Origin of the sequence: Microbacterium sp. CFBP 13617 (assembly GCF_014839445.1) — a bacterium.
Taxonomy (GTDB): domain Bacteria; phylum Actinomycetota; class Actinomycetes; order Actinomycetales; family Microbacteriaceae; genus Microbacterium.
Map to the genome: position 1 here is coordinate 560513 of NZ_JACYNW010000002.1, position 113510 is coordinate 674022.

The following is a 113510-nucleotide window of genomic DNA, read 5'->3' on the forward strand; positions in this document are numbered from 1 at the left end:
CTCGGCCGACGACATCAAGATCCTGTTCGCCATCCAGCCCGTGCTCGTGTCGTCGCCGGAAGAAGCCGACCGCCTGGTCGCGGCATCCGCCCACCCCGACGACGAGGCGCTGATCGCGATCGCCCGCAAGCAGTCGAGCGACCTCGAGACCGATCTGACGGCCCTCGATCTGGACCGCCCGCTGGACCGGTCGATCTTCGGCGAGCATGTGTCGGAGGGCAGCATCCGGCGACTCGTCGGGAAGCACGACGACGACGCGCCGCTGCGCACCCTGCTGGGCGCCCACGCACGCCTCGGCCGTTTGAACGATGGCAGCGGCTTCGTGGGAACGGCCGACGAGTTCGCCGACCGCATCGAAGAGCTCGGCACCTGGGGCAACGACGGCGTGCTGCTGTGGGGCGACCTGCACCCGGTCACCGTGCACCGCGTGCTCGACGACCTGGTTCCGATCCTGCGTCGGCGCGGCATCCTGCGCGAGGAGTACGTCAACGGCGGCCTGCACGCGAACCTCCGCGCGTTCTGAGCGCCCCGGCGCGACACCGTGTCCCACTTCGTGCAGGAAACCAGTCATCCGCCCGCACCAAATGGGACACACCCCACAGCGCCGCCCCAGCCTCGCGCATGATGTCCCACTTCGTGCAGAATGACCGGCATTTACGTGCACGAAGTGGGACACGCCGGCCTCGGGGCTGACGCGTGCGCCGAGAGCGGGCGTGCGAGGCGGACCGTCAGTCGCGCTCGGGATGCTCCACCGTCGTCGGGGTGCCCTTTTCGTCGGCGACGTCGGCCGCGGCATCCTGAGCCCCGACGGCGGCGGGCTCGCGACGCGCGGCGATCAGGCTGGCGACGGTGGCCACCGCCATCGACAGCACGATGACCGCGAGCGACACCCACGTCGAGATCTCGGGCGCCCACTCGATCGGCTCGCCGTTGTTGAGGAAGGGCAGCTCGTTGACGTGCATCGCGTGGAAGACGAGCTTCACGCCGATGAACGCCAGGATGAACGCGATCCCGTAGTGCAGGTACTTGAGGCGATCGAGCAGGTCGCCGAGCAGGAAGTAGAGCTGGCGCAGCCCCATCAGCGCGAAGAGGTTCGCGGTGAAGACGATGAACGGGCTCTGCGTGATGCCGAAGATCGCCGGGATCGAGTCGATCGCGAACAGCAGATCGGTCACACCGATCGCGACGAAGACGATGATCATCGGGGTGAACAGCTTCTTGCCGTCGATGCGCGTGACGATCTTCTTGCCGTCGTACGAGTCGCTCATCGGCAGGGCGCGGCGCAGCGTCCGCACGATGAGGTTCTCTTTCTGCGAGTCGTCGTCGTGATCGGAGCCGGGGAACGCCTGCCGGATCGCGGTGTAGACCAGGAAGGCGCCGAAGAGGTAGAAGATCGGGCTGAAGTTCTCGATGATCGTGGCGCCCACGAGGATGAACGCCCCGCGCAGGATGAGCGCGATGATGATGCCCACCATCAGCACCTCCTGCTGATAGCGCCGGGGCACGGCGAACTGCCCCATGATCAGCACGAACACGAAGAGGTTGTCGATCGACAGGCTGTACTCGGTCAGCCACCCCGCGACGAACTGCCCGGCGACCTCTCCCCCGGCGACGATCCACAGCACACCCGCGAAGATCAGGGCGAGCGTGACGTAGAACACGACCCACAGCGTCGATTCCTTCGCCGCAGGGATGTGCGGGCGCTTGAGGATGATGAGCAGGTCGGCGACCAGGATCAGCACCAGGACCACCAGAGTGACCGTCTGGAAGACGGGGTCGAGCTGCAGCTCCATGGCGGGGCCTTTCGTCGGGGAAACGCTCGATTCTATCCGGTGCTCGACCGCGGCCCCGCCTCTCGTCCCCACCGGATACGAGACGATCACGCGCGGGTGGACACCTCTCAGTGAGAGAGTGCTCACGGGAATCGACCGGGAGCGGGACGGATGCCATGACCCACGACGTCATCGACGACAGGGCCCTCGTGGCGCGCGCCGCCGGCGGGTCGGAGGTCGCGTACCGCGAGCTGTACCGCGCCTACGCGCGTCCGGTGTACTGGATCGCCTTCGGCCTGGTGGGCGAGGCGAGCGACGCGGAAGACGTCGTGCAAGAGACGTTCGTCGTCGCGTGGCGGAAGATCCCGTCGTTGCGGCTCGAGGGGGCATCGCTCCTCCCCTGGCTCGCGACGGTGTGCCGGCTGCAGGCGCAGAACCGCCTGCGGGCGCGTCGGCGACACGGATCGCACGCGGCGCTCGACGACGAGATCCCCTCGGCCGTCGACGTCGAGGCGCAGGTCGTGCAGGCCCAGACGGTGGCGGCCATCCTCGCGGCCGTCGACCGCCTGGGCGAGCTGGACCGCGAGATCTTCCGCCTGTGCGCCGCGGAGGGGTACGGCTACGAAGCCGCCGCCGTGGAACTCGGCGTATCCCACGGCACCGTGCGCAACCGCCTCTCCCGTATCCGCTCCCGGGTACGCGCCACCGCGATGGAGACCGAGACCCCATGACCAGCCCCACCCTCCCCTCGCTTCCCGCCGACCGCGTGGATGCCATCGAGAACGCCGTCTTCGCGCGCATCGGCGACGAGCGCACCCGCGTGCGCCGACGCCGTCGCGGTATCTGGACGGGGGTCGGCGCGGCCGCCGCCGTCGTGGTGATCGCGGCCGTGGTCGGCCCCGCCCTGACCACCTCCCAGAGCTCCGGCGGGTCTGCGGCGGGCGGCTCCGGCGCGGCCGAGGGCGCCCCGTGGGCCGGCGAACGGTTCGACGCCGGAAGCGCCGACAGTGCGCCCGCAGCCCCGGGGCAGGAGGCGGCCGCGGGGTCGGGCGCAGCGGGAGACTCCTCGGTCGCACTCGACGCGGGCACTCGAGACGCGGGCACCCGGGACATCGTCGCGACCGGGTCGAGCACCGTGGAGGTCGACGATCTCACCGCGGCGATCGACACGATCTCGGCCACGGCGACGAGCGTCGGCGGATACGTCGACTCGTCCCAGCTGGGCGGTGGCGCGATGGGCCTGCCGATCGACGGCTCCGCCGCCGTGTCGCCGACGTCGTCGGGCTGGATCACCGTGCGCGTACCCGCCGACACCCTCGCCTCGGTGATGGACGGCCTCCGCCAGGTCGGCGAGGTCACGGCGACGAGCGTCACCCGCTCCGACGTGACCGAGCAAGCCGTCGACCTGCGTGCCCGGGTGTCGGCCGGAGAGGCCTCGGTGGCGCGCCTCACCGAACTCCTCGCCCAAGCGGCGTCGGTGTCCGACCTCATCACCGCGGAGTCCGCGCTCGCGGAGCGTCAGGCGCAACTCGACAGCGACCGGCAGGTGCTGCAGTCGGTCGAGTCGCAGGTGGCGATGTCGACGCTGAGCGTGCAGCTGACCGAGCCCGCGGCATCCGTCACCGCCGACCCCGCCGGCTTCGGCGACGGGCTCATCGCCGGCTGGAACGGCCTCGTCGCGACGCTGAACGGCGTCGTCATCGGCCTGGGGTTCCTGCTGCCGTGGATCGCCGTCGCGGGAGTCGTCTTCGCCGTGGTCTGGGGGACGCGTCGCCTGGTGCGTCGGCGCCGCGCCGCGAGCGAGGACTGAGACGGGTTCAGGCCCGGAGCCGCGCGGGCGCGCCACCGAGGCGCAAGAAACCGAGACACGAAAAAGGCCCCGACCACATGGTCGGAGCCTTTTTCTCTGTGGTGACCCCAGCGGGATTCGAACCCGCGTTACCGCCGTGAGAGGGCAGCGTACTAGGCCGCTATACGATGGGGCCGCTTCGCAACCGTTCAAGTATGCACCACGAATTGCGCGCACGCAAAATCGGGGCCGGAACCACCGAATTCCCGGGCGTGTCCGGCCACGGTATCGCGAGAACGCGGCGGGCGGAAGAGCCGATAGCCCGACTTCGCCTCCCCCGCCAGCGGTTGCCGCCCGCGCGGTCGCGGAGTTCACTGGGAGCATGCGCCTCACGAAGCACGAACACGCCGCCCTGGTCCTCGTCGAGTCGGGACACACCCTCGTCGTCGACCCCGGGAGCTTCACCTCGCCGCTCGAAGACCTCGTCGGTCTCGTCGGCGTCGTCATCACCCACGAACACGCCGACCACTGGACGGCCGATCACCTCACGCGCCTGCAGAAGGCCCACCCCGGCGTTCCGATCTACGGTCCCGAGGGCGTGGTGCACGCGGCAGCCGGGTTCGACGTCATCGCGGTCTCGCCCGGCGATCGCCTCGACGTGGGCCCCTTCCACCTCGAGTTCTTCGGCGGGACGCACGCGGTCATCCACGAGTCGATCCCGAACGTCGACAACGTCGGCGTGCTCGTCAACGACGCGCTGTACTACCCCGGAGATTCGTACGCCGTCCCGAAGCGCTCGAAGGTGCAGCTCCTGGCCGCGCCCGTCGGTGCCCCGTGGCTGAAGATCGGCGACGCCATCGACTTCGTCCTCGACGTCAAGCCCGACCGGGTCTTCGCCACCCACGACATGACCCTGTCCACAGCGGGCAAGCAGATGGGCGCCGCGCGCCTCACCTGGGCCGCTGAGCAGAACGGCGGATCGTTCGTCGATCTGCAGCCGGGCGACACTCTCGACGTCTGAAGCCCGGACCGGGCCACACTCCTGAACAACCCGCGCGCCCAGGCCCTTCGGCGTCCGACAGCCCGCACCGACCGGCGAAACTCAGGAGTTCGGCCCGCCACCCGTACGCGAAACACCGGATGCCACGAGCCCTGGGGCCCGTGGCATCCGGTGTTGTGAAGCGCGGTGCTTACTGCGCGTCGAGGTCGGTCTCGAGAAGAGCGACGAGCTCGTCGAGCGCCTGCTCGGCGCCGTCGCCCTCGGCCTTCAGGGTCACGACGGTGCCGTGACCGGCACCCAGGCCCATGAGCGAGAGGATGCTGCCGGCGTTGAGGTCGGCACCGCCCTCGGCTGCGATCGTGACGGGGATCTTCTTCTCCTGCACGGCCTGCACGAAGAGCTTCGCGGGACGGGCGTGGAGGCCCGAGGCGCTGGCGATGGTGGCCTGACGTTCTGCCATGGTGAATCCTCTCGATTCGACGGGGGTATTACGCGGCGACCGTGGCCGCGGGAGCGGTCTCGGCGACGGACGGGTCCTTCTGAGCGCCGATGCGCTTGAGCGCGACGACGATCAGCGCCGTCACGACCGTACCCAACGCGATTGCGAGCGCGAAACCCCAGAAGGGGTTGATCGCGAAGAACACGAACACGCCGCCGTGCGGGGCGAACGACTGCACGCCGATGATCATGCTGAGTCCACCGGTGATCGCACCGCCCACCATCGAGGCGGGGATGACGCGCAGCGGGTCGGCGGCGGCGAACGGAATCGCGCCCTCGGAGATGAACGAGGCACCCAGCAGCCACGCTGCGGCGCCGTTCTCACGCTCGACCGGCGTGAACCGACCGCGGGCGAGCACGGTCGATGCCAGCGCCATCGCGAGCGGCGGCACCATGCCCGCGGCCATGACCGCGGCCATGATCAGGTACGGCGTGGTGTTGGACTGGGTGGCGGCGGCGAGGCCCGTGGTGGCGAAGACGTAGGCGACCTTGTTGACCGGGCCACCGAGGTCGAAGCACATCATGAGGCCGAGGATCACGCCCAGCACGATCGCGCCGGCACCGCTGCCCGCGAGGCCGGTGAGGCCCTCGGTGAGGGCGGCCATGAGCGAGGCGATCGGGCGTCCGAGGAAGAGGATCATCAGCCCCGAGGCGAAGATCGAGCCGAGGAAGGGCACGATCACCACCGGCATGAGGCCGCGCAGCCACCGCGGGGCGTCGAAGCGACCGAGCCACCAGGCGATGAAACCGGCGAGCAGACCACCGATGATGCCGCCGATGAAGCCGGCGTTCATGAGCACGGCGACGGCACCGGCGACGAAGCCCGGGGCGATGCCGGGGCGATCGGCGATCGCGTAGGCGATGAAGCCGGCGAGCACGGCCACGATGAAGCCCATCGAGGTCGACCCGATCATGAACGCGACCGAGCCGAGGTACTGGCCCAGCGGGCCGAACGACGACGTGATGCCTTCGGTCGGCAGATCCCACAGCGAGTTCTGGATGATGACGTTGGCCGCGTTCTGCGTGACCTGGTACCCGCCGAGAAGGAACCCGAGGGCGATCAGCAGACCACCACCGGCGACGAACGGGATCATGTAGCTGACACCGGTCAGCAGCCACCGCTGGATGCGGCGGCCGACCGACTGCTGGGCGACGGGGGCCTCGGCGGCACCCGCACCGGCGGCACCACCCTGCACGCGCGCGGCGTTCGGGTTGTCGCTGGCCGCGAGGGCCTCGGCGATGAGCTGCTTCGGCTGCTCGATGCCGCGCTTGACGCCGGCGCGCACGACGGGCTTGCCCGCGAAGCGCTGGGGTTCGCGCACGTCGACGTCGACCGCGAAGATCACGGCGTCGGCGTCATCGATGACGCTCTGCGGCAGGGCCTTGTAACCGCTCGAGCCCTGCGGCTCCACGATCAGCTCGACGCCCTCGGTCTCGGCGCCGGCGGCGGTGAGCGCGTCGGCGGCCATGAAGGTGTGGGCGATGCCAGTGGCGCACGCGGTGACCGCCACGATCTTCTTCGTGCGGCCCGCGGCACGGGTCTCGGCGCGTGTGGCGGCGGGGGCTGCCGCGGCGGCAGGTGCCGCGGCGGGGGCCGGGGTCACGGCATCCGTGATGATGCGCACGGCGTCGGCGGGCGTCTGCGCGGCGCGCAGACCCGACATGAAGTCGTTGTTCATGAGGCTCCGCGCGAGCTGCGACAGCACCGCCAGGTGGGCCTCGTCGGCACCGGCGGGCGCGGCGATGAGGAACACGATGTCGGCAGGGCCGTCGGGGGCGCCGAAGTCGACCCCGGGCGTCAGACGCGCGAACGCGAGGGTCGGCTCGGTGACCGAGGCGCTGCGGGCGTGCGGAATGCCGATGCCGCCGGGCAGGCCGGTCTCGTCCTTCTGCTCACGGGCCCAGGCGTCGTCGAAGAGTTCCTGGGCGCTGGTCGCGCGACCCTGCGCGACGACGCGCTCGGCCAGGGCACGGATCACCGACTGCTTGTCGGTGCCCAGGGGCGCGTCGAGGGTGACGAGCTCCGCGGTGATGATGTCGGACATTGTCTGGTGACCTCCGTGGTCAGGATGTTGCGGTGTGGGTGGAGAAGTCGGAGACGGCGATCGTGCCCGCGGGCAGATCGGCCGGTGTCGGGGCCTGAGTCCCCGGCAGGGTCGCGGCGGCGGCGCCGTACGAGATGCTCCGCGCGAGACGGTCGGGAGCCGAGGCTCCCTCGAGGTCGGCCAGCAGGTAGCCGGCGAGCGAGCTGTCGCCCGCGCCGACCGTGCTGGCGACCTGGATTCGGGGGGCGCGACCGCGCCACGCGCCGTCGGCCGTGAACAGCAGGGCACCGTCGGCCCCGAGGGTCACGAGGGCGGATGCCACCCGCTCGGGCACGAGCGTGCGTGCACGGCGGGTCGCTTCGGTGAGCACATCGGCGTCGCCGGCGGCGTCTTCACCGACGAGCTCGGCGAGCTCTTCGTGGTTGGGCTTGATGAGATCGGGACGGGCGGTGGCGACCACCGCGGCCAGGGCCGGCCCCGAGGCGTCGACCGCCACGCGCGGAGCGGCGGCGCCCCAGCGCACGCGGACCGCCGTGATGAGATCGGCGTAGAACGAGGCCGGAACGCCCGGCGGCAGCGATCCGGCGAGCACGAGCCACGTGGCGCCCTCGGCCGCGGCGACGACGCCGGCGACCAGAGCCTCGGCTTCGGCGCCGGACAGCTCGGCACCCGGCAGGTTGAGCTTGGTGGTCTCGCCCGCCGGGTCGGTGATGGTGAGGTTGGCCCGGGCGCGCCCCGCGACCTCGACCAGGTCGAGGGCGATGGCGGTGTCTTCGAGCAGCATCCGGTACGGGTCGTGCGCGTTGACGGGGACGACGGCGCGCGCGGGGGCTCCGGCCGCCGTGACCACGCGGGCGACGTTGACGCCCTTGCCGCCGGCGTCTTCGCGGGACGACAGCGCGCGCTGTACCTCACCGGGGGCGAGGGCGTCGGAGAGCACCACGGCGCGGTCGGCCGAGGGGTTGGCGGTCAGGGTGACGATCATGCGACACGCACCTCGACGTCGGCGTCGGCCAGGGCCTCCGCGAGCGAGGCGGGCGGGGCCGCGTCGGTGACGAGCACATCGATCTCGTCGAGTCGGGCGAAACGCACGAGCAGTTCCTCTCCGAACTTGGCCGCGTCGGCGACGAGCACGACGCGACGGGCCGACTGGATGATGGCGGTCTTGACGGCGGCCTCGTCGGGATCGGGCGTGCTGAGCCCGAAGCCGGCGCTCAGACCGTTCGTGCCGACGAAGGCGATATCGGGGCGCAGCTGGCCGATGGTGCGAACGGTGTGCGCACCGACGGCCGCGGCGGTCACCCCGCGTACCCGTCCGCCGATGGTGGTGAGCGAGAGACGCTCCTCGCCCGCGAGCAGGTGCGCCGCCTCGAGCGAATGCGTGACGACCTCGACCCCGGAGCCGGCGTCGAGCGCGGCGGGGAGCATCGCGGCCACGGCGGCGGGCGTCGTTCCGCCGTCGAGGAAGATCGACCCGCGGAAGTCCGCTCCGAGAAGGCCGGCCGCCTCGGCGGCGATCGCGCGCTTGGCGTCACCGCGGCGCTCACGCCGCTCGGTGAGCGAGGATTCCGCCGTGCTGGCCCGGTCGATACCGACCGCCCCACCGTGCACGCGGCGCAGAGATCCGGTGCCCTCGAGGCGGTCGAGGTCGCGACGCACGGTCTCGGTCGTCACGTCGAAGCGGCGGGCCAGGTCGATGACGCTGACGCGTCCGACCTCGCGCAGTTCGCGCTCGATGAGCTGCTGGCGCTCCATTGCGTACACGGGATCCCCTTCGAAGATTCCCACACGATACAACACGAAACAACACACAGCAATACTCCGCGGCATCCAGGTCCGTACCGACGCGAGGAACGTCGCGGGCCGCCCGAGCCGGGTGTCGAGGAGACGGGCCTGCGCGCTCCCCGGCACCCGTCCCCTCGACACGGGCGACTACTGCACCGACCACCCGCCGTCGGAGGGCAGGATCGCCCCGTTGATGTTCACCGCGTCGTCGCTGAGCAGGAACGTGATGGACGCGGCGAGCTTCTCGGCGGTGGCGATCGTCGGGATCGCCTGCTGGAACGGCGCCAGGCGGGCGGATCCCGCCACGGAGGGGTGGGCGGACATCGGGATGCCGGTGGCGACGCCGCCCGGTGCGACCGCGTTGACGCGCAGCCCCTGCGGCCCGTACATGAACGCGGCGCTCCGCGTCAGACCGATCACGCCGTGCTTGGACACCGTGTACGCGTTCCCGGAGGCGTTGCCTCGCAGCCCCGCCTCGGAAGTGACGTTCACGATCGCCCCGGACCCCGCCGCGAGCATGAGCGGAACGACGGCGCGCGACAGCTTGAAGCCCCCGGTGAGATTGATACCGATCACTCGATCCCACATCTCGTCACTGGTTTCGTGCAGAGGCGAGAAGTCGTCGTTGATGCCGGCGACGTTCGCCAGGCCGTCGATGCGGTCCCCGGCGGCTGCGACGATCTCGTCGATGTCCTGCTGCCGCGTGATGTCTCCCACGACGACGACCATCTCGGCACCCTCGGCGGCGGCCGCGGTCTCGGCGAGCCGGTCGCCGCTGATGTCGACCGCCACGACCCGACCGCCCTCTCGCGCGATGCGCACGGCCGTCGCACGACCGATCCCGCCGGCGGCGCCGGTGACAACGATCGTCTTCCCCGCGAATCGACCCGGCGTGATCTTCTCCACCCATCCCGCCGAGTCCCCCGACGGCGGAACGACCCCGTCGTTCGCGCGCAAGACCAGATCGTCGACCACGGATTGCGGCATCTTGCCCTGACTCATCGTCACGAGCTGCTGCAGCGGGAGTCCCCGGACGGGACCCAGGACGTCATCGCCCACTCCGGACTCCCGTAGGAGTCCGCGGATCAGCGGGCCGCCGACGGGATGCTCCAACCATGAGCCGATGGTGCTGTCGGCGGTCACGTGTCCCGATGTCCCGGCCATTGCGTTCTCCTTCTGTTGAGGCGGCGTCCCCCAGTGAGACGACCATGCTCAGAGTAGGTATTCACGCCCGTGAATACAATCGTCGACGCCTAGGATGGACGGGTGACCGACGACGAGACGACCCCGGACGGGCCTCGGCGCGGGCGCGGCACCCGCGCCGGACTCACCGCGGCCCGGATCGTCGAGGCGGCGCGAGACCTGGACGCGGAGACGATCACCGTCAAGGCCGTCGCCGACCGACTCGGCGTCGACCGCGCGGCGGTGCATCATCACGTCAGCGACGTGGGCGCCCTTCGACAGGCTGTGGCCTTCGAGGCGTTCACCGGGAACTTCGGCACCCTTGCTCTTCCCCCGGATGCCGATTGGCGGCAAGCGTGTCGACTCCTGGCGCTGTCGATGCACGGTGCCGTGCTCGCCGCCAAGGGTCTCGGCGTGTACGTGCGCCTCACGGCTGCCAACGTCGCGCTCCTCGAGCCCGTCGATCGCACCCTGCGCATCATGACGGAGGCCGGTTTCGATGACGAGACCGCCGCCCGTAGTCTGGCGGCGCTCACCAGCATGGCCGGCGCTCTGGCACGCGAGCAACTCATCGCTCAGCAGCCGTCGGGGCACCCGCAGGTTCCGGAACTGCGTCTCGCACTCGACGAGGCGGAGAGCGCACACCTCCCGGCCCTTCGACGCTTCGCTCGAGCCGACCTCGTCGATTTCGACGACACGCAACTGCAGATGAGCATCGACCTTCTGCTCGAGGGAATGGCCGCGCGGCTCACGAACACCCGCTGAGGACCCCGCGGTGAGGCACGTACCCGGACGGAGTCCTCGCGCGTGCTTCCCCGTCAGGGAGCGACGACCGAGATCGTGAACGCGATCTGCTGGCCGTCGGGGCCGGTGAGCGTCGCGGTCGTGGTGCCCACCTTCCGCGCCTCGAACCCCGGGCGGAAGACGGCGCCCTCCGACGCTCCGCCGGCCGAGAACTCGGCGATCGTGGGATCGGCCGTCGTCCCGCTCCACTCGGCTTCGGTGCCGTCGGGCACCGCGAGCACGAGGGCGGTGGCCACCACGACCGTCGCGTCGCGGGTGTCGAGTTCTCCGGGCGAGACGACGGTCGGCGGAAGCGCCTGCGAGCCAATGGACGCCGCGGGGCTCGCGCCCGAACCCGTGACCGGCGTGTCGCCCGACGCGGAGGGAGTGCATCCCGCGACCAGCAGCGGAAGGGCGACGACAGCGACGACGAGGGACCAACGCTTCACGGGTGACCTGCTTCCGGCTCGGGCCCGTCGACGCGAGCACTGAGGGGATCGTAGCGAAGCCAGGCTCACCCCCGACGAACGCGCCCCCTACTCCTCCGGCGACGTGCTGTCGTCGACGGCGGTCACCGGGATCTCGATCGACGAGATCGACGTCTCACCGAGCCCGAGCAGAGCGGGCGACGCGACGTCGAGTGGAGCGTCGTCGGGCAGGACCTCGGCGCGACTGCGCGGCCGCTGGGGCTCGCCGGGAAGGCCCGCCCACTCGCTCGGTTCTTCGGGACGCTGCACGAAAAGACCCATGGCACCATTCTCGCTCGTCACGACCGGTCGCGCATCGCCTCTCGGACGACCACGGCCCGGCGGGCGCCGATCTCCCCCACGCGAAACCGGATACCGTTCCTCGCGCCGCACGCGACCCTCGCAGGATCAGCGGGCGAAGACGTACTGCAACGAGAGTCGCCCGTCGGCGTCGACCGCGACGTGGGCCGAGACCGTGATGCTGCCGAGGGGCGTGGGCGGCAGGCTCGCCGTGGTCGCCTGGCCCTCGGCGCGGGCCGCGTCGCCGACCTGTTGCGCGAGGGTGGCGACGTCGGCCTCGGACCATCCCCACTGCTCCGCCCGTTGCTCGAGGTCGGCGCGGATGCTGACCCACGTCGTGCTCGAGGCCGGCTGCACGCTCACCGCCGACAGGCGATCGCCGCCCGTCGCGAGCGCGAACCACGTCACGCCCGTGAAATCGAGGGACTCCCCGTCGGCCCGCACCGTCACCGTGAGCGGCACGAGGGTCTCCACCGGCGTGTCCGCGTCGGCGGGAAGGCCCAGGTCGCTGGCCGACGCCGAGGTCGTCAGATCGATGACGACGGCGCGCTGCCGGTTGAAGAAGTCGGTCCCGGCGCGGTCGAATCGGGATTGTCCGTCCGACAGCTCTTGGTCGGCCGACGGCGCGGGATCCTCGACGACCCACCAGGAGTTCGCCATCGCGTACGCGCCGACGCCGACGGCCGCGCAGATGACGACGACCACCGACAGCGTGATCCACGTCGCAAGCTGCTCCCTGCGTCGGCGCCGCTGCTGCGCCGACCGAGGCCGCGGGGGCGGCGGTGCGGTTCGGGTCATGCGGCGTACCCCTTCGCGAGTGCGGCATCACGTCGGGGCGGGAAGAAAGCAAAAGCCCCGGCTTCTCGCAACATACGCGATGACCGGGGCTTTTCGTCTTGCTGGGGTACCTGGACTCGAACCAAGAACAACGGAACCAGAAACCGCCGTGTTGCCAATTACACCATACCCCAAGGCGGTGAGCCGTAACTCGTGCCGAGGGACAAGCTTACGCGACGTCGGCCCGAGTGCCAAAACGGGACCGGTCCGCGCGCGTCGCGCGGGCCGCTCCGTTCAACCCAGGTGCTGCACCAGGGCGCCGAGACGGCGGAGGGTGTCGGCCTTGCCGAGAAGTTCCATCGACTCGAACAGCGGCGGCGACACCCGGCGGCCCGTGAGGGCGACGCGCGGGGGGCCGTAGGCGACGCGGGGCTTGAGCCCCAGCTCGTCGACCAGAGCGCTCGACAACGCCGCCTGCACGGCCTCGGTGGTGAAGGCGGACTCGGGCACGAGCTCGAGGGCGGCGACCGAGGCGACCAGCACCTCGCCCGCGTTGGCCGGAAGGCCTTTCAGGGCGTCTTCGGCGTACTCCACGTCGGAGACGAACAAGAACCCGAGCATGCCCGGCACCTCACCGAGCAGCTGCACGCGCTCCTGCACGAGGGGCGCTGCCGACGCGATGATCGCGCGGTGCTCCTCGCTCGGCTGCTCAGCGACGAGACCCGCACCCGCGAGGTAGGGGACGATCCGCGACGCGAAGTCATCGGCATCCAACATTCGGATGTGGTCGCCGTTGATCGCCTCGGCCTTCTTCTGGTCGAAGCGGGCCGGGTTGGGGTTGACGTCGGCGATGTCGAACGCGGCGATCATCTCGTCGAGCGAGAACACGTCGCGGTCGCTCGCGAGCGACCATCCGAGCAGCGACAGGTAGTTGAGCAGGCCCTCGTGGATGAAGCCCTTCTCGCGCTGCAGGAACAGGTCGGCCTGCGGGTCTCGCTTGGAGAGCTTCTTGTTGCCGGTCTCGCCCAGCACGAGCGGCATGTGTCCGAAGCGCGGAACGTAGTCGGTCACACCGGCGTCGAGCAGCGCGCGGTAGAGCGCGAGCTGGCGAGCGGTGGAGGGCATGAGGTCTTCGCCGCGGATGACGTGGGTGATGCCCATGAGGGCGTCGTCGACGGGGTTCACGAACGTGTACAGCGGGATGCCGCCGGCGCGGACGACCACGAAGTCGGGGAACGATCCGGCCGGGAACGTCACCTCCCCGCGGATGAGGTCGACGTAGGTGAGGTCTTCGTCGGGCACGCGCACGCGCCACGCGGGCTCGCGCCCCTCGGCGCGGAAGGCGGCCTTCTGCTCGTCGGTGAGGTCGCGGTCGTAGTTGTCGTAGCCGAGCTGCTTGGCCCGACCGTTGGCCGCGTTGCGCGCGTCGATCTCGTCGGCGGTGGAGTAGCTCTCGTACACGGCCCCAGCCGCGATGAGCTTGTCGAGCACCTCACGGTAGATGTCGTGACGCTGGGACTGCCGGTACGGCGCGTGCGGGCCGCCCACCTCGACGCCCTCGTCCCAGTCGATGTTCATCCACCGCAGCGCCTCGAGCAGCTGCTGGTAGCTCTCTTCGCTGTCGCGCGCGGCGTCGGTGTCTTCGATGCGGAAGACGAGTGTGCCGCCGTTGTGCCGGGCGTAGGCCCAGTTGAACAGGACGGTGCGGATGAGACCTACGTGCGGCAGACCCGTCGGAGACGGGCAGAAGCGGACGCGAACGTCGGCGCCGGAGGCGGTCGTGGTGCGGGGATCAGGCGTGGCAGACATCGCCTCGATCCTACCGGCGGGCGGTGCCGGTTCCCGAGAGACGGAGGTGATCGGCGAGCACGTCGGTCATCACCTCGAGAGCCGCCCCCACGGCGGGAACGTGCTCCGCTCCCCGCGCGGTGACCACGTGCAGGGTGCGCGCCTCGGCGGCCGGCAGACGGGGAGCGGCGATTCCGGCGAGCAGGGGCAGCGACACCACGGCCATGCGCGGCAGGATCGCCATGCCGACCCCCTGGGCGACGAGGGCTTCGACCGCGATGAAGTTGTCGGTCTCGAACGCGATGTCCGGCGTGAATCCGGCCCGCCCGCAGGCCTCGAGCAGGTGTCCGCGGCACTGCGGGCAGCCCGCGATCCAGCGCTCCCCCGCGAGCCGCGACAGATCGATCGGGTCGTGGGCGGCGGCGGGGTGTCCGATGGGCACGACCACGACGGTGTCGTCGTCGCCGATCACCCGCGCCGAGAGTCCGGATGCCGCGGACTCCAGGTGTTCGCGCCGATCACCCGGGTAACTGTAGGTCAGGGCGATGTCGGCACGGTTCTCGCGCACGGCGGAGATCGCTTCGGGCGGCTCGGCCTCGATGAAGCTGATCGAGACTCCCGGACGCCGGGCGGTGACCGCGGCGATCACGCGCGGCACGACCGTCGACGAGGCAGAGGGGAACGCCGCGATGCGCACACGCCCCGCGCGGAGCCCCCGCAGCTCGGCGAGGTCGCCGGCGGCCGCGTCGAGCGCGGTGGTGACGGTCGCTGCGTGCCGAGCGAGCACCAGGCCGGCCTCGGTGAGCCGGATGCCGCGTCCGACCCGCTCGACGATCGGCAACCCGGCGCGCCGCTCGAGCCGACGCAGCTGCTGGCTCACGGCGGGCTGGCTGTAACCGAGCGCGCGGGCGGCGGCGGTGATCGACCCCGTGTCGGCGATCGCCTTGACGACGCGGAGGGCGTTCGCATCGAGGACGTCGTCTGTCTCGCTCATCCCCATACATAAGCATTCTTGATGCTTCTCATGCAACACCTGACCTGGTGCAATAACCCGTTCGGCGGGAACCTGGACACATGAGCAGCCTCACCTCGCACTTCGCCGGTGGCCGCGACTACCTCGCCGCCTGCACCCTCGGCCTTCCGCCGCGAGCGACGGTCGCCGCCGTCCGCGCCGACCTCGAGTCCGCGGCATCCGGTCGTCCCGACGTCGTCGCGGCGTCGCTCGCCGTCGAGCAGGCCCGATCGTCGTTCGCCCGCTTGGTGTGCGCGCCCGTCGGCGACGTGGCCATCGGCTCGCAGACCTCGGTGCTGGTCTCGCTCATCGCCGCGTCGGTGCCCGACGGTGCCGAGGTGCTCTGCGCCGAGGGCGACTTCTCGTCGCTCGTGGCGCCCTTCGTCCACGCGGGCCGCGGCATCCGCCTGCGCACCGCTCCCCTGCACGAACTCGCCGACGCGGTCTCGCCCGACACGTGGCTCGTGGCGTTCTCGCTGGTGCAGTCGGCGACGGGCGAGGTGGCGGATGCCGCCGGCATCGCCGCCGCCGCGGCACGAGCGGGCGCCCGCACTCTCTGCGACCTCACTCAGGCCGCGGGGTGGCTTCCGATCGACGCGACGATGTTCGACGCGACGGTGTGCCACACCTACAAGTGGCTGTGCTGCCCCCGCGGAGTGGCGTTCCTCACGATCGATCCCGAGTTCGCGCGCGAGATCCGTCCGGTGCAGGCCGGCTGGTATTCGGGCGACGACCCGTGGTCATCGTGCTACGGCACCGGCGGAACGCTGGCGTCCGACGCCCGACGCTTCGACGTGTCACCCGCCTGGCAGGCGTTCGTCGGTGCAGCTCCCGCTCTCGCTCTCTTCGCCGACGCCGACATCACCGCCATCTACGCCCACGCCACCGGGCTCGCGGCGCGCTTCCGCGACGGTCTCGGCCTGGCTCACCCCGCCCGCCCCTCGGCGATCGTGACCTGGCCGGATGCCACGGGCGAAGCCCTCGCCCAGCTCACCGCCCACGGCATCACGGCGTCGGGACGCGCGGGCCGCGCCCGGGTGGCGTTCCACGTGTTCAACGACGAGCTCGACGTCGACCGCGCCCTGCACGCCCTCGGCGTGCGCAATGACTCCGACCTGTCCCCGTTCGACGGCCTGGTCTACGCGATCTGACCGCGCCCGGCCCACCCTCGTCTCGCGCCGCGTCTCGCGGGAGTCGCCAGAGATCGTCGCTTCGGGGGTCTCCGAAGCGACGGATTCCGGCGACTCACGCGGGGATGCGGGTCCGGCGCAGGAGGACGGCGCTCAGGCAGACCGTCGACACCGGGACCAGGGCCCAGAGCGCCAGGCCGTCGTAGCCCACCGCCCCGAGGATCAGGCCGGCGAGCACCGATCCCACCGCCGCGCACGCGGTCATGAGGGTGTCACTGCGGCCCTGTCGGCGCGGACGGAGCGCGAGCGGGGTCGCCTCGGTGAGCAGCGCCGCGCCCGACACTGTTGCCGCGCTCCAGCCCAGCCCCAGCAGCACGAGCGCGACCAACACCCCCGCCTGCGAATCCGGCATCGTGGCGGCGACGGCGAGCGAAGCCGCCAGCAGCACCTGCCCGAGCACGATCACGCGGATGCGGCCGAACCGATCGGCGAGGGCGCCGAACACCGGCGACAGCCCGTACATGCCGAACACGTGCGCGGCGATCGTGACACCGACGGCGAGGGTCACGGCATCCGGAGCCACGATGTGCGACAGATGCACCGGCGTCATCGCCATCACCGACGCCATCGTCACGTGCGAGGCGGCGACGGCCAGCATGGCGAAGCGGGCGAGGCCGGGGCGATCGGCCTGCGGAGCGGGCGCGGAGGCGGATGCCGTCTTCTCGCGGTCGAGACGTTGGGCGAGCAGCAGCGGGTCGGGGCGCAGGACCAGCACGTACAGCGCGAACGCGCAGACCTGGGCGGCGAACGAGAAGAGGTAGGCGCCGGTCAGGCGCGGCATGCCGACGCTCGCCCCGATCAGCTCCCCCGGCGCGAGGAGCAGGGGCCCCACGACCCCGCCGACGGTGGTCGCCCACACCACCGTCGCCAGGTCGCGGCCGCGGCGGGCGGTGCTCGAGAGGTCGGTGGCGGCGAAACGCGACTGCAGCGTCGCGGCGTTGCCGGCACCGATGAGCGCGATCCCCACGAGCAGCACGGGGAAGAGCCGAGAACCCGCCGCCGCGATGACGACGACGATTCCGATCAGGGCCGCGACGTTCCCCGTGGTGAGGGCGACCCGCCGACCGCGGCGCCCCGCGAGGCGCGCGAGCGGGATCGCCGTCAATGCCGCACCGAGCGTGACCGCCGCCGTGGCGAAGCCCGACAGGGCCTCTTGCCCCGAGAGGTCGGCGGCCAGAAGAGCGCCGAGCGACAGCGTCGCGCCGAAGGCCACGCCGGTGAGCACCTGTCCCGCCGCCAGCACCCGCACCGTGCGGCGCTGAGCGGCGACGAGGTCGATGGCCTCCGGCGCGGCGAGGTCAGGCATCGCGCGCGGTGTTGCGCAGCACCCCGATGCCGCTGACCTCGATCTCGATCGTGTCGCCGGCGTCGAAGGGACCGACGCCCGCCGGGGTGCCGGTGAGGATCAGGTCTCCCGGGAGCAGGGTGAACACCGCCGAGGCGTACGCGACGAGCGCACCGATGCCGTGGATCATGTCGGAGACCGGACCCTGCTGACGCACCTCGCCGTTGACGCGCGTGGTGATCGCGGCGGCGTCGAGATCGAGGTCGGTCTCGATGACGGGGCCGACGGGGCAGAACGTGTCGAAGCCCTTCGCCCGCGACCACTGCCCGTCGGAACGCTGCAGGTCGCGCGCCGTGACGTCGTTGGCGACGGTGTAACCGAAGATGTACTCGCTCGCCCGCTCGGCGGGGACGTTCTTGGCGATGCGGCCGATGACGACGGCGAGTTCGCCCTCGTAGTCGGTGTGCGAGGTCAGGCTCGTGGGGCGCACGATCACGTCGCCCGTGCCGATGACCGAGGTGTTCGGCTTGAGGAACATCAGCGGCTCGGCGGGGGCTTCGCCGCCCATCTCGGCCGCGTGATCGTGGTAGTTCTTGCCGATGCAGACGACCTTCGAGCGCGGGATGACCGGCGCGAGCAGGGCGACCTCGCCCAGCGGAACGCGCTCCCCCGTCGTCTCGAACCCGGCGAACATCGGGTCGCCGGCGAGGACCACGAGTTCACCGTCGTCGACGATGCCGTAGCGGATGGACTCCTGGTAGCTGAATCGAGCGATCTTCACCGCTCCACCCTATCGGCGGGCTCCGACACGCCCGTCCCGGCGCCGGCCCGATGAGCGGCGCGGCCCCACGCGAGCCCTCTCTCCCGGCCCGCCGTGAACCGGTGCGAGAACGGGCCCAGCCGCGCGCGCCGCTCCGACGCGATAAACGCCGATCCTCGCGACACACGCCGCGGCGCAGAGTGTCTCGGGAGAAACCGCGTTCATCGGGCACGGGCGCGGCCGCCCTGAATGCAAAACGAAGGGACCCCCGGTCGCCCGGGAGTCCCTCCGTTCGTCGCCACGACTCAGGCGTCGAGGCGGTAGAGCCAGCCGTGCTTGTCTTCGGCGCGACCGTACTGGATGTCGGTGAGCTCCTGGCGCAGCTCGAGAGCCAGGGTGCCCGTGGGCTGCTCATCGATGAAGTCGCGGCCCTTGAGGAGACCGATCGGGGTGACGACGGCGGCGGTGCCGCAGGCGAACACCTCGACGATGTCTCCGGATGCCACCCCCTGGCGCCATTCGTCGAGCGAGACGTTGCGACCGACGACGTGGTGACCGCGGTCACGGGCCAGCTGCAGCAGCGAGTCGCGCGTGATGCCCTCGAGGATCGAGTCGGACTGCGGGGTGACGATCGTGCCGTCTTTGTAGACGAACACCACGTTCATGCCGCCGAGTTCTTCGACGTTGCGGTCCTGGTCGAGGAAGACGACCTGGTCGCACTCGTTCTCGTAGGCCTCGGACTGCGGCAGCAGGCTGGCGGCGTAGTTGCCGCCGGTCTTCGCCGCTCCCGTGCCGCCCTTGCCGGCGCGCGAGTAGTCCTCGCTCAGCCAGATCGAGACCGGTTTCACGCCGCCCTTGAAGTAGGCGCCGGCCGGGCTCGCGATGAGGTAGTAGGCGACCTTGTGCGCGGGACGCACGCCCAGGAACGCCTCTTTCGCGAACATGAACGGGCGCAGGTACAGGCTCTGGTCTTCGCCGGAAGGCACCCAGGCGCCGTCGACGGCGATGAGCTCGCGCAGCGACTGCAGGAAGTAGGGCACGGGCAGCTCGGGCAGCGCCAGGCGCCGCGCGGAGCGCTGCAGACGGCGGCCGTTCTGGTCGGGACGGAACGTGTGCACCGATCCGTCCGCGTGGCGGTAGGCCTTGATGCCCTCGAAGATCTCTTGGCCGTAGTGCAGGACGGCCGCGGCCGGGTCGAGCGAGATCGGGCCGTACGGCGAGACGCGCGGGCGGTGCCAGCCGCCGCGGACCGACCAGCAGATGTCGACCATGTGGTCGGTGAAGCTCTGCCCGAAGCCGGGAGCGGCCAGGATCGCGTCGCGATCGGCCGCGTTCTTGGCCGCGAGGTTACGGGTGACCGAGAACTCGAGCGGGTCGAGTCCGGTGTCGGGGTCGGTGTCGATGGTCGTCATCAGTGATCCAAAATCTGTCGATTGCGCGGAGGCGATGCGGGCCGATCGGTCCAGGTTACGCCTGGACGCCGGCGGCGATGGCGTCGCCGATCTGGGCGGTGGTGCGGGCGCCGGTGCGGCTCGCGATGTCGCTCTCGACCGCGCGGGTGATGCGCGCGGATTCGTCGGTGAGCCCGAGGTGATCGAGCAGCAGGGCGACGGAGAGGATCGCGGCCGTGGGATCGGCCTTCTGGGTACCCGCGATGTCGGGCGCCGATCCGTGGACGGGCTCGAACATCGAGGGGAACGCGCCGTCGGGGTTGATGTTGCCCGATGCGGCGAGGCCGATGCCACCGGTGACGGCGCCGGCCAGGTCGGTCAGGATGTCTCCGAAGAGGTTGTCGGTGACGATCACGTCGAAGCGGCCCGGGTTCGTGACCAGGAAGATGGTTGCCGCGTCGACGTGCAGGTAGTCTACGGCGACCCCCGGGAACTCGGATGCCACCGCGTCGACGATGCGCTTCCACATGCCGCCCGCGTGCACGAGCACGTTGGTCTTGTGCACGAGGGTGAGCGTCTGGCGGCGACGTTCGGCGAGGGCGAAGGCGTAGCGGACGACGCGCTCGATACCGAAGGCCGTGTTGACCGAGGTCTCGTTCGCGATCTCGTGCGGGGTGCCCTGTCGGATGGAGCCGCCGTTGCCCACGTAGGGCCCCTCGGTGCCCTCGCGCACGACGACGAAATCGATCTCGCCCGGGTCGGCGAGCGGGCCGGAAGCTCCGGGGTACAGCTTCGACGGACGCAGGTTGACGTAGTGGTCGAGCGCGAAACGCAGCTTCAGCAGCAGCCCGCGTTCGATGTTCGCGTTCTTCAGGCGCGGGTCGCCGGGTACTCCCCCGACCGCGCCGAGCAGGATCGCGTCGTGTGCGGCGATGGCGGCGAGGTCGTCGTCGGTGAGCGTGTCGCCGGTGTCGAGGTAGCGACCCGCGCCGAGCGAGAACGGGGTCTTCTCGAACGTGACGTCGGATGCGGCGGTGACGGCGTCGAGAACCTTGACGGCCTCGGCGACCACCTCGGGACCGATGCCATCACCGGGAATGACGGCCAGCTTCACGACACGCGACATCGCTCTCCTCAGAGCTCGGGGCACGTCACTTCTTCGACGTGCTGCGGGATCCTCCCAGGGTAGTGGCAGCGATCACGGCGGCGACGACGATCAGCCCCGCGCCGATGAGCGCGGTGATCACGACACCCGAGTCGAAGGCGTGCGCCGCCGCGAGACGCAGCGACTCGGCGAGAGAGGGGTCGGAGAGCGTGTTCGACACCGCCACTGCTCCGGCCAGAGTCTCGCGCGCGGCGTGCGCTGCTTCTTCGGGCAGCCCCGCCGGCAGCACGAGCCGCGCCCGATAGAACGCGGCGAGGATGCCACCGAGCACCGCCGTGCCGAGCACGGCACCCACCTCGTACGCGGTCTCGGAGACCGCGCTGGCCGCGCCCGCCTTCGCGGACGGCGCGCTGGAGAGGATGAGCTCGTTCGACACCGTCTCTGCGGCGCCGATGCCGATGCCCAGCAGCGCGAAGGCGATGATCAGCAGGGCGAGGTCGGCCGTGGAGATCGCGACCATCACGTACGCCACCACCGAGAACGACAGCGCGACGGGCACGACGATGCGGGGCGAGAAACGTTTCGCCACGGCCACGACGGCCAGACCCGAGATGATCATCAACACGAGTCCGGGGAGCAGGGCGAAGCCCGCGACCATCGGCGACAGCCCGACCACCAGCTGAAGGTGCTGAGCCACGAAGTAGAGGAAGCCGACCAGGCCGACCACGCTGAGCAGGTTGACGAGGATGGCGCCCGAGAAGGTGCCCTGGTGGAAGAGGGTCATGTCGAGCATGGGCGAGGGGAGGCGGCGCTGACGACGGACGAAGAGCCAGCCGAAGGCGACGCCCACGACGAAGAGCACGGGTGCGAGCGAGATCGGTCCCTCGACGGCCAGCTTCTTGATGCCGTAGACGATCGGCACCATGGTGGCGAGGGAGAGCAGCACGCTGAGGGGGTCGAAACGACCCGGGGCGGGGTCGCGGCTCTCGGGGACGAAGAAGGGGGCGAGGATCAGCAGCGGCACCAGCACGGGTACGGCCATGAGGAACACCGAGCCCCACGAGAAGTGCTCGAGTAGGAAGCCGCCGACGATGGGGCCCAGAGCGGCACCGGCCGAGAAGCCGGAGGCCCAGACGGCGATGGCGATGCGGCGCTGATCGCGGTCGCGGAAGATGGTGCGCAGCAGCGAGAGCGTCGACGGCATGAGCATGGCGCCGAAGACGCCCATGAGGGCGCGACCGGTGATCAGCAGGGCCGCGGTGGGCGCGAACGCCGACAGAGCGGACACGGCGGCGAAGCCGATGGCCCCGATGAGAAGCATGCGGCGGCGACCGAAGCGGTCGCCGAGGGTGCCCATGGTGACGAGCAGCCCGGCCAGCACGAGCGGGTAGACGTCGATGATCCACAGCTGCTCGATGCTCGACGGCTGCAGCGCCAGCGAGATCTCGGGCAGCGCGAAGCTCAGCACCGTGTTGTCGACCGAGACGAGCAGCACGGGCAGCATGAGCACCGCCAGCGCGAACCATCCCCGCCACCCCGCGCGGGTCACGGTGATCTCATGGGTGGGCAACGACGAGGTGAGCATTTTCGGATTCCGTTTCTAAACCGTCCAGCCGGTATAGTAACAGAGTGTCAGCCCCATCCGCCAGTACGATCGAGGAGCCATGAGCCGCCCCCCACTCGCCCGCGACGCCGTCCTCGATGCGTTCACCCGCATCCTGGTCGACGACGGTGAACGCGCGGCGACCATGGATGCGACGGCCCGCGCCGCGGGGGTGTCGAAGGGCGGCCTGCTCTACCACTTCAACTCCAAGAGCGCCCTCGAGGCCGCCCTGGTCGAGCGCCTCGAGCACCTCGCCCGCGAAGACGTCGCCGAGATCGAGAACTCCACCGAGGGCGTCGTGGCCGCGCACCTGCGCTCCTCGCAGAACACCGGCTCGGCACTGGACGTCACGATCCTCGCGGTGTCGAGACTGGCGCAGAACGGCAACGACACGGCATCCGCCTCTCTCCGCCGCGTGCGGGAGCTGTGGGAAGAGAGTCTGCGCGCGCACACGCGCGACGAGACCGCCCTGCAGATGGTGCTGCTGGTCAGCGACGGCCTGTACTTCAACGCCGTGCTCGACCTCAACGCCGTCCCCGGCCCCGCGCTCGAGGGCGCCGACCTCGACAAGCTGATCGAGTCCGTCGTCTCGGCGACCACCTGAGCCCTCGGGGCCCCGCTCGCACAACCTCCGCGATTCGCACGAACTCAATCGACCCGGGGCGGATGCCGCTGAGTTGCGCACATCGCGGAGCCTGCGCACGCGCCGTGTGAAACGAACCTTACGCACGCCGGTCGGAACGAGCCCTGCACGCCACCGGGGAACCGACTCTGCGCGCGAACCCGGGGAACGAAGAAGGGGGCCGCACCCGCGACCCCCTCCCCCGATGCCGTGCGGGTCTCAGCCCTCGACGATCTCGATCTGGCGGAACAGGTCGGCGTTCACGGCCTCGCGCATGGCGCTGAGGATGTCGTCGGGAACGGGCGAGTCGACGGTGAGCACCGAGAGGGCGCGGCCTGTCGCGTCGGGCCGCGCGACCTGGAGCCCGGCGATGTTGATGCCCGCGTCGCCCAGCTTCTGGCCGTAGATCGCGACGATGCCGGGGCGGTCGGCGTACCGCATGACGAGGTGGTGCTGCTCGATCGGCACCTCGATGTCGTAGCCGTTGATCGAGACGACCTTGGGCACCATGCGGGTGCCGGCGAGGGTACCCGCCACGGTCAGCGTCGAGCCGTCGGACAGCGTTCCCCGCAGGATGGTGATGTTGCGGTACAGCGGGCTCTCGGCCTCGACGACCAGTCGCGCCTCGACGCCGCGCTGCTCGGCGAAGAGCGGGGCGTTGACGTACGAGACGGTCTCGCTGACGATCTGGCTGAAGATCCCCTTGAGGGCGGCGAGGCGGTACACGCTGACGTCGTACTGCGCCAGCTCGCCGCGTACCTCGATGTCGAGGCTGGTCAGCGCGCTGTCGGCGAGTCCGCTGAAGAACTGACCGAGCATCTCGACGAGCGCGATGCCGGGGCGCACGAACGGGTCGATCGCTCCACCGGCGACGTTCACGGCATCCGGGACCAGGTCGCCCTCGAGGGCGAGCTTCACCGAGCGGGCGACCGAGACGCCGGCCTTCTCTTGCGCCTCGTCGGTGCTCGCACCGAGGTGCGGGGTGACGACGACGTTCGGCAGGTCGAGCAGGCGACGCGCCGGCCCGTCTTCTGCGGGGGGTTCGGTCGAGAACACGTCGAGACCGGCACCGGCGATCTCGCCCGTGGTGAGGGCCTCGTACAGCGCGTTCTCGTCGATGAGGCCACCGCGGGCGACGTTGATGACGAAGGCCGACGTCTTCATGCGGCGGAGCTGCTCGGCGCCGATCATGCCGGTCGTCTCGGGCGTCTTCGGCATGTGGATGGTGACGAAGTCGCTCTGCTCGAGCAGTTCGTCGAGCGAGACCAGCTGCACACCCAGCTGCTGGGCGCGGGTGGCGGTGACGTAGGGGTCGTAGGCGATGACCCGCATGTCGAAGCCCTGCAGGCGGGCGGCGATGAGGGCGCCGATGCGACCCAGACCGATGATGCCGATGGTCTTCTCGAACAGCTCGGTGCCGGTGAACGAGCTGCGCTTCCACAGGCCCTGCGCGAGCGAGGCGTGCGCCGCCGGGATGTGGCGCGCGAGGCTCAGCACGTGGCCGACGGTGAGTTCGGCGGCCGAGATGATGTTCGACGTCGGCGCGTTGACGACCATGACGCCGGCCGCGGTGGCCGACTTGATGTCGACGTTGTCGAGACCGACACCGGCGCGGGCGACGACCTTCAGCGAGGGCGCCGCGGCCAGGGCCTCGGCGTCGATCTTGGTGGCCGAGCGCACGAGCACCGCGTGCGCGTCGGCGAGAGCCGAGAGCAGCGCGGGGCGGTCGGTCCCATCGACGTTGCGCACGTCGAAGTCGGGGCCGAGCGCGTCGATCGTGGCGGGAGAGAGTTCTTCGGCGATGAGCACGACGGGCTTCGTCACGGATGCGTCCTTCGAAACGGTGCGTGGGGACCGGCGCGCACCCCTGTGCCTGTCCGGCGCGAACCGGAAGCGCGAAGCGTGCGGGCCGTCTGCCAGCCTAGCGCGGAGCCGAGGACGCCCCCGACCGTGTGACGGAGAGTTCCGGATGCCGGGAACCGGGCGCCGACAGCGGACGCCGCGAATCGCGCGGTGACGTCAGCGGCTCAGCTCACCCGCCGTAGAGCCCGTACGAGGTCGTCCCGTACCCGACGATGGCCAGCCAGAACGCGGCCGACAGCGTCAGACCCGCGAGGAGGACGATGGCGAACTCCCCCGCCTTGCGCCGCTGGCCGATCGCGAACGCGGCGCCGAACGCGAGCAGGGGGAACACGATGGGGAGGATGTAGACGACCCACCCGAGGCCGTTCAACCCGAGGGGGCCGGTGGCCTGGAGGATCAGCAGCGCGACCGCGCTCCACACGACGTAGGCGTAGAAGAGGCCGAACAGACCGGCGATGGTCACGACGAGGCCGGTAGGCAGGTGACGCGGGCGGGCGGGCGCGCTCATGCGAGGGATCCCATCGACAGGAAGGGCCAGGGAACGAGCAGGACGATGCCCAGGATCAGCAGCAGGAACCGCTGCCAGGTGCGCCACCCGCGCGTCAGCACGAGCACGGCGACGAACCACACGATCGGGGCGAGAGTGGCACCGATCGTCATCGCGACGACGGTGACCTCGGGGATCGGGATCCCGAGTCCCTGCAGCTGCCGACCGGCGAGCAACCAGCCGACGGCGAAGAGCAGGAAGGTCGCGGCCACCATGCCGATGCCGACGAGACCCGCGTTGCCGAGCGGCGCCGCGCTCCGCGCGGCCGCGGTGTCGTCGGGAGCCGGTTCGACCGGCGCGTCCGCGGCGGTCTCGTGCACGGGGGCGTCAGCGGCGGGCGCGTCCGCCTCGGGACGGTGGACCGGCTCGGGCACGAGAGGTTCGGGCCGCGGCTCGGGGACGAGCGGGTCGGGCCCGGTACCGCTCGGATGCTCGGCGGCACGCTTGTCTCCGACGTCGAGCGTCGGATCGTCGTCACCGCCCCACGAGAGGGCGTCGTCATCGCGCGGAGTACTCACGCGTCCACGGTAGCGTCGCTCCCCCGCCCGCCGCTCGCGCCCCGCCGGACGGGGAACTCGTGCGACGGCCGAGCACGCGGCATCCGATGACCGTCGCCCCCTCGGGAAACACCGAACGCCCCGGAACCGCAAGGTTCCGGGGCGTTCGAGTGGACAGACTCAGCGCGCGGCCGAGCCCTCGACGTAGTCGCTGTCCTGCTGCTTCCACGCGAACAGACCGCGCAGCTCCTTGCCGGTGGCCTCGATCGGGTGACCCTGCTCCTTCTCGCGGAGCTCGAGGAACTCGGGGGCGCCGTTGTCCTGGTCGGCGATGAAGCGCTCGGCGAACGCGCCCGACTGGATGTCGGCCAGCACACCCTGCATGCTCTTCTTCACGTCGGACGAGATGACGCGGGGGCCCGAGACGTAGTCACCGTACTCGGCGGTGTCGGAGATCGACCAGCGCTGCTTGGCGATGCCGCCCTCCCACATGAGGTCGACGATGAGCTTGAGCTCGTGCAGCACCTCGAAGTACGCGATCTGCGGCTGGTAGCCGGCCTCGACGAGGGTCTCGAAGCCCGCCTGCACGAGGTGGCTCATGCCACCGCAGAGCACGGCCTGCTCGCCGAACAGGTCGGTCTCGGTCTCTTCGGTGAAGGTGGTCTTGATGACGCCGGCACGCGTGCCGCCGATGGCCTTCGCGTACGAGAGGGCGGTGTCCCAGGCCGAGCCCGAGGCGTCGCTCTCGACGGCGATGATGTCGGGGATACCGCGACCCGCGACGTACTCGCGACGCACGGTGTGGCCGGGGGCCTTGGGGGCGACGAGGATGACGTCGACGCCCTCGGGGGCGTCGATGTAGCCGAAGCGGATGTTGAAGCCGTGCGCGAAGGCGAGGGTCTTACCCGCGGTCAGCTTGTCCTTGATGGAGTCCGCGAAGATCGAGCGCTGGTGCTGATCGGGCGCCAGGATCATGATGAGGTCGGCCCACTCGGCCGCGTCGGCGACGTTCTTGACCTCGAAGCCGTCTTCCTGCGCCTTGGCGGCCGACTTGGAGCCGTCCTTGAGGGCGATGGTGACCTCGACGCCCGAGTCGCGGAGGTTCTGCGCGTGCGCGTGGCCCTGCGAGCCGTAGCCGACGATGGCGACCTTCTTGCCCTGGATGATCGCGAGGTCGGCGTCGTCGTCGTAGAAGATCTCTGCCATGAGGATGTTTCTCCTTGAATCGTGGCCCGCTCCGGGGCCGCTGGTGAATGGAAGTGAAAAAGCTCAGCCGCGCAGGACGCGCTCGGTGATGCTCTTGCCGCCGCGACCGACCGCGAGCAGACCCGACTGCGCGAGCTCCTTCACGCCGAAGGGCTCGATGGCCTTCAGGAACGCTTCGACCTTGCCCTTGTCGCCGGTGATCTCGATCACGATGGCGTCGGACGCGTAGTCGACGACCGAGGCGCGGAAGAGGTTCACGACCTCGAGCACGTTGGCCCGCGTCGAGTTGTCGGCGCGCACCTTCACGAGCACGTGCTCGCGCTGCACGGATGCCGCGGGGTCGAGCTCGACGATCTTGATGACGTTGATGAGCTTGTTCAGCTGCTTCGTCACCTGCTCGAGCGGCAGCCCCTCGACGTCGACGACGACGGTGATGCGGGACAGGCCCGGCACCTCGGTCACGCCCACGGCGAGGGATTCGATGTTGAAGCCGCGACGGGCGAAGAGCCCGGCGACGCGGGTCAGCAGACCCGGTTTGTCCTCCACCAGGAGGCTCAGCACGTGCCTCGACATGTCAGTCCTCCTGCTCGCTGAACGTGGGCGAGTGGTCGCGGGCGTACTGGACGTAGCTGTTGCTGACGCCCTGCGGCACCATCGGCCACACCATGGCATCGGCACTCACGACGAAGTCGATCACCACGGGGCGGTCGTTCGTGTCGAGCGCGAGCTGGATGGCGGCGTCGATCTCGTCTTCGCTCTCGACCCGGATGCCGAGGCAGCCGTACGCCTCGGCCAGTTTCACGAAGTCGGGGATACGGCGCGTGCCGTGCCCGGTGTTGAGGTCGGTGTTGGAGTGGCGTCCGTCGAAGAACAGCGTCTGCCACTGGCGCACCATGCCGAGCGAGGAGTTGTTGATGATCGCGACCTTGATCGGGATGTCGTTGATGACGCAGGTCGCGAGCTCCTGGTTGGTCATCTGGAAGCATCCGTCGCCGTCGATCGCCCACACCGCGCGCTCAGGCTGGGCCACCTTGGCGCCCATGGCCGCGGGAACGGCGTAGCCCATCGTGCCGGCACCGCCGGAGTTGAGCCACGCGTTGGGACGCTCGTACTTGATGAACTGCGCGGCCCACATCTGGTGCTGTCCGACGCCCGAGGCGTACACGCCCTCGGGTCCGGTCATCTCACCGATGCGCTGGATCACCTGCTGCGGCGACAGCAGACCGTCGGTGGTCTTGGCGTATCCGAGCGGGAACTCCTCGCGGAGTCCGTTCAGGTACGTCCACCACTCGGTGTAGTCGTGCGGCTGCTCGGCGTCTGCGGCGCGGAAGGCGGCCTCGAGGTCGATGAGAACCTCGCGCAGGTCGCCCACGATCGGCACGTCGGCGAAGCGGATCTTCGAGATCTCGGCGGGGTCGATGTCGACGTGCACCACCTGGGCGTGGGGGGCGAACAGCGCCGCCTTGCCCGTGACGCGGTCGTCGAAGCGCGCGCCGAGCGAGACGATGAGGTCGCTCTCTTGCAGCGCGAGCACGGCGGGCACCGTGCCGTGCATGCCCGGCATGCCGAGGTGCTGGTCGTGCGAGTCGGGGAACGCGCCGCGCGCCATGAGCGTCGTCACCACGGGGGCGCCCGTCGCTTCGGCGAGCACCTTGAGCTCGGCCGAGGCATTCGAACGGATCGCGCCGCCGCCCACGTACAGCACGGGCTTCTTGGCGGTGGCCAGCAGCTGCGCGGCGGCCTGGATCTGCTTGCCGTGCGCCTTGGTCACCGGGCGGTAGCCGGGCAGGTCGATCTTGGGCGGCCAGACGAAGGGCGCCTCGGCCTGCTGCGCGTCCTTCGTGATGTCCACGAGCACGGGGCCGGGGCGGCCGGTCGAGGCGATCTCGAAGGCCGCGGCGATGGCACCGGGGATCTCGTCGGCGGCCTTGACCAAGAAGGAGTGCTTCGTGATCGGCATGGTGATGCCGACGATGTCGGCCTCTTGGAAGGCGTCGGTGCCCATGAGGGTCGAGAACACCTGACCGGTGATGCACACCAGCGGGACCGAGTCCATGTAGGCGTCGGCGATGGCGGTGACGAGGTTGGTCGCACCGGGGCCCGACGTGGCGATCGCCACGCCGACGCGACCCGATGCGGCCGCGTAGCCCTCGGCCGCGTGGCCGGCGCCCTGCTCGTGGCGCACGAGGATGTGGCGGACGTTCTCGTCGTCCATGAGGGGGTCGTAGACGGGCATGATCGCCCCGCCCGGAAGACCGAACACGTCGGTCACCCCGAGAAGATCGAGCGATCGGACGACCGCCTGCGCACCCGTGAGCACGGGTGCCGGTGCGGTGCGTGCGGGCGGCCGGGGAATGGCCGTGGTGGAATCGACGGACATGGTGGTACCTCGAGAACCAGAGAAGGTGAGAAGGGGACGGCCGTCAGCCCGTGACCGCGCCCTCCGCGGCGGAGTGCACGAGCTTGGAGTACTTGGCCAGAACGCCACGGGTATAGCGCGGGGGGAGCGGTTCCCAGCCCTCACGGCGGGAACTCAGCTCGGCCTCATCGACGATCAAGTCGAGGGTGCGAGCGGCGATATCGACCCGTATCAGATCACCATCGCGCACGAAGGCGATAGGACCTGCGTCCACCGCTTCGGGAGCTATGTGGCCGATGCAGAGTCCGGTTGTGCCGCCTGAGAATCGACCGTCCGTCAAGAGTAGTACATCTTTTCCGAGACCCGCGCCCTTGATGGCGGCGGTGATGGCGAGCATCTCGCGCATACCGGGGCCGCCCTTGGGGCCCTCGTACCGGATGACGACGACGTCGCCGGCGGCGATCTGCCCCGCCTCGAGGGCGTCCATGGCGGCGCGCTCGCGTTCGAACACGCGCGCGGGGCCCTCGAAGACGTTGCCGTCGAAGCCGGCCGACTTCACGACCGCACCCTGGGGCGCCATCGACCCGTGCAGGATCGTGATGCCGCCGGTGGCGTGGATCGGGTTGTCGAACGAGTGGATGACCTTGCCGTCGACGGGGTCGGGGTTGAGGTCGGCGAGGTTCTCGGCGAGCGTCTTGCCCGTGACGGTGAGCGCGTCGCCGTGCAGGAGGCCCTCGTCGAGCATGGCCTTCATGATGACCGGGATGCCGCCGTGGCGGTCGACGTCGTTCATGACGTACTGACCGAACGGCTTCATGTCGGCGACGTGCGGCGTCTTGTCGCCGATGCGGTTGAAGTCGTGCAGGTCGAGGTCGACCTCGGCCTCGTTGGCGATCGCGAGCAGGTGCAGCACGACGTTGGTGGAGCCGCCGAGCGCCATGGCGAGGGCGATGGCGTTCTCGAACGCCTCTTTGGTGAGGATGTCGCGCGTGGTGATGCCCTGGCGCAGCAGGTTGACCACGGCCTCGCCCGAACGGTGGGCGAAGTAGTCGCGGCGACGGTCGGCCGACGGCGGTGCGGCGGAGCCGGGGAGGCTGAGGCCCAGGGCCTCGGCGACGGAGGCCATGGTGTTGGCGGTGTACATGCCGCCGCACGCGCCCTCGCCCGGGGCGATCGCGCACTCGATGCGCTTGAGGTCGGCTTCGCTCATCTTGCCCGCGAGGCACGCACCGACGGCCTCGAAGGAGTCGATGATCGTGACGTCCTTCTCGGTGCCGTCGCTGAGCTTGACCCAGCCGGGGGCGATGGAGCCGGCGTACAGGAAGACGCTCGAGAGGTCGAGACGGGCGGATGCCATGAGCATTCCCGGGATCGACTTGTCGCAACCGGCGAGCAGGACCGACCCGTCGAGGCGCTCGGCCATCATGACGGTCTCAACGCTGTCGGCGATGACCTCGCGCGACACGAGCGAGAAGTGCATGCCCTCGTGGCCCATCGAGATGCCGTCGGAGACGGAGATGGTGCCGAACTGCAGCGGGTATCCGCCGCCGGAGTGCACGCCCTCTTTCGCACCCTGAGCGAGGCGGTCGAGGCTGAGGTTGCAGGGCGTGATCTCGTTCCAGCTCGACGCGATGCCGATCTGGGGCTTGTCCCAGTCCTCGTCACCCATGCCGACCGCGCGGAGCATTCCGCGCGACGTGGTGGCTTCGATGCCGTCGGTGACGACGCGACTGCGGGGCTTGATGTCGAACTCGCCGTTGTTCGGATTCTGCGGTGCGGGCATTGCTGAAGTCTATTGCGCGTGCCGACCCTGCCACGCCCGTCGACGCGCGATCCTTCGATTACCGATCACGGTCGGAGGTGCGCCGACGGGATGCGCTCTCAGACGGTGTGCGCGGCGCGCAGCCGCGCCACCGTCTCGAGCACCTCGACGAACCCGTCGATGTCGGAGACGGTGAGGGCGGCGACGGTCTCTCCCCCGCCCACGCGCACCCCCAGGTCGCCCGGCTCGAGCGAGGCGAGGGCGTCTTCGTCGGTGACGTCGTCTCCGGCGAACAGCACGCCGGTGGCGCCGAGGCGTTCGCGCAGGTGCCGCACCGCGGAGTCCTTGCCCTCGTGACGGAAGGAGTACTCGAGGATGTCGTGGCCCGTGCGCCGACGCCAGGTCGGCGCCTGCGCCTGCACCAGTCGATCGGCCGCGGCGCGCGCGGCCTCGGCTCCCCCGGCGTCCGCCGTGCGGGTGTGCACGCCGAGGCCATACTGCTTCGGTTCGATGCGCACGCCCGGGATCTCGGCGACGGCGCGCGAGATCTCGGCCGTGAGAAGGTCGCGCAGCGCGGTCTCGTCAGTGATGTCGGCCGGGGTCCCGTCGGCGGTGTCGGCCGCAGCGTCGGACGAGACCGTCGTCTGCTCCCCCGGCATCCGGAATTCTGCGCCGTGCGAACCCGCCAACCAGATGGGCGAGTCGTCGCCGTGCTCCGCGATGACGCGCAGATCGGCGAGGGTCCGGCCCGAGACGAGGGCCACGGTCGTGCGGGGAAGCGCGGCGAGCTCGTCGACCACCGCGCGCGCACCCGCGGTCATGCGGGCCGTGAGCGGTTCGTCGACGAGAGGCGACAATGTGCCGTCGAAGTCGAGGGCGACGAGCAGGGTCTCGGTGGTGGCGACGGCCTCGATCGCCGCGTCGGGCGCGGTCATCGGGCGTCCTCGCCCTCGGTGCCCGCCTCGACCTCGACCGCGGCGGTCGCGCTGGTCTTGTCGTGGAAGGCCGAGAGTGCTTCGAGGAAGCCGCGCGACCAGGCCTCGACGTCGTGCTCGCGCACGCGCCTGCGCAGAGTGCGCATGCGTCGTCCCTGCTCGGCCGCGGGCATGTCGATCGCGCGGATCACGGCATCCTTGAGCCCGTCGATGTCGTGCGGGTTGATCCTCAGCGCACTGCCCATCTCGTCGGCGGCACCCGCGAACTCGCTCAGCACGAGGACTCCGCGGTTGTCGATGCGGCTGGCGACGTACTCCTTGGCCACGAGGTTCATCCCGTCGCGCAGCGCCGTGACGAGCATGACGTCGGCGGCGAGGAACAGCGCCACCATCTCTTCGCGCGGGTAGGACTGGTGCAGGTAGCGGATGGCGGTGTGCGTGGTGGTGTCGTAGTCGCCGTTGATGCGCCCGACGGTCATCTCGATCTCGTCGCGCAACTGCATGTAGGCGTCGACGCGCTCGCGGCTGGGGCTCGCGACCTGCACGAGGGTGGCGTCTTCGACCGTGGCGCGTCCGTCTTCGAGCACTTCGCCCCACGCCTTGAGGCGGTGGCGGATGCCCTTGGTGTAGTCGAGGCGGTCGACACCGAGCAGGATCTTGCGCGGATTGCCGAGACCCTCGCGGATCTCGCGGGCGCGCTGCTGGATGTCGGGGCGCTGCGCGAGCTCGATATACGACTCGGCGTCGATCGAGATGGGGAACGCCTTCGCGAGCGCAACGCGCGTGCCGCCCTCGCCGTCGGGCACCAGGATGCCGCTGGCCTTGGTCTCGTAGCGCAGCTGACGCCGCACGGCACGGGCGAAGTTACCGGCGTCGGCCACGCGCTGGAAGCCGATGACGTCGGCGCCGAGGAGCCCCTCGAGCACCTGCTTGCGCCACGGCAGCTGCGAGTACAGGCCGTACGCGGGGAAGGGGATGTGGTGGAAGTACCCGATCGTGACGTCGGGGCGCAGCTCGCGCACCATCTTGGGTACGAGCTGCAGCTGGTAGTCCTGCACCCACACGGTGCCGTTCTCGGCGGTGGCGTCGGCAGCGGCCCGGGCGAAGCGCTGGTTCACGCGGACGTAGGCCTCCCACCAGGCGCGCTTGTACGTGGGCGGGGAGATCACGTCGTGGTAGAGCGGCCAGATCGTGTCGTTGGAGAAGCCCTCGTAGTACAGCTGCACGTCGGCGGCCGACAGGGTGACCGGCACCAGCAGCGTGCCGTCGAACTCGAAGGGCTCGACCTCGACGTCGGCTTGACCCGCCCAGCCGACCCAGGCGCCCTCGGCGCTGCGCATGACGGGCTCGAGGGCGGTGACCAGCCCTCCCGGGGATCGCCGCCATCCCTCGCCGTCGGGGGTGCGATCGACGGGCAGACGATTGGCGACGACGACGAACTCGGCCTGGGTCACAGGTCCTCCTCGGGGATTGCTCTCAGGCTAACAGCGGTGCGGAAACGCGCAGGGGGCTGGACGGGATGCGACACGAGCGTCGACGGACCGTGGCGCGCGCCCGCGGTCGACGCGGCGTCCGAGCTCGGTCGATCGACGCGTCGGCGCGTCACCGTGTCAAGGCGCGTCGTGCGTTCCCCCACCCTGGGTAGGTTGGGCGCATGCGCCAGTACATCTTCGGAACCGGTCTTCTCAGCGCCATCACCGGCGGCGTCACGCTCTTGCGCGCCCTGCGCAACGACGAGCCGTTCACGTGGCGCGTCGCGCTCGCGTGGCTCAGCTGGGGCATCACCCTGGCCCTCGCCGTGGGCTCGGTCGTCGACACCCGCCGGGCACGCCGCGGCAAGGTCATCGCGGGCGACTCCCCCGTGTCGAAGAAGCAGCAGAAGCTGCTGAAGAAGCGCCTCTCGCGCTGACCCCCTGACGGCGAATGGATGCCGCGGCCTCGAGGTCGCGGCATCCGTTCCGTGTTTCAGCCGGCGACGTTCGCGCGGGTGAGGATCAGCGCGTCGCCCTGGCCGCCGCCGCCGCAGAGCGCCACGGCCGCCGTGCCACCGCCGCGCTTGACCAGCTCGTGCACGGCGTGCACGACGAGGCGGTTGCCCGACACCCCGATGGGGTGACCGATCGCGATGCCGCCGCCGTGCGGGTTGACCACGTCGTCGGACAGGCCGAGCTCGGCCTGGGAGCGGGCGACGACCGCGCCGAAGGCCTCGTTGATCTCGACGAGGTCGAGGTCGCCCGCGCTCAGCCCCTGCGCGTCCAGAGCACGGGCGATCGCGCGTGCGGGCTGGGCGTGCAGCGAGTTGTCGGGGCCGGCGACCTGGCCGGCGGCGCCCACCACGGCGAGAACGTCCCAGCCGTGGTCGGCCGCGGTGCGACGGGTGGTGACGACCACGGCCGAGGCGCCGTCGGAGATCTGCGAGGCGTTGCCGGCGGTGATCGACCCGCCCTCCGCGAAGGCGGGGCGCAGCTTCGCCAGGGTCTCGACCGTGGTGTCGGCGCGGATCCCTTCGTCGGCGCGCACGACGAGCGGCTCTCCCTTGCGCTGCGGGATGGTCACGGGCACGATCTCGGCGTCGAAGACCCCGGCCGCCTGCGCGGCGGCGGCCCGCTGGTGCGAGCGGGCGGCCACGGCATCCTGATCCTGGCGCGACACCTCGTACCGCGTGTTCGCCCGCTCGGTCGACGCGCCCATGCTCTCGTGGTCGTACGCGTCGGTCAGCCCGTCGTGCGCGAGGTGGTCGAGCACCTCGACCGAGCCGTAGGCGTAGCCCTCGCGCGAGTTCATCAGCAGGTGCGGCGCGCGGGTCATGGACTCCATGCCGGCGGCGACGACGACAGTGGCGTCACCGAGGCGCAGCATGCGCGCGGCGTCGATGATCGCGGTGAGGCCCGACAGACACACCTTGTTGACCGTCGCGGCGTGCACGTCCCAGCCGATGCCGGCGGCGAGGGCCGCCTGGCGCGCGGCGTTCTGCCCGACTCCGGCCTGCAGCACCTGGCCCACGAGCACCGCGTCGACCGATGCGGCCGGGATCCCGCCGCGTTCGAGCGCCCCGCGGATCGCCGCGGCCCCGAGCTCGACGGCGGTGAGCGGGGCGAGCTGCCCCTTCAGCCGTCCCTGGGGCGTGCGGGCGGCGGCGACGATGACGACGTCGGTGTCGTGTGACATGGCGGTGTCGAGTGACATGGGGTGTCCTTCCGGTCGGGAGACGGTGGAGCGGGGCCGTCAGGGCCGTGCGGCGACGCCGGGCGCGACGATCAGGGCGGGCTCGGTGGCATCCTGCACCTCTTCGATGGTGACACCGGGGGCGAGCTCGGTGAGCACGAGCCCCTCGTCGGTCACGTCGATCACGGCCAGGTCGGTGATGATGCGATCGACGACGCCCCGGCCGGTCAGCGGCAGCGAGCAGGTGTCGACGATCTTGGGCGTTCCGTCTTTGGCGACGTGTTCCATGAGCACGATCACCCGGGCCGCTCCGTGGACGAGGTCCATCGCGCCGCCGGGGCCCTTCACCATCTTGCCCGGGATCATCCAGTTCGCGAGGTCGCCGGATGCCGACACCTGCATCGCCCCGAGGATGGCGGCGTCGATCTTCCCCCCGCGGATCATGCCGAAGCTCAGCGCGGAGTCGAAGAACGCGGCTCCCGGGAGGATGGTCACCGTCTCTTTGCCGGCGTTGATCAGGTCGGCGTCGACGGCGTCGTCGGTCGGATAGGGACCGACGCCCAGGATGCCGTTCTCGGACTGCAGCACGACGGTCACGCCGTCGGGCACGTGGTTGGGCACGAGGGTGGGCAGGCCGATGCCGAGGTTGACGTAGGCGCCGTCGGCGAGTTCGAGGGCGGCACGCGCGGCCATCTCGATGCGGGTCAGGGGCATGTCAGATCCTCTTCTCGGTCGACGCGGACGGGGCGGAGACGATCGGCGTCCGGGGCGGCGACGGACGCCGGCACGCGCGGCACCTCATCGGGCGCTCCCGCTCACCGTGCGCTTCTCGATGCGCTTCTCGACCTCGCCCACCTCGACGATGCGGTGCACGAACACCCCGGGCAGGTGCACGGCGTCGGGCTCGATCTCGCCCGGTTCGACGAGGGTCTCGACCTGCACGATGCACGTGCGCCCGGCCATCGCCGCGAGGGGGTTGAAGCTGCGCGCCGCCTTCCGGAACACGAGGTTGCCGTGGCGGTCGCCCTTCCAGGCGTGGACGAGGGCGAAGTCGGTCGTGATCGCCTCTTCGAGCACGAACTCCCGGCGCTGGCCGTTCACGTCGAACGTGCGCACGTCCTTGGGGGGCGAGGCCACCGCGATGCCCCCGGATCCGTCGTAGCGGCGGGGCAGACCGCCCTCGGCCACCTGCGTGCCCACGCCGGTCTGGGTGAAGAAGGCGGCGATACCGGCGCCCCCCGCCCGCAGCTTCTCGGCGAGCGTTCCCTGGGGCGTGAGTTCCAGCTCGAGTTCGCCCGAGAGGAACTGCCGCTCGAACTCCTTGTTCTCGCCGACGTACGACGAGGTCATCTTGCGGATGCGTCCGGCCCCCAACAGGATGCCGAGTCCCCAGTCGTCGACGCCGCAGTTGTTCGAGACGACCGAGAGGTCGCGGGTGCCCTGGGCGAGCACCGCTTCGATGAGGGCGATGGGGTTGCCCGACAGGCCGAACCCGCCCACGGCCAGGGACGCCCCGTCGGGGATGTCGGCGACGGCCTCGGCGGCCGAGCTCCAGGTCTTGTCGATCACGCGAACTCCTTCGTGTCTGCGTCGTCCCATGCTGCTCCGGCGAGCGCCGGGACCGGCAGCGGGTTCTTGCCATGTGGATGGGTCGGGGCGTAGCGTCCACATCGTGGACACGGCATCCGGAATCGACCCCGACGACGGCGCGGGTCGACGCGGCGGATCGCCCACCCCGTCCGCGGGCGGGCGCGGGGTGCCTGGCGCTCAGGCGATCGCCCGGGCCGCGCACCTGCTGCGCCTCGTAACGGCGGCGGGCGCACGCGGCGCGACCGTCGGCGACCTCGCCCGCGACGCCGACCTCACCCGCCCGACCACGCACCGGCTGCTCACGGCCCTTCGCGCCGAGGGCCTCGTCGACCGTGACGAGCACAGCGGGCACTGGCTTCCGGGGCCGGAGCTGTACCTGATGGGGAGCGTCGCGGCATCCCGCTTCGACATCACCGCGACGGCGCGCGACATCGTGCGCTCGCTCGCCGTCCGCACCGAGGAGAGCGCCTTCCTCTCGGTGCGTCGCGGGGACGAGACCGTCTGCCTCGTCCGCGAGGACGGCAGCTTCCCCATTCGTTCGTTCGTGCTCTCGGAGGGCGTGCGGTTCCCGCTGGGCGTCGCGTCGGCCGGTCTGGCGATCCTCGCGTTCCTTCCGCCCCAGGATGTGGACGCGTATCTCGAGCGCCATCCGGAACTCGTCGAGAAGTGGGGCGCCTCGCACTCGCCCGCGCGGTTGCGCACGCGGATCGGCGATACGAAGGCGCGCGGCTATGCGGTGAACCCGGGGCTCATCGTGGAGGGCAGCTGGGGCATCGGCGCGGCCGTGTTCACCCGCGACGGCGACCCGCAGTGGGCGCTGAGCCTCACGGGCGTGGAGTTCCGCTTCGGTGGCGAACGGCTGGCGGAGCTCGGGCGCATCCTGCTCTCGCACGCGCACCAGCTGTCGACGCGCCTCGGCTCGCGTTAGATACCCCAGGTATATACCTGCAGTATGCTTTTGGGATGACCCGCGACGACGACCTGCAGAAGCTCCTGCTCGCGGTGCACGCCCTCACGCGCATCGCGGCCATCGACACCCAGAACGACGCCCCCGGCGCGCAGTGGCGCACCTTGACGCTGCTGCGCGACCACGGCCCCCAGCGCCTCGGCGACCTGGCCACCCTCAGCCGGGTGACCCAGCCCGGCATGACCCGCCTCGTCCACCAGATGGACGCCGCGGGGCTCGTGGCCCGACAGGCCGACCCCGCCGACTCGCGGGTCAGCGTGATCGCCGCGACCGAGGCCGGGATCGAGGCGCTCACCCGCTGGTTCGAGTCACTGCGCGCCGCCCTGGCCCCGCACGTGGCGGATCTGACGGATGCCGAATGGGACGCCGTGCGCGTCGCCGCCGGCGCCCTGTCGGCCCGTGTGGGCCTGCAGCCCACCCCCGCGCCCGAGACGATCGGAGCCGGTCGATGAGCGGCACCACCCCCAGCGTCTGGAAGCAGCCCGCACAGGTGTGGGCGGTGGCGTTCGCCTGCGTCGTCGCCTTCATGGGTATCGGCCTGGTCGATCCGATCCTCCCCGCCATCGCCGACGCCCTGCAGGCGAGCCCCGTCGAGACCGAGCTGCTCTTCACGAGCTACCTCGTGGTCACGGGACTCGCGATGCTCGTCACCAGCTGGATCTCGAGCCGCATCGGTGCGAAGGCGACCCTGCTGGTCGGCCTCGGGCTCATCGTGGTGTTCTCGCTGCTGTGCGCCCTGAGCGGCAGCGTGGATGCCGTGATCGGCTTCCGCGCCGGCTGGGGCCTCGGCAACGCCCTCTTCATCTCCACGGCGCTGGCCACCATCGTCGGAGCCGCATCCGGCGGCACTTCGGCCGCCATCATCCTGTACGAGGCGGCACTCGGCCTCGGCATCGCCATCGGGCCGCTGCTCGGCGGCATCCTGGGCGAGGCGAGCTGGCGCGGACCGTTCTTCGGGGTGGTCGTGCTCATGGCGATCGCGTTCGTGGCGGTCACCCTGCTGCTGCGCGGACCGACACCCGAGCGTCGGCCGATCGCGTTCAGCGCGCCGTTCCGCGCTCTCGGTCGCCCCGCGCTGGCGATCCTCGCGGCGACCGCGCTGTTCTACAACATCGGCTTCTTCACCCTGCTGGCCTTCTCGCCGTTCCCGCTGGGGTTCGGGGCGATGGGGATCGGCCTGACGTTCTTCGGCTGGGGCCTGGGGCTCGCCGTCACGAGCGTGTGGGTCGCCCCGCTGCTGCTGCGGCACCTGCGCCTGACGACGGTGCTGCTGATCGCCCTGCCGCTCCTGGCCGTCGATCTGCTGGTCGCCGCCTTCGTGGTGTCGTCGGCCACGGCACTGGTGGTCTGCATCGTCGTCGGAGGTCTCGTGCTCGGCGTGGTGAACACCGCGCTCACGGAAGCGGTCATGGAGGCCACCGACCTTCCGCGCTCGGTCGCGTCGTCGGCGTACTCCGCCGTGCGGTTCCTCGGCGGGGCCGTGGCTCCCCCGCTGGCCGCGCTGCTCTGGCACGCCTACGGCGCCGGAGTGCCCTACGTCATGGCCGCGGTGTCGGTCGTGATCGCGAGCGCCTGCATCCTGTTCGGACGCCGCCTGCTGGCCCACATCGACGGAGCACACGCGGATGCCGCGGACGAAGGCGCTGCGGTACTGATCGGCGATGCCGCCTGACGGGGCGGGGTGAGGGGCCTCGGTCTGCGGCGTGGGTCGCGGGACGGGGCCCTTCGTCGGTGTGAGGGGTCTTCGGGGCGGGGGCGTTCCGGGTGGGCGTGATCGGGCGGGGGCGTGATCGGGCGAGGTGCGGGTTTCGGCGGGGAACGCGGTTTCGGATCGTCGCGGTGGCGTGAGCGGTGCGCCGACGCCCTGAATCGAGCATCCTCCGGCACCGGATCGACCTTCGAGTGTCCCCGTCGACGACCGTTCCGCCGATGTCGGAGGTTGCCGATACCGTCTGGACATGAGCCTCTCCGCCCCCGTGAACGGCAGCCGCCGGGCCGTCGAATGGTGGCGCGATGTGCCGCCTCCGAGCGCCCGAGATCTGCAGCTCGAAGCCGACACGCTCTGGGCGAGAGAGTTCGGACTGCTCGACGGTGAGGAGAATGCCGGCGGCCTTCCCTCCGGCGAGTTCTCCTGGGCCGAGATAGACAGGTCGACCGACATCATCGACTCTGACGACGACCCCGGCGGCGACGACCCAGCGCCCACCGCGCACGATGGCTCGACCCGCGCGCCTCAGGACGGCTCGACCGCCACCGCGCACGACGGCTCAACCAGCTCGGCGCACGACGGCTCGACCAGCTCAGCGCACGACGCCTCGACCCCCACGGCAGACGGTGGCGAGGTCGCGAGCGCGCCGATCCTCGACGGCGAGGCCGATGTCGACGATCTGCTCCGCGCGCTCGAGGTCGCAGCGGTGACGCAGCGCCGCGCCACCGCCGAGGGGTACCGGCTCATCGCGCTTCTCGTGAGCCGCGCGACCACCGATCCCGAACCCTGGGTCGGCCCCGACCCCACGCTCGACGGCGTGGGGAGCGACCCGCGACGTCGTGGGGCCGCAGCCATCGCGCGCGACCGGCGCGACCTGGCTCAGCGCGCGGCCGTCGCCGAGATCGCCGTGCGCCTGCGCCTCTCCGAACAGACGGTTCGCGTCCGCGGCTCGCAGGCGGAGGGCATGCGGGAACGCTGCCCGCGCACCTGGAACGACTTCGCCGAGGGGCGCACCTCGGAGCGACATGCCGTCGAGACCGCTCGTCTCGCGGACAGCCTGCCCGACAGCCCCGAGACGTGGGCGGCCTTCGACGACGGCGCCTCGGAACGCGCGCGCACCTTGACGCCCGCGAAGTTCGTCGTGGCTGCGCGCGCGCTTCGCGAGCGCGTCCACGCCGACTCCCTCAAGCAGCGACACGCGCGAGCCGCTCGCGACCGCGGCGTCTGGGTGACGGCGGAACTCGACGGCATGGCGACACTGAGCGCGCTGCTGCCGGCGGATCGTGCCCATGCGGCGATGGCGCGCGTCGACCGGTTCGCCCGACACCTGCGCGCGACCACCGACGAAGAACGGACACTGGCGCAGCTGCGCGCCGACACGCTGGCCGACCTGCTGGATGGAGCCGACACGGTCGACGGCGCGCGCCCGAGCTCCGCACCGGCCACCGCCCCATCCCCCGACCTGGCCGCTCCACAGACCCCCACGGCTCGCGCGCGCCCTGCCCCCTCACGCGCCTCGATCGTCGTTACCGTTCCCGCGCTGACGCTCCTCGGCGGCGACGACGGACCGGCGACTCTCGACGGGTACGGTCCGATCGACCTCGACACCGCCCGTCGCCTCGCGGGTGGCGCCTCGAGCTGGACTCGTGTGCTGACGCACCCGCTCAGCGGCGCCCCGTTGGCGCTCGATCGCACGTCGTATCGCGTCACGGCCGCGCTGCGCCGGTGGTTGGGCGTCACCTCACCGACGTGCGTTTTCCCCGGCTGTGCGCGCAGCGCGCGGGACTGCGACATCGACCACCTCACGGCATGGGCCGAGGGAGGCACGACAGACGCCGACAATCTCGAACCCGAGTGCCGACATCATCACCGACTGCGGCACGAGTCGCGCTGGAGTCCCTCGCGCGATCCCGACACCGGCGATGTGCGATGGACCTCCCCGCGCGGCCACGAGGTCGACACAGACCCGCCACCGTTCTGACCGAGCGAAGCACGACGGAGCCCTACACCCCCGTCACCTCGGCGTGGACCTCCCGCGCGGCCACGAAGTCGACACAGATCCGCCGCCGTTCTGACCGAGCGAAGCACGACGGAGCTCTATACCCCCGTCACCTCGGCATCGCCCTCACGCACCCGCTCCCCCAGCACGTCCCAGAGCTGATCGAACCGCATATTCCACGGGGTGGCGAAGACACCGTCCTTCCACCGCTCGTGCACGACGTCGAGCGTGACCCACTCGGCATCCAGAACCTCCTCCGGGTCGGGAATCGGAGTGACTTCGCTCGCCACCCGCGCGACCCAGAGGTCGAAGAGGGCGCTCGGCTCCACGACACGGCCCACGAGGACGAGGTCGTCCGGGGCCACGGCGATACCGGTCTCCTCCTCCAGTTCGCGGACCGCCCCGCCGCGGCTCGACTCTCCTCGAAGGGCACTGCCCGCGGGGAACTCCCACGCGAGCGGGTAGTCCTTCCCCTCGGCGCGTCGGCTCATCAGCACCCGACCGCTCGGGGCGACGACGCACACCGAGGCCACGATGTGGAACGAGCCCTCCGGCACCGGTCCATCTCCCCGGCGGTGCAGCCCACCCGTCGGAGTACCCTGCACATCGGTCACGTCCCACAGTTCGTCGTCGGCCATGGCATCCCCCGTCTGCGCCGCGACGAGCACGCGCGGGCTCCTCCATCTTGCCGCGGGACAACCGACCGGCACCCGGAGAATCGCCCCGAAAATGCGAAAATCCCCCCTCGCCCTGGTGAGGCGAGAGGGGAATTTCGGAGGTGGTGCACCCCCTCGGACTCGAACCGAGAACCCATTGATTAAGAGTCAATTGCTCTGCCGATTGAGCTAGAGGTGCGTCTTCACAGTTCGAAATCGGCGTCTCGAACCGAGGGATTACGTTACCAGGCATGACGCGGCGACACCAAATCGTGCCAGGAGCGCCGGTTATCCTGGTGCGGTGTCCTCCACTGCTGACCCCTCCGCGACCTCGACGAATCTGACCGACGACCTCGCCCTCGCGCTGCGGCTGGCCGACGCCGCCGACGCGGTCGCGATGGAACGCTTCGACGCGGCCGACCTCCGCATCGACACCAAGCCCGACCGCACCCACGTCACCGAAGCCGACCTCGCCACCGAGCGCGCGATCCGCGCGATCCTCGATGCCGAGCGGCCCGACGACGCCATCCTCGGCGAGGAGTTCGGCAACTCGGGCGACACCGCGCGCCGGTGGGTCATCGACCCGATCGACGGCACCCACAACTACATGCGCGGCATTCCGGTCTGGGCGACGCTGATCGCCCTCACCGTCGACGGCGTACCGCAGATCGGCGTCGTCAGTCAGCCGGCGATCGGTCGACGCTGGTGGGCCGCCACCGGGCAGGGCGCGTGGACGACCACCGCCACTGGCGACGAGCGCCGCATCCACGTCTCGGGCGTCGACCAGGTGTCGGCTGCGAGCATCAGCTTCCAGAGCATCGAGCAGTGGGATGACGTCGATCACCTTCCCGCTCTCGAACGTCTCACGCGAGCGGTGTGGCGCGATCGTGCCTACGGTGACGCATTGCCCTACATGTGGCTCGCCGAGGGTCGGCTGGAACTCGTCGCCGAATTCGGAGTCAAGGAGTACGACATCGCCGCCATCGCCCCCATCGTGCGCGAAGCCGGCGGACGTTTCACGGCCTTCGACGGCTCCGACCGTCTCGACGCCGAGTCGTCGTTCGCGACCAACGGCCTGCTGCACGACGCGTTCTTCGCCCTGCTGCACGAGGACGCCTCGTGAGGCGCCGTCCCCTCGCCCTCGCGCTCTCGACGACGACGCTGACCGCCGTCGCCCTCATGGTCCTCGCGGGGTGTTCGGGACCGGCAGCGCCTCAGGAGGCACCGGCGGGAGCAGTTACCTCGACGCCGTCGGCCTCCGCAGAGCCCGAGGTCACACCGACCGCCGACCCCGTCGCAGAAGACCCGACCTGCCAGAACATCATTCCCCGGGCGACGGCCGACGACTTCGTCAGCCTGGGATGGAGTGCGCAGTCCGAGCCGTTCCGCATCGGAAGCATCGAGCTCGACGAGGGCATCCAGTGCAAGTGGGGCGATCAGAAGATCACGACCGATCGTGTGCAGATGTTCGGCTGGGCACGCATCGACGATGCCGATGCCACGGCGGCCGAGAAGGAGCTCGTCGCCTCGGGCTGGCGTCGCGAGGTCGGCGACGCGGGCACCTACATCACCGAGGACCCCTCGTGGGCGATCAGCAAAGACGGCGACGGGTACGGCATCACCTACCTGTTCGGTGACGGCTGGGTGAAGCTCGCCGACACCCGGCAGAGCCTGGTGCTCGTCGAGGGTCCCCAGTAACGCACCCCCGCCTCGGTACACCGGTCGAGGGCGTCCACTCGGACGGTCACCGGTACGGGTTGACCGCAGCCGCATCGCGCGCGGCCCCGAACCCCTCGTCCCAGGCGTCGCCACGCGCCTCGACCTCGCGCCACAGTGCGTCCGCCTGCACGACGCGGTGCGCGAACGCGACCCAGTCCGCCCACGAGGCGGTGATCCCGGATGCCGGCTCCCCCGGCCGCTGCGGAGTGTGCGAACCCGAACCCGGTTCCCCGTCGTCATCGGCAGCGTTGAGCCCGGATGCCGGCGCACCCCCGCTCTGCCCGGGACCGGCCCCCGTGCCACGGCGCGCGAGGGCGGTCCAGGTTCCGGCGTTCGGGGTGGGAGCGAGGTGGAACGGACCGACGTCGATCCGTGCGGCGCGGGGGTCTGGCATCCCTCGACGCTACGGTCGGGGCGGCATGCGCGGCAACCGTCCCGCAGCCGATCGACCACCGGGGCGAACCGCCCCGCGTCGCGCGAGCCTCTCCGCCGCCCCGTCCTGACGTAGGCTCGAGCCTCGTGGCTATCGGCGCGACCATTCACACGTTCACCGTGCAACTGTCCGACGTGGACCGCGGCGTCTACGAGGAGCTCGCCCTGCGCGTCGCGCGGCATCCCTCCGAGACCGCCCCGTACATGCTGACTCGCGTGCTCGCGTACTGCCTCGAGTACGAAGAGGGCATCACGTTCAGCGAGGGCGTCGCCGCCACCGACGAGCCCGCCGTGATGGTGCGCGACCTGACCGGCACGATCGTCGCCTGGGTCGAGGTAGGTGCCCCCGATGCCGCCCGCCTGCACACCGGCAGCATGAAGGCCGAGCGCACCGTCGTTTACACGCACCGCGACCCCGAGAAGGTTGCCGCCGCGTGGGCGGGCAAGCGCATCCACCGCGCCGAGGACCTGCTTCTGCACAGCTTCGAGCCCGGCTTCGTCGAGCGCGTCTCCGAAGGCATCGAGCGGCGCAACACGGCCACCCTCACCCGCACCGAGGGGCGTGTCTACCTCGAGCTCAACGACGTTTCGGGCGAGAGCGACGTGCACACCCGCACGGCCGCCTGAGCGCCCACACCAAGCGCTCGGTTCGATCCCGAAACCAAGAAAGCCCTCGTCCCCGCCGAAACGGGCGGGAACGAGGGCTTTCTCACGTGACAGTGACTCGTGGAGCTGGGGGGAATCGAACCCCCGTCCAACGCTGGGTCTCCGCGTTTTCTCCGGGCGCAGTCTGTGCAGACGTTCTACTCGGCTCCGACCTTTGTCACAGACACCTAAGTCGACAAGCCCAGCCTGGGAAAAGTCCCGTGTGACGTCCAGACGCCATCACACAGCAAGACCCCTAAATGACGCCAGGATCCGTGGCGGGGTCGCACACGGTCTGACGGACTATCGGGCTCGCTTACGCAGCGAGGGCGAAGTCAGTGCGCTTAGCATCGGCACTTATTGTTTTGCAGGGAGCGTTTACGAGATAACCCCACATCCTCGGCCCGCTTTCTCGCGGGTTCGCAGACGCTGTCGAAACCGATCAGCCCCGTGAACTCCGTGTGGAGCGGCCACTGTCACGCTGTTGAATTACCAATCCGGATGCCGAAGCACCGGAGCCTCACAGTCTACAACGCTCCGACACCCGGCGCATTCCGCGTGGTCCGCAGCGGTGGCGAGCTGGTGCCGGGAACTCGACGCGACCCCGCGGCGGTCGGCACGACGCGCGGCCCCGCACCCCGCCCCCTCGATCTCCTCCGCGGAACAGCGATTCCCCTCGCGTAGGCTCACCGCATGAGCGAGGTCGTGGTCACCGTCCGAGGAGAGAGCGAAGCACGCGTGCGCGCCGAAGAGGCCGCCGTCCGGGTGACGGTGTCGACCGACGGGCCGTCCCGCGGACCTGTGATCGAGGGCGCCCAGGTACGAGCCTCATCGGTGCAGGACGGCCTGGTGGCGCACCTTCGCTCCGGCGAGGTGTCGGAATGGTCGAGTGCTCGGGTGTCGGTCTGGTCGGACCGACCGTGGAACAGCGACGGCGCGCAGCTGCCGCTCGTGCACCACGCCAGCGTCGAGCTGTCGGCGACGTTCACCGACGCCGGGGCCCTGTCGTGGTGGCTCGGCGACGTCACCGAGTCCGACGACGTGCAGGTCATCGCCGTGGAATGGCGCCTCTCCCCTGCCACACGCGTGCGCGTCGAGAGCGACGTGGCCGCCGCCGCGGTACACGTCGCCGTCGAGCGCGCGGGCGCGTACGCGGGTGCTCTGGGCTTGGCCTCCGTGTCACCGGTCGAGATCGCCGACGCCGGCCTGCTCGGGGCACGGCCGGAGCCGACGGCACCCCTGTCGGCACGCTTCGCCGCGGCCTCGGACTCGAGCGGCCCGTCGTTCAGCCTGCAGCCGCCCGAGATCGTCGTGAGGTCGGTCGTCGAGGGGCGCTTCCGCGCGGAATGACCGCGTCCCGCGGCAACGCCGCGCTGACCGCGCACGTACGTCACCGCAACGAGCGTCACGGCAACGTACGTCACCGCGACGAACCCGACCTCAGTCGCCCAGCCGGTTCTTCGTGCGCATGGCGCGCTCGGCTTCGCGCTTGTCTTCGCGTTCGCGGATGGTCTGACGCTTCTCGAACTCGCGCTTGCCCTTCGCCACCGCGATCTCGACCTTCGCGCGACCGTCGAGGAAGTACAACCGCAGCGGAACGAGCGTGTACCCACCGGCCGACACCGCGTGCGAGAGCTTCACGATCTCTTCGCGGTGTAGCAGGAGCTTGCGGGTGCGCTTGGCCGAGTGGTTCGTCCAGTGACCCTGCGAGTACTCGGGGATGTGCACGGCGTCGAGATACGCCTGCCCGCCGTCGATGTAGGCGTACCCGTCGGTGAGGTTCGCGCGGCCCTGCCGCAGCGACTTGACCTCGGTTCCGGTCAGCACGAGACCGGCCTCGTAGGTCTTCTCGATGGCGTAGTCGTGGCGCGCCTTCTTGTTCGACGCGATCAGTTTTTCACCCTGCTCACGAGGCATGGTGCCACCTCCTCATGATCATGGGCACACAGAGCCCTCCAGCGTACAGGATGCCGGGGTCACCGGCATCCGGGATCCGATGTCGAACGACGCGGGGGTTTATGCGCGCAGCCAGCGACGGATCGCGAAGCTCGCGCTGAGCGCCGCGAGGATCACGCCGATCACCACGATCACCGGGATCACGAAGGCGACGTCGGACAGCCCCACCCACGACGTGATGAAGCCGATGCGGTCGCGCAGGTACTGGTTGACCCCGACCCCCACGATCGCCCAGACGGCCACGCTCGCCAGAGCCGACCCGATGAGGGCCGCCAACACGCCCTCGACGATGAACGGCGTCTGGATGAAGCGGTTGGAGGCGCCGACCAGGCGCATGATGCCGAGCTCTCGCCGTCGGGCGAACGCCGAGAGGCGAATGGTCGTCGCGATCAGCAATACCGCGGCGATGAGCATGAGACCGGCGATGCCGACGGCGACGTAGGTCGCGACCGTCAGCGCCTGGAACAGCGGCTCGAGGTACTGCATCTGGTCCTTCACCTCTTCGACGCCGGTCTGGCCGCCGAAGGCTTCCGAGATGACGTCGGCCTGATTCTGGTCCACGAGGTTGATGCTGAAGGTCGCGTTGAACTGGTCGGCCGTCACCACGTCGGCGATGTCGTCGGACAGCAGGCTCTTCGCGTTCTCGAACACCTCGTCGCTGGTCGAGTAGGTGTAGTCGCGGATGAGCGGGGCGAGCGCCTCGCCGTCGAGCGTCGCCTTGACGGCGTCGATCTGCTCCTGCGTCGCGGCTTGCCCCGGGGTGCAGGTGTCGACGTCGGACACCGCCGCGCACATGAACACCGCCACCTGGGCACGATCCGCCCAGTACGACTGCATCTTGCCGATCTGCATCTGCATGAGCATCGCGGCGCCGACGAAGGTCAGCGACACGAAGGTGACCAGGATGACCGAGATCACCATGGACGCGTTGCGACGCAGGCCGGTGAAGGCCTCCGAGAGGATGAGCCCGAATCTCATGACGTGGGTCCCACTTCGTCGTTGCGGTCTTTCTTCTCGCCCAGTCCCAGCCGATCGGCGAGGCCCAGGGCGTCGACGTCCGGCGTAGTGACCGGGATGGAGCGCGTGTTCGTGCCCGGTTCGCGCGGGGCGTCGGCGGACGGCGTGGTCACGGCGGGCGTGGCGCCCGGGGCCGCCGCGGGCTCGGCGGACGGGGCCGGAGCCGGCGCGCCCTCGGGGCCGCGCAGGGGCTCGACGGGGCCGGAGATGTGGGTCACTTCGCGCTGCACCTCGAGCACGGCCGTGAGGGCGGCGACCGCGGCCGCACCCTTCTCGACCTCGGGGGCCAGGCGGGGCAGGCTCGACGTGTCGCCGTAGCCGCCGTGGCGCTCGTCGCGCACCATCTCGCCCCCGCTCAGCTCGATCACGCGACGCTGCATCTGGTCGACGAAACCGGCCTCGTGGGTCGCCATGACCACCGTCGTGCCACCGGCGTTGATGCGGGCCAGCAGACGCATGATGTCGATCGACGTGCCGGGGTCGAGGTTTCCGGTCGGCTCGTCGGCGAGCAGCACCTGGGGACGGTTGACCAGCGCGCGGGCGATCGCGACGCGCTGCTGCTCACCGCCCGACAGCTCGTGGGGAAGGCGCTTCTCTTTGCCGTCGAGACCGACGAGAGCGAGCACCTCGGGAACGGCCTGCTGGATGAACCCGCGCGAAGCGCCCGTGACCTGCAGGGTGAAAGCCACGTTCTGATGCACGGTCTTGTTCGGCAGCAGGCGGAAGTCCTGGAAGACCGAGCCGATGTGGCGACGGAAGTAGGGCACCTTGCGGTTCGACAGCGTGCGTAGGTCGCGACCGAGCACCACGACACGACCGTCGCTGGGGGTCTCGGCGCGCAGGATCAACTGCAGGCACGACGATTTGCCGGAACCCGAGGCACCGACGAGGAAGACGAACTCCCCACGCTGCACCTCGAAGTCGACGGCGTTCAGGGCGGGCTTCGCGGTGCCGCGATACCGCTTGGTGACGTTCTCGAACCGGATCATGGCTCGATGAGCCTAAGCGGGTGCCCCGACGACCTCGACAGGACGCGCCGTGTCCGCAAACCGAGAGAGTCCTATGGATGCCGGGGTGACGGCATCCACAGGACTCTCGGACCGCGGGGGTCGCGGATCAGTCGTCGTCCTTGCGCTTGCGCCACCGGATGCCGGCGGCGATGAGCCCGTCGAGGTCGCCGTCGAAGACGACCGCGGGGTTGCCGACCTCGTACCCGGTGCGGAGGTCTTTCACGAGCTGCTGGCCGTAGAGGAAGTAGGAGCGCATCTGGTCGCCCCAGCTCGCGGTGATCGTGCCGGCGAGTTCTTTCTTCTTCGCGGCCTCTTCTTCGCGCTTGAGCAGCAGCAGTCGCGTCTGCAGCACGCGCATGGCGGCCGCACGGTTCTGGATCTGCGACTTCTCGTTCTGCATCGACACGACGAGGCCGGTCGGGAGGTGCGTGATGCGCACGGCGGAGTCGGTCGTGTTGACCGACTGTCCGCCGGGGCCCGACGAACGGAAGACGTCGACGCGGATGTCGCCCTCGGGGACCTCGACCTCGACGGCTTCTTCCATCACGGGGATGACCTCGACCGCGGCGAAGCTCGTCTGGCGCTTGTCGGCGCCGCCGAACGGGCTGATGCGGGCCAGGCGATGCGTGCCGGCCTCGACCGACAGGGTGCCGTAGGCGTAGGGGACGTCGACCTCGAAGGTGGCCGACTTGATGCCCGCGCCTTCGGCGAAGGACGTGTCCATGACCTTCACGGGGTACTTGTGACGCTCGCACCAGCGCAGGTACATGCGCAGCAGCATCTCGGCGAAGTCGGTGGCGTCGTCGCCCCCGGCGCCGGAGCGGATCGTGACGACCGCCGAACGCGGGTCGTACTCGCCGTCGAGGAGGGTCTGCACCTCGAGCTGACCGATCACGTCTTTGAGCGAAGCGAGCTCGCGCCGCGCCTCGTCGGCGGATTCGTCGTCGTCCATCTCGATCGCGAGACCGACGAGCACCTCGAGGTCGTCGAGGCGCTGCTCGATCTCGGTCACGCGCTTGAGTTCGGACTGGCGGTGGCTGAGACGGCTGGTGATCTTCTGAGCGTTGTCGACGTCGTCCCAGAGGTTGGGCGCGCCGGCCTCTTCGCTGAGGCGAGCGATGTCGGCGGTGAGTGCATCGACGTCGACCACGGCCTGGATATCGGCGAAGGTCGAGCGAAGAGCCTGGATGTCGGCGGTCAGATCGAGTTCGAGCATTTGGATTCAGCCTATCGTGGAGACGGTGACAGCCGACTCTCCCCGGAACGTGCTGGTGCGCTTCGCGCCGATGATCTACGGCCCCACCCTGCTGTTCGCCCTCGGCGAGGGGGCCGTCATCCCCCTCATCCCGGTGATCGCCGACCGCCTGGGGGCCGACGTCGCCGTGGCCGCGCTCGTGGCGGCGGCCCTCGTCGTGGGCCAGCTCTGCGGAAACATCCCCGCCGGATGGGCGGTCGCGCGATTCGGCGAGCGCCTGACGATGGGTGTCGCCGGCATCGTGATCCTGGGCGGTCTGACCGGGGTGGTCTTCGCGAACTCCCTGCTGTTGTTCGCCGCGGCCGTGTTCCTCATCGGATTCTGCGCCGCGGCGTTCGCCCTCGCGCGCCATTCCTTCATGACCACCCGGGTGCCCCTGCACTTCCGCGCTCGCGCGCTGTCGCTGCTGGGCGGGACCTTCCGCCTCGGGATGTTCGTCGGGCCGTTCATCTCGGCGGCGCTGCTGGGGATATTCGGCGACGAGACGGCATCCATCGTCTTCTTCGCCGTGTGCCAGGTCGCGACGATCCTGCTCGTGTTCTTCGGCCCCGATCCCGAGAAGGCCGTGCCGGTGGGCGCGGGCTCCGTGAGCCGACGCAACGAAGCCGACTCCCGTGAGGCCGACTCCCGCGATGCCGAAGACACCGGTGAGCCGGTGACCGGAGCCATTCCCGTCGTCGAGCGGGTGGGGGTGTTCCGCACGATGTGGCGCTTCCGCGGTGTGCTCGCGCGCCTGGGGCTCGCCGCGGCCTCGCTGTCTGCCGTCCGCTCGGCGCGTCAGGTGGTGCTGCCGCTCTGGGGCGTGTCGCTGGGATTGGATGCCGGGACCATCGCCGTGGTCGTCGGAGTCTCGGGCGCCATCGATTTCGCGCTGTTCTACGCCAGCGGCCAGGTCATGGACCGCTTCGGACGCCTGTGGGCGGCGTTGCCCGCGATGGTGCTGATGGGGGCGGGCTTCCTCGCGCTCTCGTTCACCCACGACCTCGGCAGCGCGGAGATGTGGTTCGCCCTGTTCGCCGCGGTGCTCGGCGTCGGCAACGGGCTGTCGAGCGGCATCCTGCTCACCCTCGGGGCCGACATCGCCCCGCCGACGGAGCCGGCCGCGTTCCTCGGTTCGTGGCGCACGCTCACCGACGCCGGGGGCGCGATCGCCCCGCTGCTGGTGTCGGCTCTGACCGCGCTGGTCTCGCTGTCGGTCGGCGTGGGGGCCATGGGATTCATCGCCCTGCTGGGCGCGATCGGGTTCGTGCGGTGGGTGCCGCGGTACGTCCCTCGAAGCCGCCCCTGACGCGCGGGAGCGCGCCGGAACGGCCGCCGTCCGATACCCGACGACCTCGGGGACGTGTTTCGGGACGGTAAAAAATCCGGCGGACTCTGGCCATCTGATGAATTTCCGATGAGAATCGGTCACGCGATCGCCATTTTCACGGCGACGTGTCATTCCCCCTGGATGAAGCGGGCGATGGTGCCCGCGGAGAGGTTTCCCCATCGTGCCCCGGAACACCCTGCACCCCACTGCCTCGCGCGCTCGACGCGCGTCGGCCGTGCTGGCGACGAGCGCTCTCGTCGGCGGCGCCCTGATGATCGCCCCGGCGGCGTTCGCCGCCCCCGCCCCCGGCGAGACCCCCGACGACCTCGGCCTCACCGGCGCCGACGTCATGACCCACCTGACCGAGCTGTCCGACATCACCGAGTCGTTCGCCGATCAGGGCTACCGCACCTGGAACGGTCCGGGCTACGAGGCCGCGGCGCAGTACGCCGAGCAGGTCCTCGAGGGCACCGGGGCGTTCACCGTCTCGCGGCAGACCTTCGACGTGCCCTACTCCGAGCTGGGCGAAGCCTCGCTGACCGTCGACGGCACGACCTACACCGGCTCGCACTTCGACAACAGCGAAGGCACCGACGAGCCGTACACCGCGGCTCTGGCGCTGCCCCTCGACGCCGAGGGCACGCACATCGGCTGCGCCGCGACCGACTACGCCACCGTCCCCGCCGGCGCCATCGTGCTGATCCAGCGCGGCGTCTGCACCTTCGAGGAGAAGATCGACTTCGCCTCGGCCGCCGGAGCGGGCAGCATCTTCGTCTACAACAACGAACGGCCGGCCGAAGAGGGCGTCTCGCCCGACGACCAGCTGACCAACGTCGGCTCGGGTCCCCGCAACGAAGAGGACTCCCCCGCGGCGACCCTTCCCCAGTCCGCCGGCGACACGCTCGCCGCGCTCGTCGAGGCCGCTGCCGCCGACGCCCCCGTCGAGGGCACCGCCGTCATCGAGAAGCAGTTCCTCGTCGCACAGACCTTCAACGTCATCGCCGACAGCATCGACGGCGACCCCGAGGACACCGTCGTCATCGGCGCGCACCTCGACGGCGTGGCCGAAGGTCCGGGCGTGAACGACAACGCCTCGGGCTCGGCCGCCGTGCTCGCCCTGGCCGAGAAGGTCGCGGCATCCGAGGTTCCCAACGACAAGCGCATCCGTCTGGCTCTCTGGGGCGCCGAGGAGATCGGCCTGCTCGGCTCGACCGCCTACGTGGACGACCTGGTGCAGAACGACCCCGCCGAGCTCGCCCGCATCTCGGCCTACCTCAACTACGACATGATCGGCTCCGAGAACTTCACGGTGGGCGTCTACGACGCGGATCGCTCGACGTTCCCCGCCGACGACGTGACGATCCCCGACGGTTCGGTCGAGATCGAGAAGATCTACACCGACTACTTCGACTCGATCGAGCAGCCGTGGATCGACTCCGAGTACTCGGGTCGGTCCGACTACCAGGCGTTCATCGACAACGACATCCCCTCGGGCGGCCTGTTCTCGGGTGGCGACGACATCAAGACCGACGAGCAGGCCGAGCTCTTCGGCGGCACCCCCGGAGTGTTCATGGACCGCAACTACCACACGGTCGACGACACGCTGGCGAACGTGAACCGCGACTCGATCGACATCTTCTCGCCGGCGATCGGCCACGCGGCCTTCGCCCTGGCGTGGGAGGCCGCCGTCGAGCCGGAGCCCACTCCCGAGCCCACGCCCGGCGAGCCCTCGCCCGAGCCCACCACCGAGCCGACGCCCGAGCCCACGGGTGAGCCCACCGGCGAGCCGACGGCCACCCCGAGCCCGGTGCCCACGGCGACGACGGGTCCCGGTGCGAACGGCCCCGGCGGCAACCTGCCGCGCACCGGTTCCGACGTCGCGGGGTCGCCGCTGCCCGCCATCGGCATCGGCATGCTCGCCCTCGGAGTCATCGTGGCCGCCGGCACCGCCGTCGTCCGCCGACGTCCGCAGCAGTGACGAAGACCGGGGCCGCGTGAGACGCGCGGCCCCGGAACGACCGTCCCGCCGGGATCCGCACCGTGAGGTGCGTGGTCCCGGCGGGACGTTCTCGTTCGAGGCGGGACGATCCGTCCCGCTGCTCTGAGCTTCGGTTGCGGCTCAGTCCTCGTCGGCCACGCGGATCAGGACCTTGCCGGTGACGCCCGCCTCGACGGCGTCGTGCGCGGCGGCGGTCTCATCGAGGGGGAACCCGCTGAGGGGCAGTCCGGCCTCCTCGCCCACCGGCAGCGCTCCGGCCGCCACCGCGGCCGAGACGTCTTCGGCGGCCGCGGCGAGCGCACGCTCGCCCACCGTGTAGAGCAGCAGGCCCTGCCAGCGGACGTTCTTGGCGAAGCTCACGCGAACGGCCGCGGTGAAGGCATCGCCCCCGTTGTCGGCGTAGTACCCGATGGTGCCGTGGTTCGCGATCACCTCGACGTCGAGACCGGCGTTGTCGGCGATCGCGACCTCGACGATGTGCTCTACGCCGTTCGGGGCGAGCTCGCGGATGCCGTCGGCGAGCGCCTCGTTCGGATAGCGCAGAACGTGGTGGGCGCCGGCCGCGCGCGCGAGCGCCTCTTTCGCGTCGCTGCTGACGGTGGCGATGACGGTGGCGCCGGCCCAGACGGCGAGCTGGATGGCCGCGTGTCCGACCGCTCCGGCCCCGCCCTGCACGAGCACGGTGCGCCCGGACAGGGCACCCGGGGCGAGGCGCGACGGGCCGTCTTCGTGCACGGTGAGGGCGCGGTGGGCCGTCATCGCGGGAACGCCGAGGCTGGCGCCGAGCTCGAACGACGCCGCGTCGGCCAGCGGGACGGCGCGCTCGGCGGGGAGCACCGAGTACTCGGCCGCGGTTCCGGTCGGACGCTGGTGCGCGGCGAGGTACACCCACACCCGCTGGCCCACCGAGAGACCCTCGACGCCGTCGCCGACGGCATCCACGATTCCCGCCCCGTCCTGATTGGGCGTGACCTCGTCGAACGCGAGCGGCCGGTCGGTGTTGGCCCGGGCCTTCCAGTCGGTGGGGTTCACCCCCGACACGACGATGCGCACGCGCACTTCGCCCGCACCGGGTTCGGGAAGCGGGCGCTCCGCGAGCGAGAGAACGGAGGAGTCACCGGGCTGGGAGTACGTGATCGCCTTCATGCGGAAGACAAGCACGCGGTCTCCGCCCGCATTCCCCCGGCGTGTCGTCGCGCGCACCACCCGCGGGTGAGGTCGCGGCAGTTGAGGGCCGCTTCACACGTAGCGCCGCTCACGCGGACCTAGAATGAACCCATTCGCGGGAGTGGTGGAATCGGTAGACACGCAGGATTTAGGTTCCTGTGCCTTCGGGCGTGGGGGTTCAAGTCCCCCCTTCCGCACGATTCTCGCTGCTCCCCGCACCGATACTCCGACCCGACGGGACCGATGTGATCCACACCACCAGCGCGCTGCTCCCGTGGCTCGACCCCGCGACGATCATCACCAACTCGCAGCCCTGGGCGCTGCTGGTCGTGTGCTTCATCATCTTCGCCGAGACCGGTCTGCTCATCGGCTTCCTGCTGCCCGGCGACACCCTGCTGATCATGGCCGGGTTGCTCTCGCACTCCACCCCGCAGGCACCCAACGGCGTGTTCGGACTGAACGCCTGGTGGGTGGCGCTCGCCATCGGTGTGGCCGCCTTCATCGGCGGTGAGGTCGGGTACTACATCGGGCACAAGGCCGGACCCTCGATCTTCGAGCGCAAAGAATCCGGCATCTTCAGCAGGAAGAACGTCGAGCGCACGAACGCGTTCTTCGAGCGGTTCGGCGGTCTCACCGTCATCCTCGCCCGCTTCGTGCCCGTCGTGCGCACGTTCGCCCCCATCGCCGCCGGCGTCGGCCACATGCCGTGGCGCAAGTACACGCTGTACAACCTCATCGGCGCCATCATCTGGGGCATCGGCCTCACCATGCTCGGCTACGTCGTGGGATACATCCCGTTCATCCGCGACATCGTGACGGAGTACATCGACGTCATCCTGCTCGCCGCCGTCGCGGGCACGGTCGTGTTCATCGGCATCCACTACTTCCGCGAACGCGCCGCCGCCAAGCGCGACGCCGCCGCGGGACACGGAGTCGTGACGCACGCCGAGGCCGAGGCCCTCACGCTCGACCCGAAGACGCTCGAAGACGGCGACCAGCCCGCGCGCTGATCAGGACGCCTTCGAGCTCTTCTTCTTCGCCGGCGCCTTCTTGGCCGGCGCGTCGTCGGCCTTCTCGGTGCGGGCCGCGCGACTGCGCTCGACGCTCGCGCGCAGGGCCTCCATGAGGTCGATGACCTCGCCGCCGTCATCGTCGCTCTCCTGCTCGCCGAAGGTCGCCGCGGTGTCGATGGCGTCGCCCTGCTCGAGCTTCGCGTCGATCAGGGTGCGCAGCTCGGCCTGGTACTCGTCGGTGAACTCCTCGGGGTCGAAGTCTCTCGAGAAGCTCTCGACCAGAGAGGCCGACATCTCGAGCTCCTTCGCCGAGATGCGCACGCTCTCGTCCAGCGCAGGGAACGCCGCCTCACGCACTTCGTCGGCCCAGAGCAGCGTCTGCAGCACGAGCACGTCGTCGCGCACGCGCAGGGCCGCGAGCCGCGTCTTCTGACGCAGCGAGAAGCGCACGATCGCGGTGCGGTCGGTCTGCTCGAGCGTCTTGCGCAACAGCACATACGCCTTCGGCGACGAGGAGTCGGGCTCGAGGTAGTACGCCTTGTCGAGGGTCAGCAGATCGACCTGATCGCTGGGGACGAACTCGACCACCTCGATCTCGCGACTGCGTTCGCTCGGCAGCGACGCGAGGTCGTCTTTGGTCAGCACGACCGTCTGCTCGCCGTCGTCGTACGCGCGATCGATGTCGGCGTAGGGCACCACCTCGCCGTCGACCTCGCAGATGCGCTGATACCGGATGCGCCCGCCGTCCTTGTTGTGCACCTGGTGCAGAGAGACGTCGTGGTCTTCGGTGGCCGAGTACACCTTCACGGGCACGTTGACGAGGCCGAAGGTCAGGGCGCCCTTCCAGATCGATCGCATGGGAACAGTGAACACCGAAAGAGGGGCGGATGCCGAGGGGGTTGCCGCGCGAGGGACTCGGCGTCGCGGTCGGTTCCCGCCGCGATCCCGGGCGAAACTCCTGAGAAACTCGCCGCGAAGCGTAGAGCGTGGGCACACCGGCCGGTTCGCGCACGAAACTCAGGAGTTCGGCTCCGCGGTACCCCGGTCATCGCCCCCGCTCTACGCTGGGGCGATGACGGAGCAGACGGTGCGCATCGGTGGACGCCGCCTGCGTCTGTCGAACCTCGACAAGGTGCTGTACCCCGAGACCGGGACCACCAAGGGCGAGGTGATCGACTACTACTCCCGCATCGCCCCGCGCCTGCTCCCCCACGTGCGGGATCGTCCTGTCACGCGCAAGCGGTGGCCCGACGGGGTCGGCACCGACGCCGACCCGGGCGAGCCCTTCTTCGCCAAGGCCCTCGAACCCGGAGCGCCGGCCTGGGTGCGGCGCCTGCCGATCGACCACTCCTCGGGCGCCAAGGACTACCCCCTCGTCGACGATCTGCCCACCGTCGTCTACCTGGCACAGGTCGCGAGCCTCGAGCTGCACGTGCCCCAGTGGCGGTTCTCTGCCGACGGCGAGAGGCTCCACCCCGATCGCCTGGTGCTCGACCTCGACCCCGGACCCGGCGTCGGCCTGGCCGAGTGTGCCGAGGTGGCTCGGTGGGCACGCGTCATCCTGCAGGACATCGGTCTCGACCCCCTGCCGGTGACGAGCGGCAGCAAGGGCATCCACCTCTACGCGCACCTCGACGGCCGCCAGTCCAGCGACGCCGCCAGCGCGATCGCGAAAGAGCTCGCCCGGGCGATCGAAGCCGACCACCCCGACCTGGTGGTCAGTCAGATGTCGAAGTCCGCGCGCCCCGGCAAGGTCTTCATCGACTGGAGCCAGAACAACGGCTCGAAGACCACGATCGCGCCGTACTCGCTGCGGGGACGATCGCACCCCACCGTCGCCGCCCCGCGCACGTGGGAGGAGCTCGACGACCCGGGCCTACGTCACCTGCTGTTCACCGAGGTGCTGGATCGCCCCGGCGATCCGCTCGCGCCGGTCGAGCGCGACGCGGGACCCCTTCGTGCGTACATCTCCAAGCGCACCGCGGGTGCGACCCCCGAGCCCGTGCCCGATGCCCCGCACGCCGACGCCGCACCCGACGGTCTTCCCCGCTTCGTCATCCAAGAGCACCACGCCACCCGCCTGCACTGGGACGTACGACTCGAACACGATGGGGTGCTGGTCAGCTGGGCCGTCCCGAAGGGAGTCCCCCCGACGACGGCGAAGAACAGCCTCGCGGTCATGACCGAGGACCACCCGATGCAGTACCTCGACTTCGCCGGCGAGATCCCCCGCGGCGAGTACGGCGCCGGCATCATGACGGTGTGGGACACGGGCACCTACGAGCTCGAGAAATGGCGCGACGACGAGGTCATCGCCACCCTCGAGGGCGGGCCCGACGGGCCGCTCGGCCGAGTGCGTCTGGCCCTCATCCGCACCGAGGGCGCGGGCGAGAAGTCGCAGTGGCTGCTGCACCGGATGAAGACGGATGCCGAAGGTCGGCCGCAGAGCGAGGGCGACCCGGTGGTGGCCCTCGATCACGGCCGCGCGGATCGGGCCGCGGTGACGGTGACTGCGACGGAGACGGAGACGGAGGCGGAGAGCGGCGATGCGCCCCGGCGGGAGTCCTCCCCCGAGCCGGCGCCCCGGACCTCGACGTCGCCGACTCACCCGAGCCCCGCGCAGCTGCGCCCCATGCTGTCCACCGCCGCCACCGCCGGGATCGCCCGGGCCGCCGCCGACCGCTGGGGCGAGCCGTGGGTCGAGATGAAGTGGGACGGCATCCGGGGCATCGGCCTCTGGGACGGCGAACGACTCCGCCTGCGATCACGCAACGGCAACGACCTCACCGCCGCCTACCCCGAACTCACGACCGTCGACCTCGGACTCGGCCCGGAGCCCGCGGTCGTCGACGGCGAGATCGTCGCTCTCGACGCGCAGGGACGCCCGAGCTTCCCCCTGCTGCAGAGGCGGATGAACCTGGCGCAGCCCCGCGAGATCGAGCACGAAGCGCGGCGGACACCGGTGCAGCTGTACCTGTTCGACGTGCTCTCGGTGGGCGAGCGCGACGTCGCCGTCCTGCCGCTGACCGAGCGGCGCGGCATCCTCGAGGCGCTGGCGCAGGATGCCGGGGACCCCGTCGTCGTGCCGCCCGTGTTCGACGACGTCGACGCCGCCGTGGCCACGAGCGGCCGATTCGGGCTCGAGGGCGTCGTGGTCAAGGATCCCGGTTCGGCCTACCGCCGCGGCGAGCGTTCGGAACAGTGGCTCAAGGTCAAGCACTCTCGCACGCAGGAGGTCGTGATCGGCGGCGTCCGCCCGGGCAAGGGAAACCGTTCGGGCACGATCGGGTCGCTGCTGGTCGGTGTTCCCGGACCCGACGGCCTGCACTACGCCGGCCGCGTCGGCTCGGGTTTCGGCGAGCGGACGTTGGCCAGACTCGGCGAGGTGCTCGGCGCCCTCGGCAGCGACACCGACCCGTTCGTGGGGGTGCCCGCCGCCGACGCCCGCGACGCGCTGTGGGTGCGGCCCGAACTCGTCGCCGAGGTGGAGTTCGCGGAGTTCACCTCCGGCGGCATCCTGCGCCAGGCACGCTGGCGGGGCCTGCGGCCCGACAAGGATCCGGGCGAGGTGGTGCGGGAGGTCTGAGCACGGGCTGGCTGAGCGGGATGCCCGGGCGCGTCGACGCCCTCGCCCGCCCGGACCGAGCCCGGCGGAATCCCCGGCGCTACGCGTGCCGCGAGTCGTGCTCGACGTGCCCGGCGGGCTCGAGCTGGAACGTCGAGTGCTCCACGTCGAAGTGTTCGGCGAGGCAGCCCTGCAGCGTCGCGAGGATCGCGGCGGCGCGACCGTCCGACAGCGCCGCGTCGTCGACGATCACGTGCGCGCTGAACACCGGCGCGCCCCGCGTGAGCTGCCAGACGTGCACGTCGTGCACATCGACCACGCCGTCGGCCTCGCGCAGGTGCTGCCGGATCTCGGCCACGTGCACGCCGACGGGCGCCGACTCGGTGAGCACGACGACGACCTCGCGCAGAAGGCCGATGGCACGCGGCACGATGAGCACCGCGATGAGCAGTGAGGCGATGGCATCCGCCTGCGCGAATCCGGTCGTCACGATCACGATCGCCGCGATGATGACCGCGATCGACCCGACCAGGTCGCCCAGCACCTCGAGATACGCGCCGCGCACGTTGATGCTGCGCTTCTGCGCGCGACCGAGTACCCACATCGACACGGCGTTGGCGATCATGCCGACCGTCGCGACGACGAGCATGAGCCCGCCCTGCACCTCGGCGTCGGCCGGGGCGAGCAGCCGCTGCACGGCCTCGACGCCCACCCAGGCGCACAGCGCGATGAGGATGACGCCGTTCGCGAGCGCGCCGAGCACTTCGGCACGCTGGTATCCGAACGTGCGGCGATCATCGGCCGGGCGGGCGGCGATCGCCGTGGCGATCAGCGCCACCACGAGCGCGGCCGCGTCGGTGAACATGTGCGCCGCGTCGGCCAGCAGGGCGAGCGAGCCCGACAGGATCGCGCCCACGATCTGCACGACCATGACCGATGCGGTCAGGGTGAGAGCGATGGTGAGCAGACGTCTGTTGCCGGCATCGCGGATGCCGCCGGCAGGCGCGTGATCGTGCATGACTTCAGGCTAGGCCGCGCACCGCGGGCGCCGCGTGATATCGCGGTAGTCGGGAATGAGAACCGGTGTCGGTGGGCTCCCCCGCGGGACCCGACTGGGCTGCCCCGGCTCGACCCGGTCGCCCGACCGCGCTGTAGGTCAGCGCCGACGTGCGTTCAGCTGCGCCTGGATCCGCCGATGCGCGTGCAGCGCCGGGTACACGCCGAGGAACACCGCCATCGGAGCCCGGAGTCGCACGTCGCGGATGCCGTGCGCGGCGTACGTGTTCTCGAAACGGTCGATGTAACGCCGGAAGTCCCGAGGGCGGTCGTCGAGGCGCCGCGCGCCGATGCCCGCGACCATCCGCGAGAAGTAGCCGATCCGACGCCCCCCGAGGGCGAGGTGGATGGCGATGTCGAGGTCTTCGTGCATCACATCGGCCTCGTCGTCGCACAGGAACTCCCGCACGTCGTGCCACGCCTCCCGCCGCACGGCCATGTTGCTGCCGAACAGGAACACGAAGTCGCCGGCGAGCTTCACCTGCAAGCGCCGGAAGGCATCGTCGATCTGGTGTCCGACCGCACGCAGAGGCAGGTCGTAGTACTCGACGGGTCCCGACGCGGCATCCACGTCTGTCGACGCGAAGATGTGCGAGACCCGCGCCACCCATTCGGGTTTCAGGGCGGTGTCGGCGTCGATCCGCGCGAGCACGTCGCCGGTGGCGGCATCCATCCCCAGATTGCGGGTGGGCACCAGGCCCTGACGGTCGTCCTGGCGCAGCAGACGGATGCCGGCGTCGGGATACCGCGCGCGCACGCGCTCGACCACCGCGCGCGTGCCGTCGGTCGAGCGGTTGTCGACGACGAGCACCTCGGCGGCGGGGAGCGTCTGACGCACGATGGCGTTCAAGCACTGCTCGATGACCGCCTCTTCGTTGTAGGCGGGGACGATGATCGACACGGACGGAAGAGGGCTCATCGGTCCTCCTCCACGCTCAGAGGGACTCGAGGAGCGGCGCGAGGGCGACGAAGGCGCGGGACCGGTGCGACGACGCGTTCTTCTCGGCCGAGCTCCACTCGCCGACCGTCCGCTCGGCATCGGCGGGCTGACCGTCGGGCACGAAGATCGGGTCGTACCCGAACCCACCCGGTCCGGCCGGCTGCATCGCCAGGCGGCCCGGCCAGCGTCCCTCGATCGTCTCTTCGGTGCCGTTGGAGCGCACGAGCGCGATCACCGACACGAACTGCGCCGTGCGGTGCGGATCGGCGACGTCGGACAACTGATCGAGCAACAGCTCGAGGTTGGCCGTGGAGTCTTTCTTGTGCCCCGCCCAGTAGGCCGAGAACACCCCCGGCGACCCGCCCAGCACGTCGACGGCGATCCCGGAATCGTCGGCCAGCGCGGGCAGCCCCGTGTGGGCCGCGGCCGCGCGGGCCTTGATCAGCGCGTTCGCCGCGAACGTGACGCCGTCCTCGACCGGTTCGGGACCGTCGTAGGCCACGACGTCGAGATCGGGGCGCACCTCGGCGACGATCGCCTGGAACTCCTCGACCTTGTGCGGGTTGTGCGTGGCGAGCACGATGCGCGGCATGGTCAGCCTTCGAGCGTCGCGATCTGGATGCCGCGCAGCTCGGCGCAGCCGTTCACGCCCAGCTCGAGCAGGCGGTCGAGCTCGGCCTTGTCGAACGGCGCGCCCTCGGCGGTGCCCTGCACCTCGACGAACAGACCGCGGCCGGTGACGACGACGTTCATGTCGGTCTCGGCGCGCACGTCTTCGACGTAGGCCAGGTCGAGCAGCGGCTCGCCGTCGACGATGCCGACCGACACCGCCGCGACCGAGTCGCGCAGCACCTCGGAGCGCTGCGCGATGAACTTCTTCTCGCGGCCCCAGGCGATGGCATCCGCCAGGGCGACGTACGCGCCCGTGATGGCGGCGGTGCGGGTGCCGCCGTCGGCCTGCAGCACGTCGCAGTCGATGACGATCGTGTTCTCACCCAGAGCCTTGGTGTCGACGACGGCGCGCAGCGCCCGGCCGATCAAACGCGAGATCTCGTGGGTGCGGCCGCCGACCTTGCCCTTGATGCTCTCGCGGTCGTTGCGGCTGTTCGTCGCGCGCGGCAGCATGGCGTACTCGGCCGTGACCCACCCCTTGCCCTTGCCGGTGAGCCAGCGGGGAACGCCGTTGGTGAACGACGCCGTGCACAGCACCTTTGTGCCGCCGAAGGTGACGAGGGCCGAACCCTCGGCGTGTGCCGACCAGCCGCGTTCGATGGTGACGGGGCGGAGCTGATCGGCGGTGCGGCCGTCTTTACGGGTCATGTGTCCTCCTCGGACGAAAGGGATGCCGTGCCTCGGCGCGGCAGGTCGATGGCGCCGGTCTGCACGAGCTGCACCTCGCGCACCTCGCGGCCCATGAGGCGGTGCGCCAGGCGCAGGAAGTCGTCGGCCGACGACCCGGTGGCTTCGTAGCGGTGCGTCGGAACGGCATCCGGGCTCGCCAGGAGGTCACGCGAGACGAGTTGGCGATAGACGTCTTTCGCCGTCTCGCTGTCGCTCGACACCAGGCTGACCTCGGGACCCATCACGTAACTGATGGCGCCCTCGAGGAACGGGTAGTGCGTGCAGCCGAGCACGAGCGTGTCGACCCCGGCGTGCCGCAGCGGCGCGAGGTACTGCTCGGCGGTGGCGAGCACCTCGGGCGAGTCGGTGACGCCGGCCTCGACGAACTCGACGAATCGCGGGCACGCCTCGGCGAACACCGTGAGGTTCTCGTTGACCTCGAGCATGTCCTGGTACGCCCGCGAGCCGATCGTCCCGGCCGTGCCGATCACGCCGATGCGGCCGTTGCGGGTCGTCGACATGGCGGTGCGCACGGCGGGGCCGATCACCTCGACCACGGGTACGTCATAGCGCTCGCGCGCGTCGCGGAGCATCGCCGCCGACGCCGTGTTGCAGGCGATGACGAGCATCTTCACGCCCTGATCGACGAGGGTGTCGAGCACCTCGAGCGCGTACTTGCGCACGTCGGCGATGGGCTTCGGGCCGTAGGGAGAACGGGCGGTGTCGCCGATGTAGAGGATCGACTCGCGCGGCAGCTGCGCCGACACGGCCCGGGCGACGGTGAGACCGCCGACTCCCGAGTCGAAGATCCCGATCGGCGCGTTGTCCATAGGTGCCCAGCCTACCGGGCGGGGCCGACACGGATCGGTGCGGGGCGCGGGGGCCGCACGCCTGCGGCGGGGCGCGGGGGCGCGGGGGCGGTGCGGGGCGCGGGGGCCCGGGCGGGGCGGGGCGGGGCGGGGCGGGGCGGTGCGGGGCGGGGCGGGGCGGGGCGTGTGCCAAACTCCTGACTTTCGGGCGCGCTGCGGCCTCGGAGGGCGCCCAGGGCCGTCTGCGAACGCAGAACTCAGGAGTTCGGCACGGCCGGCCGCCGCGTCACGCGCGGAGACCGCCCGCGCGCAGGTCGCAGGGCGCCGGCGGCGGCGCGTGCCGAACTCCTGAGAACTTGCGCGCGCCGAAGCCGATCCAGCCCTCAGGGGTGTTCGCGGGAGCAGAACTCAGGAATTTGGCACAGCGCAAGGCCGTACCAATACGCGCACAAACTCCCGAGCTGCCCACGACGCCGGAATAGGCTGGCGCGATGAGCCGCAGCACCGCCCTGCACACCGACCGCTACGAACTGACCATGCTCGACGCGGCCCTCCGCGACGGCACGGCCTCGCGACGCTGCGTGTTCGAGGTGTTCGGGCGCCGGCTCTCGGGCGGACGCCGCTTCGGTGTCGTCGCGGGCACCGGTCGGCTGCTCGAGGCGATCCGCGACTTCCGCTTCGGCGACGACGAACTGCGCTACCTGCGGGACGCGAGAGTGGTGGATGCCACGACCCTCGACTTCCTCGCCGATTACCGCTTCACGGGATCGGTGACCGGCTACCGCGAGGGTGAGCTGTACTTCCCCGGCTCCCCCCTGCTGACCGTGGAGGGAACCTTCGCCGAGGCGGTGCTGCTCGAGACGCTCGCGCTCAGCATCCTGAACTACGACTCCGCCGTCGCCACGGCGGCAGCGCGCATGAGCATCGCCGCCGGCGACCGACCGCTCGCCGAGATGGGCTCGCGTCGCGCGAGCGAAGAGGCAGCGGTCGCCGCCGCGCGTGCCGCCTACATCGTCGGCTTCTCGGCCACCAGCAATCTCGAGGCGGGGCGCCGCTGGGGCGTGCCGACGATGGGCACCGCCGCCCACGCGTGGACCCTGCTGCACGACAGCGAAGAAGACGCCTTCCGTTCGCAGGTCGACGCGCTGGGCAGCGGGACCACCCTGCTCGTCGACACCTACGACATCGCCGAGGGCGTGCGAACTGCCGTGCGCGTGGCCGGTCCGCAGCTCGGCGGTGTGCGCATCGACTCGGGCGACCTGCCGATCGTCGCGGGCGAGGTGCGGGCGCTGCTCGACGAGCTCGGCGCCACGGGCACGCGCATCACCGTCACGAGCGACCTCGACGAGTACGCGCTCGCCGCGCTCGCGGCCTCTCCGGTCGACTCCTACGGCGTCGGCACGTCGGTCGCGACCGGCTCCGGCGTTCCGACCGCGGGTCTGGTGTTCAAGCTCGTCGCGCGCGAATCCGCCGACGGCTCATGGGTGGGTGTCGCCAAGGCGTCGGCGCAGAAGGCCTCGCACGGGGGCCGCAAGGCGGCGTTCCGCACCCTCGAAGCGGGGACCGCGACCTCGGAGCTCATCATGGTCAGCGACGGGTTCGAAGAGCTGTCCACCGCCGCCGAGCATCCCGATGCCCGTCCCCTCCAGGCCACGCTCATGGTCGACGGCGAGGGGGATGCCGCGATCCTCGGCCACGCGGGTGTCGAGGCCGCACGCGCGCACCACGCCCGCGTGCGGCAGGAGTTGCCGGTGCGGGCGCTCGCACTCAGCGGGTCGGAGCCCGCCCTGCCGACGGAGTACCGCGAGGCGGGCTGACCGACGGGCAGATGTCCGTACCTCCCCGCTCGGCGGGGTCCACCCGTTGCCCGTGGGGACCTATCGCTTCACGCTGGCGCTGTACGGCTCCGACGGAACCACCTCGGCGACGACGACCGTCGAGGTGGCCTGATGCTCACTTGATGAGCGACTCGTAGATCTCTTTGCACTGCGGGCACACGGGGAACTTCTCGGGATCGCGGCCCGGCGTCCACTTCTTGCCGCACAGTGCCCGCACCGGCTTGCCGGTGAGGGCCGACTCGAGGATCTTGTCTTTCTTGACGTAATGCGAGAAACGCTCGTGGTCACCGGGCTCGATGTTCTCTTCGCGGATGAGCTCTTCGAGCTCTCGATCCAGGGTCGCGAGACCCCCGCTGTCAGGACTGTCGAGAGGCGTGCTCATGGTCAGCCAGTGTAGCCGCGGACCGCGCCGAGGGGACGGTGGACCCCACGTCAGGTCGCTTCGGCGAACTCCATCAAGCGGGTTCCGCGGCGCTCGAACAGGGCCGCCCCGATCGCCACACCCGCTACCAGCACGACGAGACCCGCGCCGACGCCGACCGCCAGCGCGAACATCGCGTCGATGGAGTCGCCCGCCACGGCGCGCCAGGTGAGCCAGATCGCGGGGGCCGCGGCCAGCAGTGCTCCCACCATCACGAGGCCCTGCGCCATGACGCCCCCCGAGCCCGACCGCTGAGGCTGCTGGAACGGGCTGTCGCCGGGCCGCGACACCGCGTAGGGCGCCACGACCGACGAGATGCTCGAGAGGCCGAGCCCCGCCAGGAACAGGGCCGCACACACTCCGACCAGGGCGGGAAAGACGGCCCAGCGGCCGTGGGCCACCACCGCGAGGGGAAGGGTGAGCGCGAGGACCGGCAGGCCGATCAGCAGCACCGGAACGAGACGGCCGATGCGATCCGGCGCACCGCGCACGCCTGAGGCGATGTGCATCCACAACGCGGTGGAGTCGTAGGCGAGGTCGTTGTGCGGGAGCCATCCGAAGAACAAGGCCATGATCGGCACGGGCAGCAGCACCGCGATCTCGAAGGGCACGCCCGCGACCAGCAGCGGCACGGTGGACACGACGGCGGCGACGGGCACGATGATGACGTTCACGATGTAGCGGCGGTCGCGCAGCCAGTACGACAGGCTGCGGGCGGCGACCGCTCCCCCGGGCGTACCGGGGAGCATCGCGAACCATCCCATTCCCCCGCGCTCGCGGGCGGCGACGGGGCGACGGGTGGTGGTGAGCAGGCGGTCGACCAGGACGAACCAGGCGACGGCCAGCACACCGACCGTGGCGAGGGCGACGATCAGGCTGCCGACGGCCGCCCCCGCCGACGGTGCCAACGCGATCCCCCAGGCGGCGCCGATCGGGGTCCACGCCAGGATCTCGGCGGCCGAGGCGAGCTGAGAGGGAACGGCCCCCCGCCATTCGAGCGAGCCGAGGAACACCCCCACCGGCACGACGACGACGAGCACGGCCACGAGGTACACGCCCATGAGCTCCCGCGATTGCCGCGGGCGCTGCACGAGCGCGCCGAGCGCCATGCTGACGCGGGCGAACAGCACGCAGGTGGCAAGACCGAGCACGACCGAGGCCACGCTCGCGACCGCCGCGGCCCCGTGGGCGCCCCACGCGACGGCGAGGCTCACCCCGAGCACCAGAACGACGAGAACCGGGACGCTGAGGAACCCGGCGAGCAGGAGTGCGCCGGCGAGCGGCCGCGGCTCCGGCCCGACCACCGCGAACCGTCGGGGGTCGAGCGGGTCGATCGAGGCGGTGACGGGAGGACCGACCGCGAAGCCGAGCGTGACCGCAGACCCCGCGAGCACGGTGACCACGGCGGTGGTCAGCCGATCGGCATCCGCGAGACCCGCGGCACTCACGGCCGCGACCGCCGCCGCAGCGACGAGGAGGACCACACCGATGACGCGCCGGACGACCTCGCGGGGGTCGCCCCGCAGGGCGCCCCACATCATCGCCAGTCTCAGGCGGAGAACGTGTGCAACCACTCCAGGCCCTCCACGTCGCCCAGACCACCCGCGAGCTCGAGGAAGCGCTGTTCCAGCGTCGCCTCGCCGCGTACTTCGTCGACGGTGCCCTCGGCGAGCACCTGGCCCGACACGATGACCGCCACCCGCGAGCAGACGCGTTCGACGAGCTCCATGCCGTGGCTGGAGAGGATGACGGTGCCGCCGTGGTCGACGTACGTGCCCAGGATGTCGAGGATGACCGCGCTCGAGACGGGATCGACGGCCTCGAACGGCTCATCGAGGACGAGCAGTCGCGGCGAGTGGATCATCGCGCCGGCGAGCATGACCTTCTTCGTCATACCGGCGGAGTAGTCCGAGACCGGCCGTGCGAGGGCGTCGACGAGATCGAACGCGCGCGCCAGGTCGGCGATGCGACTCTCGACCAGGGGCGCGGGAAGACTGCGCAGCGCACCGTAGTACGACAGCAGCTGCCGACCCGTGAGCCGGTCGAAGGTGCGCAGACGGTCGGGCAGCACGCCGATGAGCTTCTTCGCCTCGCGTGAGCGGCGGGCGGCGTCGACACCGTTGATCTGCACGGTGCCGCCGTCGGCGCGCAGCAGGCCGGCGATGATCGACAGCGTGGTCGTCTTGCCCGCCCCGTTCGGCCCGACGAGGCCGTAGAACGAACCCGCCGGCACGGTGAGGTCGATCGCGTCGACGGCCCGCAGCTCGCCGAACGTCTTGGTGACGCCGCGCAGCGTGAGCGCCGGGACGGCGTCGGCGGTGTGCTGGTCGGCACGGTCGGCGTCCGCCGTGGCGGCATCGGCGGTGTCGGCTGACGCGGAGCCGGCGTGCGGGTTGGTGAGGGGTGCGATCTCGAGCTCCGGATCGGCTGCCAGCTCGGGCGCGTCGAGAACGATGTGGGCGTCGTTCTCGGGCGAAGACTCCGTCTCGCCCGCCGGCCCGGCCTCGGACGCGAGGGGGGACTCGCGCGTCGCCCCGGCCTCGGACGCGAGGTCGATCTCGTCCGAAAGGACGACATCGTTCTCGTCAGTGACCCGGACATCGGGACGCGTCGGGTCGGAGGGGGGCTCCGCAGATTCGGGTTCCGTTTCCTCGAGCTCTGTCGGCGCGGGCTCGGTGGTGGCCTCTTGCTCGGTCGCCTCGGGCTCGGTCGTTTCGGGCTGAGCCGACTCGGACTCCCCCGACGCGGACTCCCCCGAGGCGTCGTCGGCCACCGAAGGGGTGAGCGCGTCGGCGGGGCCCGTCTCGCTGTCGGCGAGGGGCGTATCGACCACCACGCCGGGGTGAGCGGCGGCGATCGGCGATGCCTGGTCGGCCGGCGCGTCGATCGCGGTCTCGTCCTCGTCCGTGGCGCTCGCAGCGTCGGCACCGGGGGCGGCCTCGGAGACGACGGGCTCTTCGACAGCGACGTCGGCGGGGGTGGGATCGGCGGGCACAGCATCGGCGGTCGCGGGATCCGCGGGCACGGCGTCAGGGGAGATCGCGTCTGCGGAGGCGCCGGAATCCGTCGTGCGCACCGGGAGCGGAGGGCGCGGGGGGATCACGAGGTCGGGCGACAGAGCCGCCGCGTCGGGCGTCGTGGCGGCGTCGACGCTCGTCTCGGTCGCCGCAGACGCGCGGGGCGTCGCCGGCTTCTTCGCCGTGGGGCGCTTGGCTGCGGGCTTTCTCGCGGCCGTCGTGCGCGGGGTGGATGACGTGGATGCGGACGCTGCGGAGGTACGCGGTGCGGCCGGCTTCTTTGCGGGGGTGCGCGGCGCCGCGCCCGTGGACGCGGCGCGGCTGGCGGTCGTGCGGGGAGTTCGCGGCTTCGGCGCGGGCTTCGGCGTGTCGACGGCCTCGGACGGGTCCGCGGACGCGTCGGTCGCGGCGTCTGCCGCCTCGACCGTCGCCTTCGGACGAGCGGGAGCGCGACGAGGAGCGCGGGGTGCGGTGGCACGCGGGGCGCGTGGGGCACGCGGTTTCGCGGCCGGCTGCGGAGACTCGGAGGATTCGGCGCTCGCCGCGGCGGCCTCGGTGTCGGACGAGGAACTTTCGGGGGGCTGCGGCAGCGACGCTGTCATCACCCCAAACTAGCAAGCACCTCCGACATCGCCCGACGTCGGGTCGTGGGACGCAACCCCAGGACGGCATCACGAAACCACAACGACCGGCGCGAATCATGCCACCTCACAGGGCCTTTTCGCTAGCATCGATCGAACACGAAGGCGTGACATTCCGGTGAACCGGACATGACGACTCATCCCCCCAGGAGCCAGCCTTGACTGTTCAGATCGTGATCCTCGCCGCGGGCATGGGCTCGCGCCTCGGCCGCAGCCTGCCGAAACCGCTCACCGTGCTCGCCGACGGCCGCAGCATCATGCAGCAGCAGCACGACAACATCCGCGCCGCATTCGGCCGCACGGCCCGCATCACCAGCGTCGTCGGCTACCGCGCCGAGACCATCGTCGACACGTTCCCGCACGTCGACTATGTCTACAACGACCGGTACGACCAGACCAACACCTCGAAGAGCCTCCTGCGCGCGCTGGCCAAGAGCGGTCGAGGCGGAGTGCTGTGGATGAACGGCGACGTGGTCTTCGACCCCCGCGTCCTCGGTCGCGCAGTCGAACTCATCGACGCGGACCGTTCCTTCGTGACCGTCGACACGGCCAATGTCAGCGACGAAGAGGTGAAGTACACGGTGGATGCCGAGGGCTTCATCGCCGAGCTGTCGAAGGTCGTCGTCGGCGGCATCGGCGAAGCCGTGGGCATCAACTACGTCTCGGCGCGCGACAAGAAGGCCCTGCAACGTCAGCTGCAGCGCGTCGACGACCAGGATTACTTCGAGCGGGGCATCGAGCTCGCGATCGCCGAGGACGGCATGCGCGTCGAACCGCTCGACATCTCCGATCTCTACGCGGTCGAGGTCGACTTCGCCGAAGACCTCGAGCGGGCGAACCTCTTCGTCTGACCGTCGCGGTCAGTCGTCGGGGTCCTCCGGCGGCACTGCGCGGCGAAGGCCTCACCCGACCGTCATTCGGCAGGGCCCCGAACCTCTCCCCCGCACGCGCCGACACGTCATCGTCAAGTCGCCCTCGCCTCGGCGTGCGACGAGCAAGGATGGTTCCATGTCCGAGAAGGTGCACCGCATCCACTCCCTCCCCGACGACGCGCCCTGGAAGGGCGGGCTCCCCCCGGCAGGGTCGGAGGAACACCCCCGAACCGTCCGCATGCTCGACCGCGTGCTCGCCGTGCAGCGCCCCGCGGTGCTCGCGCATCTCCGCAGCATCCGGCTGCGGCATCCGGACGCCGCTCCCGACGAGATCCTGCGGATCCTCGAGCGCCGCTACCTCGCCGCCGTCACCACCGGAGGCGCGGCCGTGGGGGCGACCGCGGTGGTCCCCGGTATCGGCACCGGTGTGACCCTCGCGCTGAGCGGGGTCGAGACCATCGGTTTCCTCGAGGCCACCGCGCTGTACGCGCAGTCGGTCGCCGAGGTGCACGGGCTCGTCGTGCAGGACCCCGATCGAGGTCGGGCGCTGGTTCTCGCTCTGCTGCTCGGCAAAGAAGGCGTCGACCTCGTGTCGCAGCTCGCCTCGCAGGCCGCCGGTCGCGGGGGCACCCGCGCGAGCTACTGGGGCGAGATGGTGACCAAGACGCTGCCGCGCGCCGCCGTCGGCCCGCTCGTCGACCGCCTCAAGACGATGTTCGTGCGCCAGTTCGCCACGCGCGGCGGAGCGTCGTGGCTCGGGAAGGCCCTCCCCTTCGGCGTCGGGGCCGTCGTCGGAGGTGCCGGGAACCACCTCCTCGGCCGGCGCGTTCTCGTCAACGCGCGACGAGCCTTCGGGTCTGCCCCGCTCCAGCTCCCCGCCGACCTCGAGCCGAGGCCCGGTGCCGAGACGAGGGAACGCGCGACCCTGGGCGGCATCCACCGCGTGGGCGGCGCGATCGCCGAGGTCGTCGGCGGCGCGGGTCGCCGCACCGGCTCCGCGGCCCGAAAGGCCCTGCCTCGTCGGCGCCGCGCGGGTGCGGAGGGCGCACGCGATGACGACGCGACGGGCGAGACCGCCGGCGACGGCCGCGGCTCGGCATCCTGACCCATCTCACCGACACGGCCTCCGGCGCAAGTCCCGCGCGTCGTTCGCCCCGGCGCGTTAGCCTCGCCGCATGGGCGACCTCCTCGATCTCCTCGCGGTCTGGATGCCGCGTCAGCGCTGGTACGGCACGAAAGGCCGCGATCCGCGGCTGACCATCGTGGCCGACTGGGCACTCGACGCGACCGACACGCGACTGCTTCTCGTGCGCGACGACGCTGCAGCGCCGGCGATCCTCTACCAGGTACCTGTCGTCGTGCGGGCCGAGGGTTCCGTGCTGCCGGGCAGCCTGATCGGCGCGGCCGACGAGGGGCGGGTGTGGGCGGACGCCACCACCGACCCCGCCTTCACCGACCTGCTGTACTCCTGGGTCACTCGCGGCGGAGCGGCGGGAACCCCCGACGACGGCCTCACCGCCTTCGCCCTCGCCTCGCCGGACGGTGAAGCGCCTGCGCCTCGCGCCACCGCCCGCGTGCTGAGCGGCGAACAGTCGAACACCTCGCTCATCTTCCGGCCCGACGACGCCGGCCTTCCCGTGATCTGCAAGCTCTTCCGGCAGGTGCATCCGGGCATCAACCCCGACGTGGAGCTGCAGTCGGCTCTCGCTGCCGCCGGTGCGGCGTTCGTGCCCGCCGCGATCGGTGAGGTGCGCGGATCGTGGGTGACGCCCGAAGGAGTTCCCGTCAGCGGGTCGCTCGCCTTCGCGCAGGAGTTCTTCGACGGCGTCGAGGACGCCTGGCGCGTCGCCCTCGACGCCGCGGCCGCCGACGACGACTTCGCTGCGCGCGCCCACGCGCTCGGCGCGAGCGTCGCGGGCATGCACGTCTCCCTCTCGCGGGCGTTCCCCACGCGCGAGCCCGACGCCGAGGACCGCGCGGCCGTGGTCGGTGCGTGGGAGCGACGTCTGTCGATCGCCCTCGCCGAGGTCCCGGCGCTGGAGCCGTACGCCGACCGCATCCGTGCCGTGTACGCGGCCGCCGCCACCGCCCCCTGGCCTGCGCTGCAGCGCGTGCACGGCGACCTGCACCTCGGGCAGGTGCTCGACACCCCCCGCAACGGCTGGGTGCTGCTGGACTTCGAGGGCGAGCCGCTGCGTCCCATCGCCGAACGCCTGCAGCCCGACGTCGCCGTGCGCGACGTCGCCGGCATGCTGCGCTCGTTCGACTACGTCTCGGGCGCCGTGGCCGACGACGACGGCGCCGCGGTGCGCGCGTGGGTCATCGCCGCCCAGCAGGCGTTCCTCGACGGCTACGCCGAGACCGCCGGCCCCCAGAGCACGGACGACGAGACGCTGCGTGCCGCGTTCGAACTCGACAAAGCCGTCTACGAGGCGATCTACGAGACGCGCAACCGCCCCGACTGGGTCGGCATCCCCCTCGCCGCGATCGGTCGGCTCGCTCCGCTGGAGTGACGGCCCGGAGCCTCAGTCCGAGGGCGGGGTGTCGTGGCGCGATTCTTCACGCGCGTGCCAGGTGTCCCAGCGTGCCATGAGCTCGGCCACCGCCGCCTCGAACCGGACGGTGGCCGATCCCGGCGTGGTGTCGCCGAAGTAGTGCCGCACCCAGTGCGCGAGACGCTCACCCGACGCGGGGTCGTCGAGCACGCGCTCGGCGTGTCCGACGATGTCGCCGGATGCCGCGGCATCCAGCCATTCGCACGCCGACAGGTACCCGCCCTCGTCGACGACGGCCGCGGGGTCCACGGGCCGCGTGATGAGCAGGGGCTTGCCCACGGCGAGACGGTCGTAGACCATCGCCGAGATGTCGACCACCGCGAGGTCGGCCGCGGTGAGTTGCCAGCCCATCTCGGCGCCGGTGTCGTGCACGTGGCCCGCGCCGGGGTCGGCGCGGTTCGCGGCCTGAAGTGCCGCCGCGATGCGGGCGTTCGCCGCCCCGTACGCCGGATCGACGATTCCCGACCGCGGGTGCGGGCGGTAGATCACGCGATGACGTCCCGTCGCGAGCAGGGCCGCGACGAGCGACTCCCCGTGGGTGACGACCGAGCCGTACCGCGCCGAGGGCCGGTCGCCCTCCCACGTGGGGGCGTACAGCACCACGGTGCGCTCGTCGGGCGGGAACGGCGGCTCACCGCCGTAGTGGTCGGCCTGCGGGCGCCCGATCGAGAACGTGCGGCGGTCGAGGTCGTAGTCCCACAGCTCCCGCGACAGCCGCTCGCGGGCCGCGTTTCCGGCGACGAAGGCGTAGTCGTACGCCGTCACCTGGTTCGTGGTCATGTACATCTTGTCGGACTCGCCGTGGTTGATGAACACGTGCCAGCGCCGCCCGTAGCGGAACATCTGGAAGTTGCGGGTGTTCTGGTTGACGTAGAACACCACGCGGATGTCCTGCTCGCTCAGCACCCGCTCGACGTCGGCGATCGTCGGCGCGTACGCGACCGGCAGAGCATCGTCGCGCAGGAGCGCGTCGGCGCCGCGGATCGCCCGGCTGATGACGACGACCGGCCAGCGTTCCGCCAGGTGCTGCAGGGGCGCGTACCACTGCCGCATCTGGTACATGTTCGCGGCGCCGTCGGCGAAGTACACCGCGACGCGGAACCGCCCCTCGGGCAGTGGACCGCGGGCGTCGAGCGCCGCGCGGAGGTCGCGGCGAGCGCGTCGGGTGGCGAGGGCTTTGCGAAGGAGGCCCACAGCGAGCCGGGTGTCGCGGGCGAGGGGCATCGTTCCAGGGTACCGGCCAGCCTCTCGTGACAGGATCGACGGATGCCCCTTTCGACCCCCGGCGAAAGAGACGCGCCCGTTCCTCCCGACGATGCGGGCGTGAGCTTCGTCATGCCCGTGCTCAACGAGCAGCGGTACCTGCGTCGCGCCGTCGCCTCCACCCTCGCGCAGGACGTCCCCGGACCCGTCGAGCTGGTCGTGGCCCTCGGCCCCTCCACCGACGGGACCGACGCCCTCGCTCGAGAACTGGCGGATGCCGACGACCGCATCGTGCTGATCGAGAACCCCGCCGCCGACATCCCCGTCGGGCTGAACCGGGCCATCCGCGCCAGCCGGTACCCGACCATCGTCCGCGTCGACGCCCACTCCGAACTCGCGCCGGGCTACGCGCGGCGGGCGCTGCGGACCCTCGCGCGGGTGCAGGCCGCGAACGTCGGCGGAGTGATGCGCGCCGACGGGCGCTCCCCCTTCCAGCGCGCCGTCGCCCGGGCCTACAACTCCCGCGTCGGCCTGGGCGGGGGTGCGTACCACGGCGGCACCGAGGAGGGCCCCGCCGAGTCGGCGTACCTCGGCGTCATGCGGCGCGCGGTGCTCGACGAGGTCGGATTGTTCGATGAGAGCATCCGCCGCGGCGAGGACTGGGAGCTGAACCTGCGCATCCGGCGCGCCGGGTACCGCGTCTGGTTCGACCCGCGGCTCGAAGCGGTCTACTGGCCGCGCGAGAGCTGGACGCGACTCGTGCGCCAGTTCCGCGCCACGGGGGCATGGCGGGGCGAGCTCGTGCGCCGCTACGGGCGCGGCAACTCCCTGCGGTACTTCGCTCCCCCGGCGCTGGTGGGCGCGGCGGCGGTCTCGGCGGTGACGGCCGGCGTGCAGCTCGGCCGCCGTCGGCGGGGGCGCTCCTGGGTGCTGCATCTGCCGGTCGCCGGGTACGCCCTGCTCGTCGCCCTCGTCGCTCTCGGTCGGGGCGGCGGCCGCGGGTGGCGCGACAAGGCGTGGACGGCCGCGGTGCTGCCGTCGATGCACGTCTCATGGGGGTGGGGGTTCGTCTGGGCGCTCGTGCGCGGTGCGCGCGACACCGTCGACACGTCGCGCCTGGACGGCCGGAACACGCCTCTGCCCTAGCCTGCCCCGTCCGTCGAGGCGTCCGGTCGCTCTCATGAGGCGCGGGCATCAGCGAGGGCATCAGGCGCGGTCGACGAGGCCCTGGTCGAGGATGCGCGCCACGACGCGTTCGGCGGCGCGCCCGTCGTCGCGGGCGGTGAACTCGCGCTGCCAGCGCGCGTACCGCTCGGTGAAGACGTCGGGGTCGACCTCGGCCAGGGCTCGCTCCAACTCGTGTTGCGTGCGCACGACGGGCCCGGGGGCGGCGTCGAGAAGGTCGAAGTAGAACCCGCGCAGCTCGCCCCGGTAGTGCTCGAGGTCGGGCACGAGGAAGTACAGGGGTTTGCCCGTGACGCTGAAGTCGAACATCACCGAGGAGTAGTCGGTGATCAGTGCGTCGGCGACGGCGAGCAGGCGGCTGGTGTCGGGGTACCCGGTGACGTCGATGACCCGCGCCCCGTCGGCGTCTCGGCCCGGCTGCAGGGTGCGCGTGTGGCCGCGCACGAGCACCACGGCGTCGGCGGCGCGGGCGAGGGCCGCCGGGTCGACGAAGTCGACCATGGCCTCGCGGTCGTCGCGCCAGGTGGGGGCGTACAGCAGAACCCGTTCGTCGGGGCCGATGCCGAGGCGTCGACGCGTGAGAGCGCCGTCGTCGGTGCGCAGGGCGTCGTTGCGCGGGTAGCCCTCGATCCACACCGGTCGGCGCAGGAACGCGTAGGCGCGGGTGAGCACGCGCGCCGCGTACGGGCTCTGCGCGAGCAGCACGTTCCACCGGCGGCTCTCGCGCAGCACGGCAAGCGCACGACGCGGGTCGAACCCGGGCCGGTGCAGCGCGAGGCGCTTGAGGGGCGTGCCGTGCCAGGTCTGCAGCACGATCTGCCCGCGGCGGCGCACGAACCGGCGCCGCAGCCAGTCGTTGACCACGAGCAGGCGCGACACCCCTCGGGCACGCCACCACTCGGGGCTCCCCTCGACGACGGCGACGGCTCCGGCGGGCACGTCGACGGAGTGGTCGACGACGCTCCAGTAACGGGTCACCCCCGGTGCCACGCGGGCGAGCTCGCGGTCGATCGCGAGCGGGTTGCAGCCGGCGGTGCGGCCGTAGAAGCTCTCGAAGAACACGGCGTTCTCGAGCGGGTCGCGCTCGCGCGCGTATCGGCGCTCGAGAGCGGCCTGGCCCGCGGGCGTGCGGTCGGCGGGGTCACCGGGAGGACTGATGACGACCGTGCCGTCCGACAACGCCGCGCGGAGCCCCGTAAGGGCGACCTCCGGCAGGGTCGTCGCCGGAGGCGCGGCATCCGGAGCCCCGTCCGCGTCGATGCGCAGGCGGTACCGGCCCGACGGCAGGGGCAGCGCCGGGCCGCCCCACCGCGCGGCCCGCAGGGGGATGACCGCGCGCCAGGTGCGCCCCCGTCCGTGCAGGCGCCCGGTCGATCGGGCTCGCGCCCCGACCAGGTCGACGGATGCCGGACGGGCACCCGTTCCGCTGAGCCCCAGCGCGGGAGTGCCGTCGTCGTCGAAGAACCGTGCCTCGGTCATCGCGTCGCCTTTCTCGTCGTCCACCGGCGCGCGCCGCGCAGCACGCCGGTACCGGGTGTCGTGCCGCGGGCATCGAGGCGGTTGCGGATCAGGCGGTGCACGCGCTCGGCGTTCCGTCCGTCCCGGTGCGCATGCACGGTGGCGCTGCGGGCGACGGAGGCGGCCAGCGCCTCGGTCGGGTCATTCACGACGGCCTCGATCGCGGCGACGGCCGCGCTCCACGTGCGGGCGGGAACGTCGCCGGCGACGTCGGCATAGCGCCCGTACAGGCCGCGGCGGGCCGTATACGCCTCGAGGTCGGGGGCGAAGAAGACCACCGGCAGGGGCACGAGGGCGGCGTCGAACGCGAGCGAGGAGTAATCGGTCACCAGCACGTCGAGACCGGGGAGCAGGGGCGTGACGTCGGCGACGAGGTCGCTGCCGAGCGGACGCACCCGGTCGGTAGGCCAGGGCGCTCGGTACTCCCCCGCGCCGAGGGGATGCGAGCGCACGAGCAGCATGCCGTCGTGGCGGTCGAGCACGGCGCGGATGGCCGCCCACTCGTCGGCCGTGGGAATCGCCGGGTCGGGGTCGCCGTCTCGCCAGGTCGGGGCGTAGAGCACGACGGGACGTTCGCCGAGCTGCGTGCCCGTGAGCGTGTGCAGCGCCGCGCGGGCACGGGCACGGCGCTCCGCCGCCTCGCCGGAAGACAGCACGTCGACGCGGGGCTCCCCCGTCACGGGAACCTGGGCGTCGGTCAGCGCGAACGCCGTCTCGAGGCGGCCCCGCACGAGATGCGAAGCGGCCGGCACCAGGCCGATGCGACGAGTGGTGCGCCGGTACAGCAGCCGCAGCACCGGACTCAGCACGCTCGGCAGCACGGGAGCGCGCGTGGTCTCGGCCGAGTCGAGGCCGATGCGCTTCAGCGGAATGCCGTGCCAGAGCTGCACGACGAACGCCCCGCCGACGGCGTAGCGCTGCACGTCGCCGAAGCCGTGAGTCACCACGATCACCCGGGCGCGCGCGGTGCGCCACAGGCCGCGTGCCGAGTCGCGCCTGACCCACCGGATGCCGAGATCCCGAGCCGTCCGCGCCTGCCCGTCGTCGGCGACGAGCCACGTCGTCTTCTCACCGTGGTCGGCGGCGACCCGGTGCAGGGTCAGAGCACCGTCGGCGACGCCGACCGCACTGCCGAAGACCCATTCGTCGCGGGACCGGGGCACGAGCAACGTCAGGAGCCGACCCGCGAGATACAGCGGAAGACGGCGGAGTTTCTGCGCGTTCCCCGCACCGAACGAGAAAGACGCCACCCCGCGAGCTTATCGCGGGGTGGCGTCCGTCACCTGGAGAGGAGGACCCGCGCCGGTCGTCCGGCGGCGGGCGACGGGCCGGCGACGGCCCGATCCGAGGTCAGTTCTGCATCGTGCCGAGGGTGACCTCGACGGTCTTCTCCTGACCGTTGCGGTTGTACGTCACCTCGGCCTGGGCGCCCGCGGCGAGCGCGCGCACCTGGGCGGTGAGGTCGATCGAGTTGGTGACGGGCACGCCGTCGAACGCCGTGATGACGTCGCCCTTCGTGAGGCCCGCGGCCTGGGCCGCGCCGCCGCTGGTGGCCTCGGCCACGTACGCGCCGGTCGTGGTCGCTCCCTGGATCGACGCGGCATCCTGGACCGAGGCGCCCAAGAGGCCGTGGGTGGCGGAGCCGTTGTCGATGATCTCCTGCGAGATGCGCTTGGCGATGTCGGAGGGGATCGAGAAGCCGACGCCGATGTTGCCCGACTGCGCACCCGACGACGAGCCGCCCGCGCTGGCGATGGCGACGTTGATGCCGATCAGCTTGCCCTCGTTGTCGACGAGTGCTCCGCCGGAGTTGCCCGGGTTGATGGCGGCGTCGGTCTGGATGACGGCGATCTTGATGGTCTGGGTCGCCTGCTGCGACTGCTGGCCCTGGCCGAAGTCGAAGCGGAACGGGCTCTCGCCTCCGGGCTCGGAGCCCTGGTCCTGCTCGGATCCGTCCTTCGGCGCGGCGGACGACGCGACCTGGATCGACCGGTTCAGCGCGCTGACGATTCCGGTGGTGACCGTGTTGGGCAGGCCCAGCGGGGCGCCGATGGCGGTGGTGGCGTCGCCGACGTTGAGCTTCGACGAGTCGGCCCACTCGATGGGCGTGAGGTTCGTCGCGTTCTCGAGCTTGATGACGGCCAGGTCGTACGTGGGGTCGGTGCCGACCACCGTGGCGGCGTACACGTGACCGTCGGAGGTGGTGACCGAGATCTTGGCGTCGCCGGTGGCCCCGTCGAGGGTGACGACGTGCGTGTTGGTGAGCACGTAGCCGTCGTCGCTCAGGATGACACCCGAGCCGGTGCCGCCCGACGAGGTGCCGGTGGCGCTGATGGTGACGACGCTGGGGACGACCTTGGATGCCACGGCCGCGGTCTCGTTGACGTCGTCGGTGTCGTTCACGGTGACGGCCGTGGGGCCGGCGACGGTGGAGCTGTCGGATCCGCCCCACAAGCTGAGGCCCGCGTAGGTGCCCCCGAGACCGGCGGCGCCGCCGACGAGGGCGGCGGCCACCACGAGGGCGGCGATGCGCGGCACGGAGCTCTTCTTGCGCGGCGTGGCGTGCGCGGCGTTCTCGGGCAGCACGAGGGTGGGGTGCGCGCTCGTCGCGGCGGGGCCGAACGCCTGGCCGGTGGGCGAGGTGGCGCCCGAGGGGGCCGAGGCGTAGCCGTGGGTCGGCTGCGGCGCGGCGCTGCCCGCGACGGGCGGCGGCCAGGCGGCGGCGGCCGCGGCGGGCGAGCGCGTCGGCTTCGGCGGCACGTTCGTCGCCTCGGCGCGGGGGGCCTCGGGCTGCGAGGGCGTGGGCGCGGCGGCGTCGCCCGCGGGGGTGGTGCTGTCGTCGTGACCGTCAGGACGGTTGTTCGTGGTGTCGCTCATGGGGTGCTCCTTCTTCCAGGCGCTTCTACGATGACCGCGCATCCTGTGGTCTACCTATGACGCGCGTGAGCCCTGTCTATGGGTGTAACAGCAGTCGCCCGCGGGGCATCCCCCGGTTGCGCCCGAGAGCGTGACATGCCGCCCCCTCTCGCACCGCCCGACGTCGGCGGCGCGGATGCCGTGGCTCCCGGCATCCGGGTGTCCTCGGTCGCCGGCCCCGACCGGGGCTCCGCTACGGTGAAAGCCACCCGCCCCGTTCCTTCGGAGAGCCCCACCATGCAGCAGATCCCCGGCGCCTGGCAGCGCACCGCCCGCGGAGCGGGCCTCCTCTCGCCCGACGGCAGCGCCGTTCCCACGATCTTCGCCGAGATGAGCGCGCTCGCCGCCTCCACCGGTGCGCTCAACCTCGGACAGGGCTTCCCCGACGAAGACGGGCCCGAGCCCGTGCTCGAGGCGGCTCGCCGCGCCATCGCCGACGGGGTGAACCAGTACGCCCCCGGGCGGGGGTTCCCCGACCTGCTGGCCGCGATCGCGGAGCACCAGCGGCGCTTCTACGGCATCGAGCTGGATCCGACGCGCGAGGTGCTCGTCACCGTCGGAGCCACCGAGGCGCTGGCCGCCACCTTGCTGGCTCTCGTCGACGGCCCCGACGACGAGGTCGTCGTGTTCGAGCCCTACTACGACTCGTATGCGGCGTGCGTCGCCCTCTCGGGTGCACGCCTCGTGCCGGTGCCGCTGCGCTGGCCCGACTTCCAGCCCGACCTCGCGCAGTTGGCGTCCGCCGTCACCGACCGCACGCGCGTGATCCTCGTCAACGATCCGCACAACCCCACCGGCACGGTCTTCTCGCGCGAGGTGCTCGACGAGATCGTGCGTCTCGCGCACCTGCACGACGCGATCATCGTCACCGACGAGGTGTACGAGCACCTCGTCTTCGGCGCGCCCCACGTGCCGCTGTCGACTCTTCCCGGTGCCGCTGAGCGCACGCTGTCGATCTCGTCGGCCGGCAAGACGTTCTCGCTGACGGGGTGGAAGACGGGGTGGGTCACCGGTCCCGCCGCCCTCGTGTCGGCCGTGCTCGCGGTGAAGCAGTTCCTCACCTACGTCGGGGCGTCGCCCTTCCAGCCCGCGATCGCGGTGGGCCTGCGCCTGCCCGACGCGTTCTTCGCCTCGGTGGCGGCGGAGATGGCCGCCAAGGCCGCGCTGCTGGGCACGGGCTTACGCGCCGCGGGGTTCGACGTGTCGACGCCGGGGGGTTCGTACTTCACGGTGGTGGATGCCGCCCCGCTCGGCGCCGTCGACGCCGACGCGTTCTGCCGTGAGCTCCCCGCTCGCGCGGGCGTCGTCGGCATCCCCCTCACCGCCTTCGTGTCGCCGCCGCATCGCGGGCAGTACGCCACCCTCGTGCGCTTCGCCGCCTGCAAGCGCGTCGAGGTCCTCACCGACGCGGCTGAGAGGCTCGCGGGGATGTCGCGCGGCTGACCGGTCGGGCGGTCGCCCGGGCACAGCACGCCTGCGACGCCCGTCAGCGCGGCGTCACGCGGAATCGTCGCAGCGCGAGGGCCGGATTCACCCGGCGCACCCGGGCGATGGCATCCGGGTCGATGTGCGCGACGGCGACGTCGGTCGCCGTGCCCACCTGCGCGAGAGCGACGCCCTGGGGGTCGACGATCATCGAGTGCCCCACGCCGAGGGGCGGCGGGTGATCGGCCGCCGCGACGAAGAACGTGTTCTCGATGGCCCGCGCCTGCACGAGGGTGCGCCAGTGGTGCTCCTTGAGCGGCCCCCGCACCCATTCGGCCGGCACCAGCGCGACGTCGACACCGGCGTCGGCGAGCGTGCGCGCCACCTCGGGGAAGCGCAGGTCGTAGCAGGTCATCAGACCGAATCGCAGGCCGTGCGCCTCGAAGGTCTGCGGCGGCGCGATCTCACCCGGCTCGACCCAGTCCGACTCGCGCTGGCCGAAGGCGTCGTAGAGGTGCAGCTTGCGGTACACCGCGCGGATGCCGTCTGCCCCGACCGCCACGACGGTGTTGCGCACCCGTCGGCCGTCGTCGGCCCGCTCGAGCAGCCCCGCGACGATGATCACGTCGAGCTCGGCGGCCAGGGTGGTCAGCGCCGAGACGAAGGGGCCGTCGAGGTCCTCGGCGTTCTGCGCGAGCGAGTCGTCGAAGGGGTCGACGAAGTAGCTCGAGTACTCGGGGAACACCACCACGCGCGCACCTCGCGACACCGCGGTGCGGGTGGTGGCGTCGATGTCGGCCAGGTTGCCCTCGCGGGAAGCGGCCGGCGCGAACTGCGCGACGGCGACGCCGACGGTGTCGTGGCTCATCGCGGGTTCTCCTCTCGCCGGCACCCGGTGAACGCCGGCGCCACGACCCACAGTACGAGGATCACCAGGGCGCGCACGACCCCGTCAGCACGACGGCAACAGGCTTCACGACGACGTCGACCACGACCACGACGGTCGGCGTCCGCAACACCCGAGATCCTCGAAGATGTCGCTCACCAGGACATTATTTTGCAACACGCCCGGGCCACCCCTGCGGATTTGTGCTCCGGTGCATCTCGGCGTAATGTTTTCTCTTGTGCCGCGGGGTGGAGCAGCTCGGTAGCTCGCTGGGCTCATAACCCAGAGGTCGTAGGTTCAAATCCTGCCCCCGCAACAAGAAGAAGGGCCCCGGATCGTCAGATCCGGGGCCTTCTGCCTTTCCTCCGAACCTCGGGCGTGAATGCTCTCGCCCGCCGCGCGGCATCCACTTCTGGACGCGCGCTCCGGGGGTGAAGGACGCGTCGGCGGCATCGACGTCGCCCGCTGAGAGGGCAGCGACAAGATCGTCGATCAGGACCTTCCGGCGCAGGAACAGCGTTTCGATGACGACGAAGAAAAGCGCAGGAGAGACAGCCCCGGCGTTGCGTCGAATGTCCATGAGAATGTCGCGCATCCGGAGACGGCGCCTCGTCACGTGATCCGCCGACTTCTCACGGAACGAATGACCCCGCCGTGGTACTTTCCAAGGGCGTCACGCACCTCTGGTGCATCCATCGCCTCGCCTTCGACGGATGAAACATGTCACGCCACACACATCGTTCTGCCTCCCGACCGCCCGTGATCCTCGAGATCTACGGCTCGTCGCTGAGTTGGATCAAAGCCGAGCCCGGCATTCGTCTGACGCCCGAGAACGCACAGCAGCTGCACCACGAGGGCTACACGATGGTTCTCGTGCGAGACGGACTCTGGAAGACCCGACAGGTCTCTCTCATCCGTTTCATGCAGCGGCTTCCTCGGCAGCCCTGACGCCCCCGACGACCCTCGATCGCCGTCTATACGCCCGGCTAGTCCGAGGCTCACACCGACGTTCATGACGCGCCGGCGGAGAGCGGTCGCTCTCACGCGGTTTCGAAGTCGCCCACCCACCAGTCGGCGATCCCGGCCAGTCGAGCCGCCACGCGCCGGTGCGCCTCTCCCCCGCGCCACGCCTTGAACGCCGCCGCGTCGGCGAAAGTCGCGTCCTCGACGATGACGCGTCCCTTCCGCGTGTCGAGCGAGGGCTCGACGGTCCAGGCCACGACGCCCGGCTCGTCGCCGAGGGTATGGAGCGAGGCGATCGCCGCAGACACGTCCGGGTCCGCGACATCGTCACGGACCCGGAACAGCACGATGTGCCGGAACATCTACTCGCGAATGGTGTCGACGTGATCGCGGTACCAGGCGACCGTGCGCTCCATGCCCTCTTCGAGGGAGATGGATGCCGTCCACCCCGCCTCTGCAAGCGTCGAGACGTCGAGCAGCTTCTGAGGGGTGCCGTCGGGCTTGGAGGTGTCCCACTCGGTTTCGCCGGTGTAGCCCGTGACGCGGGCGATGGTCTCGGCGATCTCGCGGATGGTGACGTCGCTCCCGGTGCCGACGTTGACCTGGTCGGGTCCGTCGTAGTGCTCCAGGAGGTGCAGGCAGGCGTCGGCCATGTCGTCCGCGTGCAGGAACTCCCGCCGCGGCGTGCCCGTGCCCCAGTTCGTGACGCTCCCCGCCCCCGCCTTGGCGGCCTCGTCGTACCGGCGGATGAGCGCAGGCAGAACGTGCGACCCCTTCGGGGAGAAGTTGTCGTTCGGGCCGTAGAGGTTCGTGGGCATGGCGCTGATCCACGGCAGTCCGTACTGACGGCGCACCGCCTGGGTCTGCAGGATTCCGGCAATCTTGGCAATCGCGTACGCGTCGTTCGTGGGCTCCAGATGACCCGTCAGCAACGAGTCCTCGCGGATGGGCTGCTCGGCGAACTTCGGGTAGATGCACGATGAGCCGAGGAACAGCACGCGCTCCACGTCGTTCGCGAGTGCCGCATCGAGCACGTTCACCTGGATGCGCATGTTGTCGCTGAGGAAGTCGACGGGGTAGGTCGAATTCGCCAGGATGCCGCCGACCTTCGCCGCGGCCAGCACGACATACTTCGGCTTCGTGTCGCCCATATAGGCGAAGACCGCGTCGCGGTCCTTCAGGTCGAGCTCCGCCGACGTCTTGCCGACGACGTTGCCGAAGCCCGATGCCTCGAGCTTGCGCACGATCGCCGAGCCAACGAGTCCGCGATGACCCGCGACGTAGAACGTCGCGTCCCTGTCCAGTTCGCTCGGGGTGTACTCGACGCCGTCGGCCGTCCCCGTCACGCGCGAGCACCGAGAAGCTCGGCGTTGCTCCACGTGGGGAGCTTGACCGTGTCGATCCAGTTCGCACCCCGCTCCAGAGCGGTGACGTCGGCGTCGACCATGAGCTTTGCCAGCTCGTTGCCATTGATCGTAGGCACCCAGCCGAGCTTGTCGGCGGCTTTCGAAGGATCACCGATCAGCGCGTCGACCTCGGTGGGGCGCAGGTACCGCTCGTCGAACTTGACGAACTCCCTCCAATCGAGGCCCACGTGCCCGAAGGAGGTCTCGAGGAACTCCTTGATCGTGTAGCCCACGCCGGTGGCGAGGACGAAGTCTTCCGGGGTGTCGGCCTGCAGCATGCGCCACATTCCCTCGACGTATTCGGCGGCATAGCCCCAGTCACGAATGGAATCGAGGTTGCCCAGGTAGAGGTCTTTTTCCACGCCGGCCTTGATGCGCGCGACCGCGCGCGTGATCTTGCGGGTCACGAACGTCTCACCGCGACGCGGCGATTCGTGGTTGAACAGGATGCCGTTCACCGCGAACATGTCGTACGCCTCGCGGTAGTTCTTGGTGATCCAGTAGCTGTAGAGCTTCGCCGCGGCGTATGGAGAACGCGGGTAGAACGGCGTCTCTTCGTTCTGGGGCGGCGGGGTGGCCCCGTACAGCTCCGACGTGGAGGCCTGGTAGTACTTCGTCTGGATGCCGGAAAGGCGCACCGCCTCGAGAAGACGAATCGTGCCGGTGCCCGTGGTGTCGGCGGTGTGCTCGGGCTCGTCGAACGAGACACGAACGTGCGACTGCGCGGCCAGGTTGTAGACCTCGTCGGGATTGATCGCCGCCATCAGGGTCACCAGGCGCGCACCGTCGGACAGGTCGCCGTAGTGGAGGAACAGCTTCGCCTCGGGGTCGTGCGGGTCGACGTAGAGATGGTCGATGCGGTGGGTGTTGAACGTCGAGGCGCGGCGAATCAGACCGTGCACCTCGTAGCCCTTCGCGAGAAGGAGTTCGGCGAGGTAGGAACCATCCTGACCGGTGATACCGGTGATGAGAGCACGCTTCGTCAAAGGGGTGTACCGATCTTTATCGATTTTTTCGGGCGAGTCGGAATCTGTCCGGCGGCGACGGAGGTCAGATCCGCGAGAAGACTATCGAAACGCTCGATCGCAAATGTTTCCTCCAGGACCGTCTCCTTGTAACGCTTTCCGTTCTCGCCGAGACGAGCGGCTTCTTCGCCGTCGGCCGCAAGTCCCTTTGCGCCTTCGAGAAGGGCGGCCGGATCACCGGCGACGACGGTGGTGCCGGCTTTCGCCGTGATCACTTCCTGGGCGGTGATGCCCATTGCGTCGGTGGCCGCGAGCACCGGACGCCCCGACGCGAAATACGACGTCAACTTGCTGGGCACGCACATTTCCGCGACGCCGGGCAGCTCGTTCACCAGAAGGATGTCGGCGGCCTGCAATACCTCGGCGAATGCCTTGTCATCGAGGGGCGGCATGATCTCGGTCGTCGTCGGCTCGGCATTGATACGTTCGGCGAGCTCGTCGCGCTGAGAGCCCCGGCCGACGAGGACGAACCGCACCTTCTCCCCCGCCCGATGCGCGAGTCGCCCCGCATCGACGACGTGGTGCAGGCCCTGCTTGACCCCCATGTTGCCGGTGTGAGCGACGATGATCTCGTCCTCCCCCCAGCCATACGCGTGTCGTACCGCCGCCACGTCCACCTGCGGCATGGGCGGGAGGTGGGTCCAGTTGCGCACCACCGCTATGCGTTCGAGGGGCACACCGAAGTCGTAGTGCACACGATCCGCGAAACGGTCGTGAATGACCACGACCATCGAAGCCGAGCGCAGCAGCCATCTCTCGATCAAACGAACCAAGCGAGCCGCGATTCCGGAACCCTGGCCCGTCTCCGCGAGGCCCAGACCGTAGAGATCCTGCACCCACACGACGAAGGGAACATCGGGGTGCGTCAACCGCGCTCGAACACGCACCAGGGCTGATGAGATCAATGCGGGCGACACCGCCACGACCGCCGCGGGCTGACCCCAGCTCGTGAGAACCTGCCGAATTCCGAAGGTCACCTCGGCCGCGGCCCGCGGCATGGGTGTAGGCCGCGAAGGAATGAAGTGCCGAAGGCGGTGAACGGTCACGCCGTCAATGTTTTCGCGGCGCGACCACTGGCCGTAACCTGGCGCAACTTTCCAGTCCGGATAATGAGGATGCCCCGCGAGGACTCGAACGTCACGGCCACGCCGGACGAGCCCGGCGGCCATGGCACCGGTGTAGGGAGAGATTCCCGTAGTCTCCGGGGGGTAGTTCAGCCCGAAGAAGAGCGTTGGCGAGGGTTGCTGCACGGTGCAGACAATACTCCCGAACGCATTACGCGATAGTTACAAGAAGGGACGCCGTGAGCGACATCCCGGTGATCGATCTCTCCCGGGCTCCGGGCGAGCGCACTGCGTGGAATCAGCCAGCTTGGAAGGTCTATCTATGGGCTGTCTGCGAGTTGCTGTTCGTGACGAATCCCTGGCAGATCAGCTCTGGACTTCGCGTCCGGGTGCTTCGTGCATTCGGCGCTGAGATCGGAAAGAACGTCATCTTCCGACCCCGCACGCGTGTCAAGTTTCCGTGGAGGCTCGCAATCGGCGATCGCTCCTGGATCGGCGAAGGAGTGTGGTTCCACAACCAAGACCGCATCTCCATCGCCCACGATGTTGTGATCTCGCAGGAGACGTTCCTCACGACCGGCAGTCACGCGCACCGTCGCGACATGGCTTTGATCACGAGGCCGATCCGGATCGACGCCGGCGTCTGGGTAACATCGCGTTGCGTCATCCTGGGCGGCAGCATTGTCGAAACCTCCTCCGTCGTCGGCCCGATGTCGGTCGTCGGCGGGATCAGGGTGCCCCCGGGGGAGATTTGGGCAGGCAACCCCATCCGAAAGGTGGGAACGCGTTGAGCAGCAAAATCCCCGTCTCTGTGCTTGTTCAAACGAAGAACGAGGAATTGGGAATCGCTGCCTGCATTCAGGCCCTCCACGACTTTGAAGAGGTGATCGTGGTCGACTCGAACAGCGAGGACGACACGGGAAAGATCGCCACGGCCTGCGGGGCAAAGGTCGTCAATTTCACGTGGGACGGCGGCTATCCCAAAAAGAAACAGTGGCAGCTGGATCATTTACAAACGGCCTGCGAGTGGGTCCTCTTCATCGACGCCGACGAGACGCCAACGGCGCAGCTTGTCGCTGAGTTACGCCAGTTGTTCTCGAGCAACCCAACGGGGCTGGACGATGCCGCGTTCGATATCGACTTGGACTACGTCTTCGCGGGCAGGGTACTTCGACATGGCCATCGAGTCACGAAGCGTTGCCTAGTCCACAAGGTCCGCGTCCATTTTCCCGTTGTCGACGACATCGGGTTGCCGGGTATGGGAGAGCTCGAAGGTCATTATCAGCCGGAAGCGACGGGCGCCGTTCGCCGACTACGGGGGCGGATTCTTCACAACGACTTAGACCCCGTGTCCACATGGTTTGCAAGGCACAACAAATACTCCGACTGGGAGGCGCATCTGCGTTTACGCGTCGAGGCGAAACGTTCGGTTCGGCGCGCTCGGACAGTCAAGGGCCGAGTGTTCGACGCAGTGCCTTTAAAACCTCTCGTCTTCTTCCTTTACGCATTCCTAGCTCGCGCGGGCTTCATGGACGGACGCGCCGGTTTCGACTACGCCGCCGCACTGGCCATGTATTACTGGCAGATCGGCGTAAAGTACCGTGAGCTCCAACGACTACCGGACTCAGCGACGTGAGGCCCAAGACCGCCCTGCAGCTCGTGAACACCCTGGCGAGGTCGGACGGAGGGCCAGCGAGACACGCTCTGGAAGTGAATTTCGCTCTCAACTCGGCTGGCCTCAAAGTGCAGTTGGTGTCGATCACCGCACCGGGGACTGATTCGCTCCTGACCGAAATGTCGACGCGCCCGGACTTCCCTGCGATGCCTCCACGTGCGGGAGCGTTCGGGTCGCTGAGAACGGCGCTCCGCGAGGCGCGCGCGATCGCAAAGTACGACGTTCTCATCCTGCACGGGTACTACCTGTGGTGGATCCCGGTGGCCGTGCTCGTTGCCACTTTCTACCGCACCCCGATATTCGTCATGCCGCACGGGTCTCTCACTACGTTCGACCGTGGGCGGTCTCGCCTGAAGAAGCGACTCTTCTGGCTTATTGGCGGAGGCTGGCTTGTGGACATTCACGCCCGATTTCTTGTCGCCTCCACGCTAGAGAAATTCGAACTGCCCCGATCAATCAAACGCGCTCGTGTCACCGTCGTAGGCGCAGGAGCACAGACCCCGGACATCGAAGTCGGCGGGGCGCCCGAGCCTCACTCCCCTGTTCGATTGTTGACGTTGTCGCGGCTCGCACCGAAAAAGCGCATCGATCTCGTTCTCGCGGCTCTGCACGTACTGCGCGAATCGGGCCGCGCCGCCACCCTTACAATCGCCGGTTCCGGCGACCGCGGGTACGAGATGCATCTCAGGCGAATCACATCCGATCTCGGACTTGATGAGCACGTTGCGTTCGCGGGCTCGGTGGGGACAGCTGAGAAGTCGATTCTTTTGACGGAGGCCGACGTCTTCGTCCTTCCGAGCGACGACGAGAATTTTGGACTGGCGTTCGCCGAAGCCAGCGTCCACGCCTTACCCGCCGTCGTTAGTACTCGCGTCGGAGCCGCGACGGCGCTGCCCCCCGAGGCCGGTGTTCGACTAGAGGCGCCGACCGCGCAGTCGATCGCACTGGCCGTGGAGTCGATACTCGCGAACCACTCGGCCGCTCGCGCCGCAACCCGACGTTTCGCGGTCGAGGAATTCAGCTGGGATTCCGTTGCTTCACGCTGGCTCGACGCGCTCGCAAACAGCAGCCGAGTGAGATCCCGTCGCACAAGCCTCGAAGCGCGCAAGGAGACATGATGGTCACTTCCGGTTCGAGCGACACTCCTCGTGTCATTCTCTTCGGCGATTCGATCGCTATGGGACTCGGTGTGCGCCGATGCAAGTACGGCGCACTCATCGCGGATGGGCTGAGCGGGGAGCTCATTGACTACAGTCAAACCGGCTGGACGATAACCCAATCGTTGGCGGCCTACCTGGAGGCGCCGCAGGCCGGCGACGTAGCAGTCATCGCGCACGGCATCACAGAGCCCATCCTTCGTCCTGTATTACCGTCTTGGGTGCCGCTGCCGCGCCGCTGGCGACGGCTGGGTTGGATGGATCCTCGACCGTACTTCTCCACACGTACCCGTCGCCGCGTTCTGGAAACGATCGAGTCAGCGCTGAGATGGCGTGTGAAGAACGTCCTCATGCGCGCGTTCGGCAGCCATCAGCTCGCGTCGCTTGAAACCTTTGCGCGAGATCTGGAGCGGTTGAAGAGCGAGTGCGAAGCGCGCGGAGCGCGGGTCGTTATCCTTGGTCCGCCCGATATAGATGAGCGGTTCTTCCCTGGCAGCGTCTACGAGCAGCTGCGCTACTCGCGGGTGTCGGAACGCATCGGCGGCGTCGAGTACCTGCCCATCGCCGGTGCCATAAACAGATGGGGCGATTATCTCCTCGACCATTTCCACCCCAACGACGACGGCCATGAGGCGATCGCCCGTGTGGTGTTACTCCATCTCATGAGCGACAACGGATCGCACGCTGACGTACACGACGCGGTGTCCGTCGCCCCGCACGAGCGGGGGATGCCATCGTGAGCATGAGGCGTCGTTCCGCCCGAGTCATGCTCGAGCACGGCGCTGCACAGTCGGTGAGTCAAATCCTGGGTTTCGTCAACGGGATCCTCGTGGTACGTGCCCTTGATAAGGCCGACTATGCCCAGTACTCGGTGGTGATCGCCGTCATAGCGGCCGCGGCTGTAATCGCGGACTCCGGAATCAGTTCTACCGTCATGGCAATCGGTGGAAGGATTCACGGCGACCGAGCGGCGATGTCCGCATTGTTCTCCCGCGCCTTCCGAGTCCGGTATCTCTTTGGGTTTCCCGTCATCATCATCGCCTGTGGATGGGCCGCCGTCCTGCTCCTGCAGAACGGCCTCGCGTGGGACGGGACGGCCCTGCTGTTGTCTGTCACCGCCTTCACCCTCTTCCCGACGTTCGCGGCGGGCCTGCTCCGCGCCTACTTCCGCCTTCGGCTTCGCGCGCGGTTCATGCAGTCCGTCGACATCGGTGCAGCGCTCCTACGCTTGGCCGTGATCGGCCTGGGTATGTGGTGGGGAGCAATCTCCGCCGCTTACCTATTAGTGGGCGGCCTCGTCGTCGCGGCAGCAATCCTCATTGCGTTCTGGATCGGCGCCGGCGCCTCAGAAATGGTGAGGAGCGAGCCCACTTCGAACGGCCGCGAATTCTGGGCGGGCATCCGCCGCGTCCTTCCAATGACGATCTTTCTCGTCGCCTCCGAGCAGGCCCTGCTTGCAATTGCGAGCTTTCGCGGAAATCCCGAGATCGTAGCGGAGATGGCCGCGCTCTCACGTTTTGCCGTTGCCTTCGTAGTTTTGAACGCGGTGGTCTCGGATATTGTCGCACCTCGCTTCTCGCGAGCCGCCAACCATTTCCTCCACCTGCGACGGCTCATGATCCAGGTGTTCTGCGGCTACCTGGCTATAGTCGTCGTGTTCGTCGCCTTGGTTTGGGTCGCAGCCCCTCTACTGCTGGCCTTGCTCGGCCCCGGCTACGCCGGGCTCACTGGTCCCCTCGTCCTCTTCGCCGCGGGGTATGGCTTGGCAAATCTCGCCCAGGCGATGAATGTAATTGGTCAGGCGCGGGGGTGGGTGCAGTGGTCGTGGCTCTACGTGCCTCTTTCGATCATTGCGATCTCGGTGTGCATCTTCGTCCTGCCCCTGCAGTCGGTCTCGGACGTGGCCGTGATGTTCGTCCTTCAGTGCACGCCCGCGGTTCTCACGCAAATCGTCCGCATCGTGACCGGGTTGTCTCGCGCGAAGAATGAGCCGCACGAGGTTGTGTCGACGTGAATGTGCCTGGCGATCTCACCCCGTCGAAAGAGTGCGAGAAGTGATCAAGAAGAGCGCAGTCGTGTCCGGATTCCCGGCGTTGAACTCCAATGTCCGACGCGCAATGGAAGCCCTCGCGGAGAACGGCCTCTTGGACGAGTTCCACACGACGATCGACACCACCCGCGCTTCGGCGCTGCTTAAAGGAACGCCCTGGTACGACGTGATGGCTCGCCGTGCCCTGCCAGCGGAGGTCCACCGCCTGACCCGCTCGCATCCTCTCCGAGAGTTCTCACGTCTTCTGTCCCAGCGAACGCCCCTCCGCCGGATTGCTCGTGGTTCGAACATCCACGACTCCCTGCACGCGATCGACCGGGCCGTCGCCGCTCGCGTTCGGACGGGAGTCGCCGGCGTGTACGGGTACGAGGACGCGGCGGCGCAGTCGTTCTCGGAGGCCGCCCGAGCCGGAATCCCCCGGATATACGACCTCCCGATTGCATATTGGCGAGAGGGAACCGCCCTGCTCGACGAGGAAGCCTCAAGGCAGCCGGAATGGGCCGACACGTTGACCCATCGGCGAAATGCCGACCGCGCCGCCTGGGAAGAGCGGAAAGAGCGAGAACTAGGTCTCGCTACGCGCATCATCACCGCGAGCTCCTTCACCCGCGCCTCGCTCCGGTCTTACCCCGGTGAGCTCGCTCCGACAGCCGTTATCCCTTACGGAGCCCCCGCTCCCTCCGCCCCCAGGCCGCACCGACGGGACGGACGGCTGCGTGTTCTCTTCGTGGGGGGTCTGAGCCAGCGGAAAGGTATCTCCTACTTCTTCGATGCGCTCACCCCGTTGTCGGGCGCTGTGGATGTAACGGTGGTCGGGCTAAAAGTCGGCGAGTCCCGAGCTCTCGACCGCGCACTGCGGGGCGGCGTCTCGTGGATCCCGACGGCTCCCCACGCGCGGATTCTCGAACTCATGCGAGATTCGGACGTCTTGGTCTTCCCCTCGCTCTTCGAGGGCTTCGGCCTCGTCCTCACGGAAGCCCTTTCTCAAGGACTCCCCGTCATCGCTACGCCCCATACCGCTGCGCCGGACCTCATCACAGACGGCGAAGAGGGATGGATCGTGCCGATCCGTTCCGCCTCGGCGATCACAGAACGTCTGGAGCTCCTGCTGGACGACGAACCCCTGGGCCGCAAGATGAGCGAGGCCGCACGGGAGAGAGCAATGACCCTACGCTGGTCGTCGTATGCCGAGGCCATCACTCAGGTCGTCCGGGACGCTCTGCAGATCGAGGTTTCGGACACCGCGACCGTCCACGTCACCGAGGGAACTGAATGATGCTAAAGATGATGATGATTGCTCTGGTCGGCTTGGCTCCGTCAAGCGGAATGAAGCTTGCCATTTTGAGATCCTTGGGCTGGCGCATCGGGCAGGGAACATCGGTCGGACCGGGCCTTTATTTCCGATTGATGTCTGTGACACTGGCAAGCGACGTGAGGATTGGACCGTTCAATGTCATCAGAGACATGGCCGAGCTCACGGTGGAGTCGCGAGGGCGCATCGGTCAGTGGAACTGGATATCCTCTGCGGCGCCTCTCGTCGAAGCTCGGGGTGGTGGGTTCTTGCGTATCGGCGCGGATTCGGCCGTTACGAGCCGCCACTACATGGATTGCAGCGGGGGTGTGACAATCGGGCATCACACGACCGTGGCGGGAGTCCGTTCCACATTCATCACCCACGGGATCGTCTGGAAATCGGCGCAACAGACGAGCGGGGGCATTTCCATCGGCGACTACTGCATCGTGTCATCTAATGTCGCGATCGCCCCGGGCACGTCGATCGACCACCGCGTCGTGATCGGGATGGGAAGTGTGGTGTCGCACGTCGTCGCTCCGCAGGGAAGTCTGTACGTTGGCGGGCGCGCGACCGCTGTCAAACGAGACCTTGAGGGCGCCTATTTCCGCCGCGAACGGGGATACATTCGCGACATCGAGGCACGTGATTGACGTGACCACACTGAGGCAGTATTCCCAGAACCCGCTCAATCGAGTTCGGGGAGCCATAGCCAGCCGAATGGCGGCGAGAGTCCAGGCTCGCAGATTCGACTCGGAGGCGCGCAGCTCGCAATCATCAGTACTCGGTGATGCGGACGTAGACGTGTCGCTCACCACGCACGGAGCCCGAACCGCGAGCGTGCACATCGCCATTCAGTCCATCGCGTCTGGTGACCGTCGACCCCGAAGCCTGACGCTCTGGCTAGATGCCGACCCGCAGACGTGGAAACCCTCGCCGGGTCTCACCGCCCTCATGAAACGGGGACTTACAGTTCGCTTCACCCGGAACTACGGACCCCACACCAAATACTTCCCACACTGCATAGACCCGAACCGTCCCGAGCGGCCACTCGTAACCGCGGACGACGACATCATGTATCCACGCAACTGGCTGCGATCTTTGCTTCAGTCTGCGGCGGCCTGCGATCTCCCATCGGTCGTGGCGCACCGGGCGCATCATATCGAGTTCACTGAGAACAATCAGATCGCCGATTACATGTCATGGACTCGCCGTTCGAGCGCGAGTCCATCCCCGCGAGTGTTCGCCACTGGTGTGTCGGGGGTGTTTTACCCTCAAGAAATGCTGAACCGTCTCCGAGACGCCGGAGATGAATTCCGCGCCGTCACTCCGCGTGCAGATGACATCTGGCTCCACGCAGTCGCTTTGCGAGCTGCAGTCCCAGTGCGACAGGCGTCCTCACGACCACGGGATTTTCTGACGGTGCCCACAACCCAGCGGGCTGGGCTGGGCGTTACGAACGCCCTGAGCAGCGGCAATGACGAACAGATTCGACGAACTTACGGGCCCGGCGACGTAGAGCAAATGAGGGGGAACGTGTGACGTCGATCTCCAACATGCGCGCGCTCGACCTCTCCTCTCATGCGCGACCGCGGTACCCGTCTTTCGTTGTCGTCGCATACGTCCTTCTGTGGGGATTGGAGGGTGCCGCCAGAAAATGGATCCCGGGCATGGATTCGATCTTCTACGTCGCCCGCGACGCGCTGATCGTCGTCGCGATCCTAGCGACACTCGCACTTTCCCACCGCGTCCGTCGCCAACCTACCGTGGTGTGGATTTTCGCGGTTTCGATCTTCGTCATCGCGTCTTGTGCGGTAATTGCAGGTATCCCAGCTGCCGTTGGCTTCATCGGTCTGCGCTCCTACCTTTCACCCCTCCTGCTCGTCGCTTTCCTTACCCTCGTTGACACCTCGAGGGTCAAAGACGCCATGGTCAGATCCATCGCTTGCGTCGCAATCGTCAACATTCCGATTACTGTCATCCAGGTACACAGTTCTCCGTCCAACCTCATCAACAAGCAGGTTGGTGATGGCACCGCTTACTTCGTGAATCCTGGCGACATCGTCCGCGCGAGTGGCACTTTCTCCTCCCCGCTTGGCCATACGCAGATGCTGCCGCTTGCGCTCGCGGCAATGTTGGTGGGGCTCCATTCTCGAGCCCTTCCGCCATGGGTCTCCGTACCAACGCTTTTCGGCGTCGCCCTTATGACGATGTTGAGTGGATCTCGCGGAGCCGTAGTCTCCTGCCTCATAGTCATCGCGGCATACCTTCTCGCGATGATTCTGCGTGGGAGCTTTCGCTCATTTACAGCAGTGCTAACCATGGTGACCCTGTTTGGAGGAATCGTATTTCTTGCGACGATGCTTTTCCCCGCCGTCATCAGTTCGTTCCTCCTGCGGGTGGACCAGGCCTCACGTGCCGAGGATGTCAGCGGTCGAGTTCTGGGTAGCACCTTCAATTTTCTCACGATGTCCTTCCCAATCCTCGGACAGGGTCCAGGATCCGCCAGCACCGCGGCACAGAATCTCGGTGCGGGAGTAGCGGTCGAGAACGACTTGCCTCGATGGGTTGTAGAGCTTGGACTCCTGGGCTATCTGCTCGCGTGCGCAAGGCTTATCTTCGGAACCTGCCTAATACTCCTCATTTTGCGCGGCCCACGCCGATCCTCTCTTTCAAAAATTCTGTACGCGTCGGTGCTCGCACCGGTTCTCCTCACCGGCGTCGTGACATTGACACCCTCCAGTCAAGGGATGTTCGCCGTAACATTAGCGGCGTTCGCCCTAAGCGCTCGTAGCGGAGCTAGCGACCAATCACCGTCTTTATCGGCGCAGTCGACGGCACACGAGGACGATTTCTCAGCCCACGGGAAGCGGTTGTAAAGATGCACCCTTCAGCTTTCAGACTTGGCGAAACAGCTCTTCGCGTCCCCCGCCGAATTCGCGGAGCAATCTGGACCCTTTGGATCCGCGGCTGGGGCGGTGAGGTCGGTCGACGTCTGGAGGTCGACGCCCGCGCTGTGCTGCGTCATCCACCTGGTCCAGGGATCTCGATCGGCGATGACGTGTATCTGGGTGTCGGCGCTGTCGTCGACGTACACCCCGGGGCGCGCCTGTTCGTCGGCAGCGGGACGAAGATCATGCATTACGTCGTAATCGCAGCTTCGATCGACGTAAGCGTAGGAGAGCTGACGCAGATCGCTGAATTCTCGTCCGTCAGAGATTCCGATCATGGACTCGCAGTCGGGTCCCCGATGCGGGACCAACTTGTTTCTGAGCCTGTCTTGATCGGTTCGGATGTTTGGATTGCCCGGTCGGTCGCTGTCCTCCGAGGAGTTTCGATCGGTGATGGCGCAGTCGTCGGGGCGAATGCCGTCGTTCGGAGCGACGTCCCCTCACGGGGCGTTGCCGTCGGTGTCCCCGCGCGCGTCGTCAGGGAGCGCAGCTAGACAAGCCATGAGCTCGGAGGAACCCAAGAACACCAACTAGCGGCCAATCCTCATTCTGCGTGCGGGCGCCGAGACTCATCACCGACGCCGTCTTCACGCAAGGACACTCCCTGCGAGGACCAGTACGAGATACGAGCCGTTGTAGACCACGTGCGCGAGGACGGCGGGCCACAGACGGCCCGTGAGCAGAACAAGTAAGCCACAAGTGAAGGCGACAAGTAGAAGCTGAAGGCCGTCCACGACGGCAAGAGGACTGAAGAACGCGTGCAGCATAAGGAACGCAGCACTTGTAAAGAGGAGCGAGCTAACCCCCGCTGCCAACGCTCCGACAGACCGGCGGAGGAGCTGATAGATAACAACCAACAGGACCCCGCGGAAGAAAATCTCCTCTACTAACGGCCCGACAAGTCCCGCGGGCAGCGCGTAAGTCAACCACCAGTCCGACCGGGACACAGCCCCCTCACCGCCAGCGGTAGGAAAGGCTGCTGAATTTGCACCGGCTAGCCCCCCGACTGTCAGCCGAAGAAACAAACCAACGCCGATGCTCCAGAGGACGTCTATCGGTTTGAGGCGGAGCAGGCCGGCCGGGCGGGCTCGCACGAACGCGAACAGAACCGCGGCCCCCAGTCCAACCAAGAGCGCCGACGTCGAAAAAATCGAGTTGGGAGATCCGCTTAACCACTCCACCACACCAGCCCCCGACACCCCTAGACCGGCGCAGAGAACGGCGACCATCAGGACACGGAAGTCCCATCGATGAACCTGCCGCCCGCCAACACGCCAGTCGAGACGGCGTCGACGATGACCCGATCCTCGGTCGGGATCTTCGCGAGACTCAGGAGAGCCCACGACGGGGCTCGATTGGTCCTGGAGAGTAATCGCGTCACCGGGCTGATCTGGCACGGATCACAATCTAGCTTCTCAACGGACAGGCAAGCCTGCTGGACTGCGTTTTGAGCGGCCGGGCAATCAACCGGCGTCTGCTTCTCAGAGATCTAGCGACCGTTCTGAGAACGGTTGCCGCACTGCGGCAGCAGCGAGAGCGCCCAAACATAGGAGAGCGGCGCAAGGATTTGCGAACTCGACGACGCGACTGAGCAAACGCGATTCGATCGATGTGTCAGACTGAACGCCTCAGTCCGACCTTCCGCCCCACAGGTCGTTAATGCGTCTTCGAAAGGCACCATGGAGCTCAGCGACTACATCCGCATCGTGCGAAAAAATTGGCTGTTGATCGTCGCCTTCACCGCCCTGGGCCTCGTCGCAGTTGCGGGCTACACATTCACTCGAACTCCCGTTTACGAATCATCCAGCACGGTCTTCGTATCCACGCAGACCGGCAGCACCGTTGCGGAGATTCAGCAAGGATCTAGCTTCGCGCAGGCCCGCATGAATACCTACGTGGGACTGGTGAGCACGCCCGCCATCCTTGACCCCGTGATCGCCGAACTCGGTCTCGCCTCGTCCGCCGATGCCCTCGCTGGCGACCTGACTGCATCTGCCGGCCAAAACTCCACTTTGATCACGATCACCGTCTCGAACCCGAGCGCCTCGCAGGCCGCCGCCGTTGCGAACGCCGTGGCTGCAAGCCTGGCGGAGAGGGTGCCACAACTTGAGCCGGAAGCTGGAGACGGAGCGAGCCCGATCCGCCTGACTCAGGTGAGACAGGCGCAGCCGGCGATGCGCCCCTCCAGCCCGAACGTTCCCTTGAATCTTTCGCTCGGAACCGCGGTCGGCCTGGTGCTCGGCCTTGCGGCAGCTGCACTGCGCAATCGGCTGGACACGCGGATCCGGACGACCCGCGATGCCGAACAGGTCACGAAAGCCCCCGGAATTGGCGCCATCGCTTTCGACGCGAAAGCCAAAGACCGCCCCTTGATCGTCCACGCCGACCCGCTCAGCCCGCGGGCCGAGTCCTTCCGTGCTCTGCGCACAAATCTCCAGTTCCTCGACATGGGTGGGCGCTCCAGCTTCGTCATCACCAGCTCCATCCCGAGCGAGGGCAAGTCGACCACCACGATCAACCTCGCCATCGCTCTCGCGGACGCCGGCAAGCGCGTAGCGCTTCTCGACACCGACCTCCGCAAGCCGAAGGTTGCCGAGTACCTCGGTATCGAGGGTGGGGTCGGTTTGACCGACGTGCTCATCGGCCGCGCCGAGGTCAACGACGTCATGCTCCCCTGGGGTGGGCGGAGTCTCTACGTCCTGCCCGCCGGCAAGATTCCGCCGAACCCGAGCGAACTTTTGGGATCGGCCCGTATGGGAGCGCTCCTCACGATGTTCGAAAAAGACTTCGATGTCGTGCTCTGCGACGCTCCGCCACTTCTGCCGGTGACAGACGCAGCAATCCTCGCCCGCGTCACAAGCGGCGCACTCATGGTCGTTGCAGCGGGTCGAACCACTCGTCACCAGCTGACGCTGTCGACGGAGGCGCTCGGCACGGTCGGGGCGAAGCTCGCGGGCTTCGTGATGTCGATGGTGCCCACACGCGGCCCTGACTCGTACTACTCGGCCTACGGCTACGGCTATGAGTACGGCTACCGGGACACCGCAGTGACCGAGACCAAGAGCTCGAGAAGAGCCGAAAAGCGGCGCGGCGGCGACAAGAAGTGGTCGGCCGAGGGCGCGCCTCCCTCCATTGAGCAGTTCGGCATCTCGCCACGACGCACCACGCGCGAGGCGACCCGAGGAGACTGACGCGTGCCTGGCTCACAGATCCTGCCGCCGCAGATGCGCACCGCCGGACACGTCCTCGCGTGGGTGCTGGCGGGAGCGCTCCTAGTTGGCTTCGTCTTGACCGTCTGGGTCGGTGTGACCGGCGCACTCGCCTACCAGCACCTCTCGCGGATTCAGTCCGGCGCGGCGAAGACGGTGACGGCTCTCACCACGGACCCCGTATCGGCGGCCGCCGAGCTGACTTCGCTCGCCGACGAAGCGTCTGCTGCGAAGGAACTCACCTCTGGACCCGTCTGGGACCTCGCCTGTCTGACGCCGTGGATTGGGCCGCAGTTGGCCGCGTTCCACACCGTCACGTCATCCACCGACGAGTTGATGAACGACAGCGTCCTCCCCCTAGCCAAGGCCGCTGGGGGTGTGTCGATGGACGGGCTCCGCCCGGTAGGTGGACGCCTCGAGCCCGGGGTTCTGAGTGCGCTGGTCGAACCCGCACAAACCGCTGCCGAGTCGGCGAAGGCTGCCGCCAAAGCCGTACACGACATCGACCGCACACCGCTCGTCGGGGTCCTAGTGAAAGCCGTCGATCAGGCGGGCGACGTCTTCACGCAATCGGCGACCTTCATTGACGCGCTGTCCCGCACGTCGCAGCTCCTCCCCGACATGCTCGGGCAGAACGGCGAACGCAACTACCTGATCCTTGTACAGAACAATGCGGAATGGCGCTCGTTGGGCGGAATCTCCGGCAGCGCGATACTCCTCCGGACAAACAACGGAGCCGTCTCCCTCGGTGCCACGCAATCCGCGACAGAACTATCGCGGGATACGACGCAGCCGGTCGTCGACCTTCCGGCGGGAATCACCGAGATCTACGGCACCAAACCCGCGCGTTATTTCCACAATCTGACGCAGATCCCCGACTTCTCCATCGATGGGGCACTGGCTCACGATTTCTTCCAGGCGAAGACGGGAGTCGCCGTGGACGGCGTCCTGGCCATCGACCCCGTCGTTCTGTCGTACATGCTTTCCGCGACCGGACCCGTCACGCTTCCCGACGGTGAGCAACTGGCCGCGAACGACGCGGTGTCGCTTCTCATGAACGGGGTCTACGAGCGTTACCCCGATCCCGCCCAACAGGACGCGTTCTTCGCGGCCGCTACGGGAGCAGTTTTCCAGGCCTTCCTCGAGGGACGAGGGTCGGCATCCGGGTTCATCTCCGCGCTCAGCCGCGCCGGCGACGAGCACCGTCTGCTGATGTGGAGCGCCGACCCCGGAGAGCAGTCGATCCTCGCGGACACGACGATTGCGGGCCCGCTCCCCCAGACCGACGAGCACACAGCCCGCCTCGGGGTCTATCTCAACGACGGCACGGGCTCGAAAATGAGCTACTACCTTCACCCGAAGGTCTCGCTCGGGTGGGATGCGTGCCAGGCCGCCGGTCAAAACGCGATGCGGCAACTGGCCTTGAACCTCGACCTCACCAATTCGGCGCCCGCAGACGCGGCATCGACATTGCCCACCTACATCACCGGAAACGGCGCCTACGGTACAGCTCCCGGTACCGCGATGGTGGTCGGCAATATCTATCTGCCCGATGGTTTTTCCGTGGTCTCCGCCGAGACGACAAACGGAGCCAGCTTCGCCGAGGCGCAGTACGGCTCCCATACCGTCCTCACCTTCGGTGTCGATGTCGCACCCCAGCAGTCCGTGGGCGTCTCCGTAGTAGCGCGTGCCGTGACGACTGCTTCCGAAGCGGAAGCCTTCGTCACACCGACGGCCGACGCGTCCCTCTTCCCCGTCGTTCACGCGGCGTGCGCGCGAACGAGCACCGCCACCTTGCAGTAACGCACCGTCCGTCGTGTGGCAGATGCGCGGAGCGCACGCTCATTCAATCGAATGATCCGGTCGACGCGTACGTCTTCTTCGATGCGGGACGCCGGAGCGGACGAAACCATTCATCGCGGATTATTAACCTCGAAGAAACCGTCATAATTTGCTATCCGGCTGATCCCTAGGCAATACTCAGGAAGGCTCTCAACACACGCAACCGCTTCATTCTCAGCCCCACCTGCGCACCACGGAACGGGAAACGAGCGGACCATCCTCTCCCGGGCGACCGGATTTGAAAGCAGGAATTCATGAAGCACCTCACCAAGGCCGCGGCCTCAGCCGCGATTGCGGGCGCGCTGCTCCTCGCTGCTCCCGCCGTGGCCCAGGCCTACGTACCCGCGGGTCCCGACACGCAGACGTTCACCATCACCTCCAACGGGCCCGTCCCCGTCTCGGGCTTCACGCCCGGTGCGGAGACCACCTTCACCCTCGTGGGTGTCGGCGTCACCGGCGCCAACATCGCAACGGCTAACCTGCCCGTCAGCTCGGCCTCGGTCACCAAGACCGCCGACGCAAGCGGCGTCGCCACGGCCACGGTCACCCTCCCCGCCAACCCGGTCGGCACCTACACCCTCGCGGTGACCGGCGCCCGCGCCGCGAACAACGGCGGCGGAAGCGGCTCGGGCACCGGTGGCGGCTCCTTTAACAACGGCAGCAACGCCCTTCCCGCCACGGGTATGGACGCGGACTCGCTCCTGGGCATCTGGGTCGGCGGTGGAGCCCTCGTGCTCGCCGGTGCCGCGGTCGCCGTGGGCGCCAAGGTGCGTCGCACCCGCCAGGAGAATCACTCCTAAGGCACACGCTCTTCACGAAGGGGCCGTTCCGACTCACGTCGGGGCGGCCCCTTCGGCATCCCCGCGAAGACCGTCACACCACGGGCAGTCAACCCACCGCACCGATTCGCACCCGCCCGGTTGACTCGCTCTCATGCACACCACGACGACCGCCCCGCTCGACAACAACGGCCCCGATGATTCCGCTCCTCCGGCGCTGCACTTCGTGCACATGTGGACCGGGCTCGACGGCAAGAGCCGCCTCGACGAGTCGATGCTCCGCGGGTTCGGCCTGCAGAGCGTCGGTGGCGGCGCCGATCCGCAGTGGATGCGGCCGTTCCCGGGCGAGGTCTCGGCCGTGCTGTTCACGGCGTTGCCGGTCGGGTGGGTGGGGCAGTGGCATCCCTCCCCTCATCCGCAGTGGGTCATCCCGCTGCGGGGGCGATGGTTCCTCGAGACGCAAGACGGCTCGCGCGTCGAGATGGGCCCCGGCGACCTCCACTTCGGGCACGACATCGACACCACCGAGATCGACGGCAAAACCGGCCACCTCTCGGGGACGGTCGGCGACGAACCGTGCCTGCAGGTGCTCATCCAGTTCGCCGTCTCACCGGCCGCGCCCACGCCCCACCCCTTCGGCTGAGCCCAGGAATTCGCGCAGCCTCGTCAGCCGGCCTCGGATTCGCCGCTGGGCGTGCCGACCTGCCCGCGAAAGTACACGGGCACCGAACCGGCGACATGGGCGCGACCCCCGTCGAGAAGTGACCGAGAAAGCGCTCGCACGTACCCCGGCAGGGTTTTCAAGAGAGAGGCAGGACAGTCGACGTCCCCCGTCGCATCGACGAGCGTCTCGAGCACGTCGGTCACGACGTAACGCGACTCATCGGCATCCATCCCCCAGGACGCGGCTTCGTCGACGAGATCGTCGATCTGCACGTCGTGACTCATACGCTTGCCGTTGATCCACAGCGACAGCCCTTGACGGGATTCTGAGAACAACGCCAACGGTACGAGGTCGTACAAGGGCGCAAGCCGCGCCGACTCGCCCTGCGGCCGAAGAATGGAGTAGTTCTTGGCGTGCGCGTCTGTGTTTCCCGTGGCGAGATTGAAGGTCACGTAGCGCAGCAGCACCGACTTTTCAGAGGGCGAGCGGTCGAAGACGCGGCGATCGGTGTCGAGCAGCCCCGCGATCGACCGCAGCGACGCACCCGAAGGCTCCCGCTGAAACTTCGCGTCACTCAGCCAGGCCAGGTTGAGCGCCTGGGCGGCGTCCTCCTGGTGAATGCGCTCGATGACACCGTCGTTTCGCACACGCCGGTCATACCGTTCGACGACGACGACATGCAGGTCGCCCAGCCGCTCCGTCCACGAGTCGAACGTCGTGAGTCCGAGACGGCGGCTGAGCGAGAGGAGATACGCCTCGGCGTCGGCGATGCGGGAGTTCAGCTCGGTCGACGGCTTCAGAATGTGCGTAGACGGCAGCGCCCCGCGGCCGAGAAGCCACCCCTCGCCTCTTCTCGTGAGGGCGATCTTGCGTTGAAAACCGGGAAGCGATGACCCCCCGCCCCCCACGGCATAGCCACTGGCCTTTTCCAGCAGCTCGGGAAGCAGAGATGCATCGAGCAACTCCGGTCGCGCCTCTCGGTGGAGGGCACCCACCCTCAGCGCTCCTGCGACGTCTGAGCCCACCGCCTCGAGCAGGCCGAACACGTCATGACCGCTGACACCGACCTCGTTCGCGAGCTTGGCGAGGAACGGACCTTCGGGAAGAAGACCGCCGAAGAAGTTGTCAGCCGCACCCTTGACCGGTGGCTCGCCCGTACGCAGACAAGCCGACAGTTCCACGCGCCCGCGCACCCGGTCGGGTGACATCGCCCAGGCGAGCTCGATGCCCGTGGCTCCGCGACGCAGGTCGGCGAGGTGCTCGCCGTAGAGCGTGACCGGCAGCGCCTCAGTCACGGGTCTCATAGGCGAGGGTGACGCCGACCGCGTTCAGAAGAGAGATGTAGCGATCGTCGAGGATCTTCGGAAGGCCGCGTTCTACCTCCGAGAGGTAACGTTGAGACACTCCGAGCTGTGCAGCCAGGGCGACTTGCGAGATGCCGTGAGCGAGCCGGATCTCACGCACGACACGACCGATGTCTTGGGCGGACGTTGCGATACCGCGCATGAGACCTCCATACCTTCCGCGTAATACGAGGGTACGTCATTACTTCTAGGTAATCGAGCCAATGTTCACTACTTTCACGTAATGAAACCGAACGTGACGACGATCAGGTCCCGATCGCGTCGTCGTAGTCCATCGTCAACCCGCGCCAACCAGCCTGCCCGACCCGGTTGACTGGACGTATGCCTCAGATCCCCCTCGACGGTCGCATCCTCCAGTCCGCTCGCGAGCCGCACGCGGTCGATGTCGCTCCCCCGCGCGTGTGGGACGACCGCCTCGCGTCGGTGTTGCCCGCGTCGTCGCGCCTGCTCTCGCTCTACGCCGACGCGACGTGGGCCGAGGGCCCGGTGTGGTGGCCCGCCGAGCAGTCGCTCGTCTTCAGCGACGTGATCGGTCGCCGCACGCTCGCGTGGCGCGAAGACGGGGCCATCGTGACCGTGCGTGATCGCTCGGAATTCGCCAACGGCAATGCCCTCGACGCCCAGGGGCGCCTCGTACAGGCCGAGCAGGGCCGTCGCGCGATCAGCCGCACCGACGCCGAGGGCACGACGGTTCTGGCCGACGCGTTCGAGGGCCGGCCGTTGAACAGCCCGAACGATCTCGTCGTGGCCTCCGACGGGGCGATCTGGTTCACCGATCCCACCTACGGCATCTCCGACCCCCGCGAGGGGTACCCCGCGGATCCGGCGATCGACCACCAGAGCGTGTACCGCTGGCGAGAGGGCGAGGCCCTGCAGCGCATGATCGACCTCGACCAGCCCAACGGCCTCGCCTTCAGCCGAGACGAGCGCACCCTCTACGTCGCCGAGTCACGCGCCGACGGTCTCCCCCGCGTGGTCGCGTGCAGCTGGGACGGCGAGACGCTCGGCGCCCCGCGCACCTTCGCGACGGTGGATGCCGGCATCCCCGACGGTTTCGTCGTCGACAGCCGAGATTGGCTCTGGATCTCGAGCGAGGCGGGCGTCGTGATCGTCGACGACACCGGTCGGCGCCTCGGCGTCATCCCCACTCCTCACGTGGTGAGCAACTGCACCTTCGACGCCGACGAGAAGCGCCTGTTCATCACGGGCGACAGCGACCTGTGGATGGTGGAGCTCGCGTGAGCGACGTCGAGATGACCCGCATCCCCGCGGGCACCGTTCTGCGGGGCGACCAGCGGGGAGCCGAGCGGCGTGAGATCACCGTCGCCGACTTCGAGATCGGCGTGTACCCGATCACCGAGGAGCAGCTCGCCGAGCATCTCGGGGTGCCCGCGCGGCATCCCCGGCGCCCTGCCGTCGAGGTGAGCTGGTTCCGCGCGATCCGCCTGTGCAACGCACTGAGCGAGTGGGAGGGACTCGACCCGGTGTACTCGTTCGATGGAGAGGTCGTCGACTGGGATGCCGAGGGCGACGGGTTCCGCCTGCCCACCGAAGACGAGTGGGAGTACGCGTGCCGCGCCGGGGCGACCGGATCGACGTACGGCCATATTCGCGAGATCGGATGGACGGCCGCCGATCGCCTGGGCTCCCCCGTCGACGTGGGTCTGCGCCTGCCCAACCTGCACGGCCTGTTCGACACGCTGGGCAACGTGTCGGAGTGGTGTTGGGACCGCTTCGACCCCGAGGGCGCGAGCGAGACCCGCACGTTCCGCGGCGGCGGCTGGGCCGACAGTGCCGCACAGGTGCGCGCGGCCACCCGGCGCGCCGGTCGTCCCCGCGACGCCTACGACGACGTCGGCGTGCGCGTGGCACGCGGAGCCCTCAGTCGTCGGTCGTGATGGCCTCGGTGAGTGAACCCAGGAAGTCGTTGATCGTGGAGAGCTGGGCGTCGTCGTACCGCGCGGCGACCGCACCCATGGCACCCAGGTGAGCACCGAAGTGCTGGAAGAACTCCCGGCGCGACTTCTCGGTCAGCACGACCACACGCGCGCGACCGTCGGACGGGTGCGGCCGGCGCTCCAGGTGGCCGGACGCGACGAGGCGGTCGATGAGCTTCGTGGTCGACGCGGTCGAGATGCGCAGGTGCGTCGCGACGTCGTGCGGACTCACGCTCTGCCCCCGGTATTCGCGGATGGTCAGCATGCGCAGCGTCGCGAGATCGCTCGCGTTCATGTCCATGTCGCCCTTCATGCCGCTGTGCATGCGGTCAAGGGCGTCACTGAGGGTCTGAACCGCACGTAATGTGTCGGTCACAGCGGGTCGCGTACCAGACGCCCAGGCGGGTTTCCTCACGGTGGACACCCCCTTTCCGGCTGGGTATAGTCGCTGACATCGCTAGCTAAACTAGCAAACAGGAGGCACGATGAGCGAGACCGAATATGTCGTCCTTCTCGATGACTTCGGCAACGAGATCGGCACCGCGCCCAAGGCGAGCGTGCACGACACCGACACCGCATTGCACCTGGCTTTCTCGTGCCACGTCGTCAACGCCGCCGGTGAGGTGCTCGTCACCCGCCGGGCGCTGCACAAGAAGACGTGGCCGGGCGTGTGGACGAACTCCTTCTGCGGGCACCCGGGACCGGCCGAGCCGGTGGTGTCGGCGGTGCACCGTCGCGCCGAGTTCGAGGTCGGACTTCCGCTGCGCGAGCTCGAGCTGGCGCTGCCGCTCTTCCGCTATCGCGCCGTCGACGCCAGCGGCATCGTCGAGCACGAGATCTGCCCCGTCTACATCGCGCGCACCGACGCCGAGCCCCAGCCGAACCCCGACGAGGTCGCCGAGTACCGCTGGGTCGACCCCCTCGAGCTCGCCGCGTCGCTCGAGGCGACTCCCTGGGCATTCAGCCCCTGGCTCGTCCTCCAGGCCCAGCAGCTTCACCTCTTCGACTCCTCTCCTGCCGTGCGGCGCGCCTCATGATCGCGCTGTCGACGACTCCCGTCGCCCGTGAGGGCATCGACGCCGCGATCGAAGCGGCACTGGCCCGCCTCGACAGCCGCGTGGCCGATCTCGGAGACGGAGCCCGGGCGCTGGCATCCGCGATCCGTCGCGCCGCCGAGGGCGGAAAACGCTTCCGCCCCCTGCTCGTCGTCGCCGCCTTCGACACGCTCGACGGCCCCGATATCGCGCGCCCCGCCCTGTTCGAGGTCGCCGCGGCCTTCGAGCTGCTGCACACGGCGTTCGTCGTGCACGACGACGTCATCGACCACGACACCGAGCGCCGCGGCGTCCCCAACGTCGGCGGCGAATTCCGCCAGCGCGGACTGCGGCGAGGCGCGAATGCCGTGGGCGCGGCCCTGCTCGGAGACGCCGCCGCGATCCTCGCCGGCGACCTGCTGCTGCACGAAGCCGGACGCCTGGTCGCCCTCGCCGAGATCCCCGCGCCGATCCGCGCCGAACTGTTGCGCCTGATTGACGACGCCGTGCTCATCTCGGCGGCCGGCGAACTGTCCGACGTCGAGAACGCCGTGTCGGGCGGTGAGGTCGACGCCGAGTCCATCCTGCGCACCACCCACGACAAGACCGCCGTGTACTCCTTCTCGGCCCCCCTCGAGGCGGGCGCCGTCATGGCGGGCGCCGACGCGCCGCTCCGACACGCGCTGTCGCGCTTCGGCCAGCGTCTGGGCTTGGGCTACCAGCTCGTCGACGACCTCATCGGTGCGTTCGGCACCTCCGCCGACGCGGGCAAGGACGAGGGCGGCGACCTCCGCGAGGCGAAGAAGACCCACCTCATCTCCCTGGCCCGCGAGAGCGAGAACTGGCCCGTCGTCAGCGAGGCCCTGGCGCACGCCCACACCGGCCCGGTGGCCGTGCGCGCCGCGCAGGTGGCGCTCTCGGCATCCGGTGCCCGCGCGCGACTCGAGGATCTCGTGCGCGAGACGCTCGACGAGGCCCGAGGCATCGCCGCCGCCTCCACGCTGCCGCCCGCGTGCCAGTCCATGCTGCTGAACCTCGTCGACGCCGTGCAGGGACGCATGCCGTGAGCTCCGTCCCCACGGGTCTGGCGCTGTACTCCCAGACCGCCGACGACGCGGCCGCCGCCGTGATCAACCGGTACTCGACGTCGTTCGGCATCGCCGCCCGGCTGCTGGGCGCCCGACCCCGCCCGCACGTGCGCAACATCTACGCCCTCGTGCGCGTCGCCGACGAGATCGTCGACGGTCCCGCCCACGACGCCGGCCTCACGCCCGAGCGGGAGCGCGCCGTGCTCGATGGTCTCGAGAGCGAGGTGATGGATGCCATCGCCACCGGCTTCAGCGCCAACCTCGTCGTGCACGCGTTCGCCCGGACCGCGCGGGAATGCGGCATCGGAGCCGATCTCATCGCCCCGTTCTTCGCATCCATGCGCACCGACCTCGACACCGCCGCCCACGACGACCTCTCGCACGACGCGTACGTCTACGGCTCCGCCGAGGTCGTCGGACTGATGTGCCTGCAGGTGTTCCTCAACGCCGGCATGTCGGCGCCCGCCCGGCCCGCGGCCGACCTCGTCGACGGCGCGCGACGCCTCGGCGCCGCCTTCCAAGACGTCAACTTCCTGCGCGACCTCGCCGACGACGCCGACCGACTCGGGCGCGACTACCTCGACGGCGCGGCCGACGACGAGCGCCGCATCGCCGTGCTCGATCGCATCGACGCCGACCTGGCGGCGGCCGCCGCCGTCATCCCCACCCTCCCGCCCGACTGCCGCGCGGCGGTGACCACGGCGCACGATCTGTTCGCCGAGCTGTCGCGTCGACTGCGCGCGTCTCCCGCCGGCGCCCCCCGCGTCCGCGTCCCCGACGGTGTCAAAGCCACCCTCGCCGCCCGCGCCCTCCTCGGGCGTCCCCCGAAAGGTTCACGCTCATGAGCGCCCAGCGCATCGTCGTCGTCGGAGGCGGGATCGCCGGACTCGGCACCGCCGCCCTGTTGGCCGACCGGGGTCACCACGTCCAGCTCTTCGAAGCCCGAGACGCCCTCGGCGGCCGAGCGGGGTCGTGGGAGAGCGACGGCTTCCGCTTCGACACGGGCCCCAGCTGGTACCTCATGCCCGAGGTGTTCGACCACTTCTTCCGCCTGCTCGGCACGAGCGCGGCGGAGCAGCTCGATCTCGTGCGCCTCGACCCGGCGTACCGCGTCTACGGCCCTCCCGGAAAGGGCGAGCCCATCGACATCGTCTCGGGACGCGAAGCGGTGCGCGCCCTGTTCGAAGAGCACGAGCCGGGCTCCGGCGACAACATCGACGCCTACCTGGACTCCGCCAAGGACGCCTACGAGCTGTCGACCTCGAAGTTCCTGTACGACCCGTATTCGTCGACGAAGGGCCTGCGCGACCCCGCGCTGGTCAAGCGTCTGCCCACACTCATCCCGCTGCTCACCCGCACGCTGTGGAAGCGCGTGACGACGGACTTCAAGAACACGCGACTGCAGCAGATCCTCGCCTACCCGGCGGTGTTCCTCGGCGGTTCCCCGTTCGAGGTGCCGAGCCTGTACCACCTCATGAGCCACCTCGACCTCGGCGACGGCGTGCTCTACCCCCGGGGCGGCATGACCGAGATCATCAAGGCCATCGAGCGGCTCGCGCGCGAGCGCGGCGTGCAGATCGAGACCTCGTCGCCGGTGGATGCCATCATCACCGAGTCGGGTGTCGCGCGCGGCGTGCGTCTGGCCGACGGACGCGTCATCTCGGCGGATGCCGTGGTGTCGGGCGCCGACCTCCACCACACCGAGAACGACCTGCTCGAAGAGAAGGACCGTCAGTACCCCGAGAAGTGGTGGAAGGACAAGGTGCCCAGCCCCGGCGCCCTGCTGCTGCTGCTCGGGGTGAAGGGCGAGCTTCCGCAGCTCACCCACCACACCCTGCTGTTCACCGACGACTGGCACACCAACTTCGACGCGATCTTCGGCGAGAACAAGAAGATCCCCGATCCCGCCTCGATCTACATCTGCCGCCCCAGCGCCTCTGACGACTCCGTGGCACCCGAGGGACACGAGAACCTCTTCGTGCTCGTCCCCGTGCCCGCCGACCCCGTGAGCGGACGCGGAGGCGTCTCGGGAGCCGGCGACGAGCGGATCGAGAAGGCCGCGGACCGTGTCATCGCGCAGATCGCCGAGTGGACCGGCATCCCGGATCTCGCCGAGCGCGTGGTCGTCCGCCGCACGATCGCCCCCGAGGACTTCGTGAACGACCTGCACGCGTGGCACGGCAACTCGCTCGGACTCGCGCACACGCTGAACCAGAGCGCGATCTTCCGACCGAAGAACCGTTCCCGCAAGGTGCGCAACCTGTACTACGCGGGCACCTCGGTGCTTCCGGGGATCGGCCTGCCGATGTGCCTGATCTCGGCGGAGCTCGTGGTCAAACGCCTGACGGGCGACACCTCCGCCGGTCCCCTCGCAGAGCCCGTGCACGCGGCGGTCTGAGGTGCCGGGGATCTACCTGGGCGCGATCCTCTTCTCTTTTGCCGGCATGATCGCGATCGATCTGAAGTTCGGTCTGGCCCTGCGCGTCGCCCCGGCGCGCACCAGTGCCGCGGTATTGCTGTCGACGGCGTTCTTCCTCGTCTGGGACGTCGTCGGCATCGTCACCGGAGTGTTCGTCAAGGGCGAGAGCCCGCTGTTCATCGGGGTCACGCTCGCCCCTCACCTGCCCCTCGAGGAAGTCTTCTTCCTGCTGTTCCTCAGCTACCTGTCGATCGTGATGTTCGCGGTGTTCGAGCGGCGGGCGGCGCGGCGACGGGGGCTCGGCGTCTCGGCGCGGCACCCCGCGGGGGCGCCCGGGGAGCGGCCGTGACGTACCCGCTGATCGTGTTGCCGTTCGTGATCGTCACGGTCCTCGTGACGCTGGCCACGCTCCGGCGTCCGCGTTTCGCCGAGCGCATGGTCTCGTCGGGGCTCACCGCCCTCGTACTCGTGGGTCTCACCCTCGTGTTCGACAACCTCATGATCGCCGTCGACCTGTTCTCGTACCCCGAGGAGCACCTGAGCGGGCTGCGTCTCGGGCTCGCCCCGATCGAGGACTTCGCGTACCCGCTGTGCGCCGCGTTCCTCGTGCCCGCGGTGTACACCCTGCTTTCGTCGCGGTCTCCGTCGCCGCAGCCCTCACCCTCGCGTTCGTCGCGGAAGGACCCCGCATGACCACCCCCGCCGCCCTCACCCCCGCGCGCGTGCTGCGCGAGCTGTTCGTGTCCTCGCGGCCGGTGAGCTGGATCAACACCGCCTTCCCGTTCGCCGCGGCGTACCTGCTCACGACCCGGCAGATCGACGCCCCGCTCATCGTCGGCGCGATCTTCTTCCTGGTGCCGTACAACCTCGCGATGTACGGGGTGAACGACGTCTTCGACTACGAGTCCGACCTTCGCAACCCCCGCAAGGGCGGCACCCACGGCGCCGTGCTCGACAAGCGCATGCACCGCATCACCCTGTGGGCCTCGGCGCTGTCGTGTGTGCCGTTCGTGGTGTACCTCGTCGCCATCGGATCGCCGCTGTCGTGGCTCGTGCTGGCCATCAGCCTGTTCTTCGTCGTGTTCTACTCCGCCCCTCCCCTGCGGCTGAAGGAGCGCCCGTTCGCCGACTCGATGACGAGCAGCATCCACTTCTTCTCGCCCGCCGTGTACGGTCTCGTGCTCGCCGGGGCGACGTGGACCTGGCAGCTCGTCGCCGTGCTCGTTGCCTTCGCGCTGTGGGGCATCGCGTCGCACGCCTTCGGCGCCGTGCAGGACGTCGAAGCCGACCGCGCCGCCGACATCTCGTCGATCGCCACGGCGCGCGGCGCCCGCTGGACCGTGCGCTTCGCCCTCGTCGCCTACGCCCTGGCCGGAGTCGCCATGCTGCTCACGGCGTGGCCGGGGCCGCTGGCCGCCGTGCTCGTCATCCCGTACCTCGTCGTCTGCTGGCCGTACCGCAACGTCACCGATGCCGAGAGCGACCGCGCCACCGCCGGATGGAACCGCTTCCTCTGGCTCAACCAGATCGCCGGCTTCGGCACGACGATGCTGCTGATCTGGTGGTGGTTCCTGAGCGCCTGACGCTCGCGGGCGCCGCGCTCGGCCGCGCGTCCGTCCGCGTGCGCGAACGGGTGCGGGGGTGGCGGCATCCCCATCGTTGAGTGTCCGAGACACGCCGTTGCGGGGCGGGGCAATGCGGCGTGTCGTGGACACTCGGCGGGGTGGGCGGGGCCGGGAGCGGGGCGTCGCGGTCGGCAGCGCGGCTGTCACCGCGCATGAACGGGCCCGGGATGCCGGCACCCCACCGTTGAGTGTCCGAGACACGCCGTTGCGGGCCGGGGTGATGCGGCGTGTCGTGGACACTCGACGGGGTGGGCAGCGCGTAAAGCGCGGCGCGGGGAGCGTGGCGTCGCGGCCGTCACCGCGCACGGGCGGGTGCGGGATGCCGGCACCCCACCGTCGAGTGTCCAAGACACGCCGTTGCGGGCCGGGGTGATGCGGCGTGTTATGGACACTCAACAGGGTGGTGAGCGCGAGGAGCGGGGCGCGGAGAGCGCGGCGCGGTGAGCGCGGCGTCGCTGCCGTCACCGCGCACGGGCGGGCCCCGGATGCCGACATCCCACCGTCGAGTGTCCAAGACACGCCGCTGCAAGCCGCGGTGATGCGGCGTTTTATGGACACTCAACAGGGTGGGGAGCGCGAGGAGCGGGGCACGGTGAGCGCGGCGCGGTGAGCGTGGCGTCGCGGCCGTCACCCGCGCAAGATCGGGCCCGGGATGCCAGCACCCCACCGTCGAGTGTCCAAGACACGCCGTCCCGGGCTGGGGCGACGCGGCGTGTCGTGGACACTCAACGGGGATGCGCGGCGGGAACGACGACGCCGGCGCCCCGCGTGAGCGGAGCGCCGGCGTCGGTGAGCGGAATCAGCCCGCGGGGGTGGCCTCGGGGGTCGGAGTCGCCGACGGGTCGAACGACACCGTGCCGCCCTGGCCCTCGCTCTCGAGGTCGAGCAGGCGCTGGACGGCCGCGGTGAGGCGGGCGTCCTGCGTCGCGAAGGCCGCGAGGTCTCCGCTCGTCAACGCCGACTGACGCGCTTCGAGGGCACTGCGTGCCTCGGCCAGCGCGGCCGCGTAGTCGCCGGCCGGGACCGTCGGGGTGGTGCCCCCGGTGTTCCCGGTGCCGTCGCCCTGGTCGGTCGGGGTGACCGTCTCGTCGCCGGTGTTGGCTCCGGAGTCACCGCCGAACAGGGTGTCGAGCGCTTCGCTCAGGGTGTTCTCGAACGCGATCTTGTTACCGAACGCCACGAGGACTCGACGCAGCTGCGGGAGCTTGGTGTCACCCGACGACTGCACGAACACCGGCTGCACGTAGAGCAGACCGCCGCCGACCGGGAGGGTCAGCAGGTTGCCGTTGAGCACCTGCGACTGTCCCTGTTTCAGGATGTTGATCTGCGACGACACGTTGGTGTCGGAGTCGAACGTGTTCTGCACCTGTCCGGGTCCGGGCACCGTGGTCGACGAATCGATCACCAGCATGCGCAATCGGCCGTAGTCGTCGCGCTTCGTTCCCTTCTGATCGCCCGCGTTCGAGTCGACGGCGAGGTAGCCCGTCAAGACGTTTCGAGCCTGACCGCCCTGCGAGGCCGGGATGAAGCTCGTGAACATCGAGTACGACGGGTCGTCCTGACTCGGCATCTTCATCGTCAGGTAGTACGGCGGCTGGAAGGCGGCCGGGTCCTGCGGGTCGTTCGGCGTCGTCCACCGGTTGTCCTGCTGGAAGAAGGAGCGCGCGTCGTCGACGTGGTAGACGCCGAGCATCGAGCGCTGCACCTTCATGAGGTCGGTGGGATACCGCACGTGGCTCATGAGATCGGCGGACATGTCGGTCCACGGCTTGATCGTCGTGGGGTAGATGTTCTGCCACGCCTTGAGCAGCGGGTCTTCGTCGTCCCAGGCGTAGAGGCTCACGGAACC

The 113510-nt window shown here is 69.5% G+C and carries 108 protein-coding genes, 5 tRNA genes and 1 other RNA gene (2 of these 114 running past the window's edge); 51 read left to right on the forward strand and 63 right to left on the reverse strand.

Annotated elements, in window-relative coordinates:
- Positions 1 to 523 carry the final stretch of an LLM class flavin-dependent oxidoreductase gene (locus IFU40_RS07340; protein ID WP_191925896.1) on the forward strand. The gene continues 791 nt to the left of window position 1, outside the view, so the window shows 523 of its 1314 coding nt (coding positions 792-1314); the start codon falls outside the window, past its left edge; it ends in the stop codon at positions 521 to 523.
- Between the two features lie 205 nt (positions 524 to 728).
- On the opposite strand, the gene IFU40_RS07345 is transcribed toward IFU40_RS07340, so the two are convergent.
- Positions 729 to 1793: a TerC family protein gene (locus IFU40_RS07345; RefSeq protein WP_191925897.1), complete on the reverse strand. Its 1065-nt coding sequence runs from the start codon at positions 1791 to 1793 to the stop codon at positions 729 to 731.
- Positions 1794 to 1948: 155 nt separating this feature from the next.
- On the opposite strand from IFU40_RS07345, the gene IFU40_RS07350 reads away from it, so the two are divergent.
- Both IFU40_RS07350 and IFU40_RS07355 read left to right on the forward strand, forming a co-directional pair.
- The gene (locus IFU40_RS07350; RefSeq protein ID WP_191925898.1) at positions 1949 to 2503 is read left to right on the forward strand and encodes an RNA polymerase sigma factor; all 555 of its coding nucleotides are present in this window, start codon (positions 1949 to 1951) and stop codon (positions 2501 to 2503) included.
- Complete coding sequence (locus IFU40_RS07355; protein WP_191925899.1) at positions 2500 to 3582, forward strand: DUF4349 domain-containing protein; 1083 nt, start codon at positions 2500 to 2502, stop codon at positions 3580 to 3582. The genes IFU40_RS07350 and IFU40_RS07355 overlap by 4 nt, the downstream gene beginning before the upstream one ends.
- A 99-nt stretch (positions 3583 to 3681) precedes the next feature.
- Here the strand turns inward: IFU40_RS07355 and IFU40_RS07360 are convergent.
- Positions 3682 to 3757 (reverse strand) — tRNA-Glu (locus IFU40_RS07360).
- Between the two features lie 186 nt (positions 3758 to 3943).
- Here IFU40_RS07360 and IFU40_RS07365 point away from each other — a divergent pair.
- On the forward strand, positions 3944 to 4582 hold the full coding sequence (locus IFU40_RS07365; RefSeq protein ID WP_055836519.1) for an MBL fold metallo-hydrolase: 639 nt from the start codon (positions 3944 to 3946) through the stop codon (positions 4580 to 4582).
- A 169-nt stretch (positions 4583 to 4751) separates the two neighbouring features.
- Here IFU40_RS07365 and IFU40_RS07370 read toward each other — a convergent pair whose 3' ends face one another.
- The 5 genes from IFU40_RS07370 to IFU40_RS07390 all read right to left on the reverse strand — a co-directional run bounded on the left by IFU40_RS07370 (position 4752) and on the right by IFU40_RS07390 (position 10053).
- Complete coding sequence (locus IFU40_RS07370; protein ID WP_055836516.1) at positions 4752 to 5021, reverse strand: HPr family phosphocarrier protein; 270 nt, start codon at positions 5019 to 5021, stop codon at positions 4752 to 4754.
- A 28-nt stretch (positions 5022 to 5049) separates the two neighbouring features.
- The gene (locus tag IFU40_RS07375) at positions 5050 to 7104 is read right to left on the reverse strand and encodes a PTS fructose transporter subunit IIABC (protein WP_191925900.1); all 2055 of its coding nucleotides are present in this window, start codon (positions 7102 to 7104) and stop codon (positions 5050 to 5052) included.
- 19 nt (positions 7105 to 7123) lie between these two features.
- Entirely contained in the window at positions 7124 to 8089 is a 966-nt protein-coding gene (locus IFU40_RS07380; RefSeq protein ID WP_055939778.1) for a 1-phosphofructokinase family hexose kinase, read from the reverse strand.
- The gene (locus IFU40_RS07385; RefSeq protein ID WP_055940032.1) at positions 8086 to 8868 is read right to left on the reverse strand and encodes a DeoR/GlpR family DNA-binding transcription regulator; all 783 of its coding nucleotides are present in this window, start codon (positions 8866 to 8868) and stop codon (positions 8086 to 8088) included. The genes IFU40_RS07380 and IFU40_RS07385 overlap by 4 nt, the downstream gene beginning before the upstream one ends.
- 168 nt (positions 8869 to 9036) lie before the next feature.
- Positions 9037 to 10053 (reverse strand): SDR family NAD(P)-dependent oxidoreductase, encoded by a 1017-nt coding sequence (locus tag IFU40_RS07390; RefSeq protein ID WP_191925901.1) that lies wholly within the window; start codon positions 10051 to 10053, stop codon positions 9037 to 9039.
- A 102-nt stretch (positions 10054 to 10155) separates the two neighbouring features.
- Between IFU40_RS07390 and IFU40_RS16785 the strand changes: the two genes are divergently transcribed.
- Positions 10156 to 10836, forward strand: coding sequence for a TetR/AcrR family transcriptional regulator C-terminal domain-containing protein (locus tag IFU40_RS16785; RefSeq protein ID WP_055939775.1), 681 nt, complete (start codon positions 10156 to 10158; stop codon positions 10834 to 10836).
- Between the two features lie 53 nt (positions 10837 to 10889).
- Here IFU40_RS16785 and IFU40_RS07400 read toward each other — a convergent pair whose 3' ends face one another.
- The 6 genes from IFU40_RS07400 to IFU40_RS07425 all read right to left on the reverse strand — a co-directional run bounded on the left by IFU40_RS07400 (position 10890) and on the right by IFU40_RS07425 (position 15180).
- A complete protein-coding gene (locus IFU40_RS07400; RefSeq protein ID WP_070409759.1) occupies positions 10890 to 11303 on the reverse strand; it encodes a hypothetical protein in 414 nt (137 codons plus the stop codon).
- A gap of 87 nt (positions 11304 to 11390) precedes the next feature.
- Complete coding sequence (locus IFU40_RS07405) at positions 11391 to 11603, reverse strand: hypothetical protein (RefSeq protein WP_055836492.1); 213 nt, start codon at positions 11601 to 11603, stop codon at positions 11391 to 11393.
- Positions 11604 to 11729: 126 nt separating this feature from the next.
- Entirely contained in the window at positions 11730 to 12419 is a 690-nt protein-coding gene (locus tag IFU40_RS07410; RefSeq protein ID WP_191925902.1) for a hypothetical protein, read from the reverse strand.
- A gap of 101 nt (positions 12420 to 12520) precedes the next feature.
- A tRNA-Gln gene (locus IFU40_RS07415) sits at positions 12521 to 12592 on the reverse strand.
- Positions 12593 to 12692: 100 nt separating this feature from the next.
- Complete coding sequence (gene gltX, locus IFU40_RS07420) at positions 12693 to 14207, reverse strand: glutamate--tRNA ligase (RefSeq protein ID WP_191925903.1); 1515 nt, start codon at positions 14205 to 14207, stop codon at positions 12693 to 12695.
- Between the two features lie 10 nt (positions 14208 to 14217).
- The gene (locus tag IFU40_RS07425; RefSeq protein WP_055836480.1) at positions 14218 to 15180 is read right to left on the reverse strand and encodes a LysR family transcriptional regulator; all 963 of its coding nucleotides are present in this window, start codon (positions 15178 to 15180) and stop codon (positions 14218 to 14220) included.
- Between the two features lie 80 nt (positions 15181 to 15260).
- On the opposite strand from IFU40_RS07425, the gene IFU40_RS07430 reads away from it, so the two are divergent.
- Entirely contained in the window at positions 15261 to 16349 is a 1089-nt protein-coding gene (locus tag IFU40_RS07430) for an aminotransferase class V-fold PLP-dependent enzyme (protein ID WP_191914928.1), read from the forward strand.
- Positions 16350 to 16443: 94 nt separating this feature from the next.
- Here the strand turns inward: IFU40_RS07430 and IFU40_RS07435 are convergent, their stop codons facing one another.
- From IFU40_RS07435 to IFU40_RS07455, 5 genes are all read right to left on the reverse strand, one after another.
- Complete coding sequence (locus IFU40_RS07435) at positions 16444 to 17694, reverse strand: MFS transporter (protein ID WP_191925904.1); 1251 nt, start codon at positions 17692 to 17694, stop codon at positions 16444 to 16446.
- The gene (locus IFU40_RS07440; RefSeq protein WP_055836472.1) at positions 17687 to 18454 is read right to left on the reverse strand and encodes a fumarylacetoacetate hydrolase family protein; all 768 of its coding nucleotides are present in this window, start codon (positions 18452 to 18454) and stop codon (positions 17687 to 17689) included. Before IFU40_RS07440 ends, IFU40_RS07435 begins: the two co-directional genes overlap by 8 nt.
- 284 nt (positions 18455 to 18738) lie before the next feature.
- A complete protein-coding gene (locus IFU40_RS07445; RefSeq protein ID WP_055836469.1) occupies positions 18739 to 19845 on the reverse strand; it encodes a branched-chain amino acid aminotransferase in 1107 nt (368 codons plus the stop codon).
- A 55-nt stretch (positions 19846 to 19900) separates the two neighbouring features.
- Positions 19901 to 20950 carry a 3-isopropylmalate dehydrogenase gene (locus IFU40_RS07450; protein ID WP_070409753.1) on the reverse strand — a complete coding sequence of 350 codons (1050 nt, stop codon included), beginning with the start codon at positions 20948 to 20950 and terminating at the stop codon, positions 19901 to 19903.
- 25 nt (positions 20951 to 20975) lie between these two features.
- Positions 20976 to 22514 carry an MFS transporter gene (locus IFU40_RS07455; protein WP_191925905.1) on the reverse strand — a complete coding sequence of 513 codons (1539 nt, stop codon included), beginning with the start codon at positions 22512 to 22514 and terminating at the stop codon, positions 20976 to 20978.
- A 79-nt stretch (positions 22515 to 22593) separates the two neighbouring features.
- Here IFU40_RS07455 and IFU40_RS07460 point away from each other — a divergent pair, with 79 nt between their 5' ends.
- Positions 22594 to 23136 (forward strand): TetR/AcrR family transcriptional regulator, encoded by a 543-nt coding sequence (locus IFU40_RS07460; RefSeq protein ID WP_191925906.1) that lies wholly within the window; start codon positions 22594 to 22596, stop codon positions 23134 to 23136.
- Positions 23137 to 23373: 237 nt separating this feature from the next.
- On the opposite strand, the gene serA is transcribed toward IFU40_RS07460, so the two are convergent.
- The 9 genes from serA to IFU40_RS07505 all read right to left on the reverse strand — a co-directional run bounded on the left by serA (position 23374) and on the right by IFU40_RS07505 (position 33777).
- The gene (serA, locus tag IFU40_RS07465; RefSeq protein ID WP_191925907.1) at positions 23374 to 24978 is read right to left on the reverse strand and encodes a phosphoglycerate dehydrogenase; all 1605 of its coding nucleotides are present in this window, start codon (positions 24976 to 24978) and stop codon (positions 23374 to 23376) included.
- A 208-nt stretch (positions 24979 to 25186) separates the two neighbouring features.
- Positions 25187 to 25525, reverse strand: a complete 339-nt coding sequence (locus IFU40_RS07470; protein ID WP_070409749.1) for a bacitracin resistance protein — start codon at positions 25523 to 25525, stop codon at positions 25187 to 25189.
- Entirely contained in the window at positions 25522 to 26082 is a 561-nt protein-coding gene (locus IFU40_RS07475) for a hypothetical protein (protein ID WP_055939753.1), read from the reverse strand. Before IFU40_RS07475 ends, IFU40_RS07470 begins: the two co-directional genes overlap by 4 nt.
- A 159-nt stretch (positions 26083 to 26241) precedes the next feature.
- Positions 26242 to 27267 (reverse strand): ketol-acid reductoisomerase, encoded by a 1026-nt coding sequence (ilvC, locus tag IFU40_RS07480; protein WP_055836447.1) that lies wholly within the window; start codon positions 27265 to 27267, stop codon positions 26242 to 26244.
- 63 nt (positions 27268 to 27330) lie between these two features.
- The gene (gene ilvN / locus IFU40_RS07485; protein ID WP_055836445.1) at positions 27331 to 27840 is read right to left on the reverse strand and encodes an acetolactate synthase small subunit; all 510 of its coding nucleotides are present in this window, start codon (positions 27838 to 27840) and stop codon (positions 27331 to 27333) included.
- A gap of 1 nt (position 27841) precedes the next feature.
- Positions 27842 to 29647 carry an acetolactate synthase large subunit gene (locus IFU40_RS07490; RefSeq protein WP_055836442.1) on the reverse strand — a complete coding sequence of 602 codons (1806 nt, stop codon included), beginning with the start codon at positions 29645 to 29647 and terminating at the stop codon, positions 27842 to 27844.
- 43 nt (positions 29648 to 29690) lie between these two features.
- A complete protein-coding gene (gene ilvD, locus IFU40_RS07495; protein WP_070409748.1) occupies positions 29691 to 31409 on the reverse strand; it encodes a dihydroxy-acid dehydratase in 1719 nt (572 codons plus the stop codon).
- A gap of 98 nt (positions 31410 to 31507) precedes the next feature.
- Positions 31508 to 32323, reverse strand: coding sequence for a trehalose-phosphatase (otsB, locus tag IFU40_RS07500; protein WP_191925908.1), 816 nt, complete (start codon positions 32321 to 32323; stop codon positions 31508 to 31510).
- Positions 32320 to 33777, reverse strand: coding sequence for an alpha,alpha-trehalose-phosphate synthase (UDP-forming) (locus tag IFU40_RS07505; RefSeq protein ID WP_055836433.1), 1458 nt, complete (start codon positions 33775 to 33777; stop codon positions 32320 to 32322). Before IFU40_RS07505 ends, otsB begins: the two co-directional genes overlap by 4 nt.
- A gap of 200 nt (positions 33778 to 33977) precedes the next feature.
- Between IFU40_RS07505 and IFU40_RS07510 the strand changes: the two genes are divergently transcribed.
- On the forward strand, positions 33978 to 34232 hold the full coding sequence (locus IFU40_RS07510; protein WP_055836430.1) for a hypothetical protein: 255 nt from the start codon (positions 33978 to 33980) through the stop codon (positions 34230 to 34232).
- A gap of 56 nt (positions 34233 to 34288) precedes the next feature.
- Here IFU40_RS07510 and IFU40_RS07515 read toward each other — a convergent pair whose 3' ends face one another.
- From IFU40_RS07515 to IFU40_RS07525, 3 genes are all read right to left on the reverse strand, one after another.
- Positions 34289 to 35491 carry an acetyl-CoA C-acetyltransferase gene (locus IFU40_RS07515; protein ID WP_191926050.1) on the reverse strand — a complete coding sequence of 401 codons (1203 nt, stop codon included), beginning with the start codon at positions 35489 to 35491 and terminating at the stop codon, positions 34289 to 34291.
- 57 nt (positions 35492 to 35548) lie between these two features.
- Positions 35549 to 36202, reverse strand: coding sequence for a CoA transferase subunit B (locus tag IFU40_RS07520; protein ID WP_191925909.1), 654 nt, complete (start codon positions 36200 to 36202; stop codon positions 35549 to 35551).
- A gap of 84 nt (positions 36203 to 36286) precedes the next feature.
- Positions 36287 to 37057, reverse strand: a complete 771-nt coding sequence (locus IFU40_RS07525; RefSeq protein ID WP_191925910.1) for a 3-oxoacid CoA-transferase subunit A — start codon at positions 37055 to 37057, stop codon at positions 36287 to 36289.
- A 187-nt stretch (positions 37058 to 37244) separates the two neighbouring features.
- Here IFU40_RS07525 and IFU40_RS07530 point away from each other — a divergent pair, with 187 nt between their 5' ends.
- The 4 genes from IFU40_RS07530 to IFU40_RS07545 all read left to right on the forward strand — a co-directional run bounded on the left by IFU40_RS07530 (position 37245) and on the right by IFU40_RS07545 (position 41734).
- On the forward strand, positions 37245 to 38006 hold the full coding sequence (locus IFU40_RS07530; protein WP_055940026.1) for an IclR family transcriptional regulator: 762 nt from the start codon (positions 37245 to 37247) through the stop codon (positions 38004 to 38006).
- A 35-nt stretch (positions 38007 to 38041) separates the two neighbouring features.
- Complete coding sequence (locus IFU40_RS07535) at positions 38042 to 38497, forward strand: MarR family winged helix-turn-helix transcriptional regulator (RefSeq protein ID WP_191925912.1); 456 nt, start codon at positions 38042 to 38044, stop codon at positions 38495 to 38497.
- Entirely contained in the window at positions 38494 to 39717 is a 1224-nt protein-coding gene (locus IFU40_RS07540) for an MFS transporter (protein WP_191925913.1), read from the forward strand. The genes IFU40_RS07535 and IFU40_RS07540 overlap by 4 nt, the downstream gene beginning before the upstream one ends.
- Positions 39718 to 40003: 286 nt before the next feature.
- A complete protein-coding gene (locus IFU40_RS07545; RefSeq protein ID WP_198424679.1) occupies positions 40004 to 41734 on the forward strand; it encodes an HNH endonuclease signature motif containing protein in 1731 nt (576 codons plus the stop codon).
- A 116-nt stretch (positions 41735 to 41850) separates the two neighbouring features.
- Here the strand turns inward: IFU40_RS07545 and IFU40_RS07550 are convergent, their stop codons facing one another.
- Positions 41851 to 42420, reverse strand: a complete 570-nt coding sequence (locus IFU40_RS07550) for an NUDIX domain-containing protein (protein WP_191925914.1) — start codon at positions 42418 to 42420, stop codon at positions 41851 to 41853.
- Between the two features lie 111 nt (positions 42421 to 42531).
- Positions 42532 to 42607: transfer RNA gene (locus tag IFU40_RS07555), tRNA-Lys, on the reverse strand.
- A 102-nt stretch (positions 42608 to 42709) separates the two neighbouring features.
- Between IFU40_RS07555 and IFU40_RS07560 the strand changes: the two genes are divergently transcribed.
- Both IFU40_RS07560 and IFU40_RS07565 read left to right on the forward strand, forming a co-directional pair.
- Positions 42710 to 43531 carry an inositol monophosphatase family protein gene (locus IFU40_RS07560; RefSeq protein WP_191925915.1) on the forward strand — a complete coding sequence of 274 codons (822 nt, stop codon included), beginning with the start codon at positions 42710 to 42712 and terminating at the stop codon, positions 43529 to 43531.
- Positions 43528 to 44106 carry a hypothetical protein gene (locus tag IFU40_RS07565; RefSeq protein WP_191925916.1) on the forward strand — a complete coding sequence of 193 codons (579 nt, stop codon included), beginning with the start codon at positions 43528 to 43530 and terminating at the stop codon, positions 44104 to 44106. The genes IFU40_RS07560 and IFU40_RS07565 overlap by 4 nt, the downstream gene beginning before the upstream one ends.
- 46 nt (positions 44107 to 44152) lie before the next feature.
- Here IFU40_RS07565 and IFU40_RS07570 read toward each other — a convergent pair whose 3' ends face one another.
- Complete coding sequence (locus IFU40_RS07570; RefSeq protein ID WP_191925917.1) at positions 44153 to 44521, reverse strand: hypothetical protein; 369 nt, start codon at positions 44519 to 44521, stop codon at positions 44153 to 44155.
- A gap of 125 nt (positions 44522 to 44646) precedes the next feature.
- Between IFU40_RS07570 and IFU40_RS07575 the strand changes: the two genes are divergently transcribed.
- Positions 44647 to 45186, forward strand: coding sequence for a YaeQ family protein (locus IFU40_RS07575; RefSeq protein WP_191925918.1), 540 nt, complete (start codon positions 44647 to 44649; stop codon positions 45184 to 45186).
- 97 nt (positions 45187 to 45283) lie between these two features.
- On the opposite strand, the gene ssrA is transcribed toward IFU40_RS07575, so the two are convergent.
- Positions 45284 to 45654: a transfer-messenger RNA gene (gene ssrA, locus IFU40_RS07580) on the reverse strand.
- A 243-nt stretch (positions 45655 to 45897) separates the two neighbouring features.
- On the opposite strand from ssrA, the gene IFU40_RS07585 reads away from it, so the two are divergent.
- Positions 45898 to 46554 carry an SIMPL domain-containing protein gene (locus tag IFU40_RS07585; RefSeq protein ID WP_191925919.1) on the forward strand — a complete coding sequence of 219 codons (657 nt, stop codon included), beginning with the start codon at positions 45898 to 45900 and terminating at the stop codon, positions 46552 to 46554.
- A 90-nt stretch (positions 46555 to 46644) separates the two neighbouring features.
- Here IFU40_RS07585 and smpB read toward each other — a convergent pair whose 3' ends face one another.
- From smpB to prfB, 4 genes are all read right to left on the reverse strand, one after another.
- Positions 46645 to 47121, reverse strand: a complete 477-nt coding sequence (gene smpB, locus IFU40_RS07590; protein ID WP_055836395.1) for an SsrA-binding protein SmpB — start codon at positions 47119 to 47121, stop codon at positions 46645 to 46647.
- A gap of 99 nt (positions 47122 to 47220) precedes the next feature.
- On the reverse strand, positions 47221 to 48138 hold the full coding sequence (ftsX, locus tag IFU40_RS07595; RefSeq protein ID WP_055836391.1) for a permease-like cell division protein FtsX: 918 nt from the start codon (positions 48136 to 48138) through the stop codon (positions 47221 to 47223).
- Positions 48135 to 49166 carry a cell division ATP-binding protein FtsE gene (gene ftsE / locus IFU40_RS07600; RefSeq protein ID WP_055939721.1) on the reverse strand — a complete coding sequence of 344 codons (1032 nt, stop codon included), beginning with the start codon at positions 49164 to 49166 and terminating at the stop codon, positions 48135 to 48137. Before ftsE ends, ftsX begins: the two co-directional genes overlap by 4 nt.
- 127 nt (positions 49167 to 49293) lie before the next feature.
- A complete protein-coding gene (prfB, locus tag IFU40_RS07605; RefSeq protein ID WP_055939718.1) occupies positions 49294 to 50403 on the reverse strand; it encodes a peptide chain release factor 2 in 1110 nt (369 codons plus the stop codon).
- Between the two features lie 70 nt (positions 50404 to 50473).
- Here prfB and IFU40_RS07610 point away from each other — a divergent pair, with 70 nt between their 5' ends.
- Positions 50474 to 51730 carry an MFS transporter gene (locus tag IFU40_RS07610; protein WP_191926052.1) on the forward strand — a complete coding sequence of 419 codons (1257 nt, stop codon included), beginning with the start codon at positions 50474 to 50476 and terminating at the stop codon, positions 51728 to 51730.
- Between the two features lie 202 nt (positions 51731 to 51932).
- Entirely contained in the window at positions 51933 to 53729 is a 1797-nt protein-coding gene (locus tag IFU40_RS07615) for a M20/M25/M40 family metallo-hydrolase (RefSeq protein ID WP_191925920.1), read from the forward strand.
- A gap of 141 nt (positions 53730 to 53870) precedes the next feature.
- On the opposite strand, the gene IFU40_RS07620 is transcribed toward IFU40_RS07615, so the two are convergent.
- Positions 53871 to 54896 carry an NADPH:quinone reductase gene (locus tag IFU40_RS07620; RefSeq protein WP_070409738.1) on the reverse strand — a complete coding sequence of 342 codons (1026 nt, stop codon included), beginning with the start codon at positions 54894 to 54896 and terminating at the stop codon, positions 53871 to 53873.
- 136 nt (positions 54897 to 55032) lie between these two features.
- Between IFU40_RS07620 and IFU40_RS07625 the strand changes: the two genes are divergently transcribed.
- A tRNA-Leu gene (locus tag IFU40_RS07625) sits at positions 55033 to 55114 on the forward strand.
- 48 nt (positions 55115 to 55162) lie between these two features.
- The gene (locus tag IFU40_RS07630; RefSeq protein ID WP_055837845.1) at positions 55163 to 55927 is read left to right on the forward strand and encodes a DedA family protein; all 765 of its coding nucleotides are present in this window, start codon (positions 55163 to 55165) and stop codon (positions 55925 to 55927) included.
- Here IFU40_RS07630 and ku read toward each other — a convergent pair whose 3' ends face one another.
- On the reverse strand, positions 55928 to 56788 hold the full coding sequence (gene ku, locus IFU40_RS07635; RefSeq protein WP_055939712.1) for a non-homologous end joining protein Ku: 861 nt from the start codon (positions 56786 to 56788) through the stop codon (positions 55928 to 55930). It abuts the gene before it with no gap.
- 214 nt (positions 56789 to 57002) lie between these two features.
- Between ku and IFU40_RS07640 the strand changes: the two genes are divergently transcribed.
- Complete coding sequence (locus IFU40_RS07640) at positions 57003 to 59516, forward strand: ATP-dependent DNA ligase (RefSeq protein WP_191925921.1); 2514 nt, start codon at positions 57003 to 57005, stop codon at positions 59514 to 59516.
- 79 nt (positions 59517 to 59595) lie between these two features.
- Here the strand turns inward: IFU40_RS07640 and IFU40_RS07645 are convergent, their stop codons facing one another.
- From IFU40_RS07645 to murI, 5 genes are all read right to left on the reverse strand, one after another.
- Complete coding sequence (locus IFU40_RS07645) at positions 59596 to 60513, reverse strand: cation diffusion facilitator family transporter (RefSeq protein ID WP_070409735.1); 918 nt, start codon at positions 60511 to 60513, stop codon at positions 59596 to 59598.
- Positions 60514 to 60651: 138 nt separating this feature from the next.
- Positions 60652 to 61470: a glycosyltransferase gene (locus tag IFU40_RS07650; protein WP_191925922.1), complete on the reverse strand. Its 819-nt coding sequence runs from the start codon at positions 61468 to 61470 to the stop codon at positions 60652 to 60654.
- Positions 61471 to 61486: 16 nt separating this feature from the next.
- Entirely contained in the window at positions 61487 to 62083 is a 597-nt protein-coding gene (gene rdgB, locus IFU40_RS07655; protein WP_191925923.1) for an RdgB/HAM1 family non-canonical purine NTP pyrophosphatase, read from the reverse strand.
- Between the two features lie 2 nt (positions 62084 to 62085).
- Positions 62086 to 62811, reverse strand: coding sequence for a ribonuclease PH (gene rph / locus IFU40_RS07660; RefSeq protein WP_055939699.1), 726 nt, complete (start codon positions 62809 to 62811; stop codon positions 62086 to 62088).
- On the reverse strand, positions 62808 to 63662 hold the full coding sequence (murI, locus tag IFU40_RS07665) for a glutamate racemase (protein ID WP_191925924.1): 855 nt from the start codon (positions 63660 to 63662) through the stop codon (positions 62808 to 62810). Before murI ends, rph begins: the two co-directional genes overlap by 4 nt.
- A gap of 470 nt (positions 63663 to 64132) precedes the next feature.
- On the opposite strand from murI, the gene IFU40_RS07670 reads away from it, so the two are divergent.
- Positions 64133 to 65458, forward strand: a complete 1326-nt coding sequence (locus IFU40_RS07670; protein ID WP_191914901.1) for a nicotinate phosphoribosyltransferase — start codon at positions 64133 to 64135, stop codon at positions 65456 to 65458.
- A 136-nt stretch (positions 65459 to 65594) separates the two neighbouring features.
- Here the strand turns inward: IFU40_RS07670 and IFU40_RS07675 are convergent, their stop codons facing one another.
- From IFU40_RS07675 to IFU40_RS17180, 3 genes are read right to left on the reverse strand one after another with little or no spacing between them, the layout of a single operon-like run.
- Complete coding sequence (locus tag IFU40_RS07675) at positions 65595 to 65861, reverse strand: DUF3039 domain-containing protein (RefSeq protein ID WP_055836348.1); 267 nt, start codon at positions 65859 to 65861, stop codon at positions 65595 to 65597.
- A gap of 50 nt (positions 65862 to 65911) precedes the next feature.
- Entirely contained in the window at positions 65912 to 67474 is a 1563-nt protein-coding gene (locus IFU40_RS07680; protein WP_191925925.1) for a hypothetical protein, read from the reverse strand.
- Positions 67450 to 68925, reverse strand: coding sequence for an ABC transporter ATP-binding protein (locus IFU40_RS17180; RefSeq protein WP_342343496.1), 1476 nt, complete (start codon positions 68923 to 68925; stop codon positions 67450 to 67452). Before IFU40_RS17180 ends, IFU40_RS07680 begins: the two co-directional genes overlap by 25 nt.
- A 791-nt stretch (positions 68926 to 69716) precedes the next feature.
- On the opposite strand from IFU40_RS17180, the gene IFU40_RS07690 reads away from it, so the two are divergent.
- From IFU40_RS07690 to IFU40_RS07700, 3 genes are all read left to right on the forward strand, one after another.
- Positions 69717 to 70409 (forward strand): phosphocholine cytidylyltransferase family protein, encoded by a 693-nt coding sequence (locus IFU40_RS07690; RefSeq protein ID WP_055836338.1) that lies wholly within the window; start codon positions 69717 to 69719, stop codon positions 70407 to 70409.
- Between the two features lie 157 nt (positions 70410 to 70566).
- Positions 70567 to 71535, forward strand: a complete 969-nt coding sequence (locus IFU40_RS07695) for a hypothetical protein (RefSeq protein WP_191925926.1) — start codon at positions 70567 to 70569, stop codon at positions 71533 to 71535.
- Positions 71536 to 71605: 70 nt separating this feature from the next.
- A complete protein-coding gene (locus IFU40_RS07700; RefSeq protein WP_191925927.1) occupies positions 71606 to 72943 on the forward strand; it encodes a maltokinase N-terminal cap-like domain-containing protein in 1338 nt (445 codons plus the stop codon).
- 12 nt (positions 72944 to 72955) lie between these two features.
- Here IFU40_RS07700 and IFU40_RS07705 read toward each other — a convergent pair whose 3' ends face one another.
- On the reverse strand, positions 72956 to 74209 hold the full coding sequence (locus tag IFU40_RS07705; RefSeq protein WP_191925928.1) for a hypothetical protein: 1254 nt from the start codon (positions 74207 to 74209) through the stop codon (positions 72956 to 72958).
- Between the two features lie 42 nt (positions 74210 to 74251).
- Between IFU40_RS07705 and IFU40_RS07710 the strand changes: the two genes are divergently transcribed.
- Positions 74252 to 75334 (forward strand): glycosyltransferase family 2 protein, encoded by a 1083-nt coding sequence (locus tag IFU40_RS07710; RefSeq protein ID WP_191925929.1) that lies wholly within the window; start codon positions 74252 to 74254, stop codon positions 75332 to 75334.
- A 60-nt stretch (positions 75335 to 75394) separates the two neighbouring features.
- On the opposite strand, the gene IFU40_RS07715 is transcribed toward IFU40_RS07710, so the two are convergent.
- The 3 genes from IFU40_RS07715 to IFU40_RS07725 all read right to left on the reverse strand — a co-directional run bounded on the left by IFU40_RS07715 (position 75395) and on the right by IFU40_RS07725 (position 79768).
- Positions 75395 to 76852 carry a CDP-glycerol glycerophosphotransferase family protein gene (locus IFU40_RS07715; protein WP_191925930.1) on the reverse strand — a complete coding sequence of 486 codons (1458 nt, stop codon included), beginning with the start codon at positions 76850 to 76852 and terminating at the stop codon, positions 75395 to 75397.
- The gene (locus IFU40_RS07720; RefSeq protein ID WP_191925931.1) at positions 76849 to 78141 is read right to left on the reverse strand and encodes a CDP-glycerol glycerophosphotransferase family protein; all 1293 of its coding nucleotides are present in this window, start codon (positions 78139 to 78141) and stop codon (positions 76849 to 76851) included. The genes IFU40_RS07715 and IFU40_RS07720 overlap by 4 nt, the downstream gene beginning before the upstream one ends.
- A gap of 100 nt (positions 78142 to 78241) precedes the next feature.
- On the reverse strand, positions 78242 to 79768 hold the full coding sequence (locus tag IFU40_RS07725) for a S1C family serine protease (RefSeq protein ID WP_191925932.1): 1527 nt from the start codon (positions 79766 to 79768) through the stop codon (positions 78242 to 78244).
- 276 nt (positions 79769 to 80044) lie between these two features.
- Here IFU40_RS07725 and IFU40_RS07730 point away from each other — a divergent pair, with 276 nt between their 5' ends.
- Positions 80045 to 81250: an aminotransferase class I/II-fold pyridoxal phosphate-dependent enzyme gene (locus tag IFU40_RS07730; protein ID WP_191926054.1), complete on the forward strand. Its 1206-nt coding sequence runs from the start codon at positions 80045 to 80047 to the stop codon at positions 81248 to 81250.
- Positions 81251 to 81293: 43 nt separating this feature from the next.
- On the opposite strand, the gene IFU40_RS07735 is transcribed toward IFU40_RS07730, so the two are convergent.
- On the reverse strand, positions 81294 to 82100 hold the full coding sequence (locus tag IFU40_RS07735) for a carbon-nitrogen hydrolase family protein (RefSeq protein ID WP_191925933.1): 807 nt from the start codon (positions 82098 to 82100) through the stop codon (positions 81294 to 81296).
- A gap of 260 nt (positions 82101 to 82360) precedes the next feature.
- On the opposite strand from IFU40_RS07735, the gene IFU40_RS07740 reads away from it, so the two are divergent.
- Together IFU40_RS07740 and IFU40_RS07745 are read left to right on the forward strand one after the other, a co-directional pair.
- Positions 82361 to 82434 (forward strand) — tRNA-Met (locus IFU40_RS07740).
- Positions 82435 to 82877: 443 nt separating this feature from the next.
- Positions 82878 to 83066: a hypothetical protein gene (locus IFU40_RS07745; RefSeq protein ID WP_191925934.1), complete on the forward strand. Its 189-nt coding sequence runs from the start codon at positions 82878 to 82880 to the stop codon at positions 83064 to 83066.
- Between the two features lie 92 nt (positions 83067 to 83158).
- On the opposite strand, the gene IFU40_RS07750 is transcribed toward IFU40_RS07745, so the two are convergent.
- The 4 genes from IFU40_RS07750 to IFU40_RS07765 are packed head-to-tail and all read right to left on the reverse strand — an operon-like array spanning position 83159 to position 86762.
- Positions 83159 to 83443, reverse strand: a complete 285-nt coding sequence (locus IFU40_RS07750; RefSeq protein ID WP_191925935.1) for a Dabb family protein — start codon at positions 83441 to 83443, stop codon at positions 83159 to 83161.
- A complete protein-coding gene (locus IFU40_RS07755; protein ID WP_191925936.1) occupies positions 83444 to 84427 on the reverse strand; it encodes an NAD-dependent epimerase/dehydratase family protein in 984 nt (327 codons plus the stop codon).
- Positions 84424 to 85473: a GDP-mannose 4,6-dehydratase gene (gmd, locus tag IFU40_RS07760; RefSeq protein ID WP_191925937.1), complete on the reverse strand. Its 1050-nt coding sequence runs from the start codon at positions 85471 to 85473 to the stop codon at positions 84424 to 84426. Before gmd ends, IFU40_RS07755 begins: the two co-directional genes overlap by 4 nt.
- Positions 85470 to 86762, reverse strand: coding sequence for a glycosyltransferase (locus IFU40_RS07765; protein ID WP_191925938.1), 1293 nt, complete (start codon positions 86760 to 86762; stop codon positions 85470 to 85472). Before IFU40_RS07765 ends, gmd begins: the two co-directional genes overlap by 4 nt.
- 53 nt (positions 86763 to 86815) lie before the next feature.
- On the opposite strand from IFU40_RS07765, the gene IFU40_RS07770 reads away from it, so the two are divergent.
- From IFU40_RS07770 to IFU40_RS07805, 8 genes are all read left to right on the forward strand, one after another.
- Positions 86816 to 87367 carry an acetyltransferase gene (locus IFU40_RS07770; protein WP_191925939.1) on the forward strand — a complete coding sequence of 184 codons (552 nt, stop codon included), beginning with the start codon at positions 86816 to 86818 and terminating at the stop codon, positions 87365 to 87367.
- Entirely contained in the window at positions 87364 to 88212 is an 849-nt protein-coding gene (locus tag IFU40_RS07775) for a glycosyltransferase family 2 protein (RefSeq protein ID WP_191925940.1), read from the forward strand. The genes IFU40_RS07770 and IFU40_RS07775 overlap by 4 nt, the downstream gene beginning before the upstream one ends.
- A 23-nt stretch (positions 88213 to 88235) precedes the next feature.
- Positions 88236 to 89369 carry a glycosyltransferase gene (locus IFU40_RS07780; RefSeq protein ID WP_342343504.1) on the forward strand — a complete coding sequence of 378 codons (1134 nt, stop codon included), beginning with the start codon at positions 88236 to 88238 and terminating at the stop codon, positions 89367 to 89369.
- A complete protein-coding gene (locus tag IFU40_RS07785) occupies positions 89366 to 90148 on the forward strand; it encodes an SGNH/GDSL hydrolase family protein (RefSeq protein WP_191925942.1) in 783 nt (260 codons plus the stop codon). Before IFU40_RS07780 ends, IFU40_RS07785 begins: the two co-directional genes overlap by 4 nt.
- Before the next feature lie 2 nt (positions 90149 to 90150).
- Positions 90151 to 91422 (forward strand): oligosaccharide flippase family protein, encoded by a 1272-nt coding sequence (locus tag IFU40_RS07790; RefSeq protein ID WP_249404142.1) that lies wholly within the window; start codon positions 90151 to 90153, stop codon positions 91420 to 91422.
- 40 nt (positions 91423 to 91462) lie between these two features.
- Positions 91463 to 92734, forward strand: a complete 1272-nt coding sequence (locus tag IFU40_RS07795; RefSeq protein ID WP_191925944.1) for a glycosyltransferase — start codon at positions 91463 to 91465, stop codon at positions 92732 to 92734.
- Between the two features lie 8 nt (positions 92735 to 92742).
- Positions 92743 to 93402: an acyltransferase gene (locus IFU40_RS07800; RefSeq protein ID WP_191925945.1), complete on the forward strand. Its 660-nt coding sequence runs from the start codon at positions 92743 to 92745 to the stop codon at positions 93400 to 93402.
- 1017 nt (positions 93403 to 94419) lie between these two features.
- Entirely contained in the window at positions 94420 to 95628 is a 1209-nt protein-coding gene (locus IFU40_RS07805) for an O-antigen ligase family protein (protein ID WP_191925946.1), read from the forward strand.
- Positions 95629 to 95639: 11 nt separating this feature from the next.
- Here the strand turns inward: IFU40_RS07805 and IFU40_RS16790 are convergent, their stop codons facing one another.
- Positions 95640 to 95978, reverse strand: coding sequence for a hypothetical protein (locus IFU40_RS16790; protein ID WP_249404155.1), 339 nt, complete (start codon positions 95976 to 95978; stop codon positions 95640 to 95642).
- A 21-nt stretch (positions 95979 to 95999) separates the two neighbouring features.
- Between IFU40_RS16790 and IFU40_RS16795 the strand changes: the two genes are divergently transcribed.
- Positions 96000 to 96194 (forward strand): hypothetical protein, encoded by a 195-nt coding sequence (locus tag IFU40_RS16795; RefSeq protein ID WP_249404144.1) that lies wholly within the window; start codon positions 96000 to 96002, stop codon positions 96192 to 96194.
- 93 nt (positions 96195 to 96287) lie between these two features.
- Here IFU40_RS16795 and IFU40_RS07815 read toward each other — a convergent pair whose 3' ends face one another.
- A complete protein-coding gene (locus IFU40_RS07815; protein WP_191925948.1) occupies positions 96288 to 96929 on the reverse strand; it encodes a CPBP family intramembrane glutamic endopeptidase in 642 nt (213 codons plus the stop codon).
- Between the two features lie 450 nt (positions 96930 to 97379).
- Here IFU40_RS07815 and IFU40_RS07820 point away from each other — a divergent pair, with 450 nt between their 5' ends.
- The 4 genes from IFU40_RS07820 (at position 97380) to IFU40_RS07835 (ending at position 102173) form a co-directional block, all read left to right on the forward strand.
- Positions 97380 to 98891 (forward strand): polysaccharide biosynthesis tyrosine autokinase, encoded by a 1512-nt coding sequence (locus IFU40_RS07820; protein WP_191925949.1) that lies wholly within the window; start codon positions 97380 to 97382, stop codon positions 98889 to 98891.
- 3 nt (positions 98892 to 98894) lie between these two features.
- Positions 98895 to 100712, forward strand: coding sequence for a DUF4012 domain-containing protein (locus IFU40_RS07825; RefSeq protein ID WP_342343497.1), 1818 nt, complete (start codon positions 98895 to 98897; stop codon positions 100710 to 100712).
- 293 nt (positions 100713 to 101005) lie between these two features.
- Complete coding sequence (locus IFU40_RS07830; protein WP_191925950.1) at positions 101006 to 101551, forward strand: LPXTG cell wall anchor domain-containing protein; 546 nt, start codon at positions 101006 to 101008, stop codon at positions 101549 to 101551.
- Between the two features lie 133 nt (positions 101552 to 101684).
- Positions 101685 to 102173: a hypothetical protein gene (locus IFU40_RS07835; RefSeq protein WP_191925951.1), complete on the forward strand. Its 489-nt coding sequence runs from the start codon at positions 101685 to 101687 to the stop codon at positions 102171 to 102173.
- Between the two features lie 23 nt (positions 102174 to 102196).
- On the opposite strand, the gene IFU40_RS07840 is transcribed toward IFU40_RS07835, so the two are convergent.
- On the reverse strand, positions 102197 to 103498 hold the full coding sequence (locus IFU40_RS07840; RefSeq protein ID WP_249404107.1) for a HipA domain-containing protein: 1302 nt from the start codon (positions 103496 to 103498) through the stop codon (positions 102197 to 102199).
- Positions 103482 to 103700: a helix-turn-helix domain-containing protein gene (locus IFU40_RS07845; RefSeq protein ID WP_191925953.1), complete on the reverse strand. Its 219-nt coding sequence runs from the start codon at positions 103698 to 103700 to the stop codon at positions 103482 to 103484. Before IFU40_RS07845 ends, IFU40_RS07840 begins: the two co-directional genes overlap by 17 nt.
- A gap of 179 nt (positions 103701 to 103879) precedes the next feature.
- On the opposite strand from IFU40_RS07845, the gene IFU40_RS07850 reads away from it, so the two are divergent.
- Positions 103880 to 104800 carry an SMP-30/gluconolactonase/LRE family protein gene (locus IFU40_RS07850; protein ID WP_191925954.1) on the forward strand — a complete coding sequence of 307 codons (921 nt, stop codon included), beginning with the start codon at positions 103880 to 103882 and terminating at the stop codon, positions 104798 to 104800.
- Positions 104797 to 105456: an SUMF1/EgtB/PvdO family nonheme iron enzyme gene (locus IFU40_RS07855; RefSeq protein ID WP_191925955.1), complete on the forward strand. Its 660-nt coding sequence runs from the start codon at positions 104797 to 104799 to the stop codon at positions 105454 to 105456. Before IFU40_RS07850 ends, IFU40_RS07855 begins: the two co-directional genes overlap by 4 nt.
- On the opposite strand, the gene IFU40_RS07860 is transcribed toward IFU40_RS07855, so the two are convergent.
- On the reverse strand, positions 105440 to 105871 hold the full coding sequence (locus IFU40_RS07860) for a MarR family winged helix-turn-helix transcriptional regulator (protein ID WP_342343498.1): 432 nt from the start codon (positions 105869 to 105871) through the stop codon (positions 105440 to 105442). The two genes, IFU40_RS07855 and IFU40_RS07860, sit on opposite strands and share 17 nt — an antisense overlap.
- Positions 105872 to 105980: 109 nt before the next feature.
- On the opposite strand from IFU40_RS07860, the gene idi reads away from it, so the two are divergent.
- The 7 genes from idi to IFU40_RS07895 are packed head-to-tail and all read left to right on the forward strand — an operon-like array spanning position 105981 to position 111619.
- Positions 105981 to 106532 carry an isopentenyl-diphosphate Delta-isomerase gene (gene idi / locus IFU40_RS07865; protein ID WP_191925956.1) on the forward strand — a complete coding sequence of 184 codons (552 nt, stop codon included), beginning with the start codon at positions 105981 to 105983 and terminating at the stop codon, positions 106530 to 106532.
- Positions 106529 to 107596: a polyprenyl synthetase family protein gene (locus IFU40_RS07870; protein ID WP_055836298.1), complete on the forward strand. Its 1068-nt coding sequence runs from the start codon at positions 106529 to 106531 to the stop codon at positions 107594 to 107596. The genes idi and IFU40_RS07870 overlap by 4 nt, the downstream gene beginning before the upstream one ends.
- Positions 107593 to 108462 carry a squalene/phytoene synthase family protein gene (locus IFU40_RS07875; RefSeq protein ID WP_191925957.1) on the forward strand — a complete coding sequence of 290 codons (870 nt, stop codon included), beginning with the start codon at positions 107593 to 107595 and terminating at the stop codon, positions 108460 to 108462. Before IFU40_RS07870 ends, IFU40_RS07875 begins: the two co-directional genes overlap by 4 nt.
- Entirely contained in the window at positions 108459 to 110015 is a 1557-nt protein-coding gene (crtI, locus tag IFU40_RS07880) for a phytoene desaturase family protein (RefSeq protein WP_191925958.1), read from the forward strand. Before IFU40_RS07875 ends, crtI begins: the two co-directional genes overlap by 4 nt.
- A 1-nt stretch (position 110016) precedes the next feature.
- Entirely contained in the window at positions 110017 to 110385 is a 369-nt protein-coding gene (locus tag IFU40_RS07885; protein WP_191925959.1) for a lycopene cyclase domain-containing protein, read from the forward strand.
- Entirely contained in the window at positions 110382 to 110729 is a 348-nt protein-coding gene (locus tag IFU40_RS07890; protein WP_070409714.1) for a lycopene cyclase domain-containing protein, read from the forward strand. Before IFU40_RS07885 ends, IFU40_RS07890 begins: the two co-directional genes overlap by 4 nt.
- Positions 110726 to 111619, forward strand: coding sequence for a prenyltransferase (locus IFU40_RS07895; RefSeq protein WP_055836285.1), 894 nt, complete (start codon positions 110726 to 110728; stop codon positions 111617 to 111619). Before IFU40_RS07890 ends, IFU40_RS07895 begins: the two co-directional genes overlap by 4 nt.
- An 841-nt stretch (positions 111620 to 112460) precedes the next feature.
- On the opposite strand, the gene IFU40_RS07900 is transcribed toward IFU40_RS07895, so the two are convergent.
- On the reverse strand, positions 112461 to 113510 hold the end of the coding sequence (locus IFU40_RS07900; protein WP_191925960.1) for a UPF0182 family protein. The gene runs 1908 nt beyond the window's last position; only the last 1050 of its 2958 coding nucleotides appear in the window; its start codon lies off the right edge, out of view; it ends in the stop codon at positions 112461 to 112463.

Bases quoted from the DNA above. Each gene is read 5' to 3' on its own strand.
- IFU40_RS07345 (WP_191925897.1), bottom strand. From the start codon at position 1,793: ATGGAGCTGCAGCTCGACCCCGTCTTCCAGACGGTCACTCTGGTGGTC.
- IFU40_RS07350 (WP_191925898.1), top strand. From the start codon at position 1,949: ATGACCCACGACGTCATCGACGACAGGGCCCTCGTGGCGCGCGCCGCC.
- IFU40_RS07355 (WP_191925899.1), top strand. From the start codon at position 2,500: ATGACCAGCCCCACCCTCCCCTCGCTTCCCGCCGACCGCGTGGATGCC.
- IFU40_RS07365 (WP_055836519.1), top strand. From the start codon at position 3,944: ATGCGCCTCACGAAGCACGAACACGCCGCCCTGGTCCTCGTCGAGTCG.
- IFU40_RS07370 (WP_055836516.1), bottom strand. From the start codon at position 5,021: ATGGCAGAACGTCAGGCCACCATCGCCAGCGCCTCGGGCCTCCACGCC.
- IFU40_RS07375 (WP_191925900.1), bottom strand. From the start codon at position 7,104: ATGTCCGACATCATCACCGCGGAGCTCGTCACCCTCGACGCGCCCCTG.
- IFU40_RS07380 (WP_055939778.1), bottom strand. From the start codon at position 8,089: ATGATCGTCACCCTGACCGCCAACCCCTCGGCCGACCGCGCCGTGGTG.
- IFU40_RS07390 (WP_191925901.1), bottom strand. From the start codon at position 10,053: ATGGCCGGGACATCGGGACACGTGACCGCCGACAGCACCATCGGCTCA.
- IFU40_RS07405 (WP_055836492.1), bottom strand. From the start codon at position 11,603: ATGGGTCTTTTCGTGCAGCGTCCCGAAGAACCGAGCGAGTGGGCGGGC.
- IFU40_RS07410 (WP_191925902.1), bottom strand. From the start codon at position 12,419: ATGACCCGAACCGCACCGCCGCCCCCGCGGCCTCGGTCGGCGCAGCAG.
- gltX (WP_191925903.1), bottom strand. From the start codon at position 14,207: ATGTCTGCCACGCCTGATCCCCGCACCACGACCGCCTCCGGCGCCGAC.
- IFU40_RS07425 (WP_055836480.1), bottom strand. From the start codon at position 15,180: ATGAGCGAGACAGACGACGTCCTCGATGCGAACGCCCTCCGCGTCGTC.
- IFU40_RS07430 (WP_191914928.1), top strand. From the start codon at position 15,261: ATGAGCAGCCTCACCTCGCACTTCGCCGGTGGCCGCGACTACCTCGCC.
- IFU40_RS07435 (WP_191925904.1), bottom strand. From the start codon at position 17,694: ATGCCTGACCTCGCCGCGCCGGAGGCCATCGACCTCGTCGCCGCTCAG.
- IFU40_RS07445 (WP_055836469.1), bottom strand. From the start codon at position 19,845: ATGACGACCATCGACACCGACCCCGACACCGGACTCGACCCGCTCGAG.
- IFU40_RS07450 (WP_070409753.1), bottom strand. From the start codon at position 20,950: ATGTCGCGTGTCGTGAAGCTGGCCGTCATTCCCGGTGATGGCATCGGT.
- IFU40_RS07455 (WP_191925905.1), bottom strand. From the start codon at position 22,514: ATGCTCACCTCGTCGTTGCCCACCCATGAGATCACCGTGACCCGCGCG.
- IFU40_RS07460 (WP_191925906.1), top strand. From the start codon at position 22,594: ATGAGCCGCCCCCCACTCGCCCGCGACGCCGTCCTCGATGCGTTCACC.
- IFU40_RS07470 (WP_070409749.1), bottom strand. From the start codon at position 25,525: ATGAGCGCGCCCGCCCGCCCGCGTCACCTGCCTACCGGCCTCGTCGTG.
- ilvC (WP_055836447.1), bottom strand. From the start codon at position 27,267: ATGGCAGAGATCTTCTACGACGACGACGCCGACCTCGCGATCATCCAG.
- ilvN (WP_055836445.1), bottom strand. From the start codon at position 27,840: ATGTCGAGGCACGTGCTGAGCCTCCTGGTGGAGGACAAACCGGGTCTG.
- IFU40_RS07490 (WP_055836442.1), bottom strand. From the start codon at position 29,647: ATGTCCGTCGATTCCACCACGGCCATTCCCCGGCCGCCCGCACGCACC.
- ilvD (WP_070409748.1), bottom strand. From the start codon at position 31,409: ATGCCCGCACCGCAGAATCCGAACAACGGCGAGTTCGACATCAAGCCC.
- otsB (WP_191925908.1), bottom strand. From the start codon at position 32,323: ATGACCGCGCCCGACGCGGCGATCGAGGCCGTCGCCACCACCGAGACC.
- IFU40_RS07510 (WP_055836430.1), top strand. From the start codon at position 33,978: ATGCGCCAGTACATCTTCGGAACCGGTCTTCTCAGCGCCATCACCGGC.
- IFU40_RS07515 (WP_191926050.1), bottom strand. From the start codon at position 35,491: ATGTCACACGACACCGACGTCGTCATCGTCGCCGCCGCCCGCACGCCC.
- IFU40_RS07520 (WP_191925909.1), bottom strand. From the start codon at position 36,202: ATGCCCCTGACCCGCATCGAGATGGCCGCGCGTGCCGCCCTCGAACTC.
- IFU40_RS07535 (WP_191925912.1), top strand. From the start codon at position 38,042: ATGACCCGCGACGACGACCTGCAGAAGCTCCTGCTCGCGGTGCACGCC.
- IFU40_RS07540 (WP_191925913.1), top strand. From the start codon at position 38,494: ATGAGCGGCACCACCCCCAGCGTCTGGAAGCAGCCCGCACAGGTGTGG.
- IFU40_RS07545 (WP_198424679.1), top strand. From the start codon at position 40,004: ATGAGCCTCTCCGCCCCCGTGAACGGCAGCCGCCGGGCCGTCGAATGG.
- IFU40_RS07570 (WP_191925917.1), bottom strand. From the start codon at position 44,521: ATGCCAGACCCCCGCGCCGCACGGATCGACGTCGGTCCGTTCCACCTC.
- IFU40_RS07585 (WP_191925919.1), top strand. From the start codon at position 45,898: ATGAGCGAGGTCGTGGTCACCGTCCGAGGAGAGAGCGAAGCACGCGTG.
- smpB (WP_055836395.1), bottom strand. From the start codon at position 47,121: ATGCCTCGTGAGCAGGGTGAAAAACTGATCGCGTCGAACAAGAAGGCG.
- ftsX (WP_055836391.1), bottom strand. From the start codon at position 48,138: ATGAGATTCGGGCTCATCCTCTCGGAGGCCTTCACCGGCCTGCGTCGC.
- ftsE (WP_055939721.1), bottom strand. From the start codon at position 49,166: ATGATCCGGTTCGAGAACGTCACCAAGCGGTATCGCGGCACCGCGAAG.
- prfB (WP_055939718.1), bottom strand. From the start codon at position 50,403: ATGCTCGAACTCGATCTGACCGCCGACATCCAGGCTCTTCGCTCGACC.
- IFU40_RS07610 (WP_191926052.1), top strand. From the start codon at position 50,474: ATGATCTACGGCCCCACCCTGCTGTTCGCCCTCGGCGAGGGGGCCGTC.
- IFU40_RS07620 (WP_070409738.1), bottom strand. From the start codon at position 54,896: ATGAAGGCGATCACGTACTCCCAGCCCGGTGACTCCTCCGTTCTCTCG.
- ku (WP_055939712.1), bottom strand. From the start codon at position 56,788: ATGCGATCGATCTGGAAGGGCGCCCTGACCTTCGGCCTCGTCAACGTG.
- IFU40_RS07640 (WP_191925921.1), top strand. From the start codon at position 57,003: ATGACGGAGCAGACGGTGCGCATCGGTGGACGCCGCCTGCGTCTGTCG.
- IFU40_RS07645 (WP_070409735.1), bottom strand. From the start codon at position 60,513: ATGCACGATCACGCGCCTGCCGGCGGCATCCGCGATGCCGGCAACAGA.
- IFU40_RS07650 (WP_191925922.1), bottom strand. From the start codon at position 61,470: ATGAGCCCTCTTCCGTCCGTGTCGATCATCGTCCCCGCCTACAACGAA.
- rdgB (WP_191925923.1), bottom strand. From the start codon at position 62,083: ATGCCGCGCATCGTGCTCGCCACGCACAACCCGCACAAGGTCGAGGAG.
- rph (WP_055939699.1), bottom strand. From the start codon at position 62,811: ATGACCCGTAAAGACGGCCGCACCGCCGATCAGCTCCGCCCCGTCACC.
- murI (WP_191925924.1), bottom strand. From the start codon at position 63,662: ATGGACAACGCGCCGATCGGGATCTTCGACTCGGGAGTCGGCGGTCTC.
- IFU40_RS07670 (WP_191914901.1), top strand. From the start codon at position 64,133: ATGAGCCGCAGCACCGCCCTGCACACCGACCGCTACGAACTGACCATG.
- IFU40_RS07675 (WP_055836348.1), bottom strand. From the start codon at position 65,861: ATGAGCACGCCTCTCGACAGTCCTGACAGCGGGGGTCTCGCGACCCTG.
- IFU40_RS07695 (WP_191925926.1), top strand. From the start codon at position 70,567: ATGTCCGAGAAGGTGCACCGCATCCACTCCCTCCCCGACGACGCGCCC.
- IFU40_RS07700 (WP_191925927.1), top strand. From the start codon at position 71,606: ATGGGCGACCTCCTCGATCTCCTCGCGGTCTGGATGCCGCGTCAGCGC.
- IFU40_RS07705 (WP_191925928.1), bottom strand. From the start codon at position 74,209: ATGCCCCTCGCCCGCGACACCCGGCTCGCTGTGGGCCTCCTTCGCAAA.
- IFU40_RS07710 (WP_191925929.1), top strand. From the start codon at position 74,252: ATGCCCCTTTCGACCCCCGGCGAAAGAGACGCGCCCGTTCCTCCCGAC.
- IFU40_RS07715 (WP_191925930.1), bottom strand. From the start codon at position 76,852: ATGACCGAGGCACGGTTCTTCGACGACGACGGCACTCCCGCGCTGGGG.
- IFU40_RS07725 (WP_191925932.1), bottom strand. From the start codon at position 79,768: ATGAGCGACACCACGAACAACCGTCCTGACGGTCACGACGACAGCACC.
- IFU40_RS07730 (WP_191926054.1), top strand. From the start codon at position 80,045: ATGCAGCAGATCCCCGGCGCCTGGCAGCGCACCGCCCGCGGAGCGGGC.
- IFU40_RS07735 (WP_191925933.1), bottom strand. From the start codon at position 82,100: ATGAGCCACGACACCGTCGGCGTCGCCGTCGCGCAGTTCGCGCCGGCC.
- IFU40_RS07750 (WP_191925935.1), bottom strand. From the start codon at position 83,443: ATGTTCCGGCACATCGTGCTGTTCCGGGTCCGTGACGATGTCGCGGAC.
- IFU40_RS07785 (WP_191925942.1), top strand. From the start codon at position 89,366: ATGATGGTCACTTCCGGTTCGAGCGACACTCCTCGTGTCATTCTCTTC.
- IFU40_RS07790 (WP_249404142.1), top strand. From the start codon at position 90,151: ATGAGGCGTCGTTCCGCCCGAGTCATGCTCGAGCACGGCGCTGCACAG.
- IFU40_RS07800 (WP_191925945.1), top strand. From the start codon at position 92,743: ATGATGATGATTGCTCTGGTCGGCTTGGCTCCGTCAAGCGGAATGAAG.
- IFU40_RS07805 (WP_191925946.1), top strand. From the start codon at position 94,420: ATGGATTCGATCTTCTACGTCGCCCGCGACGCGCTGATCGTCGTCGCG.
- IFU40_RS16790 (WP_249404155.1), bottom strand. From the start codon at position 95,978: ATGATCGGAATCTCTGACGGACGAGAATTCAGCGATCTGCGTCAGCTC.
- IFU40_RS16795 (WP_249404144.1), top strand. From the start codon at position 96,000: ATGCGGGACCAACTTGTTTCTGAGCCTGTCTTGATCGGTTCGGATGTT.
- IFU40_RS07815 (WP_191925948.1), bottom strand. From the start codon at position 96,929: ATGGTCGCCGTTCTCTGCGCCGGTCTAGGGGTGTCGGGGGCTGGTGTG.
- IFU40_RS07820 (WP_191925949.1), top strand. From the start codon at position 97,380: ATGGAGCTCAGCGACTACATCCGCATCGTGCGAAAAAATTGGCTGTTG.
- IFU40_RS07830 (WP_191925950.1), top strand. From the start codon at position 101,006: ATGAAGCACCTCACCAAGGCCGCGGCCTCAGCCGCGATTGCGGGCGCG.
- IFU40_RS07835 (WP_191925951.1), top strand. From the start codon at position 101,685: ATGCACACCACGACGACCGCCCCGCTCGACAACAACGGCCCCGATGAT.
- IFU40_RS07840 (WP_249404107.1), bottom strand. From the start codon at position 103,498: ATGAGACCCGTGACTGAGGCGCTGCCGGTCACGCTCTACGGCGAGCAC.
- IFU40_RS07845 (WP_191925953.1), bottom strand. From the start codon at position 103,700: ATGCGCGGTATCGCAACGTCCGCCCAAGACATCGGTCGTGTCGTGCGT.
- IFU40_RS07850 (WP_191925954.1), top strand. From the start codon at position 103,880: ATGCCTCAGATCCCCCTCGACGGTCGCATCCTCCAGTCCGCTCGCGAG.
- idi (WP_191925956.1), top strand. From the start codon at position 105,981: ATGAGCGAGACCGAATATGTCGTCCTTCTCGATGACTTCGGCAACGAG.
- IFU40_RS07870 (WP_055836298.1), top strand. From the start codon at position 106,529: ATGATCGCGCTGTCGACGACTCCCGTCGCCCGTGAGGGCATCGACGCC.
- crtI (WP_191925958.1), top strand. From the start codon at position 108,459: ATGAGCGCCCAGCGCATCGTCGTCGTCGGAGGCGGGATCGCCGGACTC.
- IFU40_RS07895 (WP_055836285.1), top strand. From the start codon at position 110,726: ATGACCACCCCCGCCGCCCTCACCCCCGCGCGCGTGCTGCGCGAGCTG.